The organism is Enterobacter sp. WCHEn090032 (assembly GCF_003986875.1).
GTDB classification, from domain to species: Bacteria; Pseudomonadota; Gammaproteobacteria; order Enterobacterales; family Enterobacteriaceae; genus Enterobacter; species Enterobacter sichuanensis.
In genome coordinates this window covers 57,672-171,585 of sequence record NZ_RXRN01000006.1, presented here as the reverse complement: position 1 = coordinate 171,585, position 113,914 = coordinate 57,672, and the positions used below count along the sequence as shown (strand labels likewise).

Annotated in this window: 109 protein-coding genes, 1 tRNA gene and 1 pseudogene (2 of these 111 only partly in view); 66 read left to right on the top strand and 45 right to left on the bottom strand. The window is 56.7% G+C overall.

Annotated features, from left to right (window positions below; all coding sequences use genetic code 11):
• From hfq to rlmB, 9 genes are all read left to right on the top strand, one after another.
• On the top strand, positions 1 to 174 hold the 3' portion of the coding sequence (gene hfq / locus EKN83_RS07255; protein ID WP_045284414.1) for an RNA chaperone Hfq. It extends 138 nt beyond the left edge of the window; the window shows 174 of its 312 coding nt (coding positions 139-312); its start codon lies beyond the left edge, outside the window; its stop codon occupies positions 172 to 174.
• A 74-nt stretch (positions 175 to 248) separates the two neighbouring features.
• The gene (gene hflX, locus EKN83_RS07250; RefSeq protein WP_045284415.1) at positions 249 to 1,529 is read left to right on the top strand and encodes a ribosome rescue GTPase HflX; all 1,281 of its coding nucleotides are present in this window, start codon (positions 249 to 251) and stop codon (positions 1,527 to 1,529) included.
• A 56-nt stretch (positions 1,530 to 1,585) separates the two neighbouring features.
• Positions 1,586 to 2,848 (top strand): FtsH protease activity modulator HflK, encoded by a 1,263-nt coding sequence (gene hflK / locus EKN83_RS07245; protein WP_025758261.1) that lies wholly within the window; start codon positions 1,586 to 1,588, stop codon positions 2,846 to 2,848.
• Between the two features lie 2 nt (positions 2,849 to 2,850).
• Positions 2,851 to 3,855: a protease modulator HflC gene (hflC, locus tag EKN83_RS07240; RefSeq protein WP_025758262.1), complete on the top strand. Its 1,005-nt coding sequence runs from the start codon at positions 2,851 to 2,853 to the stop codon at positions 3,853 to 3,855.
• A gap of 71 nt (positions 3,856 to 3,926) precedes the next feature.
• Complete coding sequence (locus tag EKN83_RS07235) at positions 3,927 to 4,124, top strand: DUF2065 domain-containing protein (protein ID WP_003855996.1); 198 nt, start codon at positions 3,927 to 3,929, stop codon at positions 4,122 to 4,124.
• Positions 4,125 to 4,228: 104 nt separating this feature from the next.
• The gene (locus EKN83_RS07230; protein ID WP_045284473.1) at positions 4,229 to 5,527 is read left to right on the top strand and encodes an adenylosuccinate synthase; all 1,299 of its coding nucleotides are present in this window, start codon (positions 4,229 to 4,231) and stop codon (positions 5,525 to 5,527) included.
• Between the two features lie 192 nt (positions 5,528 to 5,719).
• Positions 5,720 to 6,145, top strand: coding sequence for a nitric oxide-sensing transcriptional repressor NsrR (gene nsrR / locus EKN83_RS07225; protein ID WP_025758264.1), 426 nt, complete (start codon positions 5,720 to 5,722; stop codon positions 6,143 to 6,145).
• 38 nt (positions 6,146 to 6,183) lie between these two features.
• The gene (gene rnr / locus EKN83_RS07220; protein ID WP_126800592.1) at positions 6,184 to 8,625 is read left to right on the top strand and encodes a ribonuclease R; all 2,442 of its coding nucleotides are present in this window, start codon (positions 6,184 to 6,186) and stop codon (positions 8,623 to 8,625) included.
• Positions 8,626 to 8,693: 68 nt separating this feature from the next.
• Positions 8,694 to 9,425: a 23S rRNA (guanosine(2251)-2'-O)-methyltransferase RlmB gene (rlmB, locus tag EKN83_RS07215; protein WP_025758266.1), complete on the top strand. Its 732-nt coding sequence runs from the start codon at positions 8,694 to 8,696 to the stop codon at positions 9,423 to 9,425.
• An 82-nt stretch (positions 9,426 to 9,507) separates the two neighbouring features.
• Here rlmB and EKN83_RS07210 read toward each other — a convergent pair whose 3' ends face one another.
• Positions 9,508 to 10,782 (bottom strand): MFS transporter, encoded by a 1,275-nt coding sequence (locus EKN83_RS07210; RefSeq protein WP_126800591.1) that lies wholly within the window; start codon positions 10,780 to 10,782, stop codon positions 9,508 to 9,510.
• Between the two features lie 194 nt (positions 10,783 to 10,976).
• On the opposite strand from EKN83_RS07210, the gene EKN83_RS07205 reads away from it, so the two are divergent.
• A complete protein-coding gene (locus tag EKN83_RS07205; protein WP_126800590.1) occupies positions 10,977 to 12,599 on the top strand; it encodes an isovaleryl-CoA dehydrogenase in 1,623 nt (540 codons plus the stop codon).
• Here EKN83_RS07205 and EKN83_RS07200 read toward each other — a convergent pair.
• The 3 genes from EKN83_RS07200 to bsmA all read right to left on the bottom strand — a co-directional run bounded on the left by EKN83_RS07200 (position 12,596) and on the right by bsmA (position 15,452).
• Complete coding sequence (locus EKN83_RS07200; protein WP_126800589.1) at positions 12,596 to 14,527, bottom strand: methyl-accepting chemotaxis protein; 1,932 nt, start codon at positions 14,525 to 14,527, stop codon at positions 12,596 to 12,598. The two genes, EKN83_RS07205 and EKN83_RS07200, sit on opposite strands and share 4 nt — an antisense overlap.
• 171 nt (positions 14,528 to 14,698) lie before the next feature.
• Positions 14,699 to 14,986: a DUF1471 family protease activator YjfN gene (yjfN, locus tag EKN83_RS07195; protein ID WP_021240708.1), complete on the bottom strand. Its 288-nt coding sequence runs from the start codon at positions 14,984 to 14,986 to the stop codon at positions 14,699 to 14,701.
• A 136-nt stretch (positions 14,987 to 15,122) separates the two neighbouring features.
• Positions 15,123 to 15,452, bottom strand: coding sequence for a biofilm peroxide resistance protein BsmA (bsmA, locus tag EKN83_RS07190; protein ID WP_126800588.1), 330 nt, complete (start codon positions 15,450 to 15,452; stop codon positions 15,123 to 15,125).
• Positions 15,453 to 15,590: 138 nt separating this feature from the next.
• On the opposite strand from bsmA, the gene yjfP reads away from it, so the two are divergent.
• Positions 15,591 to 16,313, top strand: a complete 723-nt coding sequence (yjfP, locus tag EKN83_RS07185) for an esterase (RefSeq protein WP_126800587.1) — start codon at positions 15,591 to 15,593, stop codon at positions 16,311 to 16,313.
• Here yjfP and ulaR read toward each other — a convergent pair.
• Positions 16,310 to 17,065, bottom strand: coding sequence for an HTH-type transcriptional regulator UlaR (ulaR, locus tag EKN83_RS07180; RefSeq protein WP_045284422.1), 756 nt, complete (start codon positions 17,063 to 17,065; stop codon positions 16,310 to 16,312). The two genes, yjfP and ulaR, sit on opposite strands and share 4 nt — an antisense overlap.
• Before the next feature lie 110 nt (positions 17,066 to 17,175).
• Positions 17,176 to 18,240: an L-ascorbate 6-phosphate lactonase gene (ulaG, locus tag EKN83_RS07175; RefSeq protein WP_047957597.1), complete on the bottom strand. Its 1,065-nt coding sequence runs from the start codon at positions 18,238 to 18,240 to the stop codon at positions 17,176 to 17,178.
• Between the two features lie 358 nt (positions 18,241 to 18,598).
• Between ulaG and ulaA the strand changes: the two genes are divergently transcribed.
• From ulaA to EKN83_RS07145, 6 genes are read left to right on the top strand one after another with little or no spacing between them, the layout of a single operon-like run.
• Positions 18,599 to 19,999: a PTS ascorbate transporter subunit IIC gene (ulaA, locus tag EKN83_RS07170; RefSeq protein WP_025758275.1), complete on the top strand. Its 1,401-nt coding sequence runs from the start codon at positions 18,599 to 18,601 to the stop codon at positions 19,997 to 19,999.
• Between the two features lie 12 nt (positions 20,000 to 20,011).
• Positions 20,012 to 20,317: a PTS ascorbate transporter subunit IIB gene (gene ulaB / locus EKN83_RS07165; protein ID WP_025758276.1), complete on the top strand. Its 306-nt coding sequence runs from the start codon at positions 20,012 to 20,014 to the stop codon at positions 20,315 to 20,317.
• A gap of 9 nt (positions 20,318 to 20,326) precedes the next feature.
• Positions 20,327 to 20,794 (top strand): PTS ascorbate transporter subunit IIA, encoded by a 468-nt coding sequence (gene ulaC / locus EKN83_RS07160; RefSeq protein WP_126800586.1) that lies wholly within the window; start codon positions 20,327 to 20,329, stop codon positions 20,792 to 20,794.
• 12 nt (positions 20,795 to 20,806) lie between these two features.
• The gene (ulaD, locus tag EKN83_RS07155; RefSeq protein ID WP_025758278.1) at positions 20,807 to 21,457 is read left to right on the top strand and encodes a 3-keto-L-gulonate-6-phosphate decarboxylase UlaD; all 651 of its coding nucleotides are present in this window, start codon (positions 20,807 to 20,809) and stop codon (positions 21,455 to 21,457) included.
• Between the two features lie 9 nt (positions 21,458 to 21,466).
• Entirely contained in the window at positions 21,467 to 22,327 is an 861-nt protein-coding gene (locus EKN83_RS07150; RefSeq protein ID WP_059385656.1) for an L-ribulose-5-phosphate 3-epimerase, read from the top strand.
• Complete coding sequence (locus EKN83_RS07145) at positions 22,320 to 23,006, top strand: L-ribulose-5-phosphate 4-epimerase (protein ID WP_059385657.1); 687 nt, start codon at positions 22,320 to 22,322, stop codon at positions 23,004 to 23,006. Before EKN83_RS07150 ends, EKN83_RS07145 begins: the two co-directional genes overlap by 8 nt.
• Before the next feature lie 140 nt (positions 23,007 to 23,146).
• Here the strand turns inward: EKN83_RS07145 and yjfY are convergent, their stop codons facing one another.
• Entirely contained in the window at positions 23,147 to 23,422 is a 276-nt protein-coding gene (gene yjfY / locus EKN83_RS07140; RefSeq protein WP_025758282.1) for a DUF1471 family protein YjfY, read from the bottom strand.
• A gap of 342 nt (positions 23,423 to 23,764) precedes the next feature.
• On the opposite strand from yjfY, the gene rpsF reads away from it, so the two are divergent.
• From rpsF to rplI, 4 genes are read left to right on the top strand one after another with little or no spacing between them, the layout of a single operon-like run.
• On the top strand, positions 23,765 to 24,160 hold the full coding sequence (gene rpsF / locus EKN83_RS07135) for a 30S ribosomal protein S6 (RefSeq protein ID WP_025758283.1): 396 nt from the start codon (positions 23,765 to 23,767) through the stop codon (positions 24,158 to 24,160).
• A 6-nt stretch (positions 24,161 to 24,166) separates the two neighbouring features.
• Positions 24,167 to 24,481, top strand: a complete 315-nt coding sequence (priB, locus tag EKN83_RS07130; protein ID WP_025758284.1) for a primosomal replication protein N — start codon at positions 24,167 to 24,169, stop codon at positions 24,479 to 24,481.
• Between the two features lie 4 nt (positions 24,482 to 24,485).
• Positions 24,486 to 24,713 (top strand): 30S ribosomal protein S18, encoded by a 228-nt coding sequence (gene rpsR / locus EKN83_RS07125; RefSeq protein WP_000135199.1) that lies wholly within the window; start codon positions 24,486 to 24,488, stop codon positions 24,711 to 24,713.
• Positions 24,714 to 24,754: 41 nt separating this feature from the next.
• A complete protein-coding gene (rplI, locus tag EKN83_RS07120) occupies positions 24,755 to 25,204 on the top strand; it encodes a 50S ribosomal protein L9 (RefSeq protein ID WP_003856039.1) in 450 nt (149 codons plus the stop codon).
• A gap of 68 nt (positions 25,205 to 25,272) precedes the next feature.
• On the opposite strand, the gene EKN83_RS07115 is transcribed toward rplI, so the two are convergent.
• Positions 25,273 to 25,917, bottom strand: coding sequence for an OapA family protein (locus EKN83_RS07115; protein WP_045284427.1), 645 nt, complete (start codon positions 25,915 to 25,917; stop codon positions 25,273 to 25,275).
• Between the two features lie 233 nt (positions 25,918 to 26,150).
• On the opposite strand from EKN83_RS07115, the gene fklB reads away from it, so the two are divergent.
• Both fklB and cycA read left to right on the top strand, forming a co-directional pair.
• A complete protein-coding gene (gene fklB / locus EKN83_RS07110) occupies positions 26,151 to 26,771 on the top strand; it encodes an FKBP-type peptidyl-prolyl cis-trans isomerase (RefSeq protein ID WP_185857656.1) in 621 nt (206 codons plus the stop codon).
• A gap of 312 nt (positions 26,772 to 27,083) precedes the next feature.
• Positions 27,084 to 28,493 (top strand): D-serine/D-alanine/glycine transporter, encoded by a 1,410-nt coding sequence (cycA, locus tag EKN83_RS07105; protein ID WP_008502891.1) that lies wholly within the window; start codon positions 27,084 to 27,086, stop codon positions 28,491 to 28,493.
• 86 nt (positions 28,494 to 28,579) lie between these two features.
• On the opposite strand, the gene ytfE is transcribed toward cycA, so the two are convergent.
• Positions 28,580 to 29,242, bottom strand: a complete 663-nt coding sequence (gene ytfE, locus EKN83_RS07100; protein WP_025758288.1) for an iron-sulfur cluster repair protein YtfE — start codon at positions 29,240 to 29,242, stop codon at positions 28,580 to 28,582.
• Between the two features lie 244 nt (positions 29,243 to 29,486).
• Between ytfE and EKN83_RS07095 the strand changes: the two genes are divergently transcribed.
• Complete coding sequence (locus EKN83_RS07095; protein ID WP_047957605.1) at positions 29,487 to 31,136, top strand: methyl-accepting chemotaxis protein; 1,650 nt, start codon at positions 29,487 to 29,489, stop codon at positions 31,134 to 31,136.
• A gap of 39 nt (positions 31,137 to 31,175) precedes the next feature.
• On the opposite strand, the gene EKN83_RS07090 is transcribed toward EKN83_RS07095, so the two are convergent.
• The 3 genes from EKN83_RS07090 to EKN83_RS07080 form a co-directional block, all read right to left on the bottom strand.
• Positions 31,176 to 32,141, bottom strand: coding sequence for a DMT family transporter (locus tag EKN83_RS07090; RefSeq protein ID WP_126800584.1), 966 nt, complete (start codon positions 32,139 to 32,141; stop codon positions 31,176 to 31,178).
• A gap of 76 nt (positions 32,142 to 32,217) precedes the next feature.
• Positions 32,218 to 33,042: an AraC family transcriptional regulator gene (locus EKN83_RS07085; protein WP_025758291.1), complete on the bottom strand. Its 825-nt coding sequence runs from the start codon at positions 33,040 to 33,042 to the stop codon at positions 32,218 to 32,220.
• 81 nt (positions 33,043 to 33,123) lie between these two features.
• Complete coding sequence (locus tag EKN83_RS07080) at positions 33,124 to 33,972, bottom strand: SDR family oxidoreductase (RefSeq protein WP_126800583.1); 849 nt, start codon at positions 33,970 to 33,972, stop codon at positions 33,124 to 33,126.
• An 84-nt stretch (positions 33,973 to 34,056) separates the two neighbouring features.
• On the opposite strand from EKN83_RS07080, the gene EKN83_RS07075 reads away from it, so the two are divergent.
• Positions 34,057 to 34,443 carry a winged helix-turn-helix transcriptional regulator gene (locus EKN83_RS07075; RefSeq protein ID WP_025758293.1) on the top strand — a complete coding sequence of 129 codons (387 nt, stop codon included), beginning with the start codon at positions 34,057 to 34,059 and terminating at the stop codon, positions 34,441 to 34,443.
• Between the two features lie 68 nt (positions 34,444 to 34,511).
• Here the strand turns inward: EKN83_RS07075 and EKN83_RS07070 are convergent, their stop codons facing one another.
• Positions 34,512 to 36,455 (bottom strand): bifunctional 2',3'-cyclic-nucleotide 2'-phosphodiesterase/3'-nucleotidase, encoded by a 1,944-nt coding sequence (locus tag EKN83_RS07070; protein WP_126800582.1) that lies wholly within the window; start codon positions 36,453 to 36,455, stop codon positions 34,512 to 34,514.
• Positions 36,456 to 36,645: 190 nt separating this feature from the next.
• Here EKN83_RS07070 and cysQ point away from each other — a divergent pair, with 190 nt between their 5' ends.
• Complete coding sequence (gene cysQ, locus EKN83_RS07065) at positions 36,646 to 37,386, top strand: 3'(2'),5'-bisphosphate nucleotidase CysQ (RefSeq protein ID WP_126800581.1); 741 nt, start codon at positions 36,646 to 36,648, stop codon at positions 37,384 to 37,386.
• Here cysQ and EKN83_RS07060 read toward each other — a convergent pair.
• The gene (locus EKN83_RS07060; protein WP_025758297.1) at positions 37,380 to 37,937 is read right to left on the bottom strand and encodes a YtfJ family protein; all 558 of its coding nucleotides are present in this window, start codon (positions 37,935 to 37,937) and stop codon (positions 37,380 to 37,382) included. The two genes, cysQ and EKN83_RS07060, sit on opposite strands and share 7 nt — an antisense overlap.
• A gap of 324 nt (positions 37,938 to 38,261) precedes the next feature.
• On the opposite strand from EKN83_RS07060, the gene EKN83_RS07055 reads away from it, so the two are divergent.
• Complete coding sequence (locus EKN83_RS07055; protein ID WP_008501430.1) at positions 38,262 to 38,468, top strand: DUF1107 domain-containing protein; 207 nt, start codon at positions 38,262 to 38,264, stop codon at positions 38,466 to 38,468.
• A gap of 70 nt (positions 38,469 to 38,538) precedes the next feature.
• Here the strand turns inward: EKN83_RS07055 and EKN83_RS07050 are convergent, their stop codons facing one another.
• Entirely contained in the window at positions 38,539 to 39,876 is a 1,338-nt protein-coding gene (locus tag EKN83_RS07050) for a hemolysin family protein (RefSeq protein WP_025758299.1), read from the bottom strand.
• A 294-nt stretch (positions 39,877 to 40,170) separates the two neighbouring features.
• On the opposite strand from EKN83_RS07050, the gene EKN83_RS07045 reads away from it, so the two are divergent.
• Together EKN83_RS07045 and EKN83_RS07040 are read left to right on the top strand one after the other, a co-directional pair.
• The gene (locus EKN83_RS07045; RefSeq protein WP_126800580.1) at positions 40,171 to 41,313 is read left to right on the top strand and encodes an HNH endonuclease signature motif containing protein; all 1,143 of its coding nucleotides are present in this window, start codon (positions 40,171 to 40,173) and stop codon (positions 41,311 to 41,313) included.
• A gap of 16 nt (positions 41,314 to 41,329) precedes the next feature.
• On the top strand, positions 41,330 to 41,824 hold the full coding sequence (locus EKN83_RS07040) for a YrhA family protein (protein WP_394997594.1): 495 nt from the start codon (positions 41,330 to 41,332) through the stop codon (positions 41,822 to 41,824).
• Positions 41,825 to 42,001: 177 nt separating this feature from the next.
• Here the strand turns inward: EKN83_RS07040 and EKN83_RS07035 are convergent, their stop codons facing one another.
• From EKN83_RS07035 to EKN83_RS07015, 5 genes are all read right to left on the bottom strand, one after another.
• Positions 42,002 to 43,549, bottom strand: a complete 1,548-nt coding sequence (locus EKN83_RS07035; RefSeq protein ID WP_126800578.1) for an MFS transporter — start codon at positions 43,547 to 43,549, stop codon at positions 42,002 to 42,004.
• A gap of 78 nt (positions 43,550 to 43,627) precedes the next feature.
• Positions 43,628 to 44,650, bottom strand: coding sequence for a Gfo/Idh/MocA family protein (locus EKN83_RS07030; RefSeq protein ID WP_045284436.1), 1,023 nt, complete (start codon positions 44,648 to 44,650; stop codon positions 43,628 to 43,630).
• A gap of 12 nt (positions 44,651 to 44,662) precedes the next feature.
• Positions 44,663 to 45,730, bottom strand: a complete 1,068-nt coding sequence (locus tag EKN83_RS07025; RefSeq protein WP_095450382.1) for a Gfo/Idh/MocA family protein — start codon at positions 45,728 to 45,730, stop codon at positions 44,663 to 44,665.
• A 2-nt stretch (positions 45,731 to 45,732) separates the two neighbouring features.
• Positions 45,733 to 46,911, bottom strand: coding sequence for a Gfo/Idh/MocA family protein (locus EKN83_RS07020; protein WP_126800577.1), 1,179 nt, complete (start codon positions 46,909 to 46,911; stop codon positions 45,733 to 45,735).
• A 16-nt stretch (positions 46,912 to 46,927) separates the two neighbouring features.
• Positions 46,928 to 48,079: a Gfo/Idh/MocA family protein gene (locus EKN83_RS07015; protein WP_025759058.1), complete on the bottom strand. Its 1,152-nt coding sequence runs from the start codon at positions 48,077 to 48,079 to the stop codon at positions 46,928 to 46,930.
• A 192-nt stretch (positions 48,080 to 48,271) separates the two neighbouring features.
• On the opposite strand from EKN83_RS07015, the gene EKN83_RS07010 reads away from it, so the two are divergent.
• Positions 48,272 to 49,330: a LacI family DNA-binding transcriptional regulator gene (locus EKN83_RS07010; protein ID WP_126800576.1), complete on the top strand. Its 1,059-nt coding sequence runs from the start codon at positions 48,272 to 48,274 to the stop codon at positions 49,328 to 49,330.
• On the opposite strand, the gene msrA is transcribed toward EKN83_RS07010, so the two are convergent.
• A complete protein-coding gene (gene msrA, locus EKN83_RS07005; RefSeq protein ID WP_025759060.1) occupies positions 49,331 to 49,972 on the bottom strand; it encodes a peptide-methionine (S)-S-oxide reductase MsrA in 642 nt (213 codons plus the stop codon).
• 224 nt (positions 49,973 to 50,196) lie between these two features.
• On the opposite strand from msrA, the gene tamA reads away from it, so the two are divergent.
• From tamA to EKN83_RS06990, 3 genes are read left to right on the top strand one after another with little or no spacing between them, the layout of a single operon-like run.
• Positions 50,197 to 51,930 carry an autotransporter assembly complex protein TamA gene (gene tamA / locus EKN83_RS07000; protein ID WP_025759061.1) on the top strand — a complete coding sequence of 578 codons (1,734 nt, stop codon included), beginning with the start codon at positions 50,197 to 50,199 and terminating at the stop codon, positions 51,928 to 51,930.
• Complete coding sequence (tamB, locus tag EKN83_RS06995; protein WP_126800575.1) at positions 51,927 to 55,703, top strand: autotransporter assembly complex protein TamB; 3,777 nt, start codon at positions 51,927 to 51,929, stop codon at positions 55,701 to 55,703. Before tamA ends, tamB begins: the two co-directional genes overlap by 4 nt.
• A 2-nt stretch (positions 55,704 to 55,705) precedes the next feature.
• Positions 55,706 to 56,050, top strand: coding sequence for a gamma-glutamylcyclotransferase (locus tag EKN83_RS06990; protein ID WP_025759063.1), 345 nt, complete (start codon positions 55,706 to 55,708; stop codon positions 56,048 to 56,050).
• Positions 56,051 to 56,095: 45 nt separating this feature from the next.
• Here the strand turns inward: EKN83_RS06990 and EKN83_RS06985 are convergent, their stop codons facing one another.
• Positions 56,096 to 56,419 (bottom strand): hypothetical protein, encoded by a 324-nt coding sequence (locus tag EKN83_RS06985; RefSeq protein WP_235424878.1) that lies wholly within the window; start codon positions 56,417 to 56,419, stop codon positions 56,096 to 56,098.
• Positions 56,420 to 56,516: 97 nt separating this feature from the next.
• Positions 56,517 to 57,047: an inorganic diphosphatase gene (gene ppa / locus EKN83_RS06980; protein ID WP_008501423.1), complete on the bottom strand. Its 531-nt coding sequence runs from the start codon at positions 57,045 to 57,047 to the stop codon at positions 56,517 to 56,519.
• A 309-nt stretch (positions 57,048 to 57,356) separates the two neighbouring features.
• Here ppa and ytfQ point away from each other — a divergent pair, with 309 nt between their 5' ends.
• The 5 genes from ytfQ (at position 57,357) to EKN83_RS06955 (ending at position 63,640) form a co-directional block, all read left to right on the top strand.
• A complete protein-coding gene (gene ytfQ / locus EKN83_RS06975) occupies positions 57,357 to 58,313 on the top strand; it encodes a galactofuranose ABC transporter substrate-binding protein YtfQ (RefSeq protein WP_014882271.1) in 957 nt (318 codons plus the stop codon).
• 135 nt (positions 58,314 to 58,448) lie between these two features.
• Positions 58,449 to 59,951, top strand: a complete 1,503-nt coding sequence (gene ytfR, locus EKN83_RS06970; protein ID WP_045284441.1) for a galactofuranose ABC transporter, ATP-binding protein YtfR — start codon at positions 58,449 to 58,451, stop codon at positions 59,949 to 59,951.
• A 10-nt stretch (positions 59,952 to 59,961) separates the two neighbouring features.
• A complete protein-coding gene (gene ytfT, locus EKN83_RS06965; RefSeq protein ID WP_014830435.1) occupies positions 59,962 to 60,987 on the top strand; it encodes a galactofuranose ABC transporter, ATP-binding protein YtfT in 1,026 nt (341 codons plus the stop codon).
• Positions 60,974 to 61,975: a galactofuranose ABC transporter, permease protein YjfF gene (gene yjfF / locus EKN83_RS06960; protein ID WP_021240694.1), complete on the top strand. Its 1,002-nt coding sequence runs from the start codon at positions 60,974 to 60,976 to the stop codon at positions 61,973 to 61,975. Before ytfT ends, yjfF begins: the two co-directional genes overlap by 14 nt.
• A gap of 93 nt (positions 61,976 to 62,068) precedes the next feature.
• Entirely contained in the window at positions 62,069 to 63,640 is a 1,572-nt protein-coding gene (locus tag EKN83_RS06955; RefSeq protein ID WP_095450378.1) for a methyl-accepting chemotaxis protein, read from the top strand.
• On the opposite strand, the gene EKN83_RS06950 is transcribed toward EKN83_RS06955, so the two are convergent.
• Positions 63,612 to 63,968 carry a LysR family transcriptional regulator gene (locus EKN83_RS06950; protein ID WP_126800574.1) on the bottom strand — a complete coding sequence of 119 codons (357 nt, stop codon included), beginning with the start codon at positions 63,966 to 63,968 and terminating at the stop codon, positions 63,612 to 63,614. The genes EKN83_RS06955 and EKN83_RS06950 overlap by 29 nt on opposite strands.
• Positions 63,969 to 64,118: 150 nt before the next feature.
• On the bottom strand, positions 64,119 to 65,117 hold the full coding sequence (gene fbp, locus EKN83_RS06945; protein WP_025759072.1) for a class 1 fructose-bisphosphatase: 999 nt from the start codon (positions 65,115 to 65,117) through the stop codon (positions 64,119 to 64,121).
• Between the two features lie 197 nt (positions 65,118 to 65,314).
• Between fbp and mpl the strand changes: the two genes are divergently transcribed.
• Positions 65,315 to 66,694: a UDP-N-acetylmuramate:L-alanyl-gamma-D-glutamyl-meso-diaminopimelate ligase gene (mpl, locus tag EKN83_RS06940; protein ID WP_126800573.1), complete on the top strand. Its 1,380-nt coding sequence runs from the start codon at positions 65,315 to 65,317 to the stop codon at positions 66,692 to 66,694.
• Between the two features lie 100 nt (positions 66,695 to 66,794).
• Here mpl and yjgA read toward each other — a convergent pair whose 3' ends face one another.
• Positions 66,795 to 67,346, bottom strand: coding sequence for a ribosome biogenesis factor YjgA (gene yjgA, locus EKN83_RS06935; RefSeq protein WP_008501414.1), 552 nt, complete (start codon positions 67,344 to 67,346; stop codon positions 66,795 to 66,797).
• 95 nt (positions 67,347 to 67,441) lie between these two features.
• Here yjgA and pmbA point away from each other — a divergent pair, with 95 nt between their 5' ends.
• Both pmbA and cybC read left to right on the top strand, forming a co-directional pair.
• Positions 67,442 to 68,794, top strand: coding sequence for a metalloprotease PmbA (gene pmbA, locus EKN83_RS06930; protein ID WP_032672597.1), 1,353 nt, complete (start codon positions 67,442 to 67,444; stop codon positions 68,792 to 68,794).
• A gap of 38 nt (positions 68,795 to 68,832) precedes the next feature.
• Positions 68,833 to 69,219: a cytochrome b562 gene (gene cybC / locus EKN83_RS06925; protein WP_025759075.1), complete on the top strand. Its 387-nt coding sequence runs from the start codon at positions 68,833 to 68,835 to the stop codon at positions 69,217 to 69,219.
• Between the two features lie 69 nt (positions 69,220 to 69,288).
• Here cybC and EKN83_RS06920 read toward each other — a convergent pair whose 3' ends face one another.
• Positions 69,289 to 69,411 (bottom strand): Hok/Gef family protein, encoded by a 123-nt coding sequence (locus EKN83_RS06920; protein ID WP_255220602.1) that lies wholly within the window; start codon positions 69,409 to 69,411, stop codon positions 69,289 to 69,291.
• 451 nt (positions 69,412 to 69,862) lie between these two features.
• On the opposite strand from EKN83_RS06920, the gene EKN83_RS06915 reads away from it, so the two are divergent.
• The 12 genes from EKN83_RS06915 to EKN83_RS06860 all read left to right on the top strand — a co-directional run bounded on the left by EKN83_RS06915 (position 69,863) and on the right by EKN83_RS06860 (position 79,129).
• On the top strand, positions 69,863 to 70,201 hold the full coding sequence (locus tag EKN83_RS06915) for a glycine dehydrogenase (RefSeq protein ID WP_025759077.1): 339 nt from the start codon (positions 69,863 to 69,865) through the stop codon (positions 70,199 to 70,201).
• Positions 70,202 to 70,211: 10 nt separating this feature from the next.
• Positions 70,212 to 70,574, top strand: a complete 363-nt coding sequence (locus EKN83_RS06910; protein ID WP_006810339.1) for an SFCGS family glycine-rich protein — start codon at positions 70,212 to 70,214, stop codon at positions 70,572 to 70,574.
• A 2-nt stretch (positions 70,575 to 70,576) separates the two neighbouring features.
• Positions 70,577 to 70,876, top strand: coding sequence for a DUF4312 family protein (locus EKN83_RS06905; protein ID WP_006810338.1), 300 nt, complete (start codon positions 70,577 to 70,579; stop codon positions 70,874 to 70,876).
• A 22-nt stretch (positions 70,877 to 70,898) separates the two neighbouring features.
• Entirely contained in the window at positions 70,899 to 71,675 is a 777-nt protein-coding gene (locus tag EKN83_RS06900) for a DUF4311 domain-containing protein (protein ID WP_025759080.1), read from the top strand.
• 12 nt (positions 71,676 to 71,687) lie between these two features.
• Entirely contained in the window at positions 71,688 to 72,329 is a 642-nt protein-coding gene (locus EKN83_RS06895; RefSeq protein WP_008501407.1) for a DUF4310 family protein, read from the top strand.
• Positions 72,330 to 72,371: 42 nt separating this feature from the next.
• Positions 72,372 to 73,505, top strand: coding sequence for an amidohydrolase/deacetylase family metallohydrolase (locus EKN83_RS06890; RefSeq protein WP_126800572.1), 1,134 nt, complete (start codon positions 72,372 to 72,374; stop codon positions 73,503 to 73,505).
• Positions 73,489 to 74,607: a DgaE family pyridoxal phosphate-dependent ammonia lyase gene (locus EKN83_RS06885; protein ID WP_095450375.1), complete on the top strand. Its 1,119-nt coding sequence runs from the start codon at positions 73,489 to 73,491 to the stop codon at positions 74,605 to 74,607. The genes EKN83_RS06890 and EKN83_RS06885 overlap by 17 nt, the downstream gene beginning before the upstream one ends.
• On the top strand, positions 74,604 to 75,344 hold the full coding sequence (gene dagF, locus EKN83_RS06880) for a 2-dehydro-3-deoxy-phosphogluconate aldolase (protein WP_126800571.1): 741 nt from the start codon (positions 74,604 to 74,606) through the stop codon (positions 75,342 to 75,344). The genes EKN83_RS06885 and dagF overlap by 4 nt, the downstream gene beginning before the upstream one ends.
• A 124-nt stretch (positions 75,345 to 75,468) precedes the next feature.
• Positions 75,469 to 76,605 (top strand): lactonase family protein, encoded by a 1,137-nt coding sequence (locus EKN83_RS06875; protein ID WP_126800570.1) that lies wholly within the window; start codon positions 75,469 to 75,471, stop codon positions 76,603 to 76,605.
• Positions 76,606 to 76,624: 19 nt separating this feature from the next.
• Positions 76,625 to 78,535, top strand: a complete 1,911-nt coding sequence (locus EKN83_RS06870) for a BglG family transcription antiterminator (RefSeq protein WP_126800569.1) — start codon at positions 76,625 to 76,627, stop codon at positions 78,533 to 78,535.
• Positions 78,536 to 78,612: 77 nt separating this feature from the next.
• Positions 78,613 to 78,855, top strand: coding sequence for a type II toxin-antitoxin system RelB/DinJ family antitoxin (locus EKN83_RS06865; RefSeq protein WP_025759087.1), 243 nt, complete (start codon positions 78,613 to 78,615; stop codon positions 78,853 to 78,855).
• On the top strand, positions 78,845 to 79,129 hold the full coding sequence (locus EKN83_RS06860; protein WP_126800568.1) for a type II toxin-antitoxin system RelE family toxin: 285 nt from the start codon (positions 78,845 to 78,847) through the stop codon (positions 79,127 to 79,129). The genes EKN83_RS06865 and EKN83_RS06860 overlap by 11 nt, the downstream gene beginning before the upstream one ends.
• A gap of 3 nt (positions 79,130 to 79,132) precedes the next feature.
• On the opposite strand, the gene nrdG is transcribed toward EKN83_RS06860, so the two are convergent.
• The 5 genes from nrdG to treR all read right to left on the bottom strand — a co-directional run bounded on the left by nrdG (position 79,133) and on the right by treR (position 86,406).
• On the bottom strand, positions 79,133 to 79,597 hold the full coding sequence (nrdG, locus tag EKN83_RS06855) for an anaerobic ribonucleoside-triphosphate reductase-activating protein (RefSeq protein ID WP_126800567.1): 465 nt from the start codon (positions 79,595 to 79,597) through the stop codon (positions 79,133 to 79,135).
• Between the two features lie 105 nt (positions 79,598 to 79,702).
• Positions 79,703 to 81,841, bottom strand: a complete 2,139-nt coding sequence (gene nrdD / locus EKN83_RS06850; RefSeq protein WP_047959760.1) for an anaerobic ribonucleoside-triphosphate reductase — start codon at positions 81,839 to 81,841, stop codon at positions 79,703 to 79,705.
• Between the two features lie 376 nt (positions 81,842 to 82,217).
• The gene (gene treC, locus EKN83_RS06845) at positions 82,218 to 83,861 is read right to left on the bottom strand and encodes an alpha,alpha-phosphotrehalase (protein ID WP_126800566.1); all 1,644 of its coding nucleotides are present in this window, start codon (positions 83,859 to 83,861) and stop codon (positions 82,218 to 82,220) included.
• Between the two features lie 51 nt (positions 83,862 to 83,912).
• The gene (treB, locus tag EKN83_RS06840) at positions 83,913 to 85,331 is read right to left on the bottom strand and encodes a PTS trehalose transporter subunit IIBC (protein WP_025759096.1); all 1,419 of its coding nucleotides are present in this window, start codon (positions 85,329 to 85,331) and stop codon (positions 83,913 to 83,915) included.
• 127 nt (positions 85,332 to 85,458) lie between these two features.
• The gene (treR, locus tag EKN83_RS06835; RefSeq protein WP_025759097.1) at positions 85,459 to 86,406 is read right to left on the bottom strand and encodes a trehalose operon repressor TreR; all 948 of its coding nucleotides are present in this window, start codon (positions 86,404 to 86,406) and stop codon (positions 85,459 to 85,461) included.
• A 391-nt stretch (positions 86,407 to 86,797) separates the two neighbouring features.
• Between treR and mgtA the strand changes: the two genes are divergently transcribed.
• Together mgtA and EKN83_RS06825 are read left to right on the top strand one after the other, a co-directional pair.
• Positions 86,798 to 89,506 (top strand): magnesium-translocating P-type ATPase, encoded by a 2,709-nt coding sequence (gene mgtA, locus EKN83_RS06830; protein WP_088244059.1) that lies wholly within the window; start codon positions 86,798 to 86,800, stop codon positions 89,504 to 89,506.
• Between the two features lie 197 nt (positions 89,507 to 89,703).
• Positions 89,704 to 92,088, top strand: a complete 2,385-nt coding sequence (locus EKN83_RS06825) for a beta-N-acetylhexosaminidase (protein ID WP_126800565.1) — start codon at positions 89,704 to 89,706, stop codon at positions 92,086 to 92,088.
• A gap of 76 nt (positions 92,089 to 92,164) precedes the next feature.
• Here EKN83_RS06825 and gbpA read toward each other — a convergent pair whose 3' ends face one another.
• The 5 genes from gbpA to EKN83_RS06800 all read right to left on the bottom strand — a co-directional run bounded on the left by gbpA (position 92,165) and on the right by EKN83_RS06800 (position 95,755).
• Positions 92,165 to 93,619 carry an N-acetylglucosamine-binding protein GbpA gene (gene gbpA, locus EKN83_RS06820; RefSeq protein ID WP_126800564.1) on the bottom strand — a complete coding sequence of 485 codons (1,455 nt, stop codon included), beginning with the start codon at positions 93,617 to 93,619 and terminating at the stop codon, positions 92,165 to 92,167.
• 130 nt (positions 93,620 to 93,749) lie between these two features.
• Positions 93,750 to 94,136 (bottom strand): 2-iminobutanoate/2-iminopropanoate deaminase, encoded by a 387-nt coding sequence (gene ridA, locus EKN83_RS06815; RefSeq protein ID WP_008501391.1) that lies wholly within the window; start codon positions 94,134 to 94,136, stop codon positions 93,750 to 93,752.
• 73 nt (positions 94,137 to 94,209) lie between these two features.
• Positions 94,210 to 94,671, bottom strand: coding sequence for an aspartate carbamoyltransferase regulatory subunit (gene pyrI / locus EKN83_RS06810; protein WP_025759901.1), 462 nt, complete (start codon positions 94,669 to 94,671; stop codon positions 94,210 to 94,212).
• Positions 94,672 to 94,683: 12 nt separating this feature from the next.
• A complete protein-coding gene (gene pyrB, locus EKN83_RS06805; RefSeq protein WP_025759900.1) occupies positions 94,684 to 95,616 on the bottom strand; it encodes an aspartate carbamoyltransferase in 933 nt (310 codons plus the stop codon).
• Positions 95,617 to 95,650: 34 nt separating this feature from the next.
• The gene (locus EKN83_RS06800; RefSeq protein ID WP_022646880.1) at positions 95,651 to 95,755 is read right to left on the bottom strand and encodes a pyrBI operon leader peptide; all 105 of its coding nucleotides are present in this window, start codon (positions 95,753 to 95,755) and stop codon (positions 95,651 to 95,653) included.
• Here EKN83_RS06800 and EKN83_RS23670 point away from each other — a divergent pair.
• Positions 95,735 to 95,852: pseudogene (locus EKN83_RS23670) on the top strand (hypothetical protein). The gene EKN83_RS06800 and the pseudogene EKN83_RS23670 overlap by 21 nt on opposite strands.
• 3 nt (positions 95,853 to 95,855) lie before the next feature.
• Here EKN83_RS23670 and EKN83_RS06795 read toward each other — a convergent pair.
• From EKN83_RS06795 to arcA, 5 genes are all read right to left on the bottom strand, one after another.
• Positions 95,856 to 96,335, bottom strand: a complete 480-nt coding sequence (locus EKN83_RS06795; protein WP_025759899.1) for an arginine repressor — start codon at positions 96,333 to 96,335, stop codon at positions 95,856 to 95,858.
• Positions 96,336 to 96,410: 75 nt separating this feature from the next.
• A complete protein-coding gene (locus EKN83_RS06790; RefSeq protein WP_126800563.1) occupies positions 96,411 to 97,814 on the bottom strand; it encodes a YfcC family protein in 1,404 nt (467 codons plus the stop codon).
• A gap of 47 nt (positions 97,815 to 97,861) precedes the next feature.
• Entirely contained in the window at positions 97,862 to 98,866 is a 1,005-nt protein-coding gene (gene argF, locus EKN83_RS06785) for an ornithine carbamoyltransferase (protein ID WP_095449569.1), read from the bottom strand.
• 26 nt (positions 98,867 to 98,892) lie between these two features.
• Positions 98,893 to 99,804 (bottom strand): carbamate kinase, encoded by a 912-nt coding sequence (arcC, locus tag EKN83_RS06780; protein ID WP_126800562.1) that lies wholly within the window; start codon positions 99,802 to 99,804, stop codon positions 98,893 to 98,895.
• Between the two features lie 9 nt (positions 99,805 to 99,813).
• Positions 99,814 to 101,034 carry an arginine deiminase gene (gene arcA / locus EKN83_RS06775; protein WP_050871229.1) on the bottom strand — a complete coding sequence of 407 codons (1,221 nt, stop codon included), beginning with the start codon at positions 101,032 to 101,034 and terminating at the stop codon, positions 99,814 to 99,816.
• A 735-nt stretch (positions 101,035 to 101,769) separates the two neighbouring features.
• Between arcA and yagE the strand changes: the two genes are divergently transcribed.
• The 4 genes from yagE (at position 101,770) to EKN83_RS06755 (ending at position 107,890) form a co-directional block, all read left to right on the top strand.
• Positions 101,770 to 102,678: a 2-keto-3-deoxygluconate aldolase gene (gene yagE / locus EKN83_RS06770; protein ID WP_126800561.1), complete on the top strand. Its 909-nt coding sequence runs from the start codon at positions 101,770 to 101,772 to the stop codon at positions 102,676 to 102,678.
• A gap of 14 nt (positions 102,679 to 102,692) precedes the next feature.
• A complete protein-coding gene (gene yagF, locus EKN83_RS06765) occupies positions 102,693 to 104,660 on the top strand; it encodes a xylonate dehydratase YagF (protein ID WP_126800560.1) in 1,968 nt (655 codons plus the stop codon).
• 225 nt (positions 104,661 to 104,885) lie between these two features.
• A complete protein-coding gene (locus tag EKN83_RS06760; protein WP_025759891.1) occupies positions 104,886 to 106,268 on the top strand; it encodes an MFS transporter in 1,383 nt (460 codons plus the stop codon).
• Between the two features lie 11 nt (positions 106,269 to 106,279).
• On the top strand, positions 106,280 to 107,890 hold the full coding sequence (locus EKN83_RS06755) for a glycoside hydrolase family 43 protein (protein ID WP_126800559.1): 1,611 nt from the start codon (positions 106,280 to 106,282) through the stop codon (positions 107,888 to 107,890).
• A 4-nt stretch (positions 107,891 to 107,894) separates the two neighbouring features.
• On the opposite strand, the gene xynR is transcribed toward EKN83_RS06755, so the two are convergent.
• The 3 genes from xynR to argL form a co-directional block, all read right to left on the bottom strand.
• Positions 107,895 to 108,653: a DNA-binding transcriptional repressor XynR gene (xynR, locus tag EKN83_RS06750; protein ID WP_126800558.1), complete on the bottom strand. Its 759-nt coding sequence runs from the start codon at positions 108,651 to 108,653 to the stop codon at positions 107,895 to 107,897.
• 191 nt (positions 108,654 to 108,844) lie between these two features.
• Positions 108,845 to 109,849, bottom strand: a complete 1,005-nt coding sequence (argF, locus tag EKN83_RS06745; RefSeq protein WP_010427327.1) for an ornithine carbamoyltransferase — start codon at positions 109,847 to 109,849, stop codon at positions 108,845 to 108,847.
• Entirely contained in the window at positions 109,819 to 109,914 is a 96-nt protein-coding gene (argL, locus tag EKN83_RS23410; protein ID WP_213014347.1) for a putative translational regulatory protein ArgL, read from the bottom strand. Before argL ends, argF (EKN83_RS06745) begins: the two co-directional genes overlap by 31 nt.
• A gap of 99 nt (positions 109,915 to 110,013) precedes the next feature.
• Between argL and rraB the strand changes: the two genes are divergently transcribed.
• The 6 genes from rraB to EKN83_RS06710 all read left to right on the top strand — a co-directional run.
• Positions 110,014 to 110,439, top strand: coding sequence for a ribonuclease E inhibitor RraB (gene rraB, locus EKN83_RS06740; RefSeq protein WP_025759886.1), 426 nt, complete (start codon positions 110,014 to 110,016; stop codon positions 110,437 to 110,439).
• A 46-nt stretch (positions 110,440 to 110,485) separates the two neighbouring features.
• On the top strand, positions 110,486 to 111,244 hold the full coding sequence (miaE, locus tag EKN83_RS06735; protein ID WP_003862942.1) for a tRNA isopentenyl-2-thiomethyl-A-37 hydroxylase MiaE: 759 nt from the start codon (positions 110,486 to 110,488) through the stop codon (positions 111,242 to 111,244).
• A 30-nt stretch (positions 111,245 to 111,274) separates the two neighbouring features.
• On the top strand, positions 111,275 to 112,006 hold the full coding sequence (locus EKN83_RS06730) for a topoisomerase II (protein ID WP_095449576.1): 732 nt from the start codon (positions 111,275 to 111,277) through the stop codon (positions 112,004 to 112,006).
• Positions 112,007 to 112,111: 105 nt separating this feature from the next.
• A tRNA-Leu gene (locus tag EKN83_RS06725) sits at positions 112,112 to 112,196 on the top strand.
• A 197-nt stretch (positions 112,197 to 112,393) separates the two neighbouring features.
• On the top strand, positions 112,394 to 113,653 hold the full coding sequence (locus EKN83_RS06715; protein ID WP_126800557.1) for a tyrosine-type recombinase/integrase: 1,260 nt from the start codon (positions 112,394 to 112,396) through the stop codon (positions 113,651 to 113,653).
• Positions 113,654 to 113,778: 125 nt separating this feature from the next.
• Positions 113,779 to 113,914, top strand: the 5' portion of a protein-coding gene (locus tag EKN83_RS06710; protein ID WP_096812546.1) for a hypothetical protein. Its footprint extends 626 nt past the window's final position; 136 of the gene's 762 nt are visible here — the first part of the coding sequence; the start codon lies at positions 113,779 to 113,781; its stop codon lies beyond the right edge, outside the window.

Sequence of the window (113,914 nt, the reverse complement as noted above, 5' to 3'; positions counted from 1 at the left end):
AAAAACACGGTCAGCCAGATGGTCTACAAGCACGCTATCTCTACTGTTGTTCCGTCTCGTCCGGTCTCTCATCACAGCAATAACGCGGGCGGCGGCACGGGCAGTAACTACCATCATGGCAGTAACGCGCAGGGCTCTTCAGCGCCAGCGCAGGACAGCGAAGACACCGAATAAGGTTTCGCGCTGTTATCCACACGGGGAGCCAGCGATCCTGCGTTCCCCGCTGATCTTTTTTGAGGATTTTACGCTTGTTTGACCGTTATGATGCCGGTGAGCAGGCGGTGCTGGTACACATCTATTTTACGCAAGACAAAGATATGGAAGACCTCCAGGAGTTTGAATCTCTGGTCTCTTCCGCCGGTGTCGAAGCATTGCAGGTGATTACCGGTAGCCGTAAAGCGCCGCACCCAAAGTATTTTGTTGGTGAAGGTAAAGCAGTAGAAATTGCGGATGCCGTAAAAGCAACCGGCGCGTCAGTCGTGCTGTTTGACCATGCGTTGTCTCCGGCTCAGGAACGTAACCTGGAACGTCTTTGCGAATGCCGTGTTATCGATCGCACAGGGTTGATTTTAGATATTTTTGCTCAGCGTGCACGTACCCACGAAGGTAAGCTGCAGGTTGAGCTGGCGCAGTTGCGCCATCTGGCGACGCGGCTTGTGCGTGGCTGGACCCACCTTGAAAGACAGAAAGGCGGGATTGGTTTGCGCGGTCCGGGTGAGACCCAGCTCGAAACCGACCGTCGTTTACTGCGTGGCCGTATTACCCAGATCCTCTCACGTCTGGAACGCGTTGAGAAACAGCGTGAGCAAGGGCGCCGCGCGCGCTCAAAAGCCGACATCCCGACGGTGTCGCTGGTGGGGTATACCAACGCCGGTAAGTCCACCCTGTTTAACCAGATTACCGAGGCCCAGGTGTATGCCGCAGACCAGCTGTTTGCGACCCTGGACCCCACATTGCGTCGTATCGACGTAGCCGACGTCGGCGAGACGGTGCTGGCGGATACCGTTGGGTTTATCCGTCATCTGCCGCATGACCTGGTGGCGGCGTTTAAAGCCACCCTGCAGGAGACGCGACAGGCGACTCTGCTGGTGCATGTGATTGACGCGGCAGACGTCCGCGTGCAGGAGAACATCGACGCGGTAAACGTGGTGCTCGAAGAGATCGACGCCCACGAGATCCCAACCCTGTTGGTGATGAACAAGATCGATATGCTGGAGGATTTCGAGCCGCGTATCGACCGAGATGAAGAGAACAAACCGATTCGGGTCTGGCTTTCTGCCCAGTCCGGTATTGGTGTGCCACTGCTTTTCCAGGCTTTGACAGAACGTCTTTCCGGTGAGGTAGCCCAGCACACGCTGCGATTGCCGCCACAGGAAGGCAGGCTGCGCAGCCGGTTTTATCAGCTTCAGGCGATAGAAAAAGAGTGGATGGAGGATGACGGCAGCGTGGGGATGCAGGTGCGTATGCCGATCGTTGACTGGCGTCGCCTCTGTAAACAAGAACCTGCGCTGGCGGACTATATCGTCTGATCAGAAAGGGGATGCCTGAATAATTCGCCCTTGCATAACAAATATGGAGCATATACATGGCGTGGAATCAGCCCGGTAATAACGGACAGGACCGCGACCCGTGGGGAAGCAGCAATAATCAAGGCGGCAACTCTGGGGGAAATGGCAACAAAGGTGGTCGCGAGCAGGGGCCGCCAGATCTGGATGATATCTTCCGCAAGCTAAGCAAGAAGCTTGGTGGTCTTGGCGGAGGTAAAGGTTCTGGCTCAGGTGGGAATTCCACCCAGGGGCCGCGCCCGCAAATGGGTGGCCGCGTAGTGGGTATTGTTGCCGCTGCCGTGGTAATCATCTGGGCTGCTACCGGGTTCTACACCATTAAAGAAGCGGAACGCGGCGTGGTTACGCGTTTTGGTAAGTTCAGCCATCTGGTTGAGCCGGGTCTGAACTGGAAGCCGACCTTCATTGACGACGTGACCGCGGTTAACGTGGAATCGGTCCGTGAACTGGCGGCGTCTGGTGTGATGCTGACGTCTGATGAGAACGTGGTGCGCGTTGAGATGAACGTCCAGTACCGCGTCACCGATCCTGAACGTTATCTGTTTAGCGTGACCAGCGCCGATGACAGTCTGCGCCAGGCGACCGATAGCGCCCTGCGCGGGGTGATCGGTAAATACACCATGGACCGTATTCTGACTGAAGGTCGTACCGTTATTCGTAGCGATACCCAGCGTGAGCTGGAAGAGACCATTCGTCCGTACAACATGGGTATTACTCTGCTGGACGTCAACTTCCAGGCCGCTCGCCCGCCGGAAGAGGTGAAGGCCGCGTTTGATGACGCCATCGCCGCCCGTGAAAACGAACAGCAGTACATCCGTGAAGCGGAAGCGTACACCAACGAAGTTCAGCCGCGTGCTAACGGTCAGGCGCAGCGTATTCTTGAAGAAGCGCGTGCGTACAAGACCCAGACCATCCTGGAAGCCCAGGGTGAAGTGGCGCGCTTCGCGAAAATCCTGCCGGAATATAAGGCGGCTCCGGAAATTACCCGTGAGCGTCTCTATATCGAGACCATGGAAAAAGTGCTTAGCCACACGCGTAAAGTGCTGGTTAATGACAACAAAGGCGGAAACCTGATGGTGCTGCCACTGGATCAGATGCTTAAGGGCGGTTCAGCGCCGGCAGCGAAGGCTGACACCAGCGGTGCCAACAACCTGCTGCGTCTGCCACCGGCGTCATCCGGTAGCACAAGCGCAACAACCACGTCTTCTTCGAACGATGGTGACATTATGGACCAACGCCGTGCTAACGCGCAGCGTAACGACTACCAGCGTCAGGGGGAATAAGGATGCGTAAGTCAGTTATTGCGATCATCATCATCGTACTGGTCGTGCTTTATACCTCTATCTTCGTCGTGAAAGAGGGTGAACGTGGGATTAAGTTCCAGTTCAGCAGCGTCGTGCGTGACAGTGATAAACGTCCGGTGATCTATGAGCCGGGCCTGCACTTCAAGGTGCCGTTCATTCAGTCGGTGAAAACGCTCGATGCGCGTATTCAGACCATGGATAACCAGGCCGACCGTTTCGTCACGAAAGAGAAGAAAGACCTGATCGTTGATTCCTATATCAAATGGCGCATCAGTGATTTCAGCCGTTACTTCCTGGCGACAGGCGGCGGCGACGTTTCTCAGGCGGAAGTGCTGTTGAAACGTAAGTTCTCTGACCGTCTGCGTTCTGAGATTGGTCGTCTGGATGTGAAGGATATCGTGACCGACTCCCGCGGTCGTCTGACCCTGGAAGTGCGTGATGCGCTGAACTCCGGTACAGCGGGCACGGAAGACGAAGTGGAAACGCCAGCGGCGGACGATGCGATCGCTAAAGCGGCAGAACGTGTTCAGGCTGAAACCAACGGCAAAGTGCCGGTGATCAACCCGAACAGTATGGCCGCGCTGGGTATCGAAGTGGTCGACGTGCGTATCAAGCAGATCAACCTGCCTGTGGAAGTGTCCGAGGCGATTTACAACCGTATGCGCGCTGAGCGTGAAGCGGTCGCCCGTCGTCACCGTTCACAGGGTCAGGAAGAGGCTGAGAAACTGCGTGCGGCAGCGGACTATGAAGTGACCAAGACGCTGGCGGAGTCTGAGCGTCAGGGCCGTATTCTGCGCGGTGAAGGTGATGCGGAAGCCGCGAAGCTGTTCGCCGATGCGTTCAGCCAGGATCCAGACTTCTACGCCTTTATCCGTAGCCTGCGTGCTTACGAGAATAGCTTCCAGAGCAACCAGGATGTGATGGTGCTCAGCCCGGACAGCGATTTCTTCCGTTATATGAAGACGCCGACTAACGCAACGCGATAAACTCAGGCTCGTTTGAGTATTCAAACCACCGCTTCCCATGGAGCGGTGGTTTTCTTTTATAAGGAATAAAAATGAATTCAACCATTTGGCTCGCGCTGGCGTTGGTGTTAGTGCTGGAAGGCCTTGGCCCGATGCTTTATCCGCGCGCGTGGCGTCGCATGATCGCGACGATGAGCCAACTTCCCGATAATATTTTGCGTCGTTTTGGCGGCGGTCTTGTGGTTGCTGGCATCGTGATCTACTACATGTTGAGGAAAACGATTGGCTGATCAAAAAGTGGTCGGATTTGGGATATTCTGAGGTCAAAAAGTGCTGTATATCTGAAAAAGCGATGGTAGAATCCATTTTTAAGCAAACGGTGATTTTGAAAAAAATGGGTAACAACGTCGTCGTACTGGGCACCCAATGGGGTGACGAAGGTAAAGGGAAGATTGTTGATCTTCTGACTGAACGGGCTAAATATGTTGTACGCTACCAGGGCGGTCACAACGCAGGCCATACTCTCGTAATCAACGGTGAAAAAACCGTCCTCCATCTTATTCCATCAGGCATTCTTCGCGAAAACGTCACCAGCATCATCGGTAACGGCGTTGTGCTGTCTCCAGCTGCGCTGATGAAAGAGATGAAAGGTCTGGAAGACCGTGGTATCCCTGTTCGCGAGCGCCTGCTGCTCTCCGAAGCCTGCCCGCTGATCCTGGATTATCACGTGGCGCTGGACGTTGCGCGTGAAAAAGCGCGCGGCGCGAAAGCGATCGGTACCACCGGTCGTGGTATCGGCCCGGCGTATGAAGATAAAGTGGCACGTCGCGGTCTGCGCGTAGGCGACCTCTTCGACAAAGCAACCTTCGCTGAAAAACTGAAAGAAGTGATGGAATATCACAACTTCCAGCTGGTGAACTTCTACAAAGCTGACGCTGTTGACTACCAGAAAGTGCTGGATGACGTCATGGCGATTGCAGACATTCTGACCGGTATGGTTGTTGATGTGTCCGATCTGCTGGACCAGGCGCGCAAGCGTGGCGATTTCGTCATGTTTGAAGGTGCGCAGGGTACGCTGCTGGACATCGACCACGGTACCTATCCGTACGTTACCTCCTCTAACACCACCGCAGGTGGCGTGGCGACCGGCTCTGGCCTGGGTCCACGTTATGTCGATTACGTACTGGGCATCATCAAAGCGTACTCCACTCGCGTGGGTGCGGGTCCATTCCCGACCGAACTGTTTGATGAAACTGGCGAGTTCCTGTGCAAGCAGGGTAACGAGTTTGGCGCGACCACCGGTCGTCGTCGTCGTACCGGCTGGCTGGATGCGGTTGCGGTGCGTCGTGCCGTGCAGATCAACTCCCTGTCTGGCTTCTGCCTGACCAAACTGGACGTCCTGGACGGCCTGAAAGAAGTGAAAATCTGCGTAGGCTACCGTATGCCAGATGGCCGCGAAGTGACCACCACTCCGCTGGCTGCTGACGACTGGGAAGGCATCGAGCCAATCTACGAAACCATGCCGGGCTGGTCTGAGACCACCTTCGGTGTGAAAGAGCGTAGCGGCCTGCCTCAGGCGGCGCTGAATTACATCAAGCGCATTGAAGAACTGACCGAAGTGCCGATTGACATTATCTCTACCGGCCCGGATCGTACTGAAACGATGATCCTGCGCGACCCGTTCGACGCATAATCTTCGTGACTGCTGGCCTGCGGGGAGACCCGTAGGCCGGATAAGCGTCGCGCCATCCGGCGACCGCTCCTGGATCTCCGCTTTTTCGCCCCGTCATTCAAATAAATTAGCCCCTAACTATCTGGCTGGTTTATCATCATTAATGAATATCTGTGCGGTTTGTCCGCGATTTCCCTTTTTCCTGAGGTTGATGTGCAGTTAACAAGTTTCACCGATTACGGCTTACGTGCGCTGATTTACATGGCGTCGTTACCCGATGGGAAAATGACCAGCATCTCTGAAGTCACAGAGGTCTACGGCGTATCCCGTAATCATATGGTCAAAATAATCAATCAACTTAGTCGTGCCGGATACGTTGCTGCCGTCCGCGGGAAGAATGGTGGGATCCGTCTCGGTAAACCGGCACAGAGCATTCGTGTTGGCGATGTGGTACGTGAACTGGAACCGCTCTCTCTGGTGAACTGCAGCAGTGAGTTCTGCCACATTACGCCCGCTTGCCGCCTTAAACAGGCGCTTTCTCAGGCCGTGCAACGTTTTCTCAAGGAACTGGATAACTACACGCTGGCCGATTTGGTTGAAGAGAATCAACCGCTTTATAAATTATTGCTGGTGGAATGAAGAAAATTTCCACCGGAGCTGACAACGGAGGAACCGACATGTCACACGATCCTTTCCAGGAACGCGAAGCCGAAAAATACGCGAATCCTATCCCCAGCCGCGAGTTCATCATTGAACACTTAACAAAACGCGAAAAACCCGCCAACCGTGAAGAACTTGCCGTTGAATTAAACATTGAAGGTGAAGAGCAAACTGAAGCGCTTCGCCGTCGCCTGCGCGCCATGGAGCGCGACGGGCAACTGGTCTTTACCCGCCGCCAGTGCTACGCGCTGCCGGAACGCCTCGATCTGCTGAAAGGGACCGTCATTGGTCACCGCGATGGCTTCGGCTTCCTGCGCGTTGAGGGGCGTAAAGACGATCTGTACCTCTCATCTGAACAGATGAAAATGTGCATCCACGGCGATCAGATCCTGGCGCAGCCGCTGGGCGCCGACCGTAAAGGTCGCCGCGAAGCGCGCGTCGTACGCGTTCTGGTGCCAAAAACCAGCCAGATTGTTGGCCGCTATTTTACCGACGCGGGCGTGGGCTTCGTGGTGCCGGACGACAGCCGTTTGAGCTTCGACATTCTGATCCCACCTGAAGAGGTGATGGGCGCGCGCATGGGCTTCGTGGTGGTCGTTGAACTCACCCAGCGCCCAACCCGTCGTACCAAAGCGGTGGGTAAAATCGTCGAAGTGCTCGGTGACAACATGGGGACTACCATGGCCGTTGATATGGCGCTGCGTACCCATGAAATCCCATATGTCTGGCCGAAAGCGGTTGAAGAGCAGATCGAGAGCCTGCGTGAAGAAGTCCCGGAAGAGTCCAAAGTGGGCCGCGTGGATCTCCGCTCCCTGCCGCTGGTCACGATCGACGGTGAAGACGCTCGCGACTTCGATGACGCCGTCTACTGTGAGAAAAAGCGCGGCGGCGGCTGGCGTCTGTGGGTGGCAATTGCCGACGTAAGCTACTATGTTCGTCCGCATACCCCGCTGGATAACGAAGCGCGCAGCCGTGGTACCTCGGTCTACTTCCCGTCTCAGGTTGTGCCGATGCTGCCGGAAGTACTGTCTAACGGCCTGTGCTCCCTGAACCCGCAGGTTGATCGCCTCTGTATGGTGTGTGAGATGACCATCTCCAACAAAGGGCGCTTAACCGGCTACAAGTTCTACGAAGCGGTAATGAGCTCGCATGCGCGCCTGACCTATACCAAGGTCTGGCATATGCTGCAGGGCGACCAGGATCTGCGCGAACAGTATGCGCCACTGGTCAAACACATCGAAGAGTTGCATAACCTCTACAAAACGCTGGATCAGGCGCGCGAGGAGCGCGGCGGGATCTCCTTTGAGAGCGAAGAGGCGAAGTTTATCTTCAATGCCGAACGTCGTATTGAGCGTATTGAACAGACCCAGCGTAACGACGCGCACAAGCTGATCGAAGAGTGTATGATCCTGGCGAACATCTCGGCGGCACGTTTCGTCGAAAAAGCCAAAGAGCCGGCGCTGTTCCGTATTCACGATAAGCCGTCGACGGAAGCCATCACCGCGTTCCGCTCCGTGCTGGCCGAACTGGGTCTGGAGCTGCCGGGTGGTAACAAACCTGAGCCGCGTGATTACGCTGAGCTGCTCGAGTCTATTGGCGACCGTCCGGATGCAGAAATGCTGCAGACGATGCTGTTGCGCTCAATGAAGCAGGCGATTTACGATCCGGAAAACCGCGGTCACTTCGGCCTGGCGCTGCAGTCTTACGCCCACTTTACGTCGCCGATCCGTCGTTATCCTGACCTCTCTCTGCACCGTGCGATCAAGTATCTGCTGGCGCAGGAGCAAGGCCATAAAGGAATCACCACTGAAACCGGTGGCTACCACTATTCGATGGAGGAGATGCTGCAGCTGGGTCAGCACTGCTCCATGACCGAGCGTCGGGCTGACGAAGCCACGCGTGACGTGGCAGACTGGCTGAAGTGTGACTTTATGCTGGACCAGGTGGGTAACATCTTCAAAGGCGTGATTGCCAGCGTGACCGGCTTTGGCTTCTTCGTTCGTCTGGATGAGCTGTTTATCGACGGTCTGGTGCACGTCTCCAGCCTGGATAACGACTATTACCGCTTTGACCAGGTCGGCCAGCGTCTGATCGGCGAATCTGGCGGCCAGACCTATCGTCTGGGCGACCGTGTGGAAGTGAAGGTCGAGGCCGTGAATATGGACGACCGTAAGATCGACTTCAGCCTGATCTCCAGCGAACGCGCGCCGCGTAACGTCGGCAAAACCGAGCGTGAAAGGGCGAAAAAAGGCGGCAACGGTAAAGCGAGCGGCAAGCGCCGTCAGGCCGGGAAGAAGGTGAACTTCGAGCCGGACAGCGCGTTCCGCGGCGAGAAAAAGCAGAAGCCGAAGGCGGCGAAGAAAGAAGCTCGCTCAGCGAAAAAGCCTTCCGCGAAGACGCAGAAAATAGCGGCTGCCACTAAAGCGAAGCGCGCAGCGAAGAAAAAGCAGGCGGAGTAAAATTCCCCTCACCCTGACCCTCTCCCCGAAGGGGAGAGGGAAAAGAACAGTCATAATGAGAACCATCAATGAGTGAAATGATTTACGGCATCCACGCGGTGCAGGCCCTTCTCGAGCGCGCGCCGGAGCGTTTTCAGGAAGTCTTTATTCTGAAAGGGCGTGAGGACAAACGTCTGATGCCGCTGATCCATGCCCTGGAAGCACAGGGTGTGGTGATCCAGCTGGCAAACCGCCAGTTCCTGGATGAGAAAAGCGAAGGCGCGGTTCACCAAGGGATCATCGCCCGCGTGAAGCCGGGTCGTCAGTATCAGGAAAACGATCTGCCGGATCTGATCGCTGAGCTGGAGAATCCGTTCTTCCTGATCCTCGATGGCGTAACCGATCCGCACAACCTCGGCGCGTGTCTGCGCAGCGCGGATGCGGCGGGTGTGCACGCGGTGATCGTGCCGAAAGACCGTTCTGCACAGCTGAACGCGACGGCGAAGAAAGTGGCCTGCGGTGCGGCGGAAAACGTTCCGCTTATCCGCGTGACCAACCTGGCACGCACCATGCGTATGCTGCAGGAAGAGAACATCTGGATCGTCGGTACCGCCGGTGAAGCGGATCATACCCTGTACCAGAGCAAAATGACTGGCCGTCTGGCGCTGGTGATGGGGGCGGAAGGCGAAGGTATGCGTCGTCTGACCCGTGAGCATTGTGACGAGCTGATCAGCATCCCGATGGCGGGCAGCGTGTCCTCCCTGAACGTTTCTGTTGCAACGGGCATCTGTCTGTTTGAAGCGGTGCGTCAGCGTAGCTGATTTTCGCCCGGTGGCGCTTCGCTTACCGGGCCTACGGTTTTGTAGGCCGGGTAAGGCGAAGCCGCCACCCGGCAAAACAACCTCACTCCTCTAACGACCGCAAATGGTCATCCTTCCTCAGCGTCATCAGCGCGACAATACTCACTACCGCCGTCGCCATCACGTAATACGCCGGAATATTCAGGTTGCCCGTTTCTTTAATCAGGCCGGTGATAATCAGCCCCGCACAGCCCGAGAAAATTGCATTCGACAGGGAGTAAGCCAGCCCAAGCCCGGTATAGCGCACGCGCGTCGGGAACATCTCAGAGAGCATTGCCGGCCCCGGCCCTGCCAGCATGCCTACCAGACCGCCTGCAATCAGGACCACGACGGTCTTCACCGCCAGGGTGCTGGACTCCGCCTGCAGAATTTTCAGCAGCGGCAGGGCGAGGATCAGCAGCAAAACAGTGGCGATAATCATCACCGTGCGGCGGCCAATTCTGTCGCTCAGGATCCCTGACGGAATAATCGTCAGCGCAAAACCGATATTCGAAATTACCGCGATCAGCAGCGCCTGGTGAAACCCGGTATGCAGGGCTGACTGCAGATAGGTCGGCATAATCACCAGATAGGTGTACCCCGCTGCGGACCACACCATTACCCGGCCAATTCCCAACATGATGGCTTTCAGCGTGGCGACGGTATCCGCCTGAGGGGCAACCGGTTTTTCCTGCTGCTGCACAAAGCCTGGCGTCTCTTCCATACTGACACGCAGCCACAGCGCCACGATACCCATAGGCAACGCCAGGAAGAATGGAATGCGCCAGCCCCAGTCATGCAGGGCTTCCGGCGTGAGGAGGGCGGAGAGCAGCGCCACAATGCCTGCGCCCGCTAACAAGCCCAGCGCCACGGTGAAGGACTGCCACGCGCCGTACAGGCCGCGTTTACCGCGCGGGGCGAACTCGGTCATCAGTGAGACCGCACCGCCGTACTCGCCGCCCGCGAACAACCCCTGCAGGATGCGCAGGAGCGTGATAATGAGCGGCGCGGCAATGCCAATGCTGGCATAGACCGGGACCATACCGATGGCGGCGGTGGCGAGGGTCATCAACACCAGCACAATAATCAGCGTCGGCTTTCGGCCAATCCGGTCGCCGATGCGACCAAACACCACCGCCCCCAGCGGACGGAAGAAGAAAGCGATGGCAAACGAGGCGTAGGTGAGGATCAGGCTGGTCAACCCCGCTTCGCCTTCAAGCTGGAAGAAATTCTTCGCAATGACGGTTGCGAGAAAACCATAGACCGCAAACTCATACCACTCGATAAAATTACCAATGGAGCCTGCAATTAATGCTCGCTTGTGCGCATCCGGTTGCATAACTTTCCTCACTGAAAGGGGGGGGGAATAAATTATTCAACAAAGAAGAGGTGGTGAAATAGTTTATTCTTATGTTCTGTGAGCTATTTCACGAATGATATCAGCGGGATCGCTACTGTGTGACCGCACTCCCATGCAGCGTTATCGGGGTCTGTCCATACTTACCTTCATTGCCACTGAAGGAGGGAAACAGCATGCACTGGCAGACCCATACCGTTTTTAATCAACCTTCACCACTCTCTAACAGCAACCTTTTCCTTTCTGATTGTGCCCTGCGTGACGCGGTGACCCGCGAAGGTGCTGAGTGGGATATTGAGCTTCTCGCCAGCATCGGCCAGCAGTTAGGTACTGCGGAATCGCTGGAGCTGGGCAGGCTGGCGAACGTGAATCCGCCGGAGTTATTGCGCTATGACTCCACCGGGGAGCGGCTGGATGACGTCCGCTTTCACCCGGCGTGGCACTTGCTGATGCAGGGACTGTGTGCCAACCGCGTACATAACCTCGCATGGGAAGAGGAAGCGCGTAAAGGCTCCTTTGTCGCCAGGGCCGCGCGGTTTGTGCTGCATGCGCAGGTGGAAGCCGGAACGCTGTGCCCCGTCACCATGACGTTTGCCGCCACACCGCTGCTGCAACAGGCACTACCTGAACCTTTCCGGCACTGGCTGACGCCATTACTGAGCGATCGCTACGATCCCCATCTCGCTCCGGCGGGGCAAAAACGCGGGCTGCTGATCGGCATGGGGATGACGGAAAAACAGGGCGGCTCAGACGTGCTCAGCAACACCACCAAAGCGGAGAAATGTAGCGACGGCAGCTACCGGCTGGTGGGGCATAAATGGTTTTTCTCCGTCCCGCAAAGCGATGCCCATCTGGTGCTGGCGCAGGCAAAAGGCGGGCTATCCTGCTTTTTTGTTCCGCGCTTTTTGCCTGACGGACAGCGCAATGCCGTGCGGCTGGAGCGCCTTAAGGACAAGCTCGGCAACCGCTCGAATGCCAGCAGCGAGGCAGAGTTTCTCGACGCCTCCGGCTGGCTACTGGGGGAAGAGGGCGAAGGGGTTCGGCAGATACTGAAAATGGGCGGGCTGACGCGCTTTGACTGCGCGCTGGGGAGCCACGGACTGATGCGTCGGGCGCTCTCGGTGGCGCTGTATCACGCCCATCAGCGGCAGACGTTCGGCAAAAACCTCATCGATCAGCCGTTAATGCGCGAGGTCTTAAGCCGAATGGCGCTGATGCTGGAGGGGCAAACGGCGCTGCTGTTCCGTCTGGCCCGGGCGTGGGATAAACGAGCCGATCCGCAGGAGGCTGCCTGGGCGCGGCTGTTTACCCCGGCGGCGAAATTTAGCGTGTGTAAAGCGGGCATTCCGTTTGTGGCGGAAGCGATGGAGGTGCTGGGGGGCATCGGATATTGCGAGGAGAGTGAACTTCCCCGTCTGTACCGCGAGATGCCCGTGAACAGCATCTGGGAAGGGTCAGGCAATATCATGTGTCTGGACGTGCTGCGGGTGCTGGCGAAGCAGCCGGGAATTCACGACCTGCTTGCCGATGAGTTTGCGCAGGTAAAAGGGCAGGACAGACACTTCGACCGCAGCTGGCGACAGCTTCAGCAAAAACTGCGTAAGCCGCAGGAGGCACAGGGCAGGGAGATTGCTCAACAGCTCTTTTTACTGGGCGCCGGTAGCCAAATGCTGCGGCACGCGTCGCCCCCGATGGCGCAGGCGTGGTGCCGCATGATGCTGGATACTCGCGGCGGTACGCTGATGAGCGAGCAGGTACAAAGTGACCTGCTGCTGCGCGCCACGGGCAGGGTTGGCTAGTTTTTAAGCTGGAACAGACTCACCAGTTCGGTCAGATGTGAGCCCTTCTCGCGCAGCGTTTGTGCGGTTTGTTCGCTGCGTGAGATGCGATCGGCATTGATATGCGACGCTTCGCCAATATGGGTCATGGCGAGATTCACCTGGCCTATGCCTGCGGATTGCTCGCGTGAGGCATGGTTAATCTCGGTGACCAGCTGGCTGATGTTATCGATATGAACGATGATGGCATCCATCGCCAGGCGCGTCTGTTCAGACAGCGCATGACCCTCGCTCACTTTCCTGAGGGTATCGCCAATCAGCTGTTCAATCTCCTTCACTGCATTCGCACTGCGCCCCGCCAGGGCACGAACTTCCTGCGCGACGACCGCAAACCCTTTACCGTGCTCGCCAGCGCGGGCCGCTTCCACTGCCGCATTCAGCGCCAGAATATTGGTCTGAAAAGCGATGGACTCGATCACGCGGGTGATGTCTTCAATGCGTTTTGACGCTTCGCGAATGTCATCCATGGTCGACACGGCGTGGGCGACGGTTTCCCCCCCCTGATGGACCGCGAGCGAGGTTTCACCCACCAGCTGCTGCGTTTGCTCCATGTTGGCGGCATTTTGCTGTACGGTCGCGGCCAGTTGCTCCATGCTGGCGGAGGTCTCTTCCACGCTGCTCGCCTGCTTGTTGATCTGCTCTGAAATCTCCCCGGTATCGGAGGCCAGCGCGTTGGTGCCCAAATGGATCTCACCTGCAGCTTCGCGAACCTGCAGCACAATTTTTTGCAGGCCGCCGCCGATGCCGTTGATGGCATCGATCAACTGCCCGACCTCGTCCTGTCGCGTCACGGGCAGGCTGGAGCGGAGATCGCCCGCGGCATATTGCCGGGCAAGATGGATCACGTTGCGCAGCGGCCGGGTCAGCATCCGGCGAATAAGCACCACGAACAGGGCTGCAAAGAGAATGGATAAGACCACGCCAGCCAGCAGGAAACGGTCGCGCATGGCGTTGACGCTTGCGAGCAGCACCGATTTATCCACTTCACCCACGATAGTCCAGTTCCAGCCTGGCAGCGGGGTGTACGCCATTTTCAGCGTGCGTCCATCGTCGCTTGTGCGTTCCAGCGTGCCAGGTTTGTCACCCAGCAGCTGTTGCTGTGTCGCGACGTCCCACCTGGGCAATTGCCCCTCTTCCGTGGTGTGGAACAGATATTGCCCGCGGGTTTTGCCGTTGCTGCGATCCAGCACAAAGAAATGACCGCTTTCGCCCAGGCGGCGGTTCAGGATTTTCTCGCGCATGACGCCCCAGGAGTGAGAGATGTCCACCCCGACAAAGACAATCGCAATGACCTGCCCTTCGGCATTTTTAACCGGCTGGTACTGAGTGATGTAGCGCTTGCCAAATAACAGGGCCAGGCCGCGGTAGACTTCACCTTTGTTAACGGCGGCAAAGGCCGGACTGGAGGCATCCAGAACGGTACCCATCGCCCGATCGCCATTCTCTTTGCGCAGGGACGTGGCGACGCGGACAAAGTCATTACCGCTGCGTACAAACAGCGTGGAAATGGCGCCTGTACGGTTCAGGAAATCGTCCGACAGGGTGTTGTTTTCATGCAGTCCGGTTTCTCCCCCTTTCAGCAGTGGAACGCTGAGCCCATTAATCGTCTGGAGTTGAGAAGCATCAATGCTCAGAGGCTGCGGTAAAAAGGTGGTAAACAGCCGGGTATAGCTCTCCACTTCTTCACTCAGGCTGGTGTTAAACATCTGCACCATGTCGATCATACCGGTGGACTGATTATGCAGATCCTCTACCGCAAGGGCTTCAAGCTGCTGGCTGGCTTTTTGGCTGAGCAGAAAAGTGAACAGCAGAAATAGCGTGGCGACACTGACGCCTGTAAGTAGCGATAGCTTCGCCCCCAGGCCTGCACGGCGAAAAACAGTGATCATAAATTGCTCATTATTGAAAAGGTATGGTTCTTCAACGGCAGAGCAGAGATTACGTTTACTAAATTAGTGTAACAAAATGTTATTTTATTGTTGTTAATTGGTTTTATCGGAGATAAAAAATTTGCAAAAACGAAAAGCCACTAAAAATAAGTGGCTTTTATCAGGAAGGGATTATACGTAGAGAATGGCCTGTACCCGCCAGTGGTCAATATGGTTATCTTCCTGCATCTGGATGATGCGATACCAGGAAGCACCCTGCTCATCGGCCTTTAATGCCACGACACGTTCAACGTCCTGCGGGCTCCCCGAGATATTATTCACGGAGATCTGGCCAATTTCATTCAGGCCAGTCACACAATCAGCACTGGCGAATTCTGCCGACTGCGCGGTTGTGCTCACCAGGCCTGCTGAGAGCAACAGAGAGGTCAAAGCAAGAGTTCGTTTCATCGTCAGCTCCATTTCACATATCTCCGGTATCCGCCGGGCAATCCTTCGCGAATAAACTCCCTTCCATTGACGCGGTCGTGGAGTTTATTGTGGACAGGAAAATGTCTATGGACGCAAAGCAGTGTAAATGTTGTTCAAAGGAAAACCATTATCTACGGTACAAAATTGCCTGTGAGTACCACTGTCCCGTTATGATGGTTTCGTCGATCATAATGATGACGTAGTAATCTGCTTTGGCGGCGACGGCTTGTGCTTTTATTGCCTCTTCTGCGTCATCCGGAGAACCGCGAACCAGCGCGGAGACGGTGCCCATTCGTTGTAATCCTTCCGTCTGATTACGACGAATCTCCTGTGGATGATCGGCGACCGGTGGAGCGGGTTGCGGCGTACCCTGCAGCGCGCTACAGCCACTGAGCAGAAACACCAGCAATAAAGCAGCAAACCTGCGCATAACCATATCTCGTTTCCTGATAGCCATAGTGTAGTTGTCTGTGAATTGAGTTTGCGGGGGAATGTTCCCGAAGTGTTAGCTGGGACGTATATTTCGAATGAAAATGACGTGAAAGCGTAACCCAGTTCTCAACATTATGAATCATACATTCGCAGAGGGTCGACAATGATTGAAATTGAAATACGCCACCTCGGCGACCATGAGATTTTACACGCGACGCCCGCGGGCAAACGTGATAAACCCCTACCGGTTGTCGTTTTCTATCACGGGTTTACGTCATCAAAGCTGGTTTACAGTTATTTTGCAGTGGCGCTGGCGCAGGCGGGGTTTCGGGTAGTGATGCCGGATGCTCCCGACCACGGCGCACGCTTCACGGGCGATGAACAGGCGCGGCTTGGGCGGTTCTGGCACATTCTTCACGGCAGTTTGACCGAGTTTGCCGGGTTGCGTGATGCGCTTTATGCGGCCGGGCTGGTGGCCGACAATCGACTGGCCGTGGCCGGGGCGTCGATGGGGGGGATGGTCGCGCTGGGGATTATGACGCATCATCCTGACGTGACGTCCGTCGCCTGTCTGATGGGCTCGGGCTATTTTACGTCGCTGGCGAAGACCCTTTTCCCCCCTCAGGATGTCGCGGAAGTGACGGCGAAGCTGGCAGAGTGGGAGGTGACCCGGGCATTGCCACGTCTGGCCGATCGCCCGCTGCTGCTGTGGCACGGTGATGCGGATGATGTGGTACCACCCGAAGGCACTTTCCGTCTACAGCAGGCGTTAAAGCATGAAGGACGGGACGGTAATCTGACGTGCCTGTGGGAAGCGGGCGTCCGCCACCGCATCACGCCAACGGCGCTGGACGCCACGGTAGCGTTTTTCCGCCAGCACCTTTAAACGCGCAGGATTTTTACGCCCTGATCCTCCAGCTTCTGGAGGATTTCCGGGTTGGCGCCTTTGCCGGTGATCACCATGTCGATCTGCTCGGCGCGGCTAAATAACATCCCTGCGCGCTCGCCCACTTTGCTGCTGTCGACCAGCACCACGAGCTTGCCCACGACGTTGAGCATGTTTTGTTCCGCCATGGCGGTCAACATATCGGTTTTATACAGGCCATCCGCGGTCAGGCCTTTGCCGCTGGTAAACATCCAGTGTCCGGCATAGAGACTGTTTTCGCTGTCCTGCGGGCTGAGCGTAATGGACTGACTCTTGTTGTACTGGCCGCCCATGATCACCACGCTCTCGTGCTCCTGATCGATCAGATAGTTAGCGAGCGGTAAGTAGTTAGTGATGATTTGCACCGGCTTGCCGCACATTTCGCGACCCAGCAGAAACGCCGTGGAGCCGCAGTTGATGACCACACTCTCGCCGGGATTCACCAGCTGTGACGCGGCTCTGGCAATTCGCACTTTTTCATCATGATTTTGTGCCTGATGGATATTCATCGGGGTCCAGCGAGGGCGCTGCTGGCTGATGGCTTCTGCCCCGTTGCGGACTTTTTTCAGTTTGCCGCTTTCGTCCAGTTTGTTGATATCCCGCCGCGCCGTTGCCGGGGAGATCCCTAAACGTTCGATCACTTTCTCGACGGTGACGAACCCTGTTTGCGCCAGGAGTTCCAGGAGAATTTGATGCCGTTGCGCTTCCGTCATGAGCTATTCCGATAAGAATTGATTTGAAAAGATAATATTTGAAATAGCCTGAAAATACTAAAAGAAATATGGCCTCGCCAGGCATCCTGTCTGGCGAGGCGGCTGCACAATCAGAGGAAGGACTTGAATGGCAGGTCAGGCTCAATGGTGAAGCAATCATCGAAACCACGCGGGTAGTGATATTCGAGATTATCTTTGTCCAGCGGCCAGGTGAATTTGCCGCCGACCTGCCAGATGAACGGCTTGAAGCCATACTTCAGGCGATCTTTCTTCATCTCCCACAATACGCGGATTTCCTGCGGATCGGCCTGGAAATTCGACCAGATATCATGGTGGAACGGGATCACCACTTTGGTGTTCAGTGCTTCCGCCATGCGCAGCATATCGGCGCTGGTCATCTTGTCAGTAATACCGCGCGGGTTCTCGCCGTAGGAGCCCAGCGCCACATCAATCTGATGTTCGTTACCGTGCTTCGCATAGTAATTAGAGTAGTGAGAGTCACCGCTGTGGTAGAGGGAACCGCCAGGGGTTTTAAACAGATAGTTGACTGCACGCTCATCCATACCGTCTGGCAAAACGCCCGCGGCCTTTTGATCGGCTGGCAGGGTAATCAATGCGGTACGGTCAAAGGCATCCAGCGCATGGATTTCAATGTCTTTGATTTTCACCACGTCGCCTGGCTTCATCACGATGCAACGCTCTTTTGGCACTCCCCAGCCGACCCATAAATCCACGCAGGTCTGCGGCCCGATAAACGGCACGTTGTCAGGGCAGTTTTGCATCACAGCCGCCGCCACGTTGACGTCGATATGATCGTTATGATCGTGAGTGGAGAGCACGGCATCGATCTGGCGAATCGCAAAGGGATCAAGCACAAACGGTGTCGTACGCAGGTTCGGCTGTAGTTTTTCGACACCCGCCATGCGCTGCATCTGATGCCCTTTTTTCATCAGCGGGTTGCCGTGGCTCTGTTTGCCCGTGCCGCACCAGAAATCGACACAGATATTCGCGCCACCCTCTGATTTCAGCCAGATGCCGGTGCAACCCAACCACCACATTGCAAAGGTACCAGGAGCCACGTTTTCCTGTTCGATCTCTTCATTCAGCCAGCTACCCCATTCCGGGAAGGTGCTCAGAATCCATGATTCACGGGTGATGGTGTTCACTTTACTCATCGTTTTCACTCCTGCTTTAATCAAAAGTAATCATGTTGTGATTTGTTGTGATTAATGCTGGCATCCTTTTACGCACTTTGCAATGGTGAAAATGCGGAACTTTATCTGTTCTACTTCACGGTTTTGCCGCTTTCACCTTGTTAAATGAGTTCGTGATAAAAATTAATCGATTGAATTGTATAGGTTAATTTGATTTTTCGATGCGAATGAAAAAGCCATCACTAACTGCATGGAAATAATTTGCGGGATACGTCACAAATAATCAAATGCAATCTTGTGGTGATTATTTGTGATTAATAGAGTGATGGCACCAACCTCACAGGGATTGCCCCTTGTGTTCTCATTGCTGGAGAGAGTTATGGAGATCCTCTACAACGTCTTTACCGTTTTCTTTAATCAGGTAATGACTAACGCCCCGCTGCTGCTGGGGATTGTGACGTGCCTGGGTTATATCCTGCTGCGTAAAAGCGTGAGCGTGATTATCAAAGGCACGATTAAGACCATTATCGGCTTCATGCTGTTGCAGGCAGGGTCTGGCATCCTGACCAGCACCTTTAAGCCGGTCGTGGCGAAAATGTCGGAAGTGTATGGTATCAACGGTGCGATCTCTGATACCTACGCCTCAATGATGGCCACCATCGATCGCATGGGGGATGCCTACAGCTGGGTGGGTTACGCGGTTCTGCTCGCGCTGGCGCTGAACATCCTTTACGTTCTGCTGCGCCGCATTACCGGTATTCGCACCATCATGCTGACGGGGCACATCATGTTCCAGCAGGCAGGGCTGATCGCGGTGTCTCTCTTTATCTTCGGTTACCCCATGTGGACCACGATTATCTGCACGGCCGTGCTGGTATCGCTCTACTGGGGGATCACCTCCAACATGATGTACAAGCCGACGCAAGACGTCACTGACGGCTGTGGCTTCTCCATCGGCCATCAGCAGCAGTTTGCCTCCTGGATTGCTTACAAAGTTGCTCCGTACCTGGGTAAAAAAGAGGACAGCGTTGAAGATCTTAAGCTGCCGGGCTGGCTGAATATCTTCCACGACAACATCGTCTCAACCGCCATTGTGATGACCATTTTCTTCGGGGCCATTCTGCTCTCCTTCGGTATTGACGTGGTGCAGGCGATGGCGGGGAAAACCCACTGGACGGTCTATATCCTGCAGACCGGTTTCTCCTTCGCGGTGGCGATTTTCATCATTACTCAGGGCGTCCGTATGTTCGTTGCTGAGCTCTCCGAAGCCTTCAACGGGATCTCCCAGCGCCTGATTCCCGGCGCGGTGCTGGCCATCGACTGCGCCGCCATCTACAGCTTCGCGCCGAACGCGGTGGTCTGGGGCTTTATGTGGGGCACCATCGGCCAGCTGATTGCGGTGGGCATCCTGGTGGGCTGCGGCTCGTCCATTCTGATCATTCCTGGCTTTATCCCGATGTTCTTCTCCAACGCCACCATTGGCGTCTTTGCGAACCACTTTGGCGGCTGGCGCGCAGCGCTCAAGATCTGCCTGGTGATGGGCATGGTGGAAATCTTCGGTTGCGTGTGGGCGGTCAAGCTCACCGGTATGAGCGCCTGGATGGGCATGGCGGACTGGTCAATTCTGGCCCCACCGATGATGCAGGGCTTCGCCTCCGTCGGACTGGTCTTTATGGCCGTCATCATCCTGATTGCTCTGGCTTATATGTTCTTCGCGGGTCGCGCGCTGCGCGCTGAAGAAGATGCGGAAAAACAAACAGCAGAAGTTTCTGCTCATTAAGGAGTTTCGATTATGACCGTACGTATTCTGGCTGTCTGTGGCAATGGGCAAGGTAGCTCCATGATCATGAAGATGAAAGTGGACCAGTTTTTAACCCAGTCCAACATTGACCACACGGTAAACAGCTGTGCAGTGGGCGAATACAAAAGCGAACTGAACGGCGCGGATATCATCATCGCCTCTACCCATATCGCCGGTGAAATTAGTGTGTCAGGCAATAAATATGTGGTGGGCGTCCGCAACATGCTGTCGCCAGCGGATTTCGGCCCCAAGCTGCTGGACGTGATCAAAGAACACTTCCCACAAGACGTGAAGTAAGGACGCCCAATGAAACTACGTGATTCGCTGGCGGAGAATAACTCCATCCTTTTACAGGCTGAGGCCAGCACCTGGCAGGAAGCGGTCAAGCTGAGTGTGGATTTACTTGTTAAGTCTGATGTAGTCGAGCCGCGCTATTACCAGGCCATTCTTGATGGCGTGGCCCAGCACGGCCCTTACTTTGTCATTGCGCCAGGCCTGGCCATGCCGCATGGCCGTCCGGAAGAGGGTGTGAAGAAAACCGGCTTCGCGCTGGTGACGCTGAAAACGCCGCTGGTGTTTAACCATGAAGATAACGACCCGGTCGACATTCTGATCACCATGGCGGCCGTGGATGCCAACACCCATCAGGAGGTCGGCATCATGCAGATCGTTAATCTGTTTGATGACGAAGCGAATTTTGACCGTTTACGCGCCTGCCGCACTGCGCAGGACGTTCTGGATTTAATTGATAACGCCACAGCGGCGGCCGTTTAAGAGGAATTGAAAATGTCATTACCGATGTTGCAGGTTGCGCTGGATAACCAGACGTTGTCCCACGCTTACGAAACCACCCGTCTGATCGCCGAAGAAGTGGACATCATCGAGGTGGGCACCATTCTGTGCGTAGGCGAGGGCGTTCGCGCCGTTCGCGACCTGAAAGCGCTCTATCCACACAAAATCGTGCTGGCGGATGCCAAAATTGCTGACGCCGGAAAAATTCTCTCCCGCATGTGCTTCGAAGCTAACGCTGACTGGGTCACTGTGATCTGCTGTGCGGATATCAACACCGCGAAAGGTGCGCTGGACGTGGCAAAAGAGTTCAACGGCGATGTGCAGATCGAACTGACCGGTTTCTGGACCTGGGAGCAGGCACAGGCGTGGCGCGAGGCTGGCATTCAGCAGGTGGTTTATCACCGCAGCCGTGATGCCCAGGCCGCGGGCGTGGCGTGGAGCGATGCGGATATCAGCGCGATTAAACGCCTGGCGGATATGGGCTTTAAAGTGACCGTTACCGGTGGTCTGGCGCTGGAAGATCTGCCGCTGTTCAAGGGCATCCCGATTCACGTCTTTATTGCGGGGCGTAGCATTCGTGATGCGGCCTCTCCGGTAGAAGCTGCGCGTCAGTTCAAACGCTCAATCGCTCAGCTTTGGGGCTAAGGAGCGGGTATGTTGTCAAAACAGGTCCCGCTTGGCATCTATGAAAAGGCACTCCCTGCGGGGGAGTGCTGGCTGGAGCGGTTGCAGCTGGCAAAACAGCTGGATTTCGATTTTGTCGAAATGTCAGTGGATGAGACGGACGCGCGTCTCTCTCGCCTCGACTGGAGCCGCGAACAGCGTCTGGCGCTGGTGAGCGCTATCGCGGAAACGGGCGTGCGCGTGCCTTCCATGTGCCTCAGCGCCCACCGTCGTTTTCCGCTTGGCAGCGAAGATGATGCCGTGCGTGCGCAGGGGCTGGCGATCATGCGTAAAGCCATTCGCTTTGCGCAGGATGTTGGCATTCGCGTAATTCAGCTCGCCGGGTATGACGTTTACTACCAGGAAGCCAATGATGAAACGCGCCGTCGTTTTCGTGACGGCCTGAAAGAGAGCGTCGAGATGGCCAGCCGCGCGCAGGTGACGCTGGCGATGGAGATCATGGATTATCCGTTGATGAACTCCATCAGTAAGGCGCTGGGCTACGCGCACTACCTGAACAACCCGTGGTTCCAGCTCTATCCTGATATCGGCAATCTGTCGGCGTGGGATAACGACGTACAAATGGAGCTGCAGGCGGGGATCGGGCATATCGTGGCGGTTCACGTCAAAGATACCCGTCCTGGCGTATTCAAAAATGTTCCGTTCGGCACCGGGGTGGTGGATTTTGAACGGTGCTTCCAGACGCTCAAACAGACAGGCTACTGCGGGCCGTACCTGATTGAGATGTGGAGTGAAACGTCGGACGACCCGGCCGCGGAAGTGGCAAAAGCCCGGGACTGGGTGCGCGAGCGCATGGCGCAGGCGGGGTTACTGGAGGCTGAATATGCTTAAGCTCAAGCAGCAGGTCTTTGAGGCCAATATGGATCTCCCGCGTTACGGACTGGTTACGTTCACCTGGGGCAACGTCAGCGCTATCGATCGCGAGCAGGGGCGGGTGGTGATCAAACCGAGCGGTGTAGCGTATGACACCATGACCGTTGACGATATGGTGGTGGTGGATCTCAACGGACAGGTTGTGGAGGGAAAATGGCGTCCCTCTTCAGATACGGCCACGCATCTGGCGCTGTACCGACGCTATCCATCACTGGGCGGCGTCGTGCATACCCACTCGACCCATGCCACGGCCTGGGCGCAGGCGGGGCTGGCCATTCCGGCGCTGGGCACGACTCATGCGGACTACTTCTTTGGCGACATTCCCTGCACCCGCGCGTTAACGCAGGCTGAAGTGGAAGGGGAGTACGAACTCAATACCGGGAAGGTGATTATCGATACGCTGGGTGAAACTGAACCGTTGCATACGCCGGGTATTGTGGTCTATCAGCACGGTCCGTTCGCCTGGGGAAAAGATGCTCACGACGCGGTACATAATGCTGTCGTGATGGAGGAGGTGGCACGCATGGCGTGGATTGCCCGCGGCATCAACCCACAGCTTCAGGGCATTGATGATTACCTGATGAACAAGCATTTCATGCGCAAGCACGGCCCGAATGCCTATTACGGGCAGAAGTGAATAAGTGCTCTGGAATACCGAAAACAGTTGTAACCGGTGGTATTTCAGAGCCATTCACAAAAAAAAGCCCCCGGGCAGGGGGCAACGTAAACTATGGCTATGTTCTCGTTGTTGGCTTTCCTGGTGCTAGCGTTAAAGCGTTATCGGTAAATATCTGCACTGGCGTGCATATTGCCGTTGCTGCCGGGCTCACGCGTCAGAACGACGTGATAGTAGGTTGCGCCCTGCGCATCGGTTTCTTCATTAAGCGCCTGATCTGCTTCACTTTCAGTGGCGAAATTATGATTAATGTAGATTACGCCCAAGCTTTGCACATCATCCATGTTCCTGGCCTGCCGGCCGTCTATTTTGATGGCTGCCATCGCGTTTGCACTGAGCAAAAGCGCCGCCATAATGGCTAATGCGATTTTTTTCATGATTTGCGCTCCACGACTGCGTGCTGTGAGAGAGGGGGATGCTCCTTCTTTAATTCAGGTGATCTCTGATTAAAGTGTAATCACTCATCCGGCGGGGATGCGTGACCATTTCTGATGCAGTTGTTCAAAAAAACACCGCTTCCTGATGCGATTAATTTTAAATCACCCACTTAGACCAGCTTTACGCTTTGTGCGAATTATTTGTGCAATCAGCTTGAGTTTCCGGGGGCGCGCAAGTATTATGACGCGTCAATTTTTCAGCCGACCTTTAACACGTTCCTTGCCTCCCCGGGCCTCGGCTGACCCAGACAGGAGGCTGAATAATCCGTAAGGAGCAATTCGATGCGTCATTACGAAATCGTTTTTATGGTCCATCCTGACCAGAGCGAACAGGTTCCGGGTATGATCGAGCGCTACACTGGTGCAATCACTGCAGCAGCGGGCACGATCCACCGTCTGGAAGACTGGGGTCGCCGTCAGCTGGCTTACCCGATCAACAAACTGCACAAAGCTCACTACGTTCTGATGAACGTTGAAGCGCCGCAGGAAGTGATCGATGAGCTGGAAACTAACTTCCGCTTCAACGATGCCGTTATCCGCAGCATGGTTATGCGTACTAAACACGCAGTTACCGAAGCATCTCCGATGGTTAAAGCGAAAGACGAGCGCCGTGAGCGTCGCGATGATTTCGCAAACGAAACCGCAGATGATTCTGATGCTGGGGATTCTGAAGAGTAATTTCTGATGACCAACCGTCTGGCGTTGTCCGGCATCGTATGCAGGGCTCCCCTTCGAAAGGTCAGTCCATCAGGAATTCCGCATTGCCAGTTCGTGCTTGAGCATCGTTCTGTGCAAGAGGAAGCCGGGTTTCACCGGCAGGCGTGGTGCCAAATGCCCGTTATTGTTAGCGGACACGAAAACCAGGCCATTACTCACAGTTTAACGGTCGGTAGTGCAGTAATCGTTCAGGGGTTCATTTCTTGCCACAAGGCAAAGAACGGTCTGAGCAAAATGGTTCTGCATGCCGAGCAGATTGATTTGATAGATTCTGGAGACTAGCCATATGGCACGTTATTTCCGTCGTCGCAAGTTCTGCCGTTTCACCGCGGAAGGCGTTCAAGAGATCGACTATAAAGATATCGCAACGCTGAAAAACTACATCACCGAAAGCGGTAAGATTGTCCCAAGCCGTATCACCGGTACTCGTGCAAAATATCAGCGTCAGCTGGCTCGCGCTATCAAACGCGCTCGCTACCTGTCCCTGCTGCCGTACACTGATCGTCATCAGTAATCGGGCACGGTCCATTAATACGACTTTAAGAGGATAAGGTAATGCAAGTTATTCTGCTTGATAAAGTAGCAAACCTGGGCAGCCTGGGTGATCAGGTAAACGTTAAAGCGGGCTACGCTCGTAACTTCCTGGTTCCACAGGGTAAAGCTGTTCCAGCTACCAAGAAAAACGTAGAGTTTTTCGAAGCACGTCGCGCTGAACTGGAAGCCAAACTGGCTGACGTTCTGGCGGCTGCTAATGCTCGCGCTGAAGCAATCAACGCACTGGGCACTGTTACCATCGCTTCCAAAGCTGGCGACGAAGGTAAACTGTTCGGTTCCATCGGTACCCGCGATATCGCTGATGCAGTTACTGCAGCAGGCGTTAAAGTGGCTAAGAGCGAAGTTCGTCTGCCGAACGGCGTTCTGCGTACCACTGGTGAGCACGAAGTTGACTTCCAGGTTCACAGCGAAGTGTTCGCTAAACTGGTTGTTAACGTTGTAGCTGAGTAATTTTTTACTCTGCTCACGTTGAAACGCCGGCCTTGCGCCGGCGTTTTGCTTTTTAAAGAAACCGGTTTTTAACGCGCCCGGATAAAACTGCCGTCAGGCTGGCGAGTAAACAGCACCTGCTGACCATTGCCGGTATCAATCGTTAATCCTGTCACCACACCGCTGGCATTCTGGCGAATCTGCACCATCTGCCCGTTCTGCAGGTTACTGAGCGGCTTACCCGCGCCTTCCACTTGCGCCATGGCATAGACGTCGGTCGGCGGCAGGTTGTGGTCGCGGAACAGCTGCGCCAGGGTTTTGCCCGGCTCCACGCGATAGGAACGCCACTGCTGTTCAATACCGGTGGGTTGTTGTGCCGGTGGCGCAGACGGGGTGGCGGCCTGCTCCTGCGGCTGTTCATCCTGAATGGGCTCAGGCTCAACCGGCGCGACCTGACCCGGATCGTTCGACGGGGTGACGAGTTGCGTCTGCATGGGTTGTGCGTCAGGCTGCGGTCGCGTTTGCGACTGAATGTCCAGCTGAGCGTTGCGGGTGACGGGCGCGGTATCGACATCATCGCCACCGGAAGGAAGCAGGAAGCCCACGATCACCATCAACGCGCCAATGATGATCCCTCTGCGATGCAGAGGCGGCAGCGGATCCATGATGCGAAAATTGTCCGGCGCCTGCCAGATTTTCGCCAGGGTAGGTTTCAGTTCAAATCGCCCGGGCATGGCACTCCTCCTGCTCCGCGTCTTTTTTATCCTGTGCTCCGAAGTATAGTTTGCTAACTGCCTGAACGACGTAGCAAACCCGACATCCGTGACATCAGTTCGGGATTAATCCTGGTTCTCTCTATTGTTTCTGTTTCGTCGCGGTTTGTCACCTTAACTTCAGACAAAGTTTTACCCATAAGGGCATGGCTGATATGCTGCCCGCTACTTTAAATGTGATGGAAGGAAAACCCATGACCACCCCGACTTTTGACACTATCGAAGCGCAGGCAAGTTACGGTATCGGCTTGCAGGTAGGACAGCAACTGAGCGAATCCGGCCTGGAAGGTCTGTTACCAGAAGCGCTGGTGGCGGGTATCGCTGACGCGCTGGAAGGCAAACAGCCTGCCGTTCCGGTCGATGTCGTACACCGTGCGCTGCGTGAAATCCACGAACGTGCTGACGCCGTGCGTCGTGCGCGCTTTGAAGAGATGGCAGCCGAAGGTGTGAAATATCTCGAAGAGAACCGTGAGCGTGATGGCGTGAACAGCACCGAGTCCGGTCTGCAGTTCCGCGTGATCAATCAGGGCGACGGCGCAATCCCGGCGCGTACCGACCACGTTCGCGTCCACTACACCGGTAAACTGATCGACGGTACCGTCTTCGACAGCTCCGTCGCGCGCGGCGAACCGGCTGAATTCCCGGTGAACGGCGTTATTGCGGGCTGGATCGAAGCGCTGACCCTGATGCCAGTCGGTTCCAAATGGGAACTGACTATCCCGCATAACCTGGCATACGGCGAACGTGGCGCTGGCGCATCCATCCCGCCATTCAGCACCCTGGTATTTGAAGTCGAGCTGCTGGAAATTCTGTAATCGACTTTTCTTATTTCCTCTCCCCGGTTGGGGAGGGGAAAATAGTGTTAAAACCTATAGTTACGACGTAATCAATATTTTATCTTGCAAACGAAACTGTTGCGTGTATTTTTGTGAGCTGTTTCGCGCTGTATGAGTGATATGACACTCACTTTCAACATATTGTTAACATAATATCTAAATCATAGTGTTCATCCCGCCGATTCTTACCTAATATCGATTAGCCCTTACACGGGGAACGTCATCTTTTGACGTATTTAAAGGCCAGAAGAGCCTTAACAACACAGACAGGCATAAACAGGAAAATATCACATGGTAGATCAGGTCAAAGTCGTCGCCGACGAAGAGGCGTCGTCTGAACAGTCGCTACGGCGCAATCTCACAAACCGTCATATTCAGCTTATTGCCATTGGGGGTGCCATCGGTACCGGGCTGTTTATGGGGTCAGGCAAAACCATCAGTCTGGCCGGGCCGTCAATCATATTCGTGTATATGATTATCGGTTTTATGCTGTTCTTCGTGATGCGTGCAATGGGTGAATTGCTGCTCTCGAACCTCGAATACAAATCCTTCAGCGACTTTGCTTCTGACCTGCTCGGGCCGTGGGCAGGCTATTTCACGGGCTGGACCTACTGGTTCTGCTGGGTTGTGACGGGTATGGCGGATGTCGTGGCGATCACGGCTTACGCGCAGTTCTGGTTCCCGGGACTGTCGGACTGGGTGGCCTCGCTGGCGGTCATTGTGCTGCTGCTGAGCCTCAACCTTGCCACCGTTAAAATGTTCGGTGAGATGGAATTCTGGTTCGCGATGATCAAGATCGTGGCGATTGTCGGACTCATCGTGGTGGGTCTGGTGATGGTGCTGACTCACTTCCAGTCCCCAACCGGTGTTCAGGCATCGTTCACCCATCTGTGGAATGACGGGGGCTGGTTCCCGAAAGGCATCAGTGGCTTCTTTGCGGGCTTCCAGATCGCGGTGTTCGCCTTTGTGGGGATTGAGCTTGTCGGTACGACTGCTGCGGAAACCAAAGATCCGGAGAAATCACTGCCGCGCGCAATCAACTCCATTCCGGTGCGTATCATCATGTTCTATGTCTTCGCGCTGATCATCATTATGTCTGTGACGCCGTGGAGTTCAGTGGTGCCAAGCAAGAGCCCGTTCGTTGAGCTGTTCGTGCTGGTGGGTCTGCCTGCTGCCGCGAGCCTGATTAACTTCGTGGTGCTGACTTCTGCGGCATCGTCGGCCAACAGCGGCGTGTTCTCTACCAGCCGTATGCTGTTTGGTCTGGCGCAGGAAGGCGTGGCGCCGAGCGCGTTCGCGAAGCTGTCTAAACGTGCCGTACCGGCGAAAGGGCTGACCTTCTCCTGCATGTGCCTGCTGGGCGGCGTGGTAATGCTCTACGTGAACCCAAGCGTGATTGGCGCGTTTACCATGATCACGACGGTCTCTGCGATCCTGTTCATGTTCGTCTGGACCATCATCCTGTGTTCATACCTGGTGTACCGCAAGCAGCGTCCACACCTGCATGAAAAATCAATCTACAAAATGCCGCTGGGCAAGCTGATGTGCTGGGTGTGCATGGCGTTCTTCGTGTTCGTACTGGTTCTGCTGACGCTGGAAGATGATACCCGTCAGGCACTGATCGTCACGCCGCTGTGGTTTATCGCGCTGGGGCTGGGCTGGATGTTTATCGGTAAGAAACGGATGGCAGGCATGCGGTAAGCATGTTGCCGGGTGGCGCTGACGCTTACCCGGCCTACGTTCGAGGACGTTGCAGGCCCGGTAAGCGCTAGCGCCACCGGGCTTTTTTATTCCCCCGCTAATGCCCGCGGGAACAGAACGTTATTCTCCAGACTGATGTGCTCCATCAGGTCATCGATCATCTCGTTAATGCCGTTATACATCGCTTTCCATGTGGTGCACGCTTCCGGTGGCGGGGTGACGTTGTGGGTGGTGTGCTTGATCACCTCCAGCAGTTCGCCCGCCTCATCATGTTCGCTTTCCATTACGCTGATGGGCCCCATCGCCTGACTGCCCATTCCCTGTTTTATCATCGGGAAGAGGATCTGCTCCTCTTTCATCATGTGGCTGGAGAGTTCTTCGTGCAGCAGGGTCAGGTATTTCGCCAAGCCGCGGGGTACGGAAGGTTTGTCGGCATGCACGCGTTCCACTTTGGTCGCCTGCAGGATCAGTTCCGGCAGTTGTTCGCGATGACGGTCATGGTAACGTTTGATGATATGGTCAATGATTTCCGCAAGCGGGGCGGCGCGCCAGTCCTTGTCGACAGGCTGCTCGGCCAGCTGTGCCAGCTCTGCTTCAATTACCTCAACGTCCAGCGCCTTGCGCGAAGCCGCACGTGCCAGAGTCTGCTTACCGCCGCAGCAGTAATCCATATCGTATTTACGGAACAGCGCAGAAGCGCGAGGAATGGAGAGCGCCAGCTCGCCAAGGGGTTGGTCGCGAAAGGCCATAGGCGTTACCTCGTCATCAATAATATAAATTGCATTTTAAATGCATCTTTATGGTGGCGCTATAACCCTTTGGAGGGAAGGGTGAAAATGCGATGCAGATCACAAAAAAATAGCTCTTTTAACTCCCTGAATGGGCTCGGGAAAATCCTTTAGAAACTTTTTAAAAGTGGAGAAACAGTAAACAACCCGCCGCGCCTGCCGATAGATCCACGTCAGACAAACCTGCATATAACAAAGGCAACGCATGTTTAAACGTATAAAAGTCATTACCCTTCTCATTTCGGTGCTGCTTGTGCTCGGCATCATGCAAGTGATTTCTGCCGGTATCTTTATCAACGCGCTGAATAACGATAAAGACAACTTCACCGTGTCGCAGCTTTCCAGCAAAAATGTGGCGGAGTTTACCGACGCGTGGATCAGCCTGAACCAGGCGCGCGTCACCCTGAACCGCGGGATGCTACGCCTGCAAAGCAGCATGGCCTCGCAGATTAACGGCGGGCAGTTAAATGAGCTGGTGAACACGGCGAAAAACCTGCTGGCGGAAGCGCAGGTCCATTACGATAAATATTATGCCTTGCCGAATACCCCGGGGCTGGATGAAAACCTGGCGAACCGGCTTGAAGAGCAGTACCGCATATACTCCGCGACGCTGACGCAAATGAACGTTCTGCTGAGCCAGGGCAATCTGGAAGATATGTTTAAGCAGAATGCGGAGCAAAAACAAAACGCGATGCAGACGGTTTATCGTGAATGGCGTGAAGCGCAGGCTGCGCTGACAGATAAAGGCATTCAGGATAATGAAAGTGATTACAAGCGCATCCTGTGGATCCTCTCTGCGGTGATGTTGCTGGTGATTGTGGTGATTATTTCCAGCTGGGTAGCCATGCGCCGCGTGCTGCTGCTGCCGCTGGAAGAGGTCATCAACCATATCCGTGCCATTGCGGCAGGGGATTTGACCCAGCCGATTCAGGCAGACGGTAACAATGAAATGGCGATCCTGGCTCGCAACGTGCAGGAGATGCAAACCTCGCTGGCGAACACCGTGGGCGTGGTGCGAGAAGGGGCCGATACCATTTACACTGGTGCCGGTGAAATTTCTGCCGGCAGTAACGATCTCTCTTCCCGTACCGAACAGCAGGCTGCTTCCCTGGAAGAGACGGCAGCCAGCATGGAACAGCTGACGGCAACCGTGAAGCAGAACGCCGATAACGCGCGTCAGGCTTCCCGTCTGGCGCTGGATGCCTCTTCAACGGCGAAGAAGGGCGGAAACGTGGTCGAAGGCGTTGTGCGTACAATGGAAGAGATCGCCACCAGCTCCAGTAAAATCGCGCAAATTACTAACGTGATCGACGGTATTGCCTTCCAGACTAATATCCTGGCGCTTAACGCGGCGGTGGAAGCGGCGCGAGCAGGTGAGCAGGGGCGTGGCTTTGCGGTGGTGGCCGGTGAAGTGCGTACCCTGGCTCAGCGCAGCGCCCAGGCGGCGAAAGAGATCAAAGCGCTGATCGATGATTCCGGCGAGCGGGTAAACGCCGGCTCGCAGCTGGTTAATGAAGCCGGAGCCACGATGGCTGAGATCGTTAATGCGGTCACCCGCGTGACCGACATCATGGGTGAAATTGCCTCGGCTTCTGACGAGCAGAGCCGCGGTATCGACCAGGTGGGCCAGGCGGTAGCCGAGATGGACCGCGTGACCCAGCAGAACGCCTCGCTGGTGGAAGAGTCTGCGGCCGCGGCTGCCGCGCTGGAAGACCAGGCTGCTCGTCTGAACGATGCGGTGGCGGTGTTTAAAATCATCCGCAACCAGGCGGTCAAAACGGCACCGGTAAAAACCTACGTGCCTAAAGCGCAGCCCGTCGCGGCTGCGTCTGAAGCGAACTGGGAAACGTTTTAATATCATGCCGGGTAAGGCGTAGCCGCCACCCGGCAAAAATCACATCTCCGACGCCGGAACGACCCTCGGTTTTTCCGGCTTTGCTTTAACGGCCATCACCACCCCTACCACCAGCAACGCGATCCCGCAGGCCGTTAACAGCGGCGGCATGCTCTGGCGCATCAGGAAGGTATACAGCAACCCGGCCAGGGTTTCGAAGACGATCAGCGGACCTAAGATCACCGTCGGCAGCTTCTGGCTGGCAATGTTCCAGCACAGCGCGCCCACCCAGGAGCAGAGCACGGCAATGGCGATCATCAGCCCGACAAAGACCCACGGTCGCGGTCCGAAGGGCTGGGCGAAGTCCGGCTGTTGATGGCTTAACCAGATACACGCCCCAACATATCCCGCCAGTGAGACCGGCAGCGTCACCAGCGCCTGCGCCGTTGCCCACATCATTGGATGTTTTTCCGGGTTCTCCCGCAGCCAGCGCGCATTGCGCAGGGCATACCAGGCCCAGCATGCGACAGAAATAAACGCCAGGCCGATCCCCGAGCCGTAACGCCAGAGGCTGAAGTCCACCCGCCCATGACGCAGTTCGGCAATATTGACGCATACCAGACCCACGGCGGTGCAGATCAGCGCTGGCGCCATTTTTGACCACGCCAGTTTGCCATCTCGCTGGCTGTAGAGCAGGTTCGCAAAGACGGGGATGACGACCGGCAGCGTACCGATAATCATGGTCGACACCGGCGCGCCGGTACGCTGAATGGCGCTGGCGAGGCACACGTAATAGATAAGATTACCCATCATAGTCAGCGCCAGCGCGGTGCCCCAGTCCCGACGGCTAAGCTGACGCAAGCGCGCGCGTCCCAGCCACGCCAGGGGGAGGGCAATCAGTCCCAGCGCCAGATAACGTCCTGTCGACTGCAGCAGTGCCGGGTATTCGGGCACGATCAGCGGACCGACAAAAATCAGCCCCCACATCATCCCGGCCAGCAGGGCATACAACACACCACTAATCATTTTTCCATCCACATTGATTCACGTTGCGATCAGTGTAGGCGGGGCAAAGGGGGGGCGTATTGTATGAGATTGCGCATTAGCGCCGGGCGACCTGCTTCTGATAGCGCACGGGGGTAATGCCGTAGCGGCGGGTAAACGCGCGGGTTAAATGCGACTGGTCGGTCAGCCCGGTTGCGGCGGCGACTTCTGCTGCGGGCATGCCGTGCGTGAGGAACGCCTTGGCGCGCCACAGGCGGATGGCCATCAGCATCTGATGCGGCGTCACATGAAAATGGGCTTTGAACTGGCGCTGGAAATGGTACGGGCTCAGCGAGACGACGCTGGCCAGCTCGTCCAGCGTCAGGGCGTGCATATAGTTATCGTGCAGATACTCACGCACCCGTTCGAACCGATGTGCCCCTTCGTGAATAACCGGCGCGTGGTGGGCTAACGGCTGGAAGGTCTCAATCAGATCCAGCAGCAGCCCTTTTTGTGCCAGCGGGTCGTCCGTGTGCCACAAACCATAAATGAGTCTGCCGATTTGCTGCGAGCGCAGCGGGTCATAACGGGTCACATCGCTAAACCACCAGTGCCGGAGGCCGGTAACCTCTTCCAGCAGATCGGGTTCGATGTACACCATCCGGTAGCGCCAGCCGTCTTCGGTGGCGGATTCACCGGTATGGATCTCGTCCGGGTTCATGGTCACAACGGATTTTTCAGGGGCGAGGTGCTGGGTGCCGCGATAGCGAAAACGCTCGGCACCGGTTTCAATGGTGCCGATTCCGAAGGCTTCGTGAGTGTGAGGCTCAAAGGCATAGCGGGAAATATGCGCGTGATAGAGTTCGATGCCCGGCACCTGCGCCAGATGGCGAAAGCGCGCGTGGTCTCTCTCATCAATGAACTGTTCCGGTACGCCTTGCACAGGGAGCCTCCTCATGGGTCATCTCTCCATTATCAAAGATGACCCGAGGGGATGCCACAAAAAATAACCAGTTCTTAACAATTACAGGATGGCTTTGACGCTCTCCACCAGCGGCGTGGTCGGGCGGCCGATCAGTTTGCTCAGGGTACGGCTGTCGTCGAACAGGCCGCCTTTCGACGCGCCCACATCGGAGTCCGCCAGCATATCCGCCAGCCCTGCCGGCAGACCAACCCCCTTCAGCGCGGCGGCAAAATCCGCCTCACTGAGGTTCTGATAGGTGACCGGTTTCCCGCTCTGTTTGCTGAGCTCAGCCGCCAGTTCGCTCAGCGTCCAGCCGTGGTCGCCCGCCAGTTCGTAGACCTTGCCCGCATGACCCTCTTCAGCAATCACTTTGGCCGCCGCCGCGGCATAGTCTGCACGGGTGGCAGAGGCAATCTTGCCGTCACCGGCTGCACCAATAAAGACGCCATGCTCCAGCGCAGGCGGCGCGCTTGCCAGATAGTTTTCAGTATACCAGCCGTTGCGCAGCAGGGCATAAGGAATGCCGGACGCCGCCAGCGCGTTTTCCGTGGCAACGTGCTCAACGTGCAGACCCAGCGGAGAGGTGTCCGCATGCAGCAGGCTGGTGTAGGCGATAAATTTCACGCCAGCAGCTTTGGCGGCGTTAATCACGTTCTGGTGCTGTGTCGCGCGCTGGCCGACTTCGCTGGACGAGATCAGCAGCAGCTTATCTACGCCATTCAGCGCAGCGGTGAAGGCGGCTTCGTCGGTGTAGTCAGCCTGACGCACCACAATCCCCTGCTGGCTCAAGGCTTGCGCTTTCGCCGGGTTACGTACGATGGCTACAATCTGGCCGGCCGGGACGGTTTTTAGCAGTTGTTCGATAACAAGATGGCCAAGCTGGCCGGTAGCGCCGGTAATCGCGATCATGATGAATCTCCTTCGTGTTTGTCTGGTGTTGTGGCACACTAGCACCATAGCTAACTTTTAGTAAGTACGTACAAAAAGGTAAGTATGAAAACAACGATCCCGACGCTCAGCGAACAAATGCGCGATGGCAATCTTTTCGCGGAACAGTGTCCTTCGCGGGAGGTACTCAAACACGTGACCAGCCGCTGGGGGGTACTGATTCTGCTGGCCCTGCGAGAGGGAACGCACCGCTTTAGCGATCTGCGCCGTAAAATGGGCGGCGTAAGTGAAAAGATGCTGTCCCAGTCACTCCAGGCGCTGGAGATGGACGGGTTTGTCGATCGCGTGTCGTATCCGGTTGTGCCGCCGCACGTAGAGTATAGCCTGACGCCGCTTGGCGTAGAGGTGAGCGAGAAAGTCGCCGCGCTGGCGGACTGGATCGAGGTGAATACACCGAAGGTGATGGCGAATCGGGACGAGCGTGCGGCGTAAAAGGCGGGAATGTGCGGCCTGATGCCCTCACCCTGACCCTCTCCCACAGGGAGAGGGCAGTTTTTCTTTTACTTGCTCAGGTCAAGCTGATAAATGGCGAACCCAATATCATCTGTCGCCACCTGTTTCATCGGATACTGCGCTTTATCCTTAATAAACGCGGCTGCCTTATCGGACGGTGAGGTTTCAACGCGGATGTCCAGCGGCGTAGCGCTGTGGATCGGCGCCAGACGCCAGTTGTTATCCACCGCCGGGTGAATTTCTCCACGCTTTTTCGACTCCGCGCCGATCCAGGCGGCCAGCACCGCGCGGTTTTCGTCCGGCGAGGCAAAGGCGATGTGGCTGTCCCCCGTACCGGCAAACTTGCCGCCGTAGGCGCGATAGTTATTGGTCACCACCAGGAAGATGGCTTTGGGATCAATGGCTTTGCCGTTGAAAGTCAGGTTTTTGATGCGCTCTGCCTGCGGGTTAATCGTCTGACACTCGCCGTCATACTTCGCCGGTTGGGTCACGTCAATCTGGTAATTCACACCGTCGATCACGTCGAAGTTGTAGGTGCGAAAACCGTCCCAGTTAATGAGCGACTGCGGCTTACTGCTGTGCGGATCAATCTGGTTAAACTGCCCGGCGGAGCACTCCAGCCACTCTTTTACCTCCTGACCGGTCGCTTTAACCACCACCAGCGTGTTCGGGTAGAGATAGAGATCGGCGGCGTTACGGAAGGTCAACTGGCCCTTTTCAACTTCCACATAGCTTGCCGGATCGTTCTTACGCCCGCCCACTTTGAACGGTGCCGCGGCGGACAGGACCGGCAGTTTTGCCAGATCCGGATCGCCCTGAATAAAGTGTTCGGCATAGGCTTTCTGCGCCATGTTGACCACCTGGACGGTCGGGTCATCCTGCACCAGCGCCAGGAAGCTGTACATATTGTCTGCAGATTTGCCGATCGGTTTGCTGACGAATTCACGGGTGGCGTCGTGATCGTGCTTCAGCACGTCGACCAGCTTTTTATCTTCCGCCGCCAGTGACTTTTTCGCTGCCGCGTCGTAAATCGGGCGTGCTTCGGCTTTTGACTGCGTGACCTTCCAGCTGCCGCCTTCGTTATTCAGCACCAGATCCACCACGCCGAGATGGTCGCCCCACATGCCTGGCATCACCGATGGCACGCCGTTGAGCGTCCCTTTCTCAATGTCCGCTCCTTTGATGCTGGCAAAATCGTTGCCCGGGAAGACCGCGTGAGCGTGACCGAAGAGGATCGCGTCGACGCCCGGAACTTCACTCAGGTAGTACACGGAGTTTTCTGCCATGGCCTGGTACGGATCGGCCGAGAGGCCGGAATGGGCGACCACGACAACCAAATCCGCCCCTTTCTCGCGCATCTCCGGCACGTATTTACGCGCGGTCTCGGTAATGTCGTTAACGGTGACTTTGCCGCTGAGATTCGCCTTATCCCACGTCATGATTTGCGGCGGCACAAAACCGATGTAGCCGATTTTCAGCGTCTGCTTGTTACCGTCCTGGTCGACCACCTCTGTCTCTTTAATCAGGTAAGGGGTAAAGAGCGGTTTTTGGGTCTTAACATCGATGATATTGGCGTTAACGTACGGGAATTTGGCCCCTGCCAGCGCATCATGCAGGTATTTCAGGCCGTAGTTGAATTCGTGGTTGCCGAGGTTGCCGACGGTGTAGTCCAGCGTGTTCATCGCTTTATACACAGGGTGGATCTCGCCTTTTTTCAGTCCCTTCGCCGCCATGTAATCGCCGAGCGGGCTGCCCTGAATGAGATCGCCGTTGTCGACCAGCACGCTGTTTTTCACTTCACCGCGCGCGGCGTTGATCAAACTTGCCGTACGTACCAGACCGAATTTTTCCGTCGGGGTATCTTTGTAGTAATCGAAGTCCATCATGTTGCTGTGCAGGTCGGTTGTTTCCAGAATACGCAGATCAACCGTCGCCGCCTGCACGCTCGCTGCAATCAGCGTCGCCAGGAGCGTTGCGCTAAACTTAATCATCAGAGGAGTCCTTTTTTCGATCCAGGCCACAAAAGAGTATGTATCTATAACGTGTTGCTTACAGAAATGTGAATCCTGACAGAAAAAAGTAACCTGAAACCGGAATTGCTTCACAGATAGCGGAATTGTTCACATTACGATATAACTAAAACAAAGAGTTAACCTCACTGCGTTAACAAAGAGGTGGAAAATGCTAGATAAGATTTGTCAGCTCGCACGGGATGCGGGGGAAGCCATCATGCAGGTGTATGACGGTAGTAAACCCATGGAGGTTGTCAGTAAAGCAGATGACTCTCCAGTCACGGCAGCGGATATCGCGGCGCATAAGGTGATCCTGAAGGGTTTACAGGCCTTAACGCCGGACATCCCTGTGCTCTCTGAAGAAGCGCCGCAAAGCTGGGAAGAGCGTCAGCACTGGCAGCGTTACTGGCTGGTAGACCCACTGGACGGGACGAAAGAGTTCATCAAGCGCAACGGTGAGTTCACCGTCAACATTGCCCTGATCGAGAAAGGCAAAGCGGTGCTGGGCGTGGTCTACGCGCCGGTGTTAAAAGTGATGTACAGCGCCGCAGACGGGAAGGCCTGGAAGGAAGAGTGCGGCGTACGTAAGCAGATCCAGGTGCGCGATGCGCGTCCACCGCTGGTGGTGATTAGCCGTTCGCACAGCGACAGCGAGCTGCAGGAGTATCTGCAACAGCTGGGTGAACACCAGACCACCTCGATTGGCTCATCGCTGAAATTCTGCCTGGTGGCGGAAGGGCATGCGCAGCTGTATCCCCGCTTTGGGCCAACCAACATCTGGGATACCGCGGCCGGGCATGCCGTGGCCGCGGCTGCCGGGGCGCATGTTCATGACTGGCAGGGCAAACAGCTGGACTACACCCCACGCGAATCGTTCCTCAACCCCGGCTTCCGCGTCTCTATTTATTGAGCCAGCAGCTTATGCAGCAGGTCGACAACCTGCTGCACCTCTTCCTGAGTCAATGCCCCGTCTTTTACCCACTCTACGCGGCCCTCTTTATCCAGCACGATAATCGCAGAGCTCTCTTCCTCAAGCTGCCATGCCTTACGCGTCACGCCGTTGCTGTCGACGATAAACTGCGACCACGGGTAGAGCTTTTTATTGCTCTCAAGGCTTGAGCGCACAAACATCCCGGAGCCTGGAATGGCGTCATCGGTATTCACAATGGTGGTGGTCTGGTAGCGGTCATGAGGGAATTTTGCGGCTTTGATCGCTTCCACGAGGTTGGCATTTTTCTCTTTTGCAGATGTACGACCGGCAATATGTTGTACAACTCTCACTTTGCCCGCGAGCTGCGCGCTATTCCAGGGTTTATAGCTAAACTTATCATTGTCGAGAATCAATTCTCCCCGGTCAGCAATGCCGACTGGCGGTACACGTTGTCCTTTTTCAATGTTGTGAGCGCAAGCCCACAGAGGCAGCAGCAGGCAAGCTGCGGCAAGGATAGTACGTAGGGTCATGGTGTTTCCTTATTGTTTGCAGGTGATCCGACCACTTGGTCATGCGCTTTTAATGATAAGTGCGATCAATGTGGTTTTCCCGCAATCGCGATGCCAGTTTGCGGGTCAACGCACATATCCACGAAAAAACGACGGCTTATACTGCTCTCAGTGGCGGTTTGCAAAGATTATTCTGAATAATTGTAATCAAACGGTAAATAAACTTATGCACACTGGGTAACAACGTAGTTCTGGTCTATAGTCATTGGGCATTAAAATTTGCGCTCAGGACAGTCGGGCCGATTGTGGCACCGCAAGAGCGTATGATTCGCAGGAGATACAAGAATGAAAATTTTCCAACGCTACAACCCGCTTCAGGTGGCGAAGTACGTGAAGATCCTGTTCCGTGGACGGTTGTATATCAAGGATGTTGGCGCTTTTGAGTTTGATAAGGGCAAGATCCTTGTCCCAAAAGTGAAGGACAAACAGCACCTGTCTGTGATGTCCGAAGTCAACCGTCAGGTTATGCGTCTGCAAACTGAGATGGCTTAACCAACGTGCTATGCAGTAGTTAAACAAACGGCTCCCGATGGGAGCCGTTGATGTTTCTGGGGCAGGAACCTTACGCCGACACCTTCTCTTCCGCATCTGGCAACTTCGGTACCAGCACGGTCGGTTTGTTATCGATTCGCGTCACCAGCAGCTGGTCGATGCGGTAGTTATCAATATCCACCACCTCAAACTTGTAGCCGGAGAACTTCACCGAGTCGGTACGTTTTGGGATTTTACGCAGCATAAACATCATAAAGCCGCCGATGGTCTCGTAATTTCCGGACTGCGGGAACTCGTCGATATCCAGCACGCGCATCACGTCTTCAATCGGTGTGCCGCCATCAATCAGCCATGAGTTATCGTCACGCTGAACAATCTGCTCTTCCAGGCCCTGGCCAACCAGGTCGCCCATCAGGGTGGTCATGACGTCATTGAGGGTAATGATACCCACCACCAGAGCGTATTCGTTCATGATCACCGCGAAGTCTTCCCCGGCGGTTTTAAAGCTTTCCAGCGCTTCTGAAAGCGTCAGGGTGTCCGGCACAATCAGGGTATTGCGGATCTGCACGCCGCTGTTGAGCGCCAGGCTCTGGTTCGCCAGCACGCGGTTCAGCAGATCTTTCGAGTCGACGTAACCGATGATGTGGTCGATGTCTTCATTACAGACCAGGAACTTAGAGTGCGGATGCTGCGCTACTTTGTTCTTCAGGCTCTGCTCATCTTCATGTAAATCGAACCAGATAATGCTTTCACGGCCCGTCATGGAAGAGGGAACGGTACGGGATTCCAGTTCGAATACGTTCTCAATCAGCTCGTGTTCCTGCTTACGCAGCACCCCGGCCAGCGCACCGGCTTCCACGACCGCATAAATGTCGTCAGAGGTGATGTCGTCTTTACGCACCATTGGCAGTTTAAAGATGCGGAAAATCACGTTCGCCAGGCCGTTGAAGAACCACACCAGCGGACGAAACACGTACAGACAGAAGCGCATCGGGTTGATGATACGCAAAGCTACAGCTTCTGGCGCAATCATACCGATGCGTTTCGGGGTCAGGTCAGCGAAGAGAATGAACAGCCCGGTCACCAGCGAGAAGGAGAGAATAAAGCTCAGCTGCTCGGCCAGTTCGGCGGACATGTACTGCACAAAGAGGCTATAAAATGCCGGGGAAAACGCCGCATCGCCCACGATACCGCCCAGGATAGCGACCGCGTTCAGGCCAATTTGCACCACGGTGAAGAACGTACCGGGGTTTTCCTGCATTTTGAGAATGCGGGAGGCGTTGATATTGCCTTCGTCAGCAAGCAGCTTCAGTTTGATTTTACGGGACGCGGCCAGCGAGATCTCCGATATCGAGAAAAATGCACTGACGGCAATAAGACAAAGTATTACTAAAATACTGTTTAACATAGTTTATCCGGCTTCTCGCCAGATCCTCAGAAGGGGAGTTGATACCATTTGTGTGGAAACACATTGAACGTCAGCTCGTAGCGTTGAGCCGATTATTTCAGCGGGTAGTATAGCGTAAAGAGATGTAAATCTGCCAGAGGTCACATTTTGGCGTTAGTGCACCGCTGCGTGTTGGGTTTAGAGTTTGCAGGGAGCCTTCACCAGATAAGCCTACGAACACAGGTCAAAACAATCATTTGTTTTCAAGGCGTTGTGGTTATAAAATGCACAGTTCGTTTCCAAAAGGAATTGGTTATGAGTTTTAGCTTACCGGGATTTAACCTGTTCTATCTCTCAAGGGATAACCTTGAACCTGAAAAGTATGAACTGATTACACGTCCTTCTGTCACATGGGATTACATCAGACAGGAGTATGAGTTTGATGACAGATACCGTGATCATTATCATGTTGAAGGGCTTAGGCCTCGCCCGTCATATTCGCGTAGTTATGCGTATCAGAATAATCGTTCCAATGGGTTCAATACTGAAAGACGTATGAGGTATCTTGTCTTCAGAGGTGAAGTCGTGATGTTAAACCGTTCTGCTTCCCCAGGGGAGGTGTTCTATATCAATGAAGAAGGCCAGCTTATCTGTAAGAATTACCATGCATTTGAAATGAATGGTGCTGAACAGATTCTGAGAGAGTACAGGAATTCAGTAGGATGCAGGTACTACGGTACAGGAAAGCCACGCCCCACTTCGTTTGCATTATCTTCCTTCGGTGGTACATCGACCCCAGCTTCTGAACCGACAAACAAGACGATTAACAGCAAGTCCGCAGGACGTTTACTGGCTGCTGGCGGTGTTTACAATGGTAACGTTGAGGGCTTCAGGAAAACGGCGGAACAGTTAGGTGGAGATGCGGTTAAGGGATATGATCAAGTACTGAATGAACAAACAGCAGGTACAGCTATTGCGGCGGCTTCAATTCTTTTAGCGAAACGACCTAATAGTGCGTCTTTTGATGAAGCCTATAGTTATTTAGGCAAAGTAAGGGGAGAGACAAAATTATTAAATAATATAGAAGTGAAAGAAATAAACTACATAAAACGTGATCCTTCTGAAACTATGTTACTGAGGAAAGAATTTAATAATACAGTGAGGAAGAAATTTCTTAATCAATTATCCCATTCTTCAGATGCAGCTAACGTCTTCGAACCTTCAGATTTGTTCAAAATGAGTAAGGGTACAGCACCAGATGGCTGGGAAGTTCATCATAAACTACCATTGGATGATGGTGGCACAAATGCCTTTGATAACTTATCATTGATTGAAAAAGAACCGTTTCATAAGGTATTAACAAATATGCAGAGAACATCGACAAGAGGTATGCTACCGGGAGACAGCAAAGTAACTCCATGGGTTATGCCTTCTGGCTCGATTTATCCGCTTAAATAATTTGATGGGTATGAAAATGAAATCAAATGTAACAGATCTGCTAATCGAATTACGAAAGATGATGACCGATTTAGAGTACCCAATCGAGCAACCTATTAACGCATCATTTCTTGATAGTCTAACAAAAGGACGCAGAAAAACTGCCTCACCAATACTGGATCAAATCGGAAATGAAACGTGTCTTCTTTTAGCTAATCAACCTGATTATACTACATTCATCAAAACAATGGATGGATTTGAGTATAACGGGCTGACAATGTTTAGTTTATCAAATCCAGAACCAATCGTTAAAAATTTGTTCATTATGAATGAGTTTTATCGCAATAATGATTATTTAGATCCCGAATTACAAGAACGCTTAGTTATTGGTGAGGATGGAATGTCATTGTTTACTTATGATACAAAAATGAATTTATTTGAAATTCGTGACAATGCCTCTACAGAGTCGATATATGGTTCATTTGATAATTTCAATGACTTTTTAAGTGAAATACTTGAAACAGTTAAGTAAGTATTCTTTCTGCAAATTATGCCCCCTGTAGTATAAATATCATAGGGGGGCTTTATTATCCGCAGTAATATGCCAGAGTTTTCCTTTTATAGTATAAAGAGATCTAAATCTGCCAGAGGTCACATTTTGAGTAAAACGGGGCCGGGCAGACGGGGAGCGCCTGCCTGGCGAGAAGCACTATTTTGCGGGTGATAACCCGACATCGCCCACGGCACGGCGTGTCGCATCGCCGCCCCAGACCTGATCATACTCATAGCCGGTGAGCTGTTTGATCACCACGCGCGTCCTGGCGTCGCAGTCGCGGTAATCTCCGCCGAGCTTACGGCGCGCAATCTCTTTGAGGAGCAGCTTATGCGTCTCACGGGTGAGCTTAAACTTATAGGTGGTGAAGAAGCTGACCGCCAGCAGGGCTGACGTCGCGAAAATCATCAGACCAATAATCGCCCCCAGCGCGCTTTCAGGCTGCGCGCCGCTGCCTTTCACAAAACCGGCCTCCTGCAGCACCAGGCCAATAATCATGATGGCCATCGCCACGGTGCTTTTGCGGGTCAGGACCATGACGCCGGCAAAAATGCCTTCGCGGCGCTGCTGCGTCACTATCTCGTCGATATCCGGAATGAAGCTGTAGATGTTCCACGGTATGTAATAGAGGCCTGAGCGGGCGGCACCGAGCAGGATAAAGACCGCCGAGAACAGCAGCGTCGGCACCTGGGTTTTGGTCAGGTAGATCGCAAACAGGAAAGCCAGCACCAGGAAAATGCAGCTGTAGGAGAGGCGCAACGCGGCGGAAGGGGTGATATTCAGCCTGTTCAGCAACAACATAAATCCATACGTGCCGGGTACCGAGGCGAATGCCGCAATGCTCAGCCAGCCCGACACCGCCGCCGCGTCCTGGCTCAGGCAATAAACGACATAATAGGTAAAGACCGACCCGAATACATCCATCGCCGTAAAGGAAAAGATATAAATAATAATATGGAGGCGAAACGCGCGGATCCGGAAAGAGGAAAAGAGATCCAGCACCAGATATTTCAGGTGATTAAGTATCCCGCTGCTGCGATGATTCTCCACTTTAAACGTGGATTCCTGTTGCACATCCTTCGCTTCCCAGGTGATGTACCAGGTAATAAATACCGCGATGCAGAACACACAGGAGAAGATCAGCCCGGTGAGGGTATAGGTAAATGGATTATCTTTTCCTGTGAACTGCATAATCACGCCGGGAACGGAAACCGCAAGAAAACCACCCAGCTGGGAACAGATCATCCGCACGCCGGAGAGGCGGCTACGCTCCTCATACCGGTTTGTCATCTCTGCCGCCAGGGTTTCCCAGGGCACCAGCACCATCGCCGACAGCAGCTCAATCGAAAGATATGTGCCCAGGTAATACCAGTAACCCATATCCGTTAACCACAGCAGAGCATATAAAAACATTAACGGTGAACTGAGTAATAAAAAGAAGCGGCGACGACCAAATTTACGTCCGAGCCAGGTGTCGCCGAAATTATCGGTGATATACCCCATAATCGGACTTAATAACGCATCGATAACGCGGGCAATCGCGAATATAGACCCCGCTTCAATCACCGAGAGGCCGCAATAGGTGGTGTAAAAAAATAACAGCCAGGTGCCGATAATGGCGAAAGCGCCGCCGCCAAACAGATCGGTTATGCCGTAGCCGAGCGCCACGCCATAACCCACTCTACGTTCAGTTGATTTGACCATAATAATATCCAGTGTAGGGTAGCTATAAACCCATATTTGGGTCGTTTTTTTATTTACTGCTGGAATACAAATTACGTTCTAGTTGTTGATCTCTATCCATTGCCTTAATTGAGATGAGCGGTAAATAGCCTCCACAAGAGTGAGTGATTTTCCGGCTTCACGGATGTCGGTGTAGTCCGCGTAGCCCGGGTGGGTAATCGCGTGATAAAAACGTCGGATCGCCTGCTGATGCCCGAGCCCCCAGTAACTTTTGACCGAGCCATCCGGGGAGCCGTCGCTCGCGAGGGTAACGCGCTCCCCCGACGTCACGCGCCAGAGCGTGTTGTCGTTCAGCAGCAGCGAGCCCCGCTCACAGTGGATCTCCATCAGGAGCGGGGAATCGGTGGTATTGCAGTTGCTGGCGTAAAACAGGCCGCGCGCGCCGTTGGCAAAGTGCAGGGTGGCCATCGCGCTGTCTTCGCCTTCGGTTACGTCCGCCAGCTCACCGCTATCCACCACGCCTTTCACACGCGTCACCCCGCCGGCGAACCACTGCATCAGGTCGAGGGTATGAATGGCCTGGTTGATCAGCAGGCTGCCACCTTCCGTTGCCAGCCGCCCGCGCCAGGGACTTTCGGTGTAATACGTCCCCGAGCGTGACCATGTCAGCACCGCTTTGATGCTGAGCATTTTCCCCAGTTCGCTATCGTCCAGCGCCTGGCGAATGCGCAGGCTGGTGGGGTTATAGCGGTTCTGATAACACACGCCGAGCAGACCCGATGCCTGTTCAGCGGCGCGGGTGATATCCACCAGTTCACTGCGGTTCATGCCCACCGGTTTTTCGCAGAACACATGCTTCCCGGCGGCGAGCGCCGCCAGGATCATGGGCTTATGCTCGACATGCGGCGTGCAGATATGCACCACGTCGATGGCGTCATCCAGCAGCATTTCCCGGTAATCCTGATAAAAGCGGCACTGATAGCCCATTGCCAGCTTCAGCCCTTTCACGCTTTCGGTATCGACCAGCGCGCGCAGCGCGACCCCGGGGATCTGGCGCAATGCATTGATATGGCAAATGTGGATCGCCCCGGCACCGATCACCGCCGTGTTCAGGATCGTCATTGTCGCCTCCCGTTATTCCGTCGCGTTGGCCAGCATCTGTGCCTTCACGCAAAGCTCCGCCGCCTTGAAGGCGTGGGCCTGGGTCATGGCGTTTTCAGTACGATGCAAACAGTCGAGGATCAGTTCGCCAAAGAACGGGAAGCCGACCTGGCCGGCGACCGGATAGCGGAACTCCCCCTCTTTATTGACGAGGTACACCACGTCCTGCTCGCCGCGGGTGAGATCGACATATTTGCGGATCTCGATATACCCGTCGGTGCCGAGCAGCGTCAGGCGGCCATCGCCCCACGTAGAAAGCCCGTCAGGGGTAAACCAGTCGCAGCGAAAATAGCCGCTGGCGCCGTTTTCCCCTTTCAACATGGCATCACCAAAATCTTCGAAGGCGGGATACTGTGGGTGTTTGACGTTGCGGACCTGGCTTGCCACCACGGAGGCGTCGTGGTTGCCGGTGTAAAAAAGGAACTGTTCAATCTGATGGCTGCCGATATCGCACAGAATCCCGCCGAAATAACGACGATCGTAGAACCAGTCCGGGCGCCCGGTGCCTTCCCGGTGCGGGCCTGTCCCCAGCGTTTGTACGACACGGCCAATGGCCCCTTGCTGCACCAGCTGTCCGGCAAAGACCGCGCTCTCCACATGCAGGCGTTCGCTGTAATACACCGCGTATTTGCGGCCCGTTTTTTCCACCATGGCTTTGGCGTCTTCCAGTTGCTCAAGGGTGGTGAGCGGCGCTTTATCCGTGAAGTAGTCCTTGCCAGCGGCCATCGTTTTCAGCCCCAGCGCGCAGCGCTCGGAGGGAATGGCGGCGCCCGCCACCAGGCGCACCTCATCGTCGGCGAGGATCTGCTCCAGCGACGCGGCAACGCGTGCCTGCGGATACTGCTGGATGAATTTATCCACTTTGGCCGGATCAGGATCGTACACCCACTTCAGCGTGGCCCCGGCTTCAATCAGCCCGTTACTCATGCCGTAGATATGGCCGTGGTCGAGCGCGGCGGCGGCAAAGACAAATTCGCCTTCCTTCACCACCGGCTGTGGCTTACCGACCGGCGCGTAGTTCATTCCGTCATTTTTGTTCATGGTTAGAGTCCTCGATCCAGATCTTTGCCCAGAGGGATGGCGCCGACCTCACTGAAGTTGGCGACGCTTGCGGATTTTTCATAAAAACGGGGGGCGAGGCTGTTCGTCCCACCTGTGCGGTAAAATGGGTCGTCGCGCTGAATCGGCAGCGAGACCACCGTGCGGGTAATGGCGGATTTATAAATCGCGGTAATCAGCTCCAGGGAGCGTTTGCCCTGCAGACCATCGACTAACGGCGCCGTGCCGTGCCCGATGGCGTCAAGCAGATCGTTAATCTGCCCGGTGTGCAGCGTCCAGTCGAGCTTCGGCGTCTCCTGAAAAACGGCGTCGAGCTGCGCTTCTCGCTGCTGGTCGTGGGTTTCCTGCGGGAAACCGTTGTCCGCACTGACGCTGGCAAAGGCCTGCCATGGCGCGGAGATGCGCGCCTTTTCACCCTGGATAATGATTTTCTGATCTTCCCCGTGGTGCACAACGGAGGCGGTCAGCTGGGTGAGCGCGCCGCTGGGGTATTTAAATATCGCGGCGCTGAGGTCCTCCACTTCGGCATTGTCGTGCGCCACGTTGGTCATCATCGCCACCACCTCGGACGGGAAGCCCAGCATCCACTGAATGGCGTCGATGTGGTGAACCGCGTGGTTAAGGGTGCAGCCGCCCCCCTCTTTTTCCCAGGTGCCGCGCCACCACAGGTCGTAGTAGCAGTGTCCGCGCCACCAGAACGAATCCACCTGGGCATGACAGATCTTGCCGGCAAGACCGGAATCCAGCGCCGCTTTCAGACGCCAGAAGGCGTCGGTAAAGCGATTCTGGGCAATGATGGAGAGGATTTTGCCACTGGCCTTTTGTGCGGCGATCATCGCGTCGCACTCCTCCAGCGAGGCGGCCATCGGTTTTTCGCACAGCACATGGCAACCGGCATTGAGGGCATCAATGCTGATCTCTGCATGGACGTAGGGCGGGGTGCAGACATCCACGATGTCAATCTCCGGCTCTGACGCCAGCATCTGCTGGTGGCTTTCATACACGCGGGCGTCCGTCAGGCCGTAGCGCGTTTTTTTCTCGTGGGCTTTTTCCGGGTAGATATCCACCAGCGCGACGATCCGACAGCGCTGGCCAAACTGCAAATAGCCCTGAATATGGTTATGCGAGATATTCCCTGTTCCCACGATAGCGACATTTAACATCGTTTCTTCTCCGGAGTTACCAGGTGCCGGAAGCATCCAGCGTGACGCTGGCTGTCTCTTTAGCCACTGAGGTGCTGATACGCTGCTGCAGCAGGCGCAGATACTGTTTCTCGTTGAGCGGCAGGTCGACCCAGTCGTCGGTCCAGGTGGAGAGGTGCATGGCGTTGGAGAGCGTCAGCCCGCGGATCCCTTCCAGGCCCGGTGCAATAAGCGGCTCGCCGCGCAGGATGGCGGCACAGAAATTGGCGGTAATGACGTGGTGTTCGCTGCACTCCGGGGCGACGGGAAGGGTGACCTCCCAGCATTCGGGTTCGCCAAAGCCGTTTTGCCAGCGGGCGTTGAAGGCGGTTTCGGATTCACGCAGTCGCCAGTAGCGCAGCTTGCCTTCTTCGACGACTACCTTGCCGCGATCGCCTGTGATTTCCAGCCGGTTGGTCCCCGGCGTTTCCGCGACGGTGGTAATAAACACGCCGGTCGCGCCGTTGGCGTACTCGGCATAAGCGGTGACCTCATCTTCCACTTCAATATCGCGATGTTTGCCGAACTGGCAAAACGCGCGCAGACGAACAGGCATGCCGACCAGCCACTGCCAGAGATCGAGCTGATGCGGGTCCTGATTGAGCAGTACGCCGCCGCCTTCGCCTTTCCATGTGGCGCGCCAGCCGCCGGAGTTGTAGTAGCTCTGCGAGCGATACCAGTTGGTGATGATCCAGTTCGACCGGCGGATCTCACCCAGCTCGCCGCTGTCGATCAGATCCTTCACCTTCTGATAGAGCGGGTTCGGGCGCTGGTTGTACATGATGCCAAACACCACATCGCACTCCCGAGCGCAGGCGTTCATCTCCTGAACCTGGGCGGTATACACGCCCGCCGGTTTTTCACACAAGGTATGGATGCCGTGGCGCATCGCCAGCATCGACAGGCGTGGATGGTCATAATGGGGCGTCGCGACAATCACCGCGTCGATAAGCCCGCTCTGGAGCATCTCCTGCGCGTCGCTGAAGAGAGGGATGGAGCCGACCAGCTGACGAATGGCCGGGTGCTTTTCCGGCGCATTATCGCAAACCGCCGTCAGGCAGGCGTCACTGACCGTACCCGCCAGTAAATAACGCGCGTGGACCGTACCGATATTACCTATTCCAATAATGCCAAAACGTACCTTCTCCATGTCACACCTTAATTTCAGTTGAAATGAGTGATGACCGGAAAATAGGAAAGGGGAGCCACAGCGACAATGTGTTTTTGTGAGAATACTCGCAAGGTGATTAAGTAATCTCCAGGCTTTCTGAAATTTGGTTTTAAAATCAACGTGCTGTTTCTGCAAATATTTGCAAAAACTGATTGAGAGCGAGGTCACACTATGCCGGGCAGGTTAAAAATGGAGGAGATCGCGTCCCTGACGGGCTATTCCGTTAGCACGGTTTCGCGGGTATTAAGCGGCAAGTCTTATACCAGCGATAAAGCCAGGGACGCGATCGTTCGCACCGCGCGAGAATTAGGTGTTCTGGAGTCAATGGCGAGCGGCCGGCTGTTAATTAACGGCATCGCGGTTTTTGCACCGGAAAGAACCTTTCAGGGACGCGGTGATATTTTTTATCTGGAAGTGACCAAAGGCATTGCCGAAGCCTGCTCGCGACACAATGTGTGGGTCAGCTGTTGTGCATTAGAAGAGCAACACGCGGATGTGAAGTTATTTATGGAAAAGGCCAGCCATAAAAATATCAATGCGATAATTATCATCGGCACGGATGATGCCACCATATTTAAACTGGCCAGCACGCTTAATAAACCCTGCGTTTTAATCAACTCTGTTGACCGGGATCGGGTCCTGGATTCCGTGTCACCCGACCATCGGGCGATCGGCTTTACCGCCATGCAATATCTCTTTGAGCAGGGGCACCGCCGCGTGCTTACGCTCACCTGCCTGCGACGGGATACGCTGTATGCGCGTCTGGACGGCATTAAAGAGGCATACCGCCATTTTCACGTTGCCTTTGATCCCCAGCGCGATTTGTTAGTCACGGAGTGGTTTACGGCAGACGAGGCCGAGCAGGCGCTCGATGCGTGGCTGTTAAGCCATGACCGATCCCAGTGGCCGGAGGTCATTTTCCCCAACAGCACCAGCATGACCGAAGGGGTGGTCAGGGCGTTAACGCGCCACGGCCTGCGTATCCCGGAAGATATTGCGCTCATTACCACCGATTTTGCCTGGAATCTGGCGCACCGTCTGGAAAGGCCGGTCACGGGCGTCACTGTGCCCTGCCGGGAATTGGGGATTGAGGCTGTGCACCTGCTGCAGACGCGGCTGAACCGACCGCAGGCGCCGGTCTTTAACCTGCTGCTGCAGGGCAAAGTGATGGATTACGGTTCGGTCAGCAATGCTACGCGCCACGCGGCTCGCGTGGCGCTGGATCAGTAATCAGGCCAGCTGTGGCGGCAGGCAGACGCCGATGCCCCCGATACCGCAGTAGCCATAGGGGTTTTTATGCAGATACTGCTGGTGATCGTCCTCGGCATAGTAGAACGGTTTTGCCGTCGCGATTTCCGTGGTCACCTCGCGCGTATCGCCCGCTTCACGCATGGCCTGCTGGAAGCGTTCAAGGCTGGCGCGCGCCGCAGCGTCCTGCTCCGGGGTGAGCGGATAAATGGCCGAGCGGTACTGGGTGCCGTGATCATTACCCTGACGCATGCCCTGCGCCGGGTCGTGGTTTTCCCAGAAGACCTGCAGGAGCTGCTCGTAGCTAATCACCGCGGGGTCATACACCACGCGCACCGCTTCCGCATGGCCGGTTTCGCCGGAGCAGACTTCGCGGTAGGTTGGGTTTGGCGTGTAACCGCCCGTATAGCCGGCTGCCGTACTGTAAACGCCAGGCAGTTGCCAGAAGAGGCGTTCAACGCCCCAGAAGCAGCCCATGGCAAACAGGGCGATTTCCATACCTTCAGGAACATTGGTCATGGAATGGCCATTGACGGCGTGTAAGGTCGCCACAGGCATAGGGGTGTTGCGTCCCGGTAATGCATCAGCTTGTGAAACCAGATGCTTTTTGTCGAATAAACTCACGATGGGGCCTCCCGGGGTGCGATGTTTCGGTTAAGGTTGTCACGAAGCGTTTAATTGAACACAATAAATGCGCTGAATGAGTCTAGATTTAATCATAAGAAATATTTGGGTGTTATACCCATTTTCAACCCGCGATGTGGGTTTTTGGCCAACAGGCCGTATTTTGCCGCGGAGCGGCATTTCATTTGCTTCCAGGGTGGAAACAGGGATATTCAGGAGAGAACGTGACAAAAATCCGCCAGTTATGTTTGGTCAGTATGTTGCTGACAAGCGGGATTGCCAGCGCGGCGAATGTCCGTTTGCAGGTTGAGGGGTTATCCGGGGCGCTACAAAAAAACGTGCGTGCGCAGTTATCGACCATCCAGAGTGATGAGGTGACGCCGGACCGGCGTTTTCGCGCGCGCGTGGATGATGCCATCCGTGAAGGGCTGAAAGCGCTGGGGTATTACGAGCCCACCATTGATTTTGACCTCCGTCCACCGCCAAAGAAGGGGCGGCAGGTGCTTATTGCCCGCGTTTCGCCGGGTGAGCCCGTATTGATTGGCGGCACCAACGTTATCCTGCGCGGCGGGGCGCGTACTGACCGGGACTATCTGGATCTGCTCAGCACGCGGCCGAAAATCGGCACCGTGCTCAACCACGGTGACTACGACCATTTCAAAAAAGAGCTGACGAGCGTGTCCCTGCGTAAGGGCTACTTTGACAGCCAGTTCAACAAAAGCCAGCTCGGTATTGCACTGGCGCGACGTCAGGCCTTCTGGGATATCGACTACGACAGCGGGGAACGTTATCGCTTTGGCGATGTGACGTTCGAAGGTTCGCAAATTCGTGAAGAGTACCTGCAAAACCTCGTGCCTTTCAAAAAAGGGGATTACTACCAGTCGAGCGATCTGGGAGAGCTCAACCGACGCCTCTCTGCCACCGGCTGGTTTAACTCCGTGATTGTCGCGCCGGAATTTGATAAGTCTCGCAAAACCAAGGTGTTGCCGCTGCATGGCGTTGTCTCGCCGCGCACCGAGAACACCATTGAAACCGGTGTGGGCTATTCGACGGACGTCGGCCCGCGCGTGAAGGCCACCTGGAAAAAGCCGTGGATGAACTCCTGGGGCCACAGCCTGACCACCAGCGCCAGTATCTCTGCCCCGGAACAGCAGCTCGATTTCAGCTACAAAATGCCGTTGCTGAAAAACCCGCTCGAGCAGTACTACCTGGTTCAGGGGGGCTTTAAGCGAACCGACCTGAACGATACCGAGTCAGATTCCACCACGCTTGCCGTGTCACGTTACTGGGATCTCTCCAGCGGCTGGCAGCGCGCCATTAACCTGCGCTGGAGTCTGGACCACTTTACTCAGGCCAACGTCACCAACACCACCATGCTGCTTTATCCTGGGGTGATGATCAGCCGCACCCGCTCGCGCGGCGGCCTGATGCCCACCTGGGGCGATTCCCAGCGCTACTCTATCGATTACTCCAACACCATGTGGGGTTCCGATGTGGATTTCTCGGTAATTCAGGCGCAAAACGTCTGGATCCGCACGCTGTATGATAAACACCGCTTTGTGATGCGCGGCAACCTCGGCTGGATCGAAACCGGCGACTTCGAGAAAGTCCCGCCGGACCTGCGCTTCTTCGCCGGGGGGGACCGCAGTATCCGCGGCTACAAATACAAGTCTATCGCGCCAAAAGATGATGACGGCAAGCTGATCGGTGCTTCCAAGCTGGCCACCGGCTCGCTGGAGTATCAATACAACGTCAGCGGAAAATGGTGGGGGGCGATGTTCGTCGATGGCGGCGAAGCGGTGAGCGATATCCGCCGCAGCGATTTTAAAACCGGCGCGGGCGTAGGCGTGCGCTGGCAGTCACCCGTCGGGCCCATCAAGCTCGATTTCGCCGTTCCGGTGGGCGACAAAGAAGAACACGGATTACAGTTTTACATCGGTCTGGGGCCTGAATTATGAGTTTATGGAAGAAGATAAGCCTCGGGGTACTGATTTTTATCGTGCTGCTGCTCAGTATGGTGGCATTTCTGGTGGGCACGACGAGCGGGCTGCATCTGCTGTTTAACGCCGCGAACCGCTGGGTGCCCGGGCTGGAAATTGGCCAGGTGACGGGCGGCTGGCGCGACCTGCGTCTGAAAAACATCCGCTATGAACAGCCGGGCGTGGCGGTGAACGCCGGTGAGTTCCACCTCGCAGTGAAGCTGGGCTGTCTGCGCGACAGCAAGCTCTGCGTCAACGATCTGTCGCTAAAAGATGTCAACGTGGCGATAGATACGAAGAAAATGCCGAAGTCTGCGCCGGTGGAAGAAGAGGAGAGCGGTCCGCTGAATCTCTCCACGCCGTACCCGATTGCGCTTTATCGGGTGGCGCTGGATAACGTCAATATCAAAATCGACGACACCACCGTGTCGGTGATGGATTTCACCTCCGGCCTGCGCTGGCAGGAGAAAAACCTGACCCTGACGCCCACCTCCCTGCAGGGTTTACTGATCGCGCTGCCGAAAGTGGCGGACGTGGCGCAGGAAGAGATCGTCGAGCCGAAGATCCAGAACCCGCAGCCGGAAGAGAAGCCGCTGGGCGAAACGCTGAAAGATCTGTTCTCTAAGCCAGTCCTGCCGGAGATGACCGATGTTCACCTGCCGCTGAACCTCAACATTGAAGAGTTCAAAGGCGAGCAGCTGCGTCTGACCGGCGATACCGACCTGACGGTCTTTAACATGCTGCTGAAGGTCAGCAGCATTGACGGCAACATGAAACTCGACGCGCTGGATATCGACACCAACCAGGGCTCGGTGAACGCGTCAGGGAATGCCCTGCTGCGCGACAACTGGCCGGTGGATATCACGCTGAACAGCGCGCTCAACATCGATCCGCTGAAAGGCGAAAAGGTGAAGGTCAACGTGGGCGGGGCGCTGCGCGACAAGCTGGACGTCGGCGTGAATCTCTCCGGCCCGGTGGACATGGTTCTGCGTGCGCAAACCCAGCTGGCGGAAGCCGGGCTGCCGCTGAATCTTGAGGTCGTCAGCAAGCAGCTTTCCTGGCCGTTCACCGGCGAAAAGCAGTTCCAGGCCGATGACCTGAAGCTGAAGCTGAGCGGCAAGATGACCGATTATACGTTGTCGTTCCGTACCGCGGTGAAGGGGCAGGGTGTACCGCCTGCAAACATCACGCTGGATGCGAAGGGCAACGAACAGCAGGTCAATCTCGACAAGCTGATCGTCGCGGCGCTGGAAGGTAAAACCGAGCTGACCGCGCTGCTCGACTGGCAGCAGGCGATCAGCTGGCGCGGCGAGCTGAAGCTGACGGGCATTAACACCGCCAAAGAGGTGCCGGACTGGCCGTCGAAACTGGATGGTCTGATTAAAACCCGCGGCAGCCTGTACGGTGGAACGTGGCAGATGGACGTGCCGGAGATTAAGCTCACCGGTAACGTGAAGCAGAACAAGGTTAACGTTGAGGGCTCGGTCAAAGGCAACAGCTATCTGCAGTGGATTATCCCGGGTCTGCACGTGGCGCTGGGTCGCAACACGGCGGATATCAAAGGCGAGCTGGGGGTGAAAGATCTCAATCTGGATGCCACCATCGACGCGCCGAATCTGGATAACGCGCTGCCGGGCCTTGGCGGTACGGCGAAAGGGCTAGTGAAAGTGCGCGGCACGGTCGACGCGCCGCAGCTGCTGGCGGATATCACCGCCAGTAACCTGCGCTGGCAGGAACTGAGCGTCGCCCGTGTCCGCGTGGAAGGGGATGTGAAATCCACCGATCAGATCGGCGGTAACCTGAACCTGCGCGTGGAGCGCATTTCTCAGCCGGACGTCAACATTAACCTTGTCACCCTGGACGCCAAAGGGAACGAGAAGCAGCACGACCTCCAGCTGCGGGTGCAGGGCGAGCCGGTCTCCGGTCAGCTTCACCTGACCGGCAGCTTCGACCGCAAGGAAGAGCGCTGGAAAGGGACGCTGGACAACACCCGCTTCAACACCCCGGTAGGGCCGCTGGCGCTGTCGCGCGCCATCGCGCTGGACTACCGCAACGCCGAGCAGAAGATCAGCATTGGGCCACACTGCTGGACCAACCCGAATGCGGAACTGTGCGTACCGCAGACCATCGATGCGGGGGCGGAAGGTCGCGCACAGATCAACCTCAATCGCTTCGATCTGGCGATGCTGAAACCGTTTATGCCGGATACCACCCAGGCGAGCGGCGTCTTCAGCGGGAAAGCCGATGTCGCCTGGGACACCACCAAAGAGGGGCTGCCACAGGGCAGCGTCACGCTTTCCGGACGTAACGTGAAGGTGACGCAGGAGGTCAACGATGCGCCGCTGCCGGTGGCTTTCGACACCCTGAACCTGAGCGCGGACCTGCATAACAACCGTGCGGAGCTGGGGTGGCTGATTCGTCTTACCAACAACGGCCAGTTTGACGGGAAGGTTCAGATTACCGATCCACAGGGACGGCGCAATCTGGGCGGCAACGTCACTATCCGCAACTTCAACCTGGCGATGGTGAACCCGATTTTCGCCCGCGGGGAAAAAGCAGAAGGGATGCTCAATGCCAACCTGCGTCTGGCCGGCAACGCGCAAAGCCCGCAGCTGTTCGGTCAGATGCGGCTCAGCGGGGTGGATATCGACGGTAACTTTATGCCGTTTGACATGCAGCCCAGCCAGCTCGCGATGAACTTCAACGGCATGAGCTCGACGCTGAGCGGCTCGGTGTTAACCCAGCAGGGGCAAATCAACCTCAGCGGCGACGCGGACTGGAGCCAGCTCGATAACTGGCGGGCCCGTATTGCGGCGAAAGGCAGTAAGGTGCGCATCACCGTACCGCCTATGGTGCGACTGGACGTCTCGCCTGATGTGGTCTTTGAAGCCACGCCAAGCCTCTTCACGCTTGACGGACGCGTCGACGTGCCGTGGGCACGCATCGTGGTCCACGACGTGCCGGAAAGCGCGGTCGGCGTCTCAAGTGATGAAGTGATGCTCGATGACAATCTGAAACCTGTCGAACAGAAGAGCGCGGGCATACCCATCAACAGTAACCTTATCGTGCACGTGGGGAATAACGTGCGGCTGGATGCGTTTGGGCTGAAGGCGCGACTGACGGGTGATCTGAAAGTGGCGCAGGATAAACAAGGGCTTGGCCTGAACGGACAAATCAATATTCCTGAAGGACGTTTCCATGCCTATGGCCAGGATCTGATTGTCCGCAAAGGTGAGCTGCTGTTCTCCGGTCCACCGGATCAGCCTCTGCTTAACATCGAAGCGATTCGTAACCCGGAAGCGACGGAAAACGACGTTATTGCAGGCGTGCGCGTTACGGGTTCCGCTGACGAACCGAAGGCGGAGATCTTCTCTGACCCGGCGATGTCGCAGCAGGAAGCTCTCTCATATCTGCTGCGTGGACAAGGTCTGGACAGCGGTCAGAGCGACAGTGCGGCGATGACCTCGATGTTAGTGGGCCTGGGGGTTGCACAAAGTGGGCAGGTTGTGGGTAAAATCGGTGAGACGTTCGGCGTAAGCAATCTGGCGCTGGACACCCAGGGCGTGGGTGACTCCTCGCAGGTGGTGGTCAGCGGCTATGTACTGCCGGGTCTGCAGGTAAAATATGGTGTGGGGATCTTTGACTCACTGGCAACACTCACGCTACGCTATCGCCTGATGCCTAAGCTATATCTGGAAGCAGTGTCCGGCGTAGACCAGGCACTTGATCTGCTCTATCAGTTTGAGTTTTAGCAATGCGAATATTTGTCTACGGCAGTTTAAGAACCAGACAAGGCAACAGTCACTGGATGACCAATGCCCAGCTACTGGGGAATTACAATATCGAGAACTACCAGTTGTACAGCCTGGGCCACTATCCAGGCGCGGTTCCCGGGGAGGGAACGGTACAGGGTGAGGTTTATCGTATTGATAACGCGACACTTGCCGAACTTGATGCCTTGCGCACCAGGGGCGGTGAATACGCGCGCCAGTTGATCCAGACGCCGTACGGAAGCGCGTGGATGTACGTCTACCAGCGTCCGGTCGAAGGGTTAACGCGGATTGTAAGCGGTAACTGGTTAGACAGAGACCAGTACTGAAAAACGACAACGCCACCGTGAGGTGGCGTTGTTTTTTTTACTCTTTCAATTCTCTTCTGGATCCCGGCGCCGGGTTAAAAACAGAGGAACGAACAGCATGATGTAGGGGGCAATGAGCCATAACAAACACAAAGCGCGTGAACGGCCATAGTAGTTTATGCACCGTGTATTACTTGAAATGACGGGCAGGAAAAACAGTAAAAACAGCAGAATCGCATAATCGCTTCGATAAGGGATCCATAAGTAAAACAAAAACCAGGCAAGCTGGAATGCCATGATGCAGAGATACTGCCATTTGCTGTCTTTGCCGTAACAGTCAAACGCCTTTATGTAGCCCATTTTTATGCTTTGAAGAAAGAAACTTAGCATGTATAGCGCTCACGATCGCGACGGTCAGGAGTGTTCTTGTTATTCAATGGCAAAAAAAAGCCCCGACCAGCGGGGCTTTATCGGCAGGCCGTAAGAATTACTTCTTAGCCGCGCGTTCGAAAGAGGCGATGATTTCTGCTTTCGCCGCTTCTGCGTTGTCCCAGCCGTCAACTTTAACCCACTTGCCTTTTTCGAGGTCTTTGTAGTGCTCGAAGAAGTGAGTGATCTGCGCTTTCAGCAGCTCTGGCAGGTCGTTCACATCTTTGATGTGATCGTACTCTTTGCTCAGTTTGGTGTGTGGTACCGCAACCAGCTTCGCATCTTCACCGGATTCGTCGGTCATTTTCAGCACGCCCACTGGACGGCAGCGAATGACGGCGCCTGGCTGCAGCGGATATGGCGTTGGGACCAGCACGTCAACCGGGTCACCGTCCAGAGACAGGGTGTGGTTGATGTAACCGTAGTTGCACGGATAGAACATCGCGGTAGACATGAAACGGTCTACGAACAGGGCGCCGCTCTCTTTGTCCACTTCGTATTTGATAGGATCTGCGTTAGCCGGGATTTCGATAACTACGTAGATGTCTTCTGGCAGTTCTTTACCCGCAGGGACGTTGAGTAAGCTCATGTCGGTGTCCTTTAAAATGGATGGTAAACAAGTGGCAGGTATTATAGCCAACTCGCACTGAATGTCTCTGCCTGTTTTCGCCTTCTCTCCCTCTCCTTCCCACTTTTCAGACCGATTCCATGACAGAAAAATCCATAAACTCAGCCGCATTTTTCATGGAGAAATGAAAGCGATTACAAACTTGTGATTAACGTTTTATTCACTTTTCTGAAGTGTGATGTAACGCAATTCGTTACATATTTCATTGGCTATAGTCATTTCGCAGAACATCTTTTAACCAACAATAACTCACCCTACGAGGACGCTCATATGTGGAAGCGCTTACTTCTTGTCACAGCAGTTTCGGCAGCCATGTCGTCTATGGCGATGGCCGCACCCTTAACCGTAGGATTTTCGCAGGTCGGCTCTGAATCGGGCTGGCGTGCAGCAGAAACCAACGTGGCGAAAAGCGAGGCCCAGAAACGCGGCATTACGCTGAAAATCGCCGATGGTCAGCAAAAGCAGGAGAACCAGATTAAAGCCGTGCGTTCATTCATCGCTCAGGGCGTGGATGCCATCTTCATTGCGCCTGTGGTGGCTACCGGCTGGGAACCCGTCCTGAAAGAAGCGAAAGACGCTGAAATTCCGGTCTTCCTGCTCGATCGTTCCATCGATGTAAAAGACAAATCTCTCTATATGACCACCGTAACCGCCAACAACGTGCTTGAAGGGCAATTAATTGGCGACTGGCTGGTGAAGCAGGTGGATGGCAAGCCGTGTAACGTCGTGGAGCTGCAGGGCACGGTCGGCGCGAGCGTGGCCATTGACCGTAAGAAAGGCTTTGCTGAGGCGATTGCCAAAGCGCCAAACATCAAGATTATCCGCTCCCAGTCCGGCGATTTTACCCGCAGTAAAGGGAAAGAGGTCATGGAGAGCTTCATTAAGGCCGAAAACAACGGCAAGAACATCTGCATGGTTTATGCCCATAACGATGACATGGTGATCGGGGCGATTCAGGCCATTAAAGAAGCGGGCCTGAAGCCGGGCAAAGATATCCTCACCGGTTCGATCGACGGCGTGCCGGACATCTATAAAGCGATGATCGACGGTGAAGCCAACGCCAGCGTGGAACTCACGCCAAACATGGCCGGCCCGGCATTCGATGCGCTGGAGAAATTCAAGAAGGACGGCACGATGCCTGAGAAGGTGACGGTCACCAAATCCACGCTCTACCTGCCGGACACGGCGAAAGAAGAGTTAGAGAAGAAGAAAAATATGGGCTACTAAGACCTTCGCCCCTCACCCTGACCCTCTCCCCATAGGGGAGAGGGAAAAAGGCAGGGCGGAGCTGGAAATAAACAATTTGCACGTTCGATCCCCTCTCCCCTCCGGGGAGAGGGCTAGGGTGAGGGGGGGAAAACCATGACCACTGAACAACACCAGGCAATCCTCCGCACAGAGGGCTTGAGTAAATTTTTTCCCGGCGTAAAAGCGCTGGATAACGTTGATTTCAGCCTGCGGCGCGGTGAAATCATGGCGCTGCTGGGGGAGAACGGGGCGGGAAAATCAACGCTGATTAAAGCCCTGACAGGCGTTTACCACGCCGATCGCGGCACCATCTGGCTGGAAGGTCACGCCATTTCACCGAAAAACACCGCTCATGCCCAACAGCTGGGGATCGGGACGGTGTACCAGGAGGTGAACCTGCTGCCGAATATGTCGGTGGCGGATAACCTGTTTATTGGCCGGGAGCCACGACGCTTTGGCCTGCTGCGCCGCAAAGAGATGGAGGCGCGTGCCACGAAGCTGATGGAATCATACGGCTTCTCCCTCGACGTTCGCGAGCCGCTGAACCGCTTTTCCGTGGCGATGCAGCAGATTGTCGCCATCTGTCGCGCCATCGATCTCTCCGCAAAAGTGCTGATCCTTGATGAACCCACCGCCAGCCTTGACACCCAGGAAGTGGAAATGCTCTTTACCCTGATGCGCCAGCTGCGCGATCAGGGGGTCAGCCTGATCTTCGTCACCCACTTCCTCGATCAGGTGTACGAGGTGAGCGATCGCATTACGGTGCTGCGTAACGGCAGCTTTGTCGGCTGCCGTGAAACCCGCGAGCTGCCGCAGATCGAACTGGTCAAAATGATGCTGGGGCGTGAACTTGAAACCAACGCCCTTCAGCGTGCAGGCCGCACGCTGCTGAGCGAAAAACCGGTCGCCGCCTTCAGCGATTATGGCAAGAAAGGGGTGATCTCGCCGTTTAACCTGGAAGTCCGCCCGGGCGAAATTGTCGGCCTGGCGGGCCTGCTGGGCTCCGGACGCACCGAAACCGCCGAAGTGATCTTCGGGATCAAACCTGCGGACAGCGGCACTGCGCTGATCAAGGGTAAACCGCAAACCCTGCGATCGCCGCATCAGGCCTCCTGTCTTGGCGTTGGTTTCTGCCCGGAAGACCGGAAAACGGATGGCATCATTGCCGCGGCCTCGGTGCGCGAAAATATCATTCTGGCCCTGCAGGCGCAGCGCGGCTGGCTGCGGCCAATCCCCCGCAAAGAGCAGAACGCGATTGCGGAGCGCTTTATCCGCCAGCTCGGCATCCGCACCCCGAGCGCGGAACAGCCCATTGAGTTTCTCTCCGGCGGCAACCAGCAAAAAGTACTGCTGTCACGCTGGCTGCTGACCAAACCGCAGTTCCTGATCCTCGATGAACCGACCCGCGGCATTGACGTGGGGGCGCACGCCGAAATTATTCGCCTTATCGAAACGCTGTGTGCGGACGGCCTGGCGCTGCTGGTCATTTCGTCTGAGCTGGAAGAGCTGGTGGGCTATGCCGATCGCGTCATTATCATGCGCGATCGCAAACAGGTGGCAGAGATCCCGCTGGATAAGCTGTCCGTTCCGGCGATCATGAATGCCATTGCGGCATAAGGAGTGAATCGTGATGTCCCGTTCGCTTTCGCAAACTGGCGAAACAAAGCGCCGCTTCAACTGGCCAACCGGCACGCCACAAATCGCGGCGCTGCTGGTGGTACTGCTGGTTGATAGCCTTGTCGCACCGCATTTCTTCCAGATTATTGTTCAGGATGGTCGCCTGTTTGGCAGCCCGATAGACATCCTGAACCGGGCTGCGCCCGTGGCGCTGCTGGCCATCGGGATGACGCTGGTCATTGCCACCGGCGGGATCGATCTCTCCGTCGGCGCGGTGATGGCCATCGCCGGGGCCACGGCAGCCTCGATGACCGTGGCCGGGCACAGCCTGCCGGTCGTCCTGTTGGCGGCATTAGGTACTGGCGTGCTGGCAGGATTATGGAACGGCATTCTGGTGGCGGTGCTGAAGATTCAGCCCTTTGTCGCCACGCTCATTTTGATGGTCGCCGGGCGCGGTGTGGCACAGCTCATTACTTCCGGACAGATTGTCACCTTCAACTCGCCGAACCTCGCCTGGCTCGGCAGCGGCAAGCTGTTGTTCTTCCCCACGCCGGTGATCATTGCCCTGGTCACGCTGGTGGTGTTCTGGCTCTTCACCCGCAAAACGGCGCTGGGGATGTTCATTGAAGCCGTCGGCATCAATATTCGCGCGGCACGCAACGCCGGGGTCAATACGCGGCTGATGGTGATGCTGACCTACGTCCTGAGCGGTGTGTGCGCCGCCATCGCCGGGGTTATCGTCGCGGCAGATATTCGCGGGGCCGATGCCAACAACGCCGGACTCTGGCTGGAGCTGGATGCGATCCTGGCAGTGGTGATCGGCGGCGGATCGCTGATGGGCGGGCGCTTTAACCTGCTGCTCTCGGTGATTGGCGCACTGATCATTCAGGGGATGAACACCGGGATCCTGCTCTCCGGTTTCCAGCCGGAACTCAACCAGGTGGTAAAAGCGGTGGTCGTGCTCTGCGTGCTGATCGTCCAGTCACCGCGCTTTGTCAGCATCATTAAGGGGATCCGTGGCCATGATAAAACGTAATTTACCGTTAATGATCACCCTGGGCGTGTTTGTGCTGGGGTATCTCTACTGCCTGACCCAGTTCCCGGGGTTTGCCTCGACGCGTGTGATTTGCAACATCCTGACCGATAACGCCTTTTTAGGGATTATCGCCGTCGGCATGACGTTTGTGATCCTCTCCGGTGGGATCGATCTCTCCGTCGGCTCGGTGATCGCTTTCACCGGCGTGTTCCTCGCGAAGGCGATCGGTTTCTGGGGGATCTCTCCTCTGGTGGCCTTCCCGCTGGTGCTGGTGATGGGCTGCGCGTTTGGTGCCTTTATGGGGCTGTTGATCGACGCGTTAAAGATCCCGGCCTTTATCATTACCCTCGCGGGCATGTTCTTCCTGCGCGGGGTGAGCTATCTGGTGTCGGAAGAGTCAATTCCGATTAACCATCCGGTGTACGACACGCTCTCCAGCCTGGCGTGGAAAATCCCCGGCGGCGGTCGTCTGAGCGCGATGGGGCTTCTGATGCTGGGCGTGGTGGTCATTGGCATCTTCCTTGCCCACCGTACCCGGTTTGGCAACCAGGTTTACGCCATTGGCGGTAACGCCACCTCGGCAAACCTGATGGGGATCTCCACCCGCAGCACCACCATTCGCATCTATATGCTCTCGACCGGGCTGGCGACGCTGGCGGGTATAGTCTTCTCGGTTTATACCCAGGCGGGCTACGCGCTGGCAGGGGTGGGTGTCGAGCTGGATGCCATTGCCTCGGTGGTCATCGGCGGCACGCTGCTCAGCGGTGGAGTGGGAACGGTGCTGGGAACGCTGTTCGGCGTGGCCATCCAGGGGCTGATCCAGACCTATATCAACTTTGACGGTACGCTCAGCTCCTGGTGGACGAAGATCGCCATCGGCATATTGCTGTTTATCTTTATTGCCCTGCAGCGCGGTCTGACGGTGCTCTGGGAGAACCGCCAAAGCTCACCTGTTACCCGCGTAAACACGTCAGTAACAGAGCGATAACATGCTGAATTTGCTTAAAGTCTAAACATTTTCCGGTAGCGGCCGATACTCTTTTTTTATGCCCAGAAATATCTCGCTACCGGAAATAATATCATGCTTAAAACGCTATCGATTCGTACCGGCTTGCTCTCTTTACTGGCCGTTATGACCCTTCTGCTGCTGATTGTCAGCGGCATTGGCATTTATGCCCTCACACAGAGTTCTTCTTCACTGCAGCGTATCAACCACCTTCAGGGTGAGCAGATGGTGCAGCTTAATTCTGGCTATACGCTGATCCTGCGTGCGCGCAATGAAGCGGGCCAGGCCGTCCGGATGATGGAAATCGGTATGCTGGACGATGCCTCCCGAGCGGTAAAAAATATCAATCAGGAAGTCGCCCTGGCCCAGAAAACGCTGAAAGGCGTGATCGACGGCGGCGTGGCTGACGAGCAAGGACAACAGCTTCTCAATAACGTGGCGACCACGCTGGCGGCGTATAACCAGCAGGGGATCAACCCGATGCTGAAAGCCCTGAATGACCAGAGCGCTGACAATTACTACGATCTGCTGGAAAACGCCCTGATCCCGGTGGCGAAGCAATTTGATAACGCTATGCAGGCGTTTCAGAAATGGAGTGAAGCGCGAGGCCAGGCAGAAGTCAGTGCCGTGCAGGCGAATAAAACCCGCGTACTGATCCTGATTATCGTCGCAGCGCTGCTGACGGCAGGCATTATCGTGCTGGCCTGGCTGGTGTTGCGCCATATGCTGCTCAAGCCGCTCTCGGCGTCAATCGCTCAGCTGGAGAACGTGGCGGCGGGTGATTTAACCCATACGCTAAATGCGCCCGCGAGCCAGGAATTTAACCGTCTCAATGCCGCCATAGAGGAGATGCGTCAGTCGCTGATGAACTCGGTGCTGCGGGTACGTGATGCCAGCGCGCAAATTGACACCGGCAGCCGCGAACTGACGGCGGGGAACCGGGATCTTGCCGAGCGCACTGAATCCACCGCCACGTCGCTGGAACAGACGGCCGCCAGCATGGAAGAGATCACCGCCACGGTGAAACTCAACGCCGATAACGCCGAGCAGGCGCACCAGCTGGCGAAATCGGTGTCTGATACCGCGGATCATGGCAGCGAAATGGTCTGCTATGTGATTGAGAAAATGCGGGATATCTCCGGCAGCTCGGCGCGTATCGCCGACATTCTGAGCGTGATTGACGGCATTGCCTTCCAGACCAATATTCTGGCGCTTAACGCCTCCGTGGAAGCGGCGCGCGCGGGCGAGCAGGGGCGCGGGTTTGCCGTCGTCGCGGGCGAAGTGCGAAACCTTGCCAGCCGTAGCGCCGACGCGGCGAAAGAGATCCGCTCACTTATCAGTGATTCGCAGACCCATGTTAACGAGGGCAGCGAGCTGGCTCAGCAGGCAGGTGAAACAATGGATGAGATTGCAACTGAAGTGCTGCGCATGACGAAACTGATGCGCGAAATTGCCACCGCGTCCCAGGAGCAGAGCCGCGGCATTGAGCAGGTGAATATTGCGGTGAATCAGATGGACGAAACCGCGCAGCAGAATGCGGCGCTGGTGCAGCAATCCTCCGCCGCGACCCGCTCCCTTGAGGAGCAGTCGCGTCAGCTGATGGACGCCATGTCCTCATTCAAAGTGACGACTCAGAACGCGGCATAATATTGCCCAGCCCCGGTACGTTTTGTGTCGGGGTTTTATTTTTTGCAGAATTGACTGCTGCGATATTATCGTGAATATCGCCCATTAATATTTCCAGCGAACTGGTTAGAGCTAATGCGTTTTCCGTCGGCTCGAGATATAAACCTTTGCGGAAAAACAGCGGCTCATCAAACAGTTGATTAAAACGTTTCAGGGCCAGACTCACCGCGGGGCGGGACATGTCGAGACGCACCGCCGCCTTTGCCATGCTGCCGCAGCGGACGATCTCAATAAAAACAGGGATAAGATTTAAATCAATACCGGTATTAGCACGAGAATAATTTTTCATTGCGATTCTGCTCCACGAAATATCTGTCAAACTGTTATGGAAATAATGCAGGAGCAGTGCTCAGGATTAAAGCGTGTTTTTTATAAACACTTATACGGTAAAATATATAAATGAACAGGGGAGCCAGACGGGCTCCCCTGAAGAAAGGTATTACGCGTCCGGATACTCACGGATAAAACGTTCAACGTCTTCAACCATGTGGTTGTTGCCGACGAAGAATGAACGACGCTGGTGCAGGCTTTCCGGCACGATATCCAGAATACGCTCTTTACCGTCGCTCGCCTTGCCGCCCGCCTGTTCGGCCAGGAACGCCATCGGGTTGCATTCATACAGCAGACGCAGTTTCCCGTCCGGGTGGCTTGCGGTGCTTGGATAGAGGTAGATACCGCCTTTCAGCAGGTTACGGTGGAAGTCCGCAACCAGAGAGCCAATATAGCGGGACGTGTACGGGCGCTGCGTCGCTTTATCTTCTTCCTGGCAGAATTTGATGTACTTCTTCACACCGTTCGGGAACTTGATGTAGTTTCCTTCGTTGATGGAGTAGGTACTGCCCTTTTCCGGGAAGCGCATACGTTCCTGACACAGGCAGAAGACGCCCAGGGAAGGATCGTACGTAAAGGCGTGAACCCCGCACCCGGTGGTATACACCAGCATGGTGGAGGAGCCATACACGACGTAACCGGCAGCAACCTGCTTATTGCCCGGCTGCAGGAAATCTTCTTCGGTCACCGGCGTGCCAACAGGCGTGACGCGGCGGTAGATGGAGAAAATGGTACCGACAGAAACGTTAACGTCGATGTTGGAGGAGCCGTCGAGCGGATCCATCAGAACAACGTATTTCGCGTGTTCACACCCTTCGAAAACAACAATTTCATCTTCTTCTTCGGAGGCGATACCCGCAACGATGTCGCGCGCGCGCAGTGCAGCTTTCAGTTTTTCATTTGCGAACAGATCGAGTTTCTGCTGAACCTCGCCCTGAACGTTCTCGGCACCGCTGGCACCCAGGATATCGACCAGACCGGCCTTGTTGATATCACGGTGGATGATCTTAGCGCCCAGCTTTATTGCCGACAGCAAAGCAGTGAGTTCACCGGTAGCATGAGAGAACTCGTGCTGCTTTTCGACAATAAATTCACCTAACGTTTTCATAACACTTTCCCTGCATCTTTGTGAGTAAAGCGATTGTATGTTCACTAAAACGACTAAAGCCCAACAATCTTAACAAAGATTCAAATAGTAGCGCAGAGGTGAATCGCGCCAGCAGGATACGGATTTTCCTGAAATGCGTTTCACAGCCGCTAACATGTGAGTAAAATGTGCGCCACATTGAAGAAGGATAGTGACGTATGCGCATTCATATATTGGGGATTTGTGGCACTTTCATGGGCGGACTGGCAATGCTGGCGCGCTCGCTGGGCCATGAAGTGACAGGTTCGGACGCCAATGTGTATCCGCCAATGAGCACGCTTCTGGAGAAACAGGGCATCGCGTTGATTCAGGGCTACGATGCCAGCCAGCTGGATCCCGAGCCGGACCTGGTCATCATTGGCAACGCCATGACCCGCGGCAATCCGTGCGTTGAGGCGGTACTGGAACGCAATATTCCGTTCATGTCCGGCCCGCAGTGGCTGCATGATTTCGTGCTGCGTGACCGCTGGGTGGTTGCCGTTGCCGGGACCCACGGTAAAACCACCACCGCCGGGATGGCGACGTGGATCCTTGAAGCCTGTGGCTATAAACCGGGCTTCGTGATTGGCGGCGTACCGGGTAATTTCGACGTCTCTGCGCGCCTGGGGGACAGCCCGTTCTTTGTTATCGAAGCCGACGAGTATGACTGCGCCTTCTTCGACAAACGTTCCAAATTCGTCCATTACTGCCCGCGGACGCTGATCCTCAATAATCTTGAGTTCGACCATGCGGATATCTTTGACGATCTGAAAGCCATTCAGAAGCAGTTCCACCATCTGGTGCGCATCGTGCCGGGCCAGGGCCGTATCATCCTGCCGGAAAACGACATCAACCTGAAACAGACCCTGGCAATGGGCTGCTGGAGCGAGCAGGAGCTGGTGGGCGAGCAGGGCCACTGGCAGGCGAAGAAACTCAACGCGGATGCCTCGGAGTGGGAAGTGCTGCTCGACGGTGAAAAAGTGGGTGAGGTGAAGTGGGGCCTGGTGGGTGAACACAACATGCACAACGGCCTGATGGCGATCGCGGCCGCACGCCATGTGGGCGTTCAGCCTGCGGATGCGGCGAACGCACTGGGCTCGTTTATCAATGCCCGTCGCCGTCTGGAGCTGCGCGGTGAAGCCCACGGCGTCACGGTGTATGACGATTTCGCACACCATCCAACGGCGATTCTGGCGACGCTTGCGGCCCTGCGCGGCAAAGTCGGCGGTACCGCGCGCATTCTGGCGGTGCTGGAACCGCGTTCGAACACCATGAAGATGGGGATCTGCAAAGACGATCTCGCGCCCTCTTTAGGGCGTGCCGATGAGGTCTTCCTGCTGCAGCCGCAGCATATTCCGTGGCAGGTGGCGGAAGTGGCCGATGCCTGCATTCAGCCGGCGCACTGGAGCGCGGATGTGGATACGCTGGCGGAGATGGTGGTGAAAGCGGCCCAGCCGGGCGACCATATTCTGGTGATGAGTAACGGCGGTTTTGGTGGGATTCATCAGAAGCTGCTGGACGGTCTGGCGAAAAAAGCGGAAGCGGCCGCCGACGTGTAAAAAAAGCCCGGTGGCGCTTGCGCTTACCGGGCCTGGATTTTGCACGACCTTGTAGGCCGGATAAGGCGTTTACGCCGCCATCCGGCGCAAAACGCACGGATTACTCTTCGTTCTCAGACAGCTCGCGCAGATACTGGAAAATCAGGCGCGCAGACTTCGGCGGCTTATTCCCTTCTTTCTCTTTCTTCGCGTTACGGATCAGGGAGCGCAGCTGCTGGCGGTCGGCATCCGGCCACAGGTTCAGGACTTCCGGTACGGCGTCATCACCCTGTTCAATCAGACGATCGCGGATCTGCTCCAGCTTATGGAACAGCGCAACCTGCTGGTTATGGCGGTTTTTCAGCTTGTCCAGCGCCTGGCGGATCGGATCAACGTCGCGCTGACGCAGCATTTTACCGATAAGCTGAAGCTGGCGACGACGGCCTTCTTTTTTGATTTTCTGTGCCAGTTCAATGGCATCACGCAGATCCTGGTCGAGCGGGATCTTGTCCAGCGCGTTTTTACCCAGTTCCACCATTTCTGCGCCAAGCTGTTTTAACTCTTCGGCGTCGCGTTTAATTTCACTTTTACTGACCCAGATGATCTCATCATCTTCGTCTTCGATGTCATCACCGGGAACGTCGTCGAGCCAGTCTTCGGGCTGCTTAGTCATGTCAGGCTCCTTAAAAAAAGAGGCTAATGTTACCAGTTAAGACGCGCACTGAAAAACGGTTCTCTGTTAGACTTCAGTTAACTCTCTCTTACAGTATGGCATTTGCGATGAAAGTAACCTCACAAGTTGAAGCGCAGCGTAAGATTCTGGAAGAAGCCGTCTCCACCGCGCTGACGCTCGCTTCAGGTAAATCAGATGGCGCCGAAGTGGCGGTCAGCAAAACCACCGGTATTAGCGTGAGTACCCGCTATGGCGAAGTGGAAAATGTAGAATTCAACAGCGATGGCGCGCTGGGGATCACGGTGTATCACCAGAATCGCAAAGGCAGTGCCTCCTCGACCGACCTCAGCCCGGATGCCATTGCCCGGACGGTGCAGGCGGCGCTGGATATCGCCCGTTATACCTCGCCAGACCCTTACGCTGGCGTGGCGGATAAAGAGCTGCTGGCCTTTGACGCCCCGGATCTCGACCTTTTCCACCCAGCGGACGTCACCCCGGACGAAGCCATTGAACTGGCAGCCCGCGCTGAGCAGGCTTCCCTGCAGGCCGATAAACGTATTACCAATACCGAAGGCGGCAGCTTCAACAGCCATTACGGCATCAAAGTGTTCGGCAACAGCCACGGCATGCTGCAGGGCTACTGCTCCACCCGTCATTCGCTCTCCAGCTGCGTGATCGCCGAAGAGAACGGCGACATGGAGCGCGACTACGCCTACACCATCGGCCGTGCGCTGGGGGATTTACAGTCTCCGGAGTGGGTCGGTAAAGAGTGCGCCGAACGCACGCTGTCACGACTGTCACCGCGTAAACTCTCCACCATGAAGGCCCCGGTCATTTTTGCCAATGAAGTGGCGACCGGACTGTTTGGCCATCTGGTGGGCGCTATCGCCGGGGGCTCCGTGTACCGTAAATCGACCTTCCTGCTCGACTCGCTGGGCAAGCAGATCCTGCCGGACTGGCTGACCATCGAAGAGCATCCGCACCTGCTGAAAGGCCTCGCCTCCACACCGTTCGACAGCGAAGGCGTGCGTACCGAACGTCGTGATATCGTCAAAGACGGCGTGCTGACCCAGTGGTTGCTGACCAACTACTCCGCGCGCAAGCTGGGGCTGAAAAGCACCGGGCATGCAGGCGGCATCCATAACTGGCGCATCGCCGGACAGGGCCTGAGCTTTGAGCAGATGCTGAAAGAGATGGGCACCGGGCTGGTCGTCACAGAGCTGATGGGCCAGGGCGTTAGCGGCATCACCGGGGATTACTCTCGCGGTGCGGCGGGCTTCTGGGTGGAAAATGGCGAAATCCAGTATCCGGTGAGCGAAATTACCATTGCCGGCAACCTGAAGGACATGTGGCGCAACATCGTTACGGTCGGTAACGATATTGAAACACGCAGCAATATACAGTGTGGTTCTGTATTACTCCCGGAAATGAAAATCGCCGGACAATAGAGATAGCGTTTTGTTAATAATAAAAAAGGAAGTGAGCAATGCGTAAACATCTGTTAGCGATCGTCGCGGCTTCAACGCTGGTTCTTGGCTCTTCTGCGTTTGCTGCCGATCTTGAAGACGACATGGGCATCCTCGGGCAAAACCTGAAGGTGGTGCAGAAAACGGACAATGCGGCGGAAATGAAAGACGCGCTGACCAAAATGCGTGAAGCGGCGCTGGATGCCCAGAAAGCAACACCGCCTAAGCTTGAAAACAAAGCGGCAGACAGTGCCGAGATGAAAGACTACCGTCACGGCTTTGACGTGCTGGTAGGGCAAATCGACGGTGCGCTGAAGCTCGCCAACGAAGGCAAAGTGAAAGAAGCCCAGGCCGCGGCCGAGCAGTTTGTGACGACGCGCAACACGTATCATAAAAAGTACCGTTAATTGGGTGCCTGAGCTGTACGTCCTTCCCCGTATGCGGAGGCGCATTACGCGCCTCCACATCTTTGCTCCCTACTTGCCGGAGCGACAATCCATCCGCGCTATCACTTCAAGCGAGCCGTTTCGAAAACGGATCTCGCACAGTGTTTTCCTCGTCATCAGCGTTAAGATGATTATCGTCAAAGCAACAATCATCAAAACCCGGATAATTGGGGATTGGCGTTTCATGGATGCCTCCTTGCTTTAAAGCGGGCGAGGTAGCAAACATCACGTGGCTAGACGTGTCGTTTACAGCCCCGTCCTGATTTAAATTCAGGTAGGGGCTTTCCACTTTCCGTCCCTTGCCTGAGACGGTCAGTCTCAAGCACCCGTCGCCACTCTAGCGAATCCCCATAAGAAAACCTTATCCACGTCACATTTCTACGAGCCGACTCGTAATCTTTTCCACTTTGCTGACCTGTTTCTTGCCGCGTAATAGCGTGACATTCATCACGTAAATACAGTGGTTTATCCAGATTCAGCTCATTTATGTGGCACAGATCACTGCTGCGGCCCGCCTTTCCACTTCGAAGTGGAAAACAACTCGCTACAAACCCTTTCCCCCCGCCGTTAGTTTACTTACAGAGCCATTAACGGGGTAAGACCAGTGAGTAACGGAGCGGTAATGAACGACGTTGGGGAACAGGCAGTGCAAACAGAGCAGCTTGCGAACACGATGCTGCAGCAGGTTTACGCCCTGCTGGCCCGGCACAACATCATCCCCAATGCGGTACAGGAGCAGATGCTCACCTCCCACGTTCGTGCGATGGCGCACCGGTCCGTGACCGGCGAGCCGCTGCCGGAGGTTGAAGCGGAGCTGTTCGACGAAATTTCACCGGATTCAATGCGGCTGGCACGTGAAGTGGTGGCGCAGTTTGGCAACCTTCCTGATGAAGAGGCCTGGCTGCTCTCCGTTCACTTTGAAGTCGCGAAAGACAACCTTTAAGGAGCAACACATGGAACAGATTACAGTCGTGATTGGCGATCGCCTGGGTAAAGGTCAGAAAGTGGCCGCTGGTGTGGAAAAAGCGGGTGGACGCGCGGTGGTTGTGCCGGGCATGGCCGCGGATATGAAGCTGGGCGACGTGATGAAAGCGGAAAACGCCACCTTCGGTATCTCCTTCTGCGGCAGCGGCGGCGCGGGGGCCATCACCGCCCAGACCAAATATGGCTACAAAGCCAAATACGGTATGCGTTCCGTGGATGAAGGGGTGACTGCCATCAACGAAGGCTGCAACGTGCTGGGCTTTGGCTTTATGGATAAAGAAGAGCTGGGCGAGCGTCTGGTGCAGGCGTGGCAGAAAAAATACGGCGCATAAGCATGAAAGAACAGTTCACAACCACGGTGAGAGTGAAGGGGAAAGGCGACGCCAAAGCGCGCGCCTTTGCCGACGCGCTCAACCACGTTCAGGCCGCGGTGATGAAAGCCTCACCGCATATCTTACTGCGTATTGAGCCACAGGATGTGCAGGTCGTTCAGGCGCAAGAAGCGGTGCGAAAAGAAGCCTTTCTGTTCTTCTTTCTGCGCCGGGAAAGACGCACCTACAGCGTGGAGCTGGATGTGACCGTCAACGTGACCGCCATCAATCTTGACCAGGTGGATTTCGTCACGCAACGCTGATTATTCATAAAAGGGCAGACTGATGTTCTTAATTATATTAATAAAATCGCTCATCATCGGCGGCCTGGTAGGCGTCGGTGTCGGGGCCGGGGCTGCACGCATGTTTCATGCGCCTACCACACAGGGGATGGGCGCGTTTCGTACGTTGGGGGAGCTGAACTCCTGCGAAGGGGATCCGGCGTCTCACTTCTCCTTTGGGTTAGGTTTCTTCTTTAACGCCTGGGCCTCTTCCGTGGCCGCAGGGGCTTTCACACAGGACGTTGACCACCGCATCATCCCGAACTGGGGTGCGGCTGCACTGATGATCAAAAACCGTAACGTCGGCGAAACGCTGCACGACCCGCGCAAAATGGCGATTGCCTGCGGCGTGATCGGCATGGTCGTCGTGACCTTCCTGAACCTGACCGCCTCCTCGGTCCCTGCCGCACTGCAGGTCACCGCCGTGAAGGTGCTGGTGCCGGCGGCGAACCTGCTGGTCAACACCGTGATGCCGGTGATTTTCTGGCTGGCGGCCATCGACGCGGGTAAAAAATCAGGCTTCTGGGCCACCATCTTCGGCGGCGCGGCGCAGCTGATTATGGGGAACGCCGTACCGGGCCTGGTACTGGGGATCCTGATCGGTAAAGGCGTGGAAGAGAGCGGCTGGAACCACGTCACCAAAGTGATGATGGCGGCTATCGTCCTGCTCTTCGTGCTGAGCGGCTTCTTCCGCGGCTTCGACATGAAGATGATTGAATCCTTCCATCTGACCGTGCCGAACTGGCTCGACATGATCCACAACTCGCTCAGCGGTAAATAACAGGAGCCTGCAATGGAACAGAATAAAGGTTTTTGGTATGCCGACTGGTCGTTCCCGATCTTCGTTGGCCTGCTCTCCTCCGGCGTGTTCGCCGGGACGCACATGTACTACCTCTATGGCATCGGCGCGTTTAACGAAGTGGCTTTCGTGGCGATGCTGAAAGCCGGGATTGATACCGGCGTCTACGGCGCGGTGGCGGCGTTTGGCGCGAGTTTCCTGTTCGCCCGCATTATCGAAGGGTCGCTGGTCGGTATTCTCGACATCGGCGGCGCCATCCAGACCGGCGTGGGGCTGGGGGTTCCGGCACTGCTGCTGGGGGCGGGCATCATGTTCCCGGTGACCAACTTTATTGCCGCGCTGATCACCGGCCTGGTGATTGGTCTGGCGATTGGCTACGTCATTATCCTGGCGCGTAAGTTCACCATCAACCAGAGCAACTCCACTTACGGCGCAGACGTCATGATGGGCGCAGGTAACGCCTCCGGCCGCTTCCTGGGGCCGTTGATTATCCTCAGCGCCATGACCGCCTCCATCCCGATTGGCGTGGGCTCCCTGCTGGGCGCGCTGCTGTTCTACATCTGGCAGAAGCCCATTACCGGTGGCGCCATTCTGGGTGCAATGATTTTAGGCTGGCTGTTCCCGGTCGCCCTTTAATACCTGCGGGCGCGCTGGCGCCCGCCTTATCAGGAGAACCCCATGTTTGATTTACTCCTGCGCCGCGCGCGCCTTGCCGACGATACCCTGACCGATATCGCCATTCAGGACGGTTCGATCGCGGCGCTGGGCGAGATTGATGCTCCCGCGCATAAGACGGTTGAGCTGAACGGTGACGTGTTCGTCAGCGCAGGCTGGATCGACTCGCACGTTCACTGCTACCCGAACTCCCCGATTTACCACGACGAACCGGACAGCGTCGGGATTGCCACCGGCGTCACCAGCGTGGTGGATGCGGGCAGTACCGGGGCAGACGACGTGGACGATTTCTATGAAATTACCCGCAAAGCCACCACCGAGGTGTTCGCGCTGTTGAACATCTCCCGCGTAGGGCTGATTGCCCAGAACGAGCTGGCCAATATGGCCAATGTTGACGCCGACGCGGTGAAACAGGCGGTAAAACGCCACCCTGATTTTATCGTCGGCCTGAAGGCGCGCATGAGCAGCAGCGTGGTCGGTGACAACGGCATTGCGCCGCTTGCGCGTGCGAAAGCCATCCAGAAAGAGAACGGCGACCTGCCGCTGATGGTGCACATCGGCAATAACCCGCCAAACCTCGACGAAATCGCCGAATTGCTGAGCACGGGCGACATCATCACCCACTGCTATAACGGCAAACCCAACCGCATTCTGACGCCTTCCGGCGAGCTGCGGGCGTCCATTACGTCTGCGCTGAAGCGCGGCGTACGGCTGGACGTTGGCCACGGTACGGCGAGCTTCAGCTTTGAGGTGGCGAAACGCGCCATCGCGATGGGCATTCTGCCCCACACCATCAGCTCGGATATCTACTGCCGCAACCGCATCAATGGCCCGGTCGGGTCGCTGGCGAGCGTGATGTCTAAATTCCTCGCCATCGGCATGTCATTGCCGCAGGTGATTGACTGCGTGACCGCGAACGCGGCTGATGGACTGCGACTGGCGCGCAAAGGGCGCATTCAACCCGGCCTTGACGCCGACCTGACGCTGTTCACCGTTAAACGTCAGCCGACGGTGCTGACGGATGCCGAAAACGACAGCCTGCAGGCTGAACACATTCTGGTGCCGCTTGCCGCGATCCGCGCGGGCAAGGGCTACATGACCGAACAAGGGAGCACGGAACATGCCTTCGATTTATGAGAAATACAACTTAAAGCAGGTCATCAACACCTCCGGCCGCATGACGGCGCTGGGCGTCTCCACGCCGCGCCCGGAAGTGGTTCAGGCGGCGATGGACGGCATGAATCACTATTTTGAGATGAAGGATCTGGTTAACAAAACCGGGGAATACATCGCGAAGCTGCTGGACGTTGAAGGGGCGACTGTGGTCTCCTGCGCCTCGGCGGGCATTGCCCAGTCGGTGGCGGCGGTGCTGGTGAAAGACAGTGACTGGCTGCTGGAAAACCTGCACGTGACGCCCGTTGAGAACAACGAGATCGTCCTGCCGAAAGGGCACAACGTTAACTTCGGCGCGCCGGTGGGCACCATGGTGGCGCTGGGCGGCGGCAGGGTGGTGGAAGCGGGCTATGCCAACGAATGTTCCGCCGATCAGCTGGCGGCGGCAATCACCCCACGCACCGCGGCGATCCTGTACATCAAATCGCACCACTGCGTGCAGAAAAGCATGCTCAGCGTTGAGCAGGCGGCGGTGGTGGCGCGTAAGCACGATCTTCCGCTGATCGTCGACGCGGCAGCGGAAGAAGATCTGCATACCTACTACCGATCCGGGGCCGATCTGGTGATTTACAGCGGCGCGAAGGCGATTGAAGGGCCTACCAGCGGGCTGGTGATCGGCAAGACCCGCTACGTCGAGTGGGTGAAGCGCCAGACGGCGGGCATTGGCCGCGCGATGAAGGTCGGCAAAGAGGGGATCCTCGGCCTGACCTGCGCCATCGAACACTACCTGACGGCGACCAAAGAGAGCGGTGCGGAAATGGTGGCGAAGATGACGCCGTTTATCGACGCACTCAACACCCTGAACGGCGTCACGGCGCGCGTGGTCTGGGACAGCGCGGGCCGCGATATCGCGCGCACCGAGATTAAGTTCGACGAAGCCATTACTGGCATCGGCACCGGCGAGCTGGTGAATGCCCTGAAGCAGGGCGAATACGCCATTTACTTCCGTGGCTACAAGGCCAACGAAGGGATCATCGAAGCGGACGTGCGCAGCGTGAATGCTGACCAGTTGAACATTGTGTACCGTCGCATTAGTGAAGTGTTAGGACAGGAGAATAAGGCATGAAACTGACCCCCAATTTTTACCGTGACCGCGTCTGTCTGAACGTGCTGGCAGGTTCGAAGGCTAATGCCAGCGCCATTTACGAGGCGGCGGAAGGTCATGTGCTGGTGGGCGTGCTCTCCAAAAATTATCCGGACGTAGCCAGCGCGGTCGCTGATATGCGTGAGTACGCGGCGCTGATTGACAACGCGCTCTCGGTAGGACTTGGCGCAGGCGACCCGAACCAGTCGGCGATGGTGAGCGAAATCGCCCGCCAGGTGCAGCCGCAGCACGTCAATCAGGTCTTTACCGGCGTCGCCACCAGCCGTGCGCTGCTGGGGCAGAACGACTCCGTGGTCAACGGTCTGGTCTCACCGACCGGCACCGTCGGCATGGTGAAAATCTCCACCGGCCCGCTGAGCAGCGCAGCTATGGACGGCATTGTGCCGGTGGAAACCGCGATTGCCCTGCTGAAAGATTTCGGCGGCAGCTCAATCAAATACTTCCCGATGGGCGGGCTCAAGTGCCGTGACGAATATCAGGCTGTAGCAGTAGCCTGCGCCCGTCACGACTTCTGGCTGGAGCCGACCGGGGGAATCGATCTGGAGAATTTTGAGGAGATCCTGCAGATCGCCCTGGACGCAGGCGTGAGCAAAATCATCCCGCATATCTACAGCTCGATTATCGACAAAGCCAGCGGTGATACGCGTCCGGAAGATGTGCGTACGTTGCTGGCGATGACGAAGAAGCTGGTGATGTAATTAAAACAACACCCCTCACCCTAACCCTCTCCCCAAAGGGGAGAGGGGACGATTACTCCCTCGCCCCTTTGGGGAGAGGGCCGGGGTGAGGGGAAACACACCGCACTCACCTGAAGGAGCCACCATGCACACCCGTAACCTGCTTGTCGCTTCACTCTCTTTACTTGCCAGCGCCGCTGTCGCCCAGACGCAGTACGCCTGGGTGGGTACCTATAACCCTAACGGGGAAGGGCTGTACCGCTTTACCATCGACCCGCAAACCGGCGCGCTCGGCAATAAAACGCTGGTGAGCAAACTGCCGAACGCCGCGCAGCTGACCGTCTCGCCCGACGGCAAAACGCTCTATCTGGCAAGCGAAGTGGAGCAGGGCGTGGTGCAGGCGCTGCGCATCGGCGATAAGGGAGAGCTGAGCGAGCTCAATCAGGTGGCGTCCGGCGGGGCCGGGCCAGTTTATCTTTCGCTGACGCCAAATGGCCAGCATCTGCTGGTGGCCAACTACGTCAGCGGGTCGATTGCCGTTCTGCCGGTTAAGGCAGACGGCAGCCTGGGGGAGGCCACGGACATCCATCAGGATCAGGGCGAACCGGGCGCGGCAAAACCGGAAGCGGCCGCTGAAGGCAGTTTTGCCATCAGCGATCACAACGGACCTCATGCGCACATGATCGCCGCCGATCCCAGCGGGAAATACGTGTTTTCCACCGATCTGGGGTTAGATCGCATCTACCAGTACCGCCTGGACGAGCGAACCGGCACGCTGACACCAAACGATCCGCCTTTTATTCGCGCCTCCTCAAAAGGGGCCGGACCGCGCCATTTCGTCTTCACGCCGAAGGGGGACGCCCTGTGGCTGATTAATGAAGAGGCGTCGACGCTCACCCACTATGCCGTGCAGGCCAACGGCACGTTGAAAGAGGGCAAAACAGTGTCTGCCCTGCCGGAAGGGTACAAAGGCACCAGTTTTGCGGCGGGGCTGGCGTTAAGCGCCGATGGTAAACAGCTGTATGTGGCTAACCGTTTGCATAACAGCATCGGGCACTTTACCGTAACAGCGGAGGGCACGCTGACGCATCAGGATGATGTCTGGACGCGAGGCGATTACCCGCGCACCCTGACGCTCGATAAACAGGGCCGCTGGCTGTACGTTATGAACCAGCGCAGCGACAACATTACCCGTTTCCGCGTCGGTCAGGACGGCAGGCTAAGCGTTGAGCCAGACTATACCCCGGTCGGCAGCCCATCCCAGATGGTCATTTCACCTTAAGCCGTAAGAGGACAACGACGTGCGATTCCCGAACCAACGTTTAGCGCAACTTTTCGATCTGTTGCAAAACGAGACGCTGCCACAGGACGAGCTGGCGCAGCGGCTGTCGGTCTCCACGCGAACCGTCCGTGCGGATATCACCGCCCTCAACGCGCTGCTGGCAGGCCACGGCGCACAGTTCATTCTGAGCCGGGGCAACGGCTACCAGCTCAAAATTGAGGATGCCGAGCGCTATCAGCAGCTGCAGGCCTCTCACCCGCGCGCGCTGCGCATTCCGCGGACCGGGCCGGAGCGCGTGCACTATCTGGTGGTGCGTTTTCTGACCTCGGCCTTTTCCCTCAAGCTTGAGGATCTGGCGGACGAGTGGTTCGTCAGCCGCGCCACGCTGCAGAGCGACATGGCCGAGGTGCGCGAGTGGTTCCACCGCTATAACCTGACGCTGGAAACCCGTCCTCGCCACGGGATGAAGCTGTTTGGCAGCGAGATGGCGATCCGCGCGTGCCTGACCGATCTGCTCTGGGAGCTGGCCCAGCAGGACAGCCTGAATCCACTGGTGACGGAGGTTGCGCTGAATGCGGGCGTGGCGGAGCAGATGGTACCGGTGCTGCATGACGCACTGACGCATCATCACATCCGCCTGACCGACGAAGGCGAGCTGTTCCTGCGCCTGTACTGCGCGGTGTCGGTGCGCCGCATCAGCGAAGGTTACCCGCTGCCGGAATTCCATGCCGAAGACGTGGAAGAGAACGTGCGAGAGGCGGCGAAAGAAATTGCCGTGACCCTCCAGCAGCTGGCGGGCAAAGCGCTTTCACCTTCGGAGGAGAGCTGGCTGTGCGTCCACATCGCCGCGCGGCAGATCCAGGAGATTGCGCCCAGCGCCATTAATGCCGACGACGACGAAGCGCTGGTTAACTATATCCTGCGCTACATTAACACCCACTATAACTACAACCTGCTCAGCGACGAACAGCTGCATGCGGATCTGCTCACGCACATCAAAACCATGATCACCCGCGTGCGGTATCAAATCATGATCCCGAATCCGCTGCTTGATAACATCAAGCAGCACTACCCGATGGCGTGGGATATGACCCTGGCGGCGGTGTCGAGCTGGGGCAAATATACGCCGTATGTGATCAGCGAAAACGAGATTGGCTTCCTGGTGCTGCACATCGGCGTCGGGCTGGAGCGCCACTACAACATTGGCTACCAGCGCCAGCCGCGCGTGCTGCTGGTGTGTGACGCCGGTAACGCCATGGTGCGCATGATTGAGGCGGTGCTGCAGCGCAAATACCCGCAAATTGAGATGACGCGCACCCTCACCCTGCGCGAGTACGAACAGGCGGAATCCATCAGCGAAGATTTTGTTATTTCCACCGTCCGCGTCAGCGAAAAGTCGAAACCGGTGGTGATGATTGCCCCGTTCCCGACGGATTACCAGCTGGAGCAGATCGGCAAGCTGGTGCTGGTGGACCGCACCCGCCCGTGGATGCTGGATAAATACTTTGACGCAGCCCATTTCCGCATTATTAACACGCCTGTTGACCAGCAGACCCTGTTCCGGGAGCTGTGCGAACAGCTTGAAGAAGAGGGCTTTGTGGGGGAAGCCTTTCTGGAGTCGGTCGTTGAGCGTGAGGCCATCGTCAGCACCATGCTCGGGGACGGCATCGCGCTGCCGCACTCCCTCGGCCTGCTGGCGCAGAAAACGGTGGTCTATACCGTCCTCGCCCCGCAGGGCATCCCGTGGGGTGACGAGACCGCGCACGTCATCTTCCTGCTCGCCATCAGCAAAAGCGAGTACGAAGAGGCGATGGCGATTTACGATATCTTCGTCACCTTCCTGCGCGAACGGGCGATGTCGCGGCTCTGTGGCTGCAGGGATTTTGCCGGGTTTAAGGCGGTGGCGATGGAGAGTTTGAGTCGGTTTTGAGAGGCGTTATCCAGAATTCGATGTAATGCGAATGTAATGCTAAAATGCATTACATATTCCGTTCTACTGGAGGCATAATGGCCACGCTTAACGTCCGTCTGGATGACAAACTCAAAAACGAGGCTTACGCCGTGCTGGAAAAACTCAACATCACCCCAACGGAAGCCGTGCGGTTACTGTTTCAATACGTTGCTGAAACGGGGCGCATGCCCGTGAAAACGGTCACGATTAGCGACAGTGAAGATGCGCTGATACAGACGGTCCGGGAGCGACTGGCTAATCCGCAAAAGGGCGTTAAGGTTAGTCTGGATGACTTATGAACTGGTATTTGACCCGAGGGCGTTAAAGGAGTGGCATAAGCTGGGTGATACGGTGAAAGCGCAGTTTAAGAAAAAACTTGCCGAGGTGCTGGCGAAACCCTGGAACGAATCAGCTCGTTTACACGGCCTGCCTGATTGTTACAAAATAAAACTTAAAGCGTCCGGCTATCGCCTGGTCTATCAGGTTCAGGACGAAGTAGTGAAAGTCGTTGTTATTGCCATTGGGAAAAGAGAACATTCGGCCGTTTATCATGACGCAAACAAACGGCTTTAGCGTTTACCGCAGATAATGCACGACCTGGTTACTGCTGCCTCGCCAGATAAGCGACGGGTCTTTTAAATCCTGCATAAACTTGCCGTCGACCAGCACGTTAATCAGGTCCACGACCTCCCTCTGAGCCGCATTCAGTTCATCCAGCTTATAGCCCGTCCAGACCCAGATGTCTTTTCCCGCACATTCGCGGCGAATGCGTTTCACCAGCTTCAGAATATCCGGCACGTTTTGCGGATGCAGCGGATCGCCGCCGGAGAGCGAAATCCCCTGGCGTTTGATGCGCGTGTCGTTCAGGTCGTTGATGATCCTGTCTGCCATCTCAGCGGTAAACGGCATGCCGGAATTGAGGCGCCAGGTGCTTTTGTTATAGCAGCCGGGGCACTCGTGCACGCAGCCGGAAACGAACAGGGTGCAGCGGGTGCCGGGGCCGTTAACGATGTCGACGGGGTAGTACTGGTGATAGTTCATTGCGAATAACCACGCCGGGTGGCGCTGCGCTTACCCGGCCTACAAAAGAGTGTGGTCCGTAGGCCCGGTAAGCGCAGCGCCACCCGGCATTAACGTGGCAGCGGATTAACCGATCTGCCCATTCCCCAGATGCTTCACGCGGCGCTTCACCTCTTCCTGCTTACCGGCGTTAAACGGACGCGCGTCCGGGCTGCCGAGGTAGCCGCACACGCGGCGGGTCACGGAGACGCGAGCCGCATCGTGATTGCCACATTTCGGGCAGGTAAAGCCTTTACTCGTACATTCAAACTCACCGGTAAAACCGCACTCGTAGCACTCGTCTATCGGCGTGTTGGTTCCGTAATACGGCACGTGCTGGTAGCTGTAATCCCACACGTCTTCCAGCGCCTTCAGGTTGTGCTGAATGTTCGGATACTCGCCGTAGCAAATGAAGCCGCCGCTGGCGATAGGCGGATACGCCGCTTCGAAGTCGATCTTGTCGTACGGGTTCACCTTTTTCTCCACGTCGAGGTGGAAGCTGTTGGTGTAGTACCCTTTGTCGGTCACGCCTTCGACAATGCCAAACTCGGCGGTGTCCAGACGGCAGAAGCGGTCGCACAGGTTTTCGCTCGGCGTGCTGTAGAGGCTGAAGCCGTAGCCGGTCTCCTCTTTCCACTGGTCCACCGCGTCGCGCAGACGCTGGACGATAGCGATGCCTTTCTCACGCAGCACGGCGCTGTCGTACATATGCGTATCGCCAAACAGCGCGTTGATGGTCTCGTGGATACCGATATAGCCCAGCGAAATTGACGCGCGACCGTTTTTGAAGATCTCAGACACGTCATCGTCCGCTTTCAGACGCACGCCGCAGGCCCCTTCCATATAGAGAATAGGGGCGACACGGGCTTTGACCCCTTCGAGACGCGCAATGCGGGTCATCAGCGCTTTACGCGCCAGCTGCAGACGCTCGTCCAGCAGCGTCCAGAAGGCGTCCTCGTTACCTTTCGCTTCCAGCGCGATGCGCGGCAGGTTCAGACTGATAACGCCCAGGTTGTTGCGCCCGTCGTGGATCTGCTCACCGTTTTCGTCTTCGTACACGCCGAGGAAGCTGCGGCAGCCCATCGGCGTTTTAAATGAACCGGTGACCTTCACCACCTGGTCGTAGTTCAGAATGTCCGGGTACATACGCTTGCTCGCGCACTCCAGCGCCAGCTGTTTGATGTCGTAGTTCGGATCGCCAGATTTGTGGTTCAGACCGTCGCGGATGGCGAACACCAGTTTCGGAAACACGGCGGTTTTGCGGTTTTTACCGAGCCCGGAGATACGGTTGCGCAGAATGGACTGCTGGATAAGACGCGATTCCCAGCTGGTGCCCAGACCAAAACCGAAGGTCACAAACGGCGTCTGGCCGTTGGCGGTATGCAGGGTATTCACCTCATACTCAAGAGACTGGAACGCGTCATAGCACTCTTTCTCGGTACGGGAGTGCGCGTAGCCGTCGGCGTCCGGGATTTGCCACTCTTCGGCCGTTTTACGGTGTTTATTGAAGCTTGCCGTCACGAACGGGGCCAGCACCTCGTCGATACGGTTAATGGTGGTCCCACCGTAAATATGGCTCGCGACCTGCGCGATGATCTGGGCGGTAACAGCCGTCGCTGTGGAGATCGACTTCGGCGGCTCAATCTCGGCATTACCCATTTTAAAGCCGTGGGTCAGCATGCCTTTCAGGTCGATCAGCATGCAGTTGAACATCGGGAAGAAGGGCGAGTAGTCGAGATCGTGGTAGTGGATCTCGCCGCGCTCGTGCGCCGACACCACGTCGCGCGGCAGCAGATGCTGACGAGCATAGTGTTTCGCCACGATACCGGCCAGCAGATCGCGCTGGGTAGGGATAACCTTGCTGTCTTTGTTGGCGTTTTCATTGAGCAGGGCGGAGTTGGTCTGCTCCACCAGGCCACGGATCTCCTGGTTCAGGCGGCCGCGCTTCTCACGCTGTACGTCACGATCGTGGCGGTACTCAATGTAAGCACGCGCCAGCTGTTTGTAGGGCCCCGCCATCAGCTGGTTCTCAACCGCGGTCTGGATCTCGTTAATATCGACCTGGCTGCGTTCATTCATCTGGCGGCTAACGACGTCTGCGACGGTGGCGCAGTAATCTGCGTCATCGACTCCCGCTGCTTTAGCTGCACGCAGAATGGCTTCCTGAATGCGCTCTGATTTAAACGGCACTTTACAGCCATCACGTTTCATCACATGCGGTGTCATGATCACTCCATTTTTTAAAAACAGGTTATCCACAGAGGCGGAGAAGTATTCACCGGACAGATCCTGAGACCGGCCAGTCACTTCCCTCGTTTCTGACCCTTGTTATCCACAATTCCGGAGAGCGGAGTCGCCGTCTTGTTGTTGGAATAGTAGACGATTAATACAAGATGTTGGGTCGGCGTGCATTTTAAGTGCTACATATAGTGATTTGCATCAAACATGTTTGCGATTTATTTGATTCAGAACAAAGTAAAAAGACGAGAGTACAAACGGCGGGCGCTGTAGCGATTGTAAATGCGGAAAGGAAAAATCTGATTAATTATTCAACAAAAACAGTAAAGTACACCGGGCGCAACGGATGCGCCCGGTGAAGGTATTACGCCTGTAACCACCAGACGGCCTCAAACGGACGCAGCGTCGTTTTCTGCGGCGACGGGTAGTTGCTTATCACCGTTTGCCACGCGCCGCTCAGGAGGTCAGTCGTCCATTCATGAGGTTTATCGCTCAGGTTCGCCACTACCATCAGCGTCTGCCCCTGCCACTGGCGGCGATAGCACCACAGGGATGGGTGCTCCGGCAGCAGATCCTCATAATCCCCCCACGTCAGCACCGGCAGGGTTTTGCGCAGGCTGATGAGAGACTGGTAGGTGTAAAACACCGAGTCCGGGTCATCCAGCGCCGCGCGGACGTTGACGGTTTCGTAGTTATCGCAGACGCCAATCCACGGCTCGCCCTCGCTGAACCCCGCGTTGTGCGAGGCATCCCACTGCATCGGCGTGCGGCCGTTGTCTCGGGACTTACTTGCCAGGATAGCCAGTAATTCCTCCGGATCGCGACCGTTGGCCCGCAGTTCGGCGAACATATTCAGACTTTCCACGTCGCGATAATCGGTGATGCGGCTGAAATGCGGGTTGGTCATACCGAGCTCTTCGCCCTGGTAGATATACGGGGTGCCCTGCATGCCGTGCAGCACCATGCCGAGCATCTTCGCGGCGTGAACGCGGTATTCTCCTTCGTCACCGAAGCGCGACACAATGCGCGGCTGGTCGTGGTTACACCAGAACAGCGCATTCCAGGCTTTGTTGTGCATGCCCTGCTGCCAGTGACGGAAGAGGGTTTTCAGCGCAACGAAGTCCGGCTTCGCCTTCGTCCATTTTTCGCCGCCGGGATAATCGACCTTCAGGTGGTGGAAGTTAAAGGTCATCGACAGCTCGCGGCCGTCGAGCGACGCGTATTGCTGGCAGTTCTCCAGCGAGGTCGAGGACATCTCGCCCACCGTCATCAAATTACGTGGGGTGAAGACGTCGCGGCTCATCTCCTGCAGATACTCGTGGATGCGCGGCCCGTCTGTATAGAAACGGCGGCCGTCACCGGTTTCGTCATTCGGGAAATCCTGATCTTTCGAAATCAGGTTAATGACGTCGAGACGCAGGCCATCCACGCCCCTGTCGGCCCAGAACTCGCACACTTTTTTCAGCTCGGCGCGCACGTCCGGGTTCTCCCAGTTGAGATCTGCCTGCTCCGGGGCGAACAGGTGCAGGTAATACTGCTCGCTCTCGGCGTGCCAGCGCCAGGCGTTGCCGCCGAACTTGGAGCGCCAGTTGTTAGGAAGCTGCTCCGGTGTGCCGTCGCGCCAGATGTAAAACTGGCGGTACGGACTGGCTTTGTTCAGCGATTCCCGGAACCAGGCGTGCTGCGTGGAGGTGTGGTTAAACACCATATCCAGCACGATGCGAATGCCGCGCGCGTGCGCACCGGCCACCAGCGCGTCAAAATCATCCAGCGTGCCGTAGGCCGGGTCGATGGCGGTGTAGTTCGCCACGTCGTAGCCGTTATCCACCTGCGGGGAGATATAGAACGGCGTCAGCCAGATGGCATCGATGCCGAGGGTTTTGAGGTAGTCCAGCCGCTGCGTCACGCCGCGTAAATCACCGGTGCCGCTGCCGGTGGTGTCCTGAAAACTCTTTGGGTAAATCTGATAGATGACGCCGTTCTGCCACCAGTGAGGAAGGGTATTCATAATGCGTTCCTGCAAATGCGAAGGGGCGCAACTGCGCCCCGAAAGATAATGTTAAACAATCTGCAGCGCGCCCTGACGGAACTTACGCTGATAAACCACGGTGGTGAGCGCCATGGGGACGATGATCGCAATGGCCATCGCGAGGGCAAACACCTGCCAGTAAGCGGGCTGGATAGAGAGGATGCCCGGCAGACCCCCGACGCCGATCCCGTTCGCCATCACGCCGTTCAGACCACACACCAGGCCTGCCAGACCGGAACCGATCATCGCGCAGAGCATCGGGAAGCGGTATTTCAGGTTGATGCCGTACATGGCCGGTTCAGTGACGCCGAGGTAAGCGGAGATGGCGGCCGGAACGGAGATCTCACGCTCGTTATGCTTACGGCTGACAAGGATAATGCCCGTGACCGCCGATGCCTGAGCGATGTTAGACAGGGCGATAATCGGCCAGACCGGCGTTCCGCCAAGGCTCTGGATCATCTGCATATCAATGGCCAGCGTGGTCTGGTGTACGCCGGTGATCACCAGCGGGGCGTACAGGAAGCCAAACAGCGCGGCACCAATCGGCGCAAAGCTGCCGGTCATCAGATGACGGACCGCGAAGGCCACGCCGTCGCCAATCATGCGGCCAAACGGACCGATAAAGGCGTGCGCCAGGAACACGGCCAGAATCAGCGAGCAGACCGGCACCACCACCAGATAGAGATAATCCGGCACGATGCGCTTCAGACGCGTTTCAATAAAGCCCAGCGCCAGACCAGCCAGCAGGGCCGGAATGACCTGTGCCTGATAGCCCACTTTGGCGATGGTAAACAGGCCAAAGTTCCACACCTCCGGGACCTGCTGACCAAGTAAGTAAGCGTTCATTAACTGCGGAGAGACCAGCGTGACGCCCAGCACGATACCCAGAATTGGGGTACCGCCCATCTTGCGCACCGCGGACCAGCAAATTCCCACCGGCAGATAGAAGAAGATCGCTTCGCCAATCAGCCACAGGAAGTCGTATACGGTTTTCAGCGCCGGATAGATCTGCGCCAGGGTTTTGCCGTCGCTCATCGGCACATCACCGATGACGTTGCGGAAGCCTAAAATCAAGCCTCCGCTGATCAGCGCCGGCAGCAGCGGGAAGAAGATCTCCGCGAAGTGGGAGATCAGCTGCTCGTGCCATTTCATATTCTGACGCGCGGCCTTCTTCGCCTGCTCTTTATCGGCGGAGGAGTGCCCCGTCGTCGCCAGCAGAGCCTGATAGTAATCGCCCACTTCGGTACCAATCACCACCTGGAATTGCCCGGCGTTGGTAAAGCAGCCTTTCACCATCGAGAGCTCTTCAATGGCCTTCGGGTTGGCTTTAGCCGGATCGTTCAGCACGAAGCGCAGGCGGGTAATGCAATGGCTGACGGTGGCGATGTTTTCGCGGCCGCCGACCAGGACGATCAACTGATCAATATCTGCTTGTTTGACTTTACTCATCATGAAACCTCATGACAGATGGGAGGGGTGTAATGACCTGAGCGCAAGCCTACTCCTTCAGCGTGACGGCGAAAATGGGAACGTTCCCGAAATCGGGCGAAGATCACAATAAACCGATTTATGTGGGTTATGAAAGGTGGGCGGGAATAACAATCTGACGCGGCTCAGCGCGTCCGTTGATCTGCTCGATCAGCTGCGCGGCAGCCTGCCTGCCGGACTCCGCGTAGCCCGGATCGACGGTGATAATTTCCGGGTGTAAAAACTTCATCAGCGGTGTGCTGCCCACGCTCGCTACCTGCAGGTTATCGATGCGTTGTTCCTGTAAATATTTGCTCGCACCCAGCGCCAGGGTATCCGTGGCGCACACCAGCGCGGTGGTTTGCGGCGTCAGGACGCTGGCGACCTGCTCGTAGCCCTGCTTCATGCCGAGACCCGGCAGGGAGGCCACGGCGGAGAGATTGTGTTTTTTGCAAAAGGCCAGGTAGGCTTCATGACGACGCTTGCCGGTGGTGACGTCCGCATGGGGAACGCCGAGGTAGCTGATGTGGCGATGGCCTTTGTCATACAGGCGCTGCATCAGGGTAATAATCGCCCCTTCGTCGTCATAGCAGACAGACGCAAAACCGTGGGCATCGCGCGCCAGCAGCACCAGCGACGGCTGCCAGGGTTTCAGCATCTCCTCTTTGATGCCGGTAAAGCCAAACAGCACCACGCCGTCAATGTTGCGCCGCTGAAGCATACCCAGGTGCTCTTCAACCAGCTGCACAGAGAACTGGCTCTCCATCATGATCGGGTCATAACCCTGCTCATAGAAGGCGGGCAGCATGGTCTGCACGGCGAGGTTTTCAGAGAGCGAATCCAGACGCGAGACAATGATCGCCACCACTTTGTCACTCTGTCCGCGCATGGCGCGCGCGGAGCGGGAAGGGGAAAAGCCGTGCTGGTTCATGACCGCCTCAACGCGTTCGCGGGTGCGTTCGCTGACCCCACTTTCGTTGTTCAGCACGCGCGACACGGTGGATTTCCCCACGCCGCTTAAACGCGCGATGTCTTTAATCGTAAGGCGGTTCTGCATGCTGTATTCCCTGTAACAACGATAACGGTGTCAAATGAGCCTAATGCTATAGCGCCAATTCGCTATGGGCAAAGTCTGGTTTACGTTCGGTTTATTTGAGGGGGGGTATAATACCGCCCGAAGCGTCGCTTAGGGTACGGTTAAATCCTTATACTGCGCGGCGTACCCCTCATTTTTACTTACCGGAGGCTTTATGGATCCCGATCCCACACCTCTCCTGAACGGGAGAAGACGTTCTTTCCGGTAAGCCAGCCCGTTGCTGACTCACCGGTGATGTGAGGCAGCAGCGTCATACACGTTCCTGCTTGAAAAATTGAGTGCCGCTCAGGTACGGCATTGCCACGCCTGAAGGAAAAGCTGCGTCCGCGCTTGCGGATGCGGAGGAATGACTATGTTTAAAAATATCACCCGGCAGCTGCAGGCCCTGCTGAGCCGCCACCTGCCACACCGTCTTGTTCAGCGCGACCCGCTGCCCACGGCCAAAAACATGGCGGGCGCCGCGATCCCCGCGTCCCTGACCGAACGCTGCCTGAACGTGGCGGCGATGGATGAAAACGAAGTCTGGCGCGCGTTTGGTGGTCATCCGGAAGGGCTGAACGCGGCAGAAGTGGAAAAAATCCGCGCCGTGCACGGAGATAATCAGATCCCGGCGCAAAAGCCGTCTCCGTGGTGGGTGCATCTGTGGCTCTGCTACCGCAACCCGTTTAATTTACTGCTGACGGTACTTGGCGCGATCTCTTACGCCACTGAAGATCTGTTTGCCGCAGGCGTGATCGCCCTGATGGTGGGGATCTCCACGCTGCTGAACTTTATCCAGGAGGCCCGCTCCACCAAAGCGGCGGACGCCCTGAAGGCGATGGTCAGCAACACCGCAACCGTCTCGCGCGTGATCAACGATCTCGGTGAAAACGCCTGGGTGGAGCTGCCTATCGACCAGCTGGTGCCGGGCGATCTGGTGAAGCTGGCCGCGGGGGATATGATCCCGGCGGATTTACGCATCATCCAGGCACGGGATCTGTTCGTGGCCCAGGCCTCCCTGACCGGGGAATCCCTGCCGGTTGAAAAGGTGGCGCGCAGCCGCGACCCGCAGCAGATGAACCCGCTTGAGTGCGACACCCTGTGCTTTATGGGCACCACGGTGGTCAGCGGTACGGCGCAGGCGATCGTCACCGCCACCGGAGGCAACACCTGGTTTGGTCAGCTTGCCGGGCGCGTCAGCGAGCAGGAGAGCGAACCGAATGCTTTCCAGAAAGGGATTGGCCGCGTCAGCATGCTGCTGATCCGCTTTATGATGGTGATGACGCCGATCGTGCTGCTGATCAACGGCTACACCAAAGGCGACTGGTGGGAAGCGGCGCTGTTTGCGCTCTCCGTGGCCGTTGGCTTAACCCCGGAAATGCTGCCGATGATCGTCACCTCCACGCTGGCGCGCGGGGCGGTGAAGCTCTCTAAACAGAAAGTGATCGTCAAACACCTCGACGCCATTCAGAACTTTGGCGCGATGGACATTCTCTGCACCGATAAAACCGGCACCCTGACGCAGGACAAAATCGTGCTGGAGAACCACACCGATATTTCCGGCAAAACCAGCGAGCGCGTGCTGCACAGCGCCTGGCTGAACAGCCACTACCAGACCGGGCTGAAAAACCTGCTCGACGTGGCGGTGCTGGAAGGGGTGGACGAGGAGGCTGCCCGCACGCTCTCCGGCCGCTGGCAGAAGGTGGATGAGATCCCGTTCGATTTCGAGCGCCGCCGGATGTCGGTGGTGGTAAGCGAGCAGGCAGATGTCCATCAGCTGATCTGCAAAGGGGCGCTGCAGGAGATCCTGAACGTGTCGACGCAGGTGCGCTATAACGGCGACATCGTGCCGCTGGATGACACCATGCTGCGCCGCATCAGGCGCGTCACCGATAACCTGAACCGACAGGGGCTGCGGGTGGTGGCGGTGGCGAGCAAATTCCTGCCCGCGCGCGAGGGGGACTATCAGCGAATCGACGAATCCGATCTGATCCTCGAGGGTTACATCGCCTTCCTCGATCCGCCGAAAGAGACCACCGCCCCGGCGCTGAAAGCGCTGAAGGCGAGCGGTATCACCGTGAAAATCCTCACCGGCGACAGCGAGCTGGTGGCGGCCAAAGTGTGCCATGAAGTGGGGCTGGACGCGGGTGACGTGGTGGTGGGGAGCGACATTGAACCGCTCTCCGATGACGAGCTGGCTCAGCTTGCCCGGCGCACCACGCTGTTTGCCCGTCTGACGCCGATGCACAAAGAGCGCATTGTTACCCTGTTACGTCGCGAAGGGCACGTGGTGGGCTTTATGGGCGACGGCATCAACGACGCGCCGGCGCTGCGTGCGGCGGATATTGGTATCTCCGTTGACGGGGCGGTGGATATCGCCCGCGAAGCGGCGGATATCATCCTGCTGGAAAAGAGCCTGATGGTGCTGGAAGAGGGCGTCATTGAAGGCCGTCGCACCTTCGCCAACATGCTCAAGTACATCAAGATGACCGCCAGCTCCAACTTCGGTAACGTCTTCAGCGTGCTGGTGGCGAGCGCCTTTCTGCCGTTTCTGCCGATGCTGCCGCTGCATCTGTTGATCCAGAACCTGATGTACGATGTCTCTCAGGTGGCGATCCCGTTTGATAACGTCGACGACGAGCAGATCCAGAAACCGCAGCGCTGGAACCCGGCGGATCTGGGTCGCTTTATGCTGTTCTTTGGCCCCATCAGCTCCATCTTTGACATCCTGACCTTCTGCCTGATGTGGTTTGTGTTCCACGCCAACACCCCGGAACATCAGACCCTGTTCCAGTCCGGCTGGTTCGTGGTGGGACTGCTGTCGCAGACGCTGATTGTGCATATGATCCGCACCCGCCGCATTCCGTTCCTCCAGAGCCATGCCGCGTGGCCGCTGATTGTGATGACGGGGATTGTGATGGCGCTGGGTATCGCACTGCCGTTCTCACCGCTCGCAGGTTACCTGCAGCTGCAGGCGTTGCCGCTGAGCTATTTCCCGTGGCTGGTGGCGATCCTCGCCGGTTATATGGTGCTGACGCAGATGGTGAAAGGGTTCTATGCGCGTCGGTATGGGTGGCAGTAAAAACACACCCTCACCCTAACCCTCTCCCTGAAAGGGAGAGGGGACTATGACCCCCTCGCCCCATTGGGGAGAGGGGATACGTTTCCTCCCAAATTCAATAACCTGTGATCTCCGTCAGCGCATTCGCTTGACGACAAATTGAGCGCATGTTAACAGAATGTTTTGCCTTTATTTGGCCCGTCAGATAAGGAACATTCATGTTACGGTACAGTCTCTTAACCGCCGGGCTGCTGCTCGGCGCGTCGGCGTTTGCCGCCCCGGCAGGCGATCTCCCGTTGATGCCCTGGCCTGCGAAGGTCGAACGCCCAACCACCCAGGGCGCACTGGTGCTGAGCAACAACGTTTCCGTAAGCGTCAGCGGGGACGATCTCGGTGATGCGGTGAACCGTCTGCGTCAGCGTATCGCCCTGCAAACCGGCTGGACGCTCCAGCCGCAGGCTGATAAGCCGGAAAAACCGACCATCCGCATTGCCATTGCCAAAAAAGTGAAGCCGCAGCCGCTGCCGGACAGCGACGAAAGCTATAAGCTGACGGTGGATGCCAACGGGGTGGATATCTCCGCCAACACCCGCTTCGGCGCGCTGCGCGCCATGGAAACCCTGCTTCAGCTGATGCAAAACGGCACGGAAAACACCTCCCTGCCGTGGGTGTCGATTGAGGATTCCCCGCGCTTCCCGTGGCGCGGGCTGCTGCTGGACTCGGCGCGCCACTTTATCCCGCTGCCGGATATTAAACGCCAGATTGACGGCATGGCTGCGGCCAAGCTAAACGTGCTGCACTGGCATCTCACCGACGATCAGGGCTGGCGCTTCAGCTCGACGCGCTATCCCAAACTGACCCGGCTTGCCAGCGATGGCCTGTACTACACTCCGGAACAGATGCGCGAGATTGTGCGTTACGCTACCGAGCGCGGCATCCGCGTGGTGCCGGAAATCGACATGCCGGGCCACGCCTCGGCCATCGCGGTGGCCTACCCGGAGCTGATGAGCGCGCCGGGGCCGTATCAGATGGAGCGCCACTGGGGCGTGCTGAAGCCGGTGCTGGACCCGGCCAAAGAGGCGACTTACACCTTTGCTGAGGCGATGGTCAGCGAACTGGCGGCGATCTTCCCCGATCCATATCTGCATATCGGCGGTGACGAGGTGGACGACAGCCAGTGGAAAGCGAACCCGGCCATTCAGCAGTTTATGCGCGATAAGAAGCTTGCTGACAGCCAGGCGCTGCAGGCTTACTTCAACCGCAGGCTGGAAACGATCCTTGAGAAACATCACCGGCAGATGGTCGGCTGGGACGAGATCTACCATCCCGATCTGCCGAAAAGCATTCTGATCCAGTCCTGGCAGGGGCAGGACGCGCTGGGGCAGGTGGCGCAGAACGGCTATAAAGGGATCCTCTCTACGGGCTTCTATCTCGATCAGCCGCAGTCTACCGCCTACCACTACCGCAACGAGATCGTCCCGCAGGGCTTAAACGGCGTGGATGTCATCGCAGACACCGACAGCGCCCAGAGCTGGGCCTTCTCTATGCCGCGCCTGAAGGGGAAGCCGGTGGAGGGAAGCTTCACGCTGGTGAAAGGGGAAACAGGCTGGCGTGGGTTTATTGATTTTGCCGGCAAATCCCGCCGCGCGGTGCAGGACATTACCTGGCGCGATGACAACCAGGTGACCTTTACCGTCGACACCTGGATGGGGGAAACCCGTCCGGTGGTATCGGTGGATAACGATAAGCTCACCGGCTACTTCCTGGTGGGGAACGTCCGCTATCCGATTAGCGGCACGCGTCTGGACGAGGTCCCTGAAGGGACGCCGCCGGTGGTGCCGGACGCCGCGCATCAGGTTAACCTGCTCGGCGGTGAAGCCGCGCTGTGGGCGGAAAACGTGGTGGCGCCGGTGCTCGATATCCGCCTGTGGCCGCGTACGTTTGCGGTTGCGGAGCGTCTGTGGTCCGCACAGGACGTCAACGACGTCGACAACATGTACACTCGCCTGCAGGCGATGGACAGCTGGTCGACGGTGTCGGTCGGGCTACAACAGCACACCCAGCAGCAGGTGCAGTTCACGCGCCTTGCTGGCAATGCCGACACCCTGCCGCTGCAAATCCTCGCCCAGGCCGTTGAACCGGCGCAGTACTACACCCGGCAGCACCTGAAGTTCCAGGCCGGAAACTACCATCAGTTTGAACCGCTCAACCGCTTCGCGGATGCGCTGAACGCCGAAAGCGCCACCGTGCGGCAGATGAACAAATGGGCCGATCGTCTGGTGAGCGACGCGGAAGATGCGGAAAGCGCCGAGGCGCTGCGCCATGTGTTCAACCGCTGGCAGAGCAACACCAGCGACGCGCTGGCATTAAGTGAAAACAGCTATCAGCTGAAGGCGATCAAACCGGTGATTCAGGAGGTCGACAAGCTTGCGTCGATTGGCCTGCGGCTCACCGATCTGGTGGCGCGGCAGGGCACGCTGGACGATAAAGAAATCGCCTCGATTCAGGGCGAGCTGGATAACGCGGCGAAGGTGCAGGACGAGGTGGTGATTGCGGCGGTCTATCCGCTGGAGACGCTACTCAGAGCGACGCGGAATCAATAGCAAAAATACGCCTCTCTCCCCAAAGGGGCTCGATCGATTCCCTCTCCCCTTTGGGGAGAGGGTTAGGGTGAGGGGACTAGTGCTTCAGAACCCACGCCTCTTTCCAGTGTGAACCTGTGCCCGGCTCAAACTGGGTCGCATACTTGCTCCACTGCACGCAGTAGCCGCTGTACGGGAATGGCTTACACTGGTAGGTCTTACCGTCTTTCGGCTGCAGCACCACGGTACCCGCTTTATACGACGCGATATTGTCCGGGAAGATGTAGTCATGCTGACCGGGGCTGTTGTCCGCCGCCGCGTCATCTTCCAGCATCAGGTTCAGTACATCCTGCGCAAACAGCGTGCCGTCCTGATTGGTGGCGTAGTACTTCAGCATGTGATGGCCCGCTTCAACGTCGGTCAGCGTCAGGGTGACGTCCTGATTCGCGTTGTTCATCGCCTGCTTGAGATAGCCTTTTTCCGCGCCGTGATGGTTCATGACGTGGGCTTCGAAATCGACGTTACCGTGGGTGTTCACGTGGAAGGTGATGGTCGCATTGCCGTTCTCGATTTTGCTGTAGTGCAAATTGCTGACGGCGATAGTTTCGTTGACCTCCACCTTCTGCTCTTCGTACGAAATCGCAACGGACTGCAGGGCGCTGCCCTCTTTGACGAATACGCTGTTCGCGCCATGAACCGGGCTAATCTCGCCGCCCTCATCCCTCACGCCAACGCGAATGTCCTGGTGCGCGGTGTTAATTTTCTGCGCCAGATCGTAAGACCACTGGTTAGCATCCCCCTGCGCGACCGTGGCGATCGTCATTTCCGTGCGCAGGGACGTCACTTCACCGTGCGCATCGAAGAAGCGGGCAATGACCTTATCGCCGACGTTCAGGTTATTTCCCGCAATCTGGCCGCTGAGGACTTTGCTCCACTCTGATTCGATGCCGGCACCGTCATCCGGGGTAACATTGCCGCCGTTACCGAAATCAACGTCAATGGCCTGGTAGAAACTGTTCGCGGTATCAGCAATTTCCCAGACGCCATAAATCACCTGATAACCCGTGCGTGCCGGCACATTGCAGGTCATGGCTTTACGCATCGCGGGGGCCTGGCCATTGCCATTCACGGTACAGAACGGGGTTAATTCAAACTGATCGCGGGTCAGGGGTTTATTCGGATCCCAGTTTTGTCTGGTGATGTAGTAACGCCAGTTGGTGGTTTTGTGCGGCGCGGTGTGATACCAGACAAATTCATGCGGGCCGGCGGTCATGGGGCTTTTCGTCCATGCGTTCAGGCTCTGTTTATCCAACTGGGAGTAATTCGCAATTCCCGCGCTGGCAAGCTGGCCGTCAGGCGGCATCGCCCCGGTCGGGAAGCCGGAGGTTTTCTCCACGCTCTGCGGTTCATACTGAACGGAACCGCAATCAATATTTTGCCCAAGCTTACACATATAAGCGCGGCTGGCAGGAGATTCTATATAACCGTGGGCCAGTGCGGAGGAGGCAACGGTCAGGGTCGCCACCGCCAGTGCAATTTTTGATAATTTCATTGTTAGTCCATTAATAATTAATCTGCAGTGCGATGTTATTAATGGCGAGCGGGAAACGTCATGCGGTGGAGAGAGGAAAAATAGCCAAAAAAAATGGACGGCCAACGCCGCCCATGATCTGTTGAACCGCTTAGCGACGTACCGCAATCGCTTCGATTTCAATCTTCACGTCTTTTGGCAGACGGGCCACTTCCACGCAGGAGCGCGCCGGGAAGGTGGCGTTGTGCTCGGTGAAGAAGGCTTCGTAAGTGGCGTTAACGGTCGCGAAATCGTTCAGATCTTTCACGAAAACGGTGGTTTTCACAATATCGCCCACTTTCAGGCCTGCAGATTCCACGATAGCCTGCACGTTTTCCAGCGACTGACGCGCCTGTGCCGCTACGTCTTCCGGCACCGCGCCGGTTTTCGGGTTCACCGGGATCTGACCTGAAGTGATGATCATGCTGCCCAGATCAACGCCCTGAACGTAGGGGCCGATAGCCGCGGGTGCATTTTCCGTCGCGAGTACTTTGCTCATGTTTTCTCCAGAATGACAGCGTTAAGAATGTTCCCGGCCATTATAACAGCCGGGATTTCATTACCAACCTCAATTAGTTGGCCAGCACCACATAATGAGAAAACTCTTTTTCGCAGTATTTGCATTTGAGTGCGATGTCATCGGCGCGTTTTTTCACTGCAAAGCTGGAGGACACCGGCTCAGCGTGGCTGATGCAGTTGCTGTTCGGGCAAACCAGCACGCTCTCAATGCGTTCGGGCAGGCTCGGACGGGATTTGCCGACCACTTCATACTCGTCGATGCGGTTGACGGTGGCCTCCGGCGCGTACAGCGACAGCTGGTTGACCTGCTCGTCGGTCAGGAAAGTGTTCTCAATCTTGATCAGATCTTTGCGGCCCATCTCGCCTGACGGCAGGTTCAGGCCGATGGTGATGCGCTGGTCGGTTTCGGTCAGTTTGAACAGCGTCAGCAGCTTAAAGCCCACCTGCGCAGGGATGTGGTCAATCACGGTGCCACGCTTGATGGCTTCAACCTGGAGTTTGTTATCGTGTGTCATGGTCGTCTCCCCTTACAGAGCTAATTCGCGATTCAGAACCAGTGCCAGTAACGCCTGGCGGGCGAAGATGCCGTTCCCGGCCTGCTGGAAGTACCAGGCGTGCGGCGTTTTATCCACATCTGTGGTGATCTCGTCGATGCGCGGCAGCGGGTGCAGGACCTTCATATTGTCGCGCGCCCCCTCAAGGTCGCTGGCGCGCAGCACAAACTGCGCCTTCACGTTGGCATATTCGGACGGGTCCAGACGCTCTTTCTGCACGCGGGTCATGTACAGAATATCCACGTGGCTCATCACCTCTTCGATGCTCGCATGCAGGCTCCACTGAATGCCTTTTTCGTCCAGCATGTCGAGGATGTACTGCGGCATGGCCAGCGCGTCCGGGGCGATGAAGAAGAAGCGGTTACCGTTAAATTTCGCCAGCGCCTGGGTCAGGGAGTGGACAGTACGGCCATATTTCAGGTCGCCGACCATGGCGATGTTCAGGTTCTCAAGCGTGCCCTGAGTTTCCTGAATGGTGAACAGATCCAGCAGGGTCTGCGTCGGGTGCTGGTTGGCACCGTCACCGGCGTTCAGTACCGGAATGCCGCCGGAAAACTCGGTTGCCAGGCGCGCCGCGCCCTCCTGCGGGTGACGCATCACGATCGCGTCCACATAGGTGCTGATTACTGAAATGGTATCCGCCAGAGTTTCGCCTTTCTTACCCAGCGACGTGTTGCTGCTGTCCGAGAAGCCCACCACGCTCGCGCCCAGGCGGTGCATCGAGGTTTCAAAGGAGAGGCGGGTGCGGGTGGAGGCTTCAAAGAAGCAGCTTGCAATCACCTTGTGCTTCAGCAGCTCCGGTTGCGGATTAGCCTTCAGTTTTGCCGCGGTTTCCAGAACCAGTTCCAGCTCTTCGCGGCTGAGGTCGTTTATGGAAATGATGTGTTTTTGATAAAGCGGATTCATGTTTATCTCCTGACGCCGGGCAAAAAAAAGCCCCTCAAATGAGGGGCTCTGGGAATAGATTGAGCAACGGGAAGAAAAACGGCAGGCCAGCGTCTGATTTCAGACGCGGTAAGACGTTGTGTCGTACACGCTTGACCATGCTTCCTCCCGGCAAATTGTGGGGCATTATACGCAGCTCGCTTTGCGGATCAAGCGATTTAATGCACGCTTTACTCAATGCAAACGGTTCTTTGTGAATATTAATTCGTTCTGAGTAAATAATTAATTTGCTTATGCACCAGCGCGGTGCGCTTCACCACCCGGGGGGCGACCCAGACGATACTGCTGCCGGCCACCACGCCTAAAATTTCCGGAAGCTGGTGATAATCCAGAATGCGCGCCACCGCGCGGCCATATCCGGCCACGGTGTGCACAAGGATAAATTCGCTATTATGCTCGACGCTCACCACCATTTCCGAAACGGTGCGTGCGGCGTCGGGAGCAGGGCGCAGTTGAGGATTCAACGAATAAATCTTTAGCCCTTTAGCATTTCGAATTTTTATGACTCCGAGCAACTTCAGCAGACGCGAAACGGTCGACTGGCTGATGCTGTCAAACCCTCTCTCCTGCAGGTCGCGGCGGATCTCTTCCTGGGAGATATAGCTCTTTTCTGCAATCAGGCGCTGACAGACCGTCAACTGGAGTTGTTCTTTTGGAGAGTAATCACCATATTCCGTCATAACTATTTCCCATGTAAGTGGCTGAAACAAAACGCCCGGTGGCGCTACGCTTACCGGGCCTACAACGTCAACACATCACAACACCGCCCCCAGGCTTAACGCCACCATAATCACCACCGTCAGGATCGCCAGCAGCGGCGCCACCCATTTCAGGTAACGCACGTAAGGCACCCGGGCGATAGCCAGACCGCCCATCACCACGGCTGAGGTTGGCGTGACGAGGTTTACGATGCCGGAGGCAGACTGGTAAGCCGTCACCACCAGGTCGCGGTTGACGTTAGCGAAATCGGCCAGCGGTGCCATGATCGGCATCGTCAGAACGGCCAGGCCGGATGAAGAAGGCACAAGAAATGACAACACGACCTCCAGCCAGTACATCACGTTGATAAACGCCACCGTGGACAACCCGCTGACCAGCCCTTCCGCGCTGTGCAAAATGGTGTGGGTAATCATGCCCTTATCCATGATGACTACGATACCGCGCGCAATGCCGATAATCAGCGCGACGCCCAGCAAATCTCGTGCGCCGTTGATAAACGTCGAGGTCAGCTCCTCTTCGCTCATGCGGGCGATAAGCCCCACGATGATGGCGCTGGCGAGAAACACCGCCGAGATCTCCGCCATCCACCAGCCCAGCACCGCCACGCCGTAAATCATCACCGCGAAGGCGAGGGCAAAAATAACGAGGATGATTTTGCGCACCGGGGTAAATTCCAGCGACTGCTCCCCTTTGTTGCCGAGGAAATGGGCGCGGTTCTCCTCCTGCTTGTCGGCGACGATCGACAGCGACGGGTCCTGACGCACCTTACGGGCGTAATGCATCACCCATGCCACGCAGATGACCCAGCCAATCACCAGCAGCGCGATGCGCAACATGATGCCGTTGGTGAAGGGGATCCCGGCGGCGTTGGCAGCGATCACCGTCGCAAACGGGTTAATGGTGGAGCCGAGCGTGCCGATCCCCGCGCCGAGCAGCACGGTGGAGGCGGCGACAACCGGGTCGAACCGGGCGGCCAGCATGACCGGCACCAGCAGGGTGTAGAAGGGCAGCGACTCCTCGGCCATGCCGTAAATCGTGCCGCCTGCGGCAAACAGCGCCATCAGGATCGGGATCATCCACTCTTCGCGTCCGCACAGCCGGGTGGTGACGCGCTCGATCCCAGCGTCAATCGCCCCGGTTTTGGTGACGATCCCGAGAAATCCCCCGATGATCAGAATAAACAGCGCCACGTCGATCGCCCCGGCCTGGCCAGAAACCGGATCGTACAGCCCGGCGATGGGTGCCATCAGGACGGAAACGAGGCCCTGCGGATGGGCCGCCACGTGCGCGTAGGTGCCGGCAACCGGCACTTCTTTGCCTAATGCCTCGTTCATTGCCATCTGGTACTGACCGGCCGGGATGATCCAGCTCAGCGCGGCGACGACGGCAATCAGAAAGAAGAGAATGGTGTAAGCGGAGGGAAACTTGAACTTGCCCATGATGTTCTCCTTAAACCCGGCGCACCCCGCGGCGCGCCGGGCGGTGATTAGTCGCCGAGTGTCGCCACCATGACCGCTTTAATGGTGTGCATGCGGTTCTCAGCTTCGTCGAAGACGATGGAGTTTGGTGATTCAAAGACCTCTTCCGTCACCTCCAGCCCCTTCAGGCCGTAGGCCATCTCGATTTCACGGCCCACTTTGGTGTGCTCGTTGTGGAACGCCGGCAGGCAGTGCATAAACTTGACGTTCGGGTTGCCGGTGGCTTTCATGACGTGCGCGTTGATTTGATACGGCTTCATCAGGCTGACGCGCTCGGCCCAGGCCTCCTTCGGCTCGCCCATGGAGACCCACACATCGGTGTAGAGGAAATCCGCTCCCTTCACGCCCTCTTCCACGTCGTCGGTAAGGGTGATGCGCGCCCCCGTCTCTTTAGCGATGGCGCGGCACTGCTCAACCAGACCTGCTTCCGGCCAGAAGGATTTCGGCGCGACGAGGCGGATATCCATCCCCATTTTGGCCGCACCGACCATCAGCGAGTTGCCCATGTTGTTTCGCGCGTCGCCGAGATAGGCAAAACTCAGCTCCGGCAGGGTTTTACCCGGCGAGTGCTCCAGCATGGTCATCAGGTCAGCGAGGATTTGCGTTGGGTGGAATTCGTCGGTCAGGCCGTTCCACACCGGCACGCCCGCATACTCGCCCAGCTCCTCGACGATGGCCTGCCCATAGCCGCGGTATTCGATGCCGTCATACATGCGGCCTAATACGCGGGCGGTGTCTTTCATCGACTCTTTATGGCCGATCTGCGAGCCGCTTGGGCCGAGGTAGGTGACCTGCGCGCCCTGGTCGAACGCGCCCACTTCAAAGGCGCAGCGGGTGCGGGTGGAGGTTTTTTCAAAGATCAGGGCGATGTTTTTCCCGACCAGGGTTTGCTTCTCGCGCCCGGCTTTTTTGGCGGCCTTCAGCTCAATGGCGAGGTCGATCAGGTACTGGATCTCTGCCGGGGTGTAGTCCAGCAGTTTGAGGAAGTTGCGGTTTTTCAGGTTGATGGTCATGGGTTAATCCCTTTTAAAATGTGTGTTCAGTTACGAATCAACGTGCCTTTCTCGCCCGCCAGGATCTCCGCGCCGTCGGCCAGCGCGCCAATTCCGGCAATCCCGTTGCAGGCTTCAACGAACTCGCGACAGGCGGCCACCTTTGGCCCCATCGATCCGGCGTCGAACTGCATGCCTCTGAGCAGTTCAGGCGTCACCTGCGCCAGCGGGCGTTGGGTCGGTTTGCCCCAGTCGAGGTACACCGCGTCGGCATCGGTGAGGATCAGCAGGGCATCGGCCTCGATCTGGCGCGCCAGCAGAGCGGCGGAGAGGTCTTTGTCGATCACTGCCTCAATCCCGCGATAGCCGTTGGCGTTTTCCACCACCGGCACGCCGCCGCCGCCGTTGCAGATCACCAGGTGGTCGCGCTGGATAAGCGCCGAGATGGCGTCGCGCTCAACGATGCGCTTCGGCTGTGGAGAGGGCACCACGCGGCGGAAATAGCCGCCGTCGGGCCTGAACACCCAGCCTTTCTCCGCGGCCAGCGTTTTTGCCTGCGCTTCGCTGTAGACTGGGCCGATGTACTTGGTCGGGTTGCTGAAGGCCGGGTCGGCGGCGTCCACCTCCACCTGAGTGAGCAGGACGCTCACCTCGCGCTGGGGCAGGCTGTTTTTCAGCGCCTGCTGGAGCATGTAGCCGATCATCCCCTGGCTTTCCGCGCCGAGAACGTCCAGCGGATAAGGGGCAACTTTGTCGTAGGCGCTGTTCTGCAGCGCCAGCAGCCCGACCTGCGGCCCGTTGCCGTGCACCAGCACCACGCGCCACTGCGCCGTCAGCCCGGCGATGGTGCGGGCGGCAAGCTCAATGTTCTGGCGCTGGATGTCGGCCTCTAACGGTTCGCCGCGCCTGAGCAGGGCGTTGCCGCCCAGGGCCACAACCAGAGTGGGTTTTCGTTCCATGATGGCTCCTTAAATTCCGTCGCGTTCCAGCGGGCAGCTCATGCAGCGCGCGCCGCCGCGCCCGCGTCCCAGCTCGTCGCCCGGGATGGGCAGCACGGTGATACCGGCCTTGTCGTACTTCTCGTTGGTCCAGACGTTGCGCTCGTAGCCGATCACCACGCCCGGGCGAATGGTCAGTACGTTATTGGCGTCGTTCCACTGCTCGCGTTCGGCCTCAAAGGCGTCGCCACCGGTGGTGATCAGACGCACCTGGTTAATGCCGAGGGCTTTTTCAATGGCGTGCAGCAGGTCGGTTTCCTGGGTGCGCAGCAGGCCGCCGCGGCCATCCGGGGTGAGCGTCCAGCACTGGGCGTCTTTGCGCACCACTTCCGGGTAGACGGAGAAGGTGTCGACATCGATGTGGGTCATCACGGTGTCGAGGTGCATGCAGGAGCGGTGTTTTGGCAGCTCAACGGCGATCACGCGCTCGGCCTGGCGGTGTTTGAACAGGCTGTTGGCGAGAAACTCCACCCCCTGCGGGGTGGTGCGTTCGGACATGCCGATCAACACCGCGCCGCGGCCAATCACTAATACGTCACCGCCTTCTAAAGTGGCGTGGTCGTAATTAATATTTTCATCGCCGAAATACTTAATAAATTCCCCGTCGGCGAATGCCGGGTGCCAGCGATATATTGCCCGCAGGTTGTTGGTTTCGCGCTGCCGGGCCGGTTTGGCCATCGGGTTAATGGACACGCCGTTATAAATCCAGCACGAAGTATCACGAGTAAATAAATGGTTTGGCAGCGGCTTCATAATAAAATCATTCGCCGTGTGGGTATCGACGACCATATTTTTAATGGCCGCCGGAATTTCACCGTAGGTTAATCCGCCGCTTAATCTGCGCGCCAGTTCGCGGTGCGGCATATCCGCCAGCCAGCCGCGGACGTCGCCGGCAAAGGTGGGGCCGAGGCGATAGTCGGAGATTTGCGTCTCCAATAGCCAGGCTTTCGCCTCTGCGATATCAAGGGTTTGCGTCAGAAGGTCGGTCAACAGCAGGACTTCCACACCCTGCTCGCGCAGCGTGTTTGCGAAAATGTCATGCTCTTCACCCGCCCGTTCAACCGAGAGCACGTCATCGAAAAGCAGCTCCTGGCAATTCGACGGCGTTAACCGTTTCAGACTTAAATTTGGGCGGTGCAGCATAACGCTACGCAATTGACCAATTTCAGAACCGACATAATGCTTTTCCATAATTATTCCTTTAACTGTTTTTCAGAATAAAAAGGGCATGCGCCATATTTGCTTAATTGCATGGCGGCTAAGCTCAATTGATTTCGTGGTCAATAGTAGGCGCTTAAATAAACCGTATTGTGATGTTGCTCACGTGAAATTAGCGATCGGAGGATTTGTTTTCATTTGCATGATTCGCATCAGATAATGATTAATTTGATATTGTTGGCGGGTGAATAGCTAAGCAGGATCCGTTGGCATTATTTGGGTTTGTTATTATTTTGTAGAATTTAATGCTTTGACATAATTTGTTATATGATTGATTTTAAATGATTTAATTATCTAAGTGGAATGACTATGCATAATTATCAATTAACTATTTTTGACTTAAGAAAAATCAATAAATAATTATGGGATTTATTAGCAAATTATTAAAATGATAAAGTGTGAAGCTGCCGCGAGTTTTATGATGAAAGCAGTACGATCAGCAACTTAGCGCCACGGTGTCATTACGCCGCGCTGAGGTTATGCATAACTACTGCATAAATGCCTGCGAGGGATTAACAGCAAATTAACACCGCGCCCGATAAACATGCGCTGGGGCACTTCCCCTCACAAAATGTGATCCAGCTTAAATTTCCCGCACTCCCTCAACCCTTCCCATTTACCTGCGCTTTTTCTGCGTCATAGTATGATCGTTAAATTAATGAACGCTGTTCTATAATGTAGAACAAAATGATTCAGCAAGGAGATCTCATGCCGCAGTCCGCGTTGTTCACGGGGATCATTCCCCCTGTCTCCACCATATTTACCGCCGATGGCCAGCTCGATAAGCCGGGCACCGCCGCGCTGATCGACGATCTGATCGCCGCAGGCGTTGACGGCCTGTTCTTCCTCGGCAGCGGCGGCGAATTTTCCCAGCTCAGCGCCGAAGAGCGTAAAACCATTGCCCGCTTTGCTATCGATCATGTCGATCGTCGCGTGCCGGTGCTGATCGGCACCGGCGGCACCAACGCCCGGGAAACCATTGAACTGAGCCAGCACGCCCAGCAGGCGGGTGCGGACGGCATCGTGGTGATCAACCCCTACTACTGGAAAGTGTCGGAAGCGAATCTGATTCGCTACTTCGAACAGGTGGCCGACAGCGTGACGCTGCCGGTGATCCTCTATAACTTCCCGGCGCTGACCGGGCAGGATCTGACCCCGGCGCTGGTGAAAACCCTGGCCGACTCGCGCAGCAATATTATCGGCATCAAAGACACCATCGACTCTGTCGCCCATCTGCGCAGCATGATCCACACCGTCAAAGCGGCGCATCCGCACTTTACCGTGCTGTGCGGTTACGACGATCATCTCTTTAATACCCTGCTGCTCGGCGGCGACGGGGCGATCTCGGCGAGCGGCAACTTTGCTCCGCAGGTGTCGGTGAATCTGCTGAAAGCCTGGCGGGATAAAGACGTGGCGAAGGCGGCTGAGTATCATCAGACCTTACTGCAAATTCCGCAGATGTATCAGCTGGATACGCCGTTTGTGAACGTGATTAAAGAGGCGATTGTGCTCTGCGGCCGCCCGATTTCCACGCACGTGCTGCCGCCCGCGTCACCGCTGGACGAGCCGCGTAAGGCGCAGCTGAAAACCCTGCTGCAACAGCTCAAGCTCTGCTGAGCCGGACGATAACCATGACCATCGAGAAAATTTTCACCCCGCAGGATGATGCGTTTTATGCGGTGATCACCCATGCGGCGGGGCCGCAGGGCGCGCTGCCGCTGACCCCGCAGATGCTGATGGAATCCCCCAGCGGCAACCTGTTCGGCATGACGCAGAACGCCGGGATGGGCTGGGATGCCAATAAGCTGACCGGTAAAGAGGTGCTGATTATCGGCACCCAGGGCGGCATCCGCGCCGGAGACGGACGCCCGGTCGCGCTGGGCTACCACACCGGGCACTGGGAGATCGGCATGCAGATGCAGGCGGCGGCGAAGGAGATCACCCGCAACGGCGGGATCCCGTTTGCGGCCTTTGTCAGCGATCCGTGTGACGGGCGCTCGCAGGGCACGCACGGCATGTTCGACTCCCTGCCGTACCGCAACGACGCGGCGATCGTGTTTCGCCGCCTGATACGCTCCCTGCCGACGCGCCGGGCGGTGATTGGCGTCGCAACCTGCGACAAAGGGCTGCCCGCCACCATGATCGCCCTGGCCTCGATGCACGACCTGCCGACCATTCTGGTGCCGGGCGGGGCGACGCTGCCGCCGACCGTGGGGGAAGACGCGGGCAAGGTGCAGACCATCGGCGCGCGCTTCGCCAACCATGAACTCTCGTTGCAGGAGGCCGCCGAGCTGGGCTGTCGCGCCTGCGCGTCGCCGGGGGGCGGCTGCCAGTTCCTCGGCACGGCGGGCACCTCGCAGGTGGTCGCGGAAGCGCTGGGTCTGGCGCTGCCGCACTCCGCGCTGGCACCGTCCGGACAGGCAGTGTGGCTGGAGATCGCCCGCCAGTCGGCGCGGGCGGTGAGCGAGCTGGATAACCGCGGCATCACCACGCGCGATATCCTCACCGATAAAGCCATCGAAAACGCGATGGTGATCCACGCGGCGTTCGGCGGCTCGACCAATTTACTGCTGCACATTCCGGCCATCGCCCACGCGGCGGGCTGCACTATTCCGGATGTTGAACACTGGACGCGCATCAACCGTAAGGTGCCGCGCCTGGTGAGCGTGCTGCCCAACGGCCCGGACTACCATCCGACCGTGCGGGCATTCCTCGCCGGCGGCGTGCCGGAGGTGATGCTCCACCTGCGCGATCTCGGGCTGCTGCACCTGGACGCCATGACCGTGACCGGCCAGACGGTAGGTGAGAACCTCGACTGGTGGCAGACGTCCGAGCGACGTAAGCGCTTCCGCCAGTGCCTGCGCGCGCAGGACGGCGTGGAACCGGATGACGTGATCCTGCCGCCGGAGAAGGCAAAAGTGAAAGGGTTGACCTCGACGGTCTGCTTCCCGACGGGCAACATCGCGCCGGAGGGTTCGGTGATCAAGGCCACGGCTATTGATCCGTCTGTAGTGGGTGACGATGGCGTTTACCGCCATACCGGCAGGGCGCGGGTGTTTGTCTCGGAAGCGCAGGCGATTAAGGCCATCAAGCGGGAAGAGATTAAGCAGGGCGATATCATGGTGGTGATCGGCGGCGGCCCGTCCGGCACCGGCATGGAGGAGACCTACCAGCTTACCTCCGCGCTGAAGCATATCTCGTGGGGCAAAACGGTGTCGTTAATCACCGATGCGCGCTTCTCGGGGGTATCGACAGGTGCCTGCTTCGGCCACGTGTCGCCGGAGGCGTTGGCAGGCGGGCCGATTGGCAAGCTGCGCGACAATGACATCATCGAGATTGTGGTCGACCGTCTGACCCTGACGGGCAGCGTCAACTTTATCGGCACGGCAGAAAACCCGCTGACGCCGGAAGAGGGCGCGCGCGAGCTGGCAGTAAGACAGACGCACCCGGACCTGCACGCCCACGACTTTTTGCCGGACGATACCCGTCTGTGGGCGGCACTGCAGTCGGTAAGCGGCGGCACCTGGAAAGGCTGTATTTATGACACCGATAAAATCATTGAGGTAATTAACGCCGGTAAAAAAGCGCTCGGCATTTAATTATTTTTTAGATGAAACCGTCTGCGGAAAATATTCCGCGGACGGTTTTCGCTTGCCTGTAATTTCATAATTTAAACAATAAGTTACGATATATCGTTGGCGTCACAAAAGCAAAATAACGTAATTCGGAAATAAGATATGACCATTGCTGGTTAATTGAACAGCTCATTACACTCCATTAACACGATGTTGTAATTCAGCACACTACATAAGGGTGTAATTCTGATGACGCAATTAACCATGAAAGACAAAATTGGCTACGGGCTCGGTGACACCGCCTGCGGCTTCGTCTGGCAGGCCACGATGTTCCTGCTGGCCTATTTCTACACCGACGTCTTCGGCCTGTCGGCGGGCATTATGGGCACGCTGTTTTTAATCTCCCGCGTGCTGGATGCCGTGACCGACCCGCTGATGGGGCTGCTGGTAGACCGCACCCGCACGCGGCACGGTCAGTTCCGCCCGTTCCTGCTGTGGGGCGCCATCCCGTTTGGCATCGTCTGCGTACTGACCTTCTACACGCCGGACTTTTCCGCGCAGGGAAAAATCATCTATGCCTGCGTGACCTATATTCTCCTGACCCTGGTCTACACCTTCGTTAACGTACCGTACTGCGCCATGCCGGGCGTCATCACCGCCGACCCGAAAGAGCGCCACGCCCTGCAGTCGTGGCGCTTTTTCCTCGCGGCGGCGGGCTCGCTTGCCATCAGCGGCATCGCGCTGCCGCTGGTGAGCATCATCGGCAAAGGGGACGAGCAGGTGGGCTATTTTGGCGCCATGTGCGTGCTGGGCCTGACCGGCGTGGTGCTGCTCTACGTCTGCTTCTTCACCACTAAAGAGCGCTACACCTTTGAGGTGCAGCCGGGCTCGTCGGTGGCGAAAGATCTCAAACTGCTGCTCGGCAACGGCCAGTGGCGCATCATGTGCGCGTTCAAGATGATGGCGACCTGCTCCAACGTGGTGCGCGGCGGGGCGACGCTCTACTTCGTGAAATACGTGATGGATCACCCGGAGATGGCGACCCAGTTTTTACTCTACGGCAGCCTCGCCACCATGTTCGGCTCGCTCTGCTCCTCCCGCCTGCTGGGCCGCTTCGACCGCGTCACCGCCTTTAAGTGGATCATCGTCGCTTACTCGCTGATCAGCCTGCTGATTTTCATCACCCCGGCCGAGCATATCGCGCTGATTTTCGCCCTCAACATCCTGTTCCTGTTTGTCTTTAACACCACCACGCCGCTGCAGTGGCTGATGGCCTCTGACGTGGTGGATTACGAGGAGAGCCGTAGCGGGCGCCGCCTCGACGGGCTGGTGTTCTCCACCTACCTGTTCAGCCTGAAGATTGGCCTGGCGATTGGCGGGGCGGTGGTGGGCTGGATCCTGGCGTACGTCAACTACTCCGCCAGCAGCAGCGTGCAGCCGGTCGAGGTGCTCACCACCATCAAAATTTTGTTCTGCGTGGTGCCGGTGGTGCTCTACGCGGGCATGTTCATCATGCTGTCGTTCTACAAGCTCACCGATGCCCGCGTGGAGGCCATCAGCCAGCAGCTGATCAAGCACCGTGCGGCGCAGGGCGAGGCCGTTCCCGACGCCGCGACAGCCGCATCCCATTAACCGGAGGCACTATGCAAATTACTAATCCCATTCTGACCGGCTTTAACCCGGATCCGTCCCTGTGCCGCCAGGGCGAGGACTACTACATCGCCACCTCGACCTTCGAGTGGTTCCCGGGCGTGCGCATCTACCACTCTCGCGACCTGAAAAACTGGTCGCTGGTCAGCACCCCGCTGGACCGCGTGTCGATGCTGGACATGAAGGGCAACCCGGACTCCGGCGGCATCTGGGCGCCGTGCCTGAGCTACGCCGACGGTAAATTCTGGCTGCTCTATACCGACGTGAAGATTGTCGACTCGCCGTGGAAAAACGGCCGTAACTTCCTCGTCACCGCGCCGTCCATCGAGGGGCCGTGGAGCGACACGATCCCGATGGGTAACGGCGGGTTTGACCCGTCCCTGTTCCACGACGACGATGGCCGCAAGTACTACCTCTACCGCCCGTGGGGGCCGCGCCACCACAGCAACCCGTACAACACCATCGTGCTGCAGGAGTTTGATCCGCAGACCGGCACCCTCTCGCCCGAGCGCAAAACGCTGTTTACCGGCACGCCGCTCTGCTACACCGAGGGCGCGCACCTGTATCGCCATGCGGGATGGTACTACCTGATGGTGGCCGAGGGCGGCACCAGCTACGAGCACGCCGTGGTGGTGCTGCGTTCAAAAAATATCGACGGGCCGTACGAGCTGCACCCGGACGTGACGATGATGACCAGCTGGCACCTGCCGGAGAACCCGCTACAGAAGAGCGGCCACGGCTCGCTGCTGCAGACCCATACCGGAGAATGGTACATGGCCTACCTCACCAGCCGCCCGCTGCGCCTGCCCGGCGTGCCGCTGCTGGCCTCCGGCGGGCGCGGCTACTGTCCGCTGGGGCGCGAGACCGGCATCGCCCGCATTGAATGGCGCGACGGCTGGCCGTATGTGGAAGGCGGCAAGCACGCGCAGCTGACCGTGAAAGGCCCGCAGGTAGCCGAGCAGCCTGCCGCCGTTCAGGGCAACTGGCGGGAGGACTTCGACGCCAGTTCGCTTGACCCGGAACTGCAGACCCTGCGCATTCCGTTCGACGACACCCTCGGTTCGCTCACCGCGCGCCCGGGCTTCTTACGGCTCTACGGCAACGACTCGCTCAACTCGACCTTCACCCAGTCAACCGTGGCGCGCCGCTGGCAGCACTTCACCTTCCGGGCTGAGACGCGAATGCAGTTCTCGCCGGTCCACTTCCAGCAGAGCGCGGGGCTGACCTGCTACTACAACAGCAAAAACTGGAGCTACTGCTTTGTGGACTACGAGGAGGGGCAGGGGAGAACCATCAAAGTTATCCAGCTCGACCACAACGTGCCGTCGTGGCCGCTGCACGAGCAGCCCATTCCGGTGCCGGAGCATGCGGAGAGCGTCTGGCTGCGGGTGGATGTGGATACGCTGGTCTACCGCTACAGCTACTCGTTCGACGGCGAGACGTGGCACGCCGTGCCGGTAACGTATGAGGCATGGAAACTGTCGGACGACTACATTGGCGGGCGCGGCTTCTTCACCGGCGCGTTTGTGGGGCTGCACTGCGAGGATATCAGCGGCGACGGCTGTCACGCGGACTTCGACTACTTCACCTACGAGCCGGCCTAACGGCTCAGGCCGGGTAGCCCAGCGCGCGTGAGAGCTGGAGCCCGGCCTGCTGAAGCTGCTCGCGGAAACTCGCCAGCCCGGCATCGTCCACGCGGGAGGTCAGGGTCGACAGGCTCAGGGCGGCAATCACGCGGGACTCATGGTTCCACACCGGCACCGCTACGCAGCGCACGCCCTGCTCGTTCTCTTCGCTATCCAGGGCGTAACCCTGCTCGCGAGTCTGCGCCAGGGCGCTCATTAAGGCTTCGCGCGAGGAGAGGGTGGCGGGAGTAAAGGTGGTGTACTGATAGCCCTCCAGCAGGGTGTTCAGTTCGGCCTCGCCCAGCCAGGCAATCAGCACCTTGCCGATGGCGGTGGCGTGAACCGGCAGGCGGCGGCCAATGCGCGAATAGGCGATGGCGGCCAGCTTGCCTTCAATCTTCTCGATATAGACCCCTTCACGCCCGTCCAGGATCCCCAGATGGGTGGTCTGCCCGGTCCGCTGGGACAGCTCCGTCAGCCAGCCTTTTGCCTTCTGACGAATATCGATGGAGCCCACGACGAAATGACCGCGCTCGACCAGCTTCATGCCGAGGCGATATTTGCCGTTCTCAGGGTTCTGATCGATATAGCCGTGAAGCTGCAGGGTTTTCAGCAGCGAGTGGAGGGTACTCTTGCTCAGCCCCATCAGTTTGCTGATGTCGGTGATCTTAAGCTCGGTGGCCTGCTCGTTGAACAGGTCGAGGATCTGCAATGCACGTTCAACAGACTGAATAATCGGCATAATGCTGGCATGTCCACGCTGGAATTAAGGCGAAAACGTACCTTTTTCGGGGGGAAAAATCAATGAAATGGAGCCGGCCTGATCCGCCCGGCGGCGCTACGCTTGCACGGGCCTACGGGTTGTGTAGGCCGGGTAAGCGCAGCGCCACCCGGCAAGAAGAGCGCACCGAATCAATAAACTGGGAGAGAGGATCACTCCCCAAGCGTCGCCACCATCACCGCTTTAATCGTATGCATCCGGTTTTCCGCCTGGTCGAACACGATGCTCGCCGCCGACTCGAACACCTCGTCCGTCACTTCCATCCCGCCGTGCAGGTCGAACTCCTTCGCCATCTGCTTGCCGAGCGTGGTCTGGTCGTCATGGAACGCCGGCAGACAGTGCAGGAACTTCACGTCCGGGTTACCGGTGAGCGCCATCATCTGCGCGTTCACCTGATACCCGCGCAGCAGCGCGATCCGCTCTGCCCACTTCTCTTTGGCTTCGCCCATCGACACCCACACGTCGGTATAGATAAAGTCCGCGCCCTTCACGCCCGCCGCCACGTCTTCCGTCAGGGTAATCTTCCCGCCGTGCTTCTCCGCCAGCGCGCTGCACTCCGCCACCAGGCTCTCTTCCGGCCAGCAGGCTTTCGGGGCTACCAGGCGCAGATCCAGCCCGGTCAGCGCTGCCGCTTCCAGCATCGAGTTGCCCATGTTGTTGCGCGCGTCGCCCGCGTAGACCAGCGTCATCTCGTTAAACGCCTTGCCCGGCAGGTGCTCCTGCATGGTTAGCAGGTCCGCCAGCAGCTGCGTCGGGTGGAACTCGTTGGTCAGCCCGTTCCACACCGGCACGCCCGCGTACTGCGCCAGCGTTTCGACGACTTCCTGGCCGTGACCGCGATACTGAATGCCATCGTACATCCGCCCGAGCACGCGCGCGGTGTCCTTAATTGACTCTTTATGCCCAATCTGGCTGCCGCTCGGCCCTAAATAGGTAACGCGCGCGCCCTGGTCAAATGCGGCAACTTCGAAAGAGCATCGTGTGCGGGTTGAGTCTTTTTCGAAGATGAGCGCGATGTTTTTACCGGTAAGCTTCTGTACTTCCTTGCCATTTTTTTTATCGGCTTTGAGCTGTGCGGCAAGGGTCAGCAGAGAAGTGAACTGTGCAGGGGTAAAGTCGAGCAATTTCAGAAAGTGTTTCTTGTACAGATCAGACATTTTATCCTCACATGGCGAACGCCACTTATTGAATTAAAATTCACTTTATATGTGTAATTATTCATTTGCAACCCCGTTTCACAAATCTTTCCAACAAAGGTGGAGGCAAACCCGTCCGTGTGTGAAAATAGAAGTATCTGCCGCACTTTAAAGAGGATTGAGCCATGGCAAACCCGGAACACCTGGAAGAGCAACGCGAAGAGACGCGTCTGATTATTGAAGAACTGCTGGAAGACGGTAGCGATCCGGACGCGCTGTACACCATCGAGCACCATTTCTCTGCGGATGATTTCGACGCGCTGGAAAAAATGGCGGTAGAAGCCTTCAAGCTGGGTTACGAAGTGACCGAGCCGGAAGAGCTGGAAGTGGAAGAGGGCGACACCGTCATCTGCTGCGACATCCTGAGCGAAGGCGCGCTGAAGGCGGAGCTAATTGATGCGCAGGTCGAACAGCTGATGAACCTGGCCGAGAAGTTTGACGTGGAATACGACGGCTGGGGAACCTACTTCGAAGATCCGAACGGTGAAGACGGCGAAGAAGGCGACGACGAAGATTACATCGACGAAGACGACGACGGCGTGCGTCACTAAGCGTTTCTGGCGGTGGCCCGCGCCACCGCTTTTTCAAGGCAGAACCATGGATTACCCGCAGATACTCGCCCCCGTACTCAACTTCCTCCAGTGCCCGACCCCGCAAGCATGGATTGATAAAGCCCGCGACCCGGCGAACCTGCCGCTGCTGCTCACCGACCACATGGTGTGCGAGCTCAAGGCCGCCCAGACCGCGCTGCTGCTGGTGCGTAAATACGTCGCCGATGAAAGCGGTGCCGACGCGCTGCTCGACTGGCTCAAACCCTACGAACAGTTCACTTTCCGCGACGGCCCGGAGCCGGACTTCATCGCCCTGCACAGGCAGATTGGCAAAAGCGTGATGCCCAAAACCGACGACCCGTGGGGCCAGGCGCTCATCGACAGCATGGTGCTGCTGATTAAAGAGGAGCTGCACCACTTCTGGCAGGTGCGCGAGGCGATGCTGGCCCGCGACATTCCGTACGTCAAAATCACCGCCAGCCGCTACGCCAAAGGGATGCTGAAGGAGGTGCGCACCCACGAGCCGCTGACGCTTATCGACAAGCTTATCTGCGGCGCCTACATCGAAGCCCGCTCCTGTGAACGCTTCGCCGCGCTGGCCCCGTTCCTCGACGACGACCTGCAGAAGTTTTATCTCTCGCTGCTGCGCTCGGAAGCGCGCCATTATCAGGACTACCTGACGCTGGCTCAGCAGGTGAGCGACGACGATATCTCACCGCGGATAAAGCTTTTTGGCGAAATTGAAGCCACACTTATCTCGACACCGGACAACGAGTTTCGCTTCCACAGCGGCGTGCCGGTGTAAACCGGCATAGCGAAAGGATAAGGATGCGAGATGAATAAAACGTGGACCCGTATTGTGATTGTCGTCATCGCGGCCGCCGCCGTGGCGTTCTGGGTGTACTTCGACAAACAGCGTATGCAGCGCACCCCTGAACAGCAGCTTGATACCACCCTCAACACGATGCCCGCCTGGCAGGTGATAAAAGAGCAGGAACCCGCGTTCCAGAAACGCATCCGCGAGCAGATCCTCACCATGCAGAAAGCGGGCGAGTCTGAACAGCACATCATCGACGTCATCCAGCCGCAGATTTTGACCCTGCAGATGTCGCGCCTGCAGCACGCCCCGGACGCCAACGTGGTGGATTATATGAAGGCCAACATGGAGCAGACCGCCGCCATCCAGAAGGTGAGCGACGACGCCTGTTTCCGCTTCCTCTACCCGGCGGTGAAGGGGGGCGTGAACCCGATGCGGGTGCTGGATAAAGAGATGATGGCCCGGCGCATGCAGGCCGACGCCGACATGATGCGCGCGGCCTACGGCAAAAACAGCCACACCGTGACCCCCGCCGAACGCGAGGCGGCCGTCGAGGATGTGCGACCGATTATGAAGCAACTTGCCGATAAGTACGGCGAGGACATCCAGCTGCTGCAGATACCCGAGAAGGCGGTGGGCAAAGAGAAGCTCTCCTGCGATATGGTGCAGGAGATGTGGGCCAAGGTGCTGGCGCTGCCGGAGCAGAAGGCGGCGAGGGTGATTCGGCTGGCGGTGTCTGAGCTGGACTGACGGTAGCGCTGGTTTTTTGGGCACTTAGCGCAGGTTTAGCGCGTCGTCGCTTGCATGGCGGCGCGCGACAGGTATAATCCACAACGTTTCCGCATCCCCTTCAGTGCCGAAGTGGCGAAATCGGTAGACGCAGTTGATTCAAAATCAACCGTAGAAATACGTGCCGGTTCGAGTCCGGCCTTCGGCACCATCGGAACATCAATAGACGTCAACGGACGTCTTTTTTTGTGCCTGAAATCCAGTATCCGCAAGGCTTTCCTCGCTTTTTCACTCAACCTAATCAACCTGATTCAATCTACATCAACTTACTGATGCGGGTACAACTGCGGGTATATCGCGGTTCGATAATGTTTGTACCCACACAGAACCCTTGAAAGGATATTCATCATGGCTCTGAGTGATGTGAAGGTTCGTTCGGCTAAGCCTGAAGCAAAAGCCTATAAACTTACTGACGGCGACGATATGGTTTTGCTGGTTCATCCTAACGGCTCCAAATACTGGCGGCTACGTTATCGCTTCGGTGGTAAAGAGAAGATGCTGGCGCTGGGGAAATACCTTGAAGTCTCGCTGGCGGTTGCCCGGGCACGCCGGGATGAAGCCCGTAAGCTGTTAGCTAATGGTGTCGATCCCAGTGAAAACAAGAAAGCCGTTAAAGTAGAGCAAGAACAAGAGGCGATAACGTTTGAAGTGGTCGCCAGAGACTGGCACGCCAGCAATCAGAAATGGTCTGCATCGCACAGTGCTCGTGTATTGAAAAGCCTGGAAGATAATCTTTTTGCTGCTATCGGTAAGCGGAACATTGCGGAGCTGAAGACACGAGATTTGCTTGTACCCATTAAGGCTGTGGAATCATCCGGACGACTCGAAGTTGCCGCCCGTTTACAACAGCGAACTACCGCAATTATGCGCTTTGCTGTGCAGAGCGGTTTAATCGACTACAATCCTGCCCAAGAAATTGCCGGTGCGGTTGCTACGGCGAAAAGACAGCATCGTGCTGCTCTTGAAATGAACCGTATTCCAGAATTACTTCATCGCATAGATCACTATTCTGGCAGACCATTAACTCGACTGGCTGTTGAACTCACTTTGTTGGTCTTCATCCGTTCAAGTGAGCTGCGTTTTGCCCGTTGGTCAGAAGTAGATTTTGAAACAGCTATGTGGACGATTCCGGGCGAGCGTGAGCCACTGGAAGGAGTCAAGCATTCTCAGCGTGGTTCAAAGATGCGGACACCTCATCTTGTTCCCTTATCGCGTCAGGCCTTAGCTATTCTGGAAAAGATCAAATGCATGAACGGGAACCGAGAGCTGATTTTCTTGGGCGATCACGATCCGCGTAAGCCGATGAGTGAGAATACGGTTAACAAGGCTCTGCGAGTGATGAGTTATGACACGAAAACGGAAGTATGTGGACATGGCTTCAGGACTATGGCGTGTAGTTCTTTGATTGAATCGGGATTGTGGTCGAGGGATGCGGTAGAGCGGCAGATGAGCCATCAGGAGCGTAGCTCTGTACGTGCGGCTTACATCCATAAAGCGGAACATCTTGGGGAGCGTAGGTTGATGTTGCAGTGGTGGGCTGATTATCTGGATAGAAATCGTGAAAGTAGGGTTAGCCCATTCGACTTTGGTAACCATTTATTCAGTTAAATCAAGATAGTTGCAGATAATGGCTTTACATGTTTACGAACAATATACTTGAGTGCTAAAGCAGAACGAAAGCAGTTTTTTTATCAAAAATGGCTTTTAGTACTCGGATTTGAGGAGGTATCCTGATGAACCATGAGCAGTTAGTTCAGTATGGATTCAAGTTTGGAAAAAATGGACCTCATGCAGCGCGTTGCATGATGATCGAAGAATTGAAGATATTGCTCCAGGCACGGCCTGAGAACACCTTACAAGAAGAATATA

Coding starts and splice junctions, on each gene's coding strand:
- hflK (WP_025758261.1), top strand. CDS start 1,586: ATGGCGTGGAATCAGCCCGGTAATAACGGACAGGACCGCGACCCGTGG.
- hflC (WP_025758262.1), top strand. CDS start 2,851: ATGCGTAAGTCAGTTATTGCGATCATCATCATCGTACTGGTCGTGCTT.
- EKN83_RS07235 (WP_003855996.1), top strand. CDS start 3,927: ATGAATTCAACCATTTGGCTCGCGCTGGCGTTGGTGTTAGTGCTGGAA.
- EKN83_RS07230 (WP_045284473.1), top strand. CDS start 4,229: ATGGGTAACAACGTCGTCGTACTGGGCACCCAATGGGGTGACGAAGGT.
- rnr (WP_126800592.1), top strand. CDS start 6,184: ATGTCACACGATCCTTTCCAGGAACGCGAAGCCGAAAAATACGCGAAT.
- rlmB (WP_025758266.1), top strand. CDS start 8,694: ATGAGTGAAATGATTTACGGCATCCACGCGGTGCAGGCCCTTCTCGAG.
- EKN83_RS07210 (WP_126800591.1), bottom strand. CDS start 10,782: ATGCAACCGGATGCGCACAAGCGAGCATTAATTGCAGGCTCCATTGGT.
- EKN83_RS07205 (WP_126800590.1), top strand. CDS start 10,977: ATGCACTGGCAGACCCATACCGTTTTTAATCAACCTTCACCACTCTCT.
- EKN83_RS07200 (WP_126800589.1), bottom strand. CDS start 14,527: ATGATCACTGTTTTTCGCCGTGCAGGCCTGGGGGCGAAGCTATCGCTA.
- yjfN (WP_021240708.1), bottom strand. CDS start 14,986: ATGGAGCTGACGATGAAACGAACTCTTGCTTTGACCTCTCTGTTGCTC.
- bsmA (WP_126800588.1), bottom strand. CDS start 15,452: ATGGCTATCAGGAAACGAGATATGGTTATGCGCAGGTTTGCTGCTTTA.
- yjfP (WP_126800587.1), top strand. CDS start 15,591: ATGATTGAAATTGAAATACGCCACCTCGGCGACCATGAGATTTTACAC.
- ulaR (WP_045284422.1), bottom strand. CDS start 17,065: ATGACGGAAGCGCAACGGCATCAAATTCTCCTGGAACTCCTGGCGCAA.
- ulaG (WP_047957597.1), bottom strand. CDS start 18,240: ATGAGTAAAGTGAACACCATCACCCGTGAATCATGGATTCTGAGCACC.
- ulaA (WP_025758275.1), top strand. CDS start 18,599: ATGGAGATCCTCTACAACGTCTTTACCGTTTTCTTTAATCAGGTAATG.
- ulaB (WP_025758276.1), top strand. CDS start 20,012: ATGACCGTACGTATTCTGGCTGTCTGTGGCAATGGGCAAGGTAGCTCC.
- ulaC (WP_126800586.1), top strand. CDS start 20,327: ATGAAACTACGTGATTCGCTGGCGGAGAATAACTCCATCCTTTTACAG.
- ulaD (WP_025758278.1), top strand. CDS start 20,807: ATGTCATTACCGATGTTGCAGGTTGCGCTGGATAACCAGACGTTGTCC.
- EKN83_RS07150 (WP_059385656.1), top strand. CDS start 21,467: ATGTTGTCAAAACAGGTCCCGCTTGGCATCTATGAAAAGGCACTCCCT.
- EKN83_RS07145 (WP_059385657.1), top strand. CDS start 22,320: ATGCTTAAGCTCAAGCAGCAGGTCTTTGAGGCCAATATGGATCTCCCG.
- yjfY (WP_025758282.1), bottom strand. CDS start 23,422: ATGAAAAAAATCGCATTAGCCATTATGGCGGCGCTTTTGCTCAGTGCA.
- rpsF (WP_025758283.1), top strand. CDS start 23,765: ATGCGTCATTACGAAATCGTTTTTATGGTCCATCCTGACCAGAGCGAA.
- priB (WP_025758284.1), top strand. CDS start 24,167: ATGACCAACCGTCTGGCGTTGTCCGGCATCGTATGCAGGGCTCCCCTT.
- rpsR (WP_000135199.1), top strand. CDS start 24,486: ATGGCACGTTATTTCCGTCGTCGCAAGTTCTGCCGTTTCACCGCGGAA.
- rplI (WP_003856039.1), top strand. CDS start 24,755: ATGCAAGTTATTCTGCTTGATAAAGTAGCAAACCTGGGCAGCCTGGGT.
- EKN83_RS07115 (WP_045284427.1), bottom strand. CDS start 25,917: ATGCCCGGGCGATTTGAACTGAAACCTACCCTGGCGAAAATCTGGCAG.
- fklB (WP_185857656.1), top strand. CDS start 26,151: ATGACCACCCCGACTTTTGACACTATCGAAGCGCAGGCAAGTTACGGT.
- cycA (WP_008502891.1), top strand. CDS start 27,084: ATGGTAGATCAGGTCAAAGTCGTCGCCGACGAAGAGGCGTCGTCTGAA.
- ytfE (WP_025758288.1), bottom strand. CDS start 29,242: ATGGCCTTTCGCGACCAACCCCTTGGCGAGCTGGCGCTCTCCATTCCT.
- EKN83_RS07095 (WP_047957605.1), top strand. CDS start 29,487: ATGTTTAAACGTATAAAAGTCATTACCCTTCTCATTTCGGTGCTGCTT.
- EKN83_RS07090 (WP_126800584.1), bottom strand. CDS start 32,141: ATGATTAGTGGTGTGTTGTATGCCCTGCTGGCCGGGATGATGTGGGGG.
- EKN83_RS07080 (WP_126800583.1), bottom strand. CDS start 33,972: ATGATCGCGATTACCGGCGCTACCGGCCAGCTTGGCCATCTTGTTATC.
- EKN83_RS07075 (WP_025758293.1), top strand. CDS start 34,057: ATGAAAACAACGATCCCGACGCTCAGCGAACAAATGCGCGATGGCAAT.
- EKN83_RS07070 (WP_126800582.1), bottom strand. CDS start 36,455: ATGATTAAGTTTAGCGCAACGCTCCTGGCGACGCTGATTGCAGCGAGC.
- cysQ (WP_126800581.1), top strand. CDS start 36,646: ATGCTAGATAAGATTTGTCAGCTCGCACGGGATGCGGGGGAAGCCATC.
- EKN83_RS07060 (WP_025758297.1), bottom strand. CDS start 37,937: ATGACCCTACGTACTATCCTTGCCGCAGCTTGCCTGCTGCTGCCTCTG.
- EKN83_RS07055 (WP_008501430.1), top strand. CDS start 38,262: ATGAAAATTTTCCAACGCTACAACCCGCTTCAGGTGGCGAAGTACGTG.
- EKN83_RS07050 (WP_025758299.1), bottom strand. CDS start 39,876: ATGTTAAACAGTATTTTAGTAATACTTTGTCTTATTGCCGTCAGTGCA.
- EKN83_RS07045 (WP_126800580.1), top strand. CDS start 40,171: ATGAGTTTTAGCTTACCGGGATTTAACCTGTTCTATCTCTCAAGGGAT.
- EKN83_RS07040 (WP_394997594.1), top strand. CDS start 41,330: ATGAAATCAAATGTAACAGATCTGCTAATCGAATTACGAAAGATGATG.
- EKN83_RS07035 (WP_126800578.1), bottom strand. CDS start 43,549: ATGGTCAAATCAACTGAACGTAGAGTGGGTTATGGCGTGGCGCTCGGC.
- EKN83_RS07030 (WP_045284436.1), bottom strand. CDS start 44,650: ATGACGATCCTGAACACGGCGGTGATCGGTGCCGGGGCGATCCACATT.
- EKN83_RS07025 (WP_095450382.1), bottom strand. CDS start 45,730: ATGAACAAAAATGACGGAATGAACTACGCGCCGGTCGGTAAGCCACAG.
- EKN83_RS07020 (WP_126800577.1), bottom strand. CDS start 46,911: ATGTTAAATGTCGCTATCGTGGGAACAGGGAATATCTCGCATAACCAT.
- EKN83_RS07015 (WP_025759058.1), bottom strand. CDS start 48,079: ATGGAGAAGGTACGTTTTGGCATTATTGGAATAGGTAATATCGGTACG.
- EKN83_RS07010 (WP_126800576.1), top strand. CDS start 48,272: ATGCCGGGCAGGTTAAAAATGGAGGAGATCGCGTCCCTGACGGGCTAT.
- tamB (WP_126800575.1), top strand. CDS start 51,927: ATGAGTTTATGGAAGAAGATAAGCCTCGGGGTACTGATTTTTATCGTG.
- EKN83_RS06990 (WP_025759063.1), top strand. CDS start 55,706: ATGCGAATATTTGTCTACGGCAGTTTAAGAACCAGACAAGGCAACAGT.
- EKN83_RS06985 (WP_235424878.1), bottom strand. CDS start 56,419: ATGCTAAGTTTCTTTCTTCAAAGCATAAAAATGGGCTACATAAAGGCG.
- ppa (WP_008501423.1), bottom strand. CDS start 57,047: ATGAGCTTACTCAACGTCCCTGCGGGTAAAGAACTGCCAGAAGACATC.
- ytfQ (WP_014882271.1), top strand. CDS start 57,357: ATGTGGAAGCGCTTACTTCTTGTCACAGCAGTTTCGGCAGCCATGTCG.
- ytfR (WP_045284441.1), top strand. CDS start 58,449: ATGACCACTGAACAACACCAGGCAATCCTCCGCACAGAGGGCTTGAGT.
- yjfF (WP_021240694.1), top strand. CDS start 60,974: ATGATAAAACGTAATTTACCGTTAATGATCACCCTGGGCGTGTTTGTG.
- EKN83_RS06955 (WP_095450378.1), top strand. CDS start 62,069: ATGCTTAAAACGCTATCGATTCGTACCGGCTTGCTCTCTTTACTGGCC.
- EKN83_RS06950 (WP_126800574.1), bottom strand. CDS start 63,968: ATGAAAAATTATTCTCGTGCTAATACCGGTATTGATTTAAATCTTATC.
- fbp (WP_025759072.1), bottom strand. CDS start 65,117: ATGAAAACGTTAGGTGAATTTATTGTCGAAAAGCAGCACGAGTTCTCT.
- mpl (WP_126800573.1), top strand. CDS start 65,315: ATGCGCATTCATATATTGGGGATTTGTGGCACTTTCATGGGCGGACTG.
- yjgA (WP_008501414.1), bottom strand. CDS start 67,346: ATGACTAAGCAGCCCGAAGACTGGCTCGACGACGTTCCCGGTGATGAC.
- pmbA (WP_032672597.1), top strand. CDS start 67,442: ATGGCATTTGCGATGAAAGTAACCTCACAAGTTGAAGCGCAGCGTAAG.
- cybC (WP_025759075.1), top strand. CDS start 68,833: ATGCGTAAACATCTGTTAGCGATCGTCGCGGCTTCAACGCTGGTTCTT.
- EKN83_RS06920 (WP_255220602.1), bottom strand. CDS start 69,411: ATGATTGTTGCTTTGACGATAATCATCTTAACGCTGATGACGAGGAAA.
- EKN83_RS06910 (WP_006810339.1), top strand. CDS start 70,212: ATGGAACAGATTACAGTCGTGATTGGCGATCGCCTGGGTAAAGGTCAG.
- EKN83_RS06905 (WP_006810338.1), top strand. CDS start 70,577: ATGAAAGAACAGTTCACAACCACGGTGAGAGTGAAGGGGAAAGGCGAC.
- EKN83_RS06900 (WP_025759080.1), top strand. CDS start 70,899: ATGTTCTTAATTATATTAATAAAATCGCTCATCATCGGCGGCCTGGTA.
- EKN83_RS06895 (WP_008501407.1), top strand. CDS start 71,688: ATGGAACAGAATAAAGGTTTTTGGTATGCCGACTGGTCGTTCCCGATC.
- EKN83_RS06890 (WP_126800572.1), top strand. CDS start 72,372: ATGTTTGATTTACTCCTGCGCCGCGCGCGCCTTGCCGACGATACCCTG.
- EKN83_RS06885 (WP_095450375.1), top strand. CDS start 73,489: ATGCCTTCGATTTATGAGAAATACAACTTAAAGCAGGTCATCAACACC.
- dagF (WP_126800571.1), top strand. CDS start 74,604: ATGAAACTGACCCCCAATTTTTACCGTGACCGCGTCTGTCTGAACGTG.
- EKN83_RS06875 (WP_126800570.1), top strand. CDS start 75,469: ATGCACACCCGTAACCTGCTTGTCGCTTCACTCTCTTTACTTGCCAGC.
- EKN83_RS06865 (WP_025759087.1), top strand. CDS start 78,613: ATGGCCACGCTTAACGTCCGTCTGGATGACAAACTCAAAAACGAGGCT.
- EKN83_RS06860 (WP_126800568.1), top strand. CDS start 78,845: ATGACTTATGAACTGGTATTTGACCCGAGGGCGTTAAAGGAGTGGCAT.
- nrdG (WP_126800567.1), bottom strand. CDS start 79,597: ATGAACTATCACCAGTACTACCCCGTCGACATCGTTAACGGCCCCGGC.
- nrdD (WP_047959760.1), bottom strand. CDS start 81,841: ATGACACCGCATGTGATGAAACGTGATGGCTGTAAAGTGCCGTTTAAA.
- treC (WP_126800566.1), bottom strand. CDS start 83,861: ATGAATACCCTTCCTCACTGGTGGCAGAACGGCGTCATCTATCAGATT.
- treB (WP_025759096.1), bottom strand. CDS start 85,331: ATGAGTAAAGTCAAACAAGCAGATATTGATCAGTTGATCGTCCTGGTC.
- treR (WP_025759097.1), bottom strand. CDS start 86,406: ATGCAGAACCGCCTTACGATTAAAGACATCGCGCGTTTAAGCGGCGTG.
- mgtA (WP_088244059.1), top strand. CDS start 86,798: ATGTTTAAAAATATCACCCGGCAGCTGCAGGCCCTGCTGAGCCGCCAC.
- EKN83_RS06825 (WP_126800565.1), top strand. CDS start 89,704: ATGTTACGGTACAGTCTCTTAACCGCCGGGCTGCTGCTCGGCGCGTCG.
- gbpA (WP_126800564.1), bottom strand. CDS start 93,619: ATGAAATTATCAAAAATTGCACTGGCGGTGGCGACCCTGACCGTTGCC.
- ridA (WP_008501391.1), bottom strand. CDS start 94,136: ATGAGCAAAGTACTCGCGACGGAAAATGCACCCGCGGCTATCGGCCCC.
- pyrI (WP_025759901.1), bottom strand. CDS start 94,671: ATGACACACGATAACAAACTCCAGGTTGAAGCCATCAAGCGTGGCACC.
- pyrB (WP_025759900.1), bottom strand. CDS start 95,616: ATGAATCCGCTTTATCAAAAACACATCATTTCCATAAACGACCTCAGC.
- EKN83_RS06800 (WP_022646880.1), bottom strand. CDS start 95,755: ATGGTCAAGCGTGTACGACACAACGTCTTACCGCGTCTGAAATCAGAC.
- EKN83_RS06795 (WP_025759899.1), bottom strand. CDS start 96,335: ATGACGGAATATGGTGATTACTCTCCAAAAGAACAACTCCAGTTGACG.
- EKN83_RS06790 (WP_126800563.1), bottom strand. CDS start 97,814: ATGGGCAAGTTCAAGTTTCCCTCCGCTTACACCATTCTCTTCTTTCTG.
- argF (WP_095449569.1), bottom strand. CDS start 98,866: ATGACCATCAACCTGAAAAACCGCAACTTCCTCAAACTGCTGGACTAC.
- arcC (WP_126800562.1), bottom strand. CDS start 99,804: ATGGAACGAAAACCCACTCTGGTTGTGGCCCTGGGCGGCAACGCCCTG.
- arcA (WP_050871229.1), bottom strand. CDS start 101,034: ATGGAAAAGCATTATGTCGGTTCTGAAATTGGTCAATTGCGTAGCGTT.
- yagE (WP_126800561.1), top strand. CDS start 101,770: ATGCCGCAGTCCGCGTTGTTCACGGGGATCATTCCCCCTGTCTCCACC.
- yagF (WP_126800560.1), top strand. CDS start 102,693: ATGACCATCGAGAAAATTTTCACCCCGCAGGATGATGCGTTTTATGCG.
- EKN83_RS06760 (WP_025759891.1), top strand. CDS start 104,886: ATGACGCAATTAACCATGAAAGACAAAATTGGCTACGGGCTCGGTGAC.
- EKN83_RS06755 (WP_126800559.1), top strand. CDS start 106,280: ATGCAAATTACTAATCCCATTCTGACCGGCTTTAACCCGGATCCGTCC.
- xynR (WP_126800558.1), bottom strand. CDS start 108,653: ATGCCGATTATTCAGTCTGTTGAACGTGCATTGCAGATCCTCGACCTG.
- argF (WP_010427327.1), bottom strand. CDS start 109,849: ATGTCTGATCTGTACAAGAAACACTTTCTGAAATTGCTCGACTTTACC.
- argL (WP_213014347.1), bottom strand. CDS start 109,914: ATGAATAATTACACATATAAAGTGAATTTTAATTCAATAAGTGGCGTT.
- rraB (WP_025759886.1), top strand. CDS start 110,014: ATGGCAAACCCGGAACACCTGGAAGAGCAACGCGAAGAGACGCGTCTG.
- miaE (WP_003862942.1), top strand. CDS start 110,486: ATGGATTACCCGCAGATACTCGCCCCCGTACTCAACTTCCTCCAGTGC.
- EKN83_RS06730 (WP_095449576.1), top strand. CDS start 111,275: ATGAATAAAACGTGGACCCGTATTGTGATTGTCGTCATCGCGGCCGCC.
- EKN83_RS06715 (WP_126800557.1), top strand. CDS start 112,394: ATGGCTCTGAGTGATGTGAAGGTTCGTTCGGCTAAGCCTGAAGCAAAA.